Source organism: Albibacillus kandeliae (assembly GCF_003116585.1).
In the GTDB taxonomy this organism is placed as follows: domain Bacteria; phylum Pseudomonadota; class Alphaproteobacteria; order Rhodobacterales; family Rhodobacteraceae; genus Albibacillus; species Albibacillus kandeliae.
This window is the reverse complement of sequence record NZ_QEHM01000003.1, coordinates 280699-394315: the sequence shown is the minus strand read 5'-3', so window position 1 is coordinate 394315 and position 113617 is coordinate 280699. Positions and strand designations below refer to the sequence as shown.

The following is a 113617-nucleotide window of genomic DNA, read 5'->3' as shown; positions in this document are numbered from 1 at the left end:
GCGGGCGCACAGGCGCTGGCGGCCTGGGTGGCGCGGCTGCGGAACCTTGCCGAGGCGATTGCGGGAGGGGGCGAGGCCGAGGGCAGTGGCGAGCTGTGGGAGAAGAACGCGGGCCAGAAGGCGCTGGGCGTCATCGAGGCGCTGGAGCGCGAGGCCGGTGCAGGCGGCGAGATGTCGGCGCAGGACTTCGCCGACCTGCTGGGCGCGTTGCTGGCCGGGGAAGAGGTGCGCGACCGGGATGCACCGCACCCGACAATCCTGATCTGGGGCACGCTGGAGGCGCGGGTGCAGGGGGCCGACCTGCTGATCCTTGGCGGTCTGAACGAGGGCAGCTGGCCCGAGGCAGTGCAGCCCGACCCCTGGCTGAACCGCAAGCTGCGCCAGCAGGCCGGACTGTTGCTGCCCGAGCGCGGCGTCGGGCTGTCGGCGCACGATTTCCAGCAGGCGGCGGCGGCGCGCGAGGTCTGGCTGACCCGCGCCGTGCGCTCGGAAGATGCCGAGACGGTGCCGTCACGATGGCTGAACCGGTTGATGAACCTCCTGTCGGGTCTCGAGGAGGGGCGCCCGGCGCTGGAGGCGATGCAGGAGCGCGGGCGGCTCTGGACCGACTGGGCGCGCGAGATGGAAAAAGCGCCCTTCATCGAACCCGCGCTGCGGCCCTCGCCGCGTCCGCCCGTCGCGGCCCGGCCCGCGCGCCTCTCGGTGACCGAGATCAAGCGGCTGATCCGGGACCCTTATGCGATCTACGCCAAGCATGTGCTTAGGCTGCGCCCGCTGGACCCGCTGGCGCAGGAACCCGACGCGCTGTTGCGCGGCACCGTGCTGCACGAGGTGCTGGAAGGCTTCGTGCAGGCGACGCTGGAGGCGCCCGACCGGCTCTCGACCGCCGAGTTTCTGTCGCAGAGCCGCGCGCTGCTCGACTCCGAGGTGCCCTGGCCCGTGGCCCGGCATCTCTGGCTGGCCCGGATGCGCCGGGTGGCCGAGGATTTCGTCACGACCGAGGCTGCGCGGCAGGCGCAGGCCGCCCCTGTCGGCTTTGAGGTTCGCGCCCGGATGAAGCTGGATCCGCTCGACTTTACCCTGACCGGCACCGCCGACCGGATCGACCGGCGCGAGGACGGGCGGCTGCTGCTCTACGACTACAAGACCGGCAGTGCGCCGACGCGCAAACAGCAGGCCAGTTTCGACAAGCAGCTGCTGATCGAGGCCGCGATGGCCGAGGAGGGCGCCTTTGAAGGGCTCGATCCGGGCGAGGTGGCCGAGGCCCTGTTCATCAGCTTCGGCGCCGGGTTCGGCGAGGTGGCGGCGCCGCTCGATACCGAGCCGCCTGCGAAGGTGCTGGAGGAGCTGCGCAAGCTGATCGGGGCCTATATGGAGCGGTCGCAGGGCTATACCTCGCGCCGGACCGTCTACAAGGACACCGATACCGGCGATTACGATCATCTGGCGCGGTTCGGAGAATGGGACCGCAGCGCCGAGGCGCAGCCGGAGGACCTTGAATGATCGCACGCAACGAAGCCACCGAACGCCAGGTTCAGGCAGCGCGGCCCGATGCCTCCACATGGCTCGCGGCCAACGCCGGGTCGGGCAAGACCCGCGTGCTGACCGACCGCGTGGCGCGGCTGTTGCTGGACGGGGTCGAGCCGCAGAACATCCTCTGCCTGACCTACACCAAGGCCGCGGCGAGCGAGATGCAGAACCGTCTGTTCCGCCGTCTGGGCGAATGGGCGATGCTGGGCGACGCCGAGCTCGCGGCGGCGCTGGATCAGCTGGGAGTCGGTGGCGCGATCACGGCCGAGCGGATGCGGCAGGCGCGCACGCTCTTCGCCCGTGCCATCGAGACGCCGGGCGGGCTGAAGATCCAGACCATCCACTCCTTCTGCGCGGCTTTGCTGCGCCGCTTCCCGCTCGAAGCCGGGGTCAGCCCGCAGTTCTCCGAGGTGGAGGACCGGGCGGCGCACATCCTGCAGGCGGAGATCGTCGAGGACATCGCGCAGGGTCCGCAGGCCGGGCTGGTCGAGGCCGTCGCGCAGTATGTCAGCGACAACGATTTCGCCTCTCTCACCGCGACGATCCTGTCCAAACGCGCCGATTTTGCGCAGGCGCGGGACATGGCAGATCTGCTGGCGCTCTTCGATCTGCCGGCGGGGTTCGACGAGAGGGCGATGGCCGCGCAGGTCTTTCTGGGTGGCGAGCGCGAGGTGCTGGATCGGCTGATCACGGCCCTGCGCAGCGGCGGGTCCAACGACCAGAAGGCCGCCGACAAGCTGGCGACCCTTGGCGAGATGACGCTGGCCGCGCTGCCGGTGCTCGAAGGCGTGTTCCTGACCGGGGCCAGCGCCAAGGAGCCCTTCACCGCCAAGGTCGGGGCCTTTCCGACCAAGGCCGTGCGCGAGTCGCATGGCGAGCTGATGGACCGGGTGGAGCCGCTGATGCTGCGGGTCGAGGCGGCGCGCGCGGCGCGGCTGGGTCTGGCGGCGGCGCGCAAGTCGCACGCGCTCCACGCCTTTGCCGCGGCGTTCCTGCCGGAGTACGAACGCCGCAAGCAGATCCGCGGCTGGCTCGACTTCGACGACCTGATCCTCAAGGCGCGGCACCTGCTGGGCGATCCCGGGGTCGCGGCCTGGGTGCTGTATCGTCTGGATGGCGGGATCGACCATATCCTCGTCGACGAGGCGCAGGACACCAGCCCCGAGCAGTGGGACGTGATCGACAAGCTGGCGCAGGAATTCACCAGCGGTGAGGGCGCGCGCCCCGACGTGGAGCGGACCATCTTTGTCGTGGGGGACAAGAAGCAGTCGATCTATTCCTTCCAGGGGGCCGATCCCGGCGCCTTTGACCGGATGCAGGCGGACTTTGCACAGCGGCTGCGGGCAACGGGCCGTGACCTGCAGGATCTCTCGCTGGAATTCTCCTTCCGCTCGGCCGAGTCGATCCTGCGGCTGGTCGACATCGTGTTCGAGGGACGCGATGCTGCCGGGTTTGCCGGATCGCGCCACCGCGCCTTCAAGAACGACCTGCCGGGGCGGATCGATCTCTGGCCCGCGGTGCCCAAGGTCGAGGACCCCGAGGACCCGCCCTGGGATACGCCGGTGGACCGGCCCAGCCCGCACCACCACACGGTGATCCTTGCCGAGCGCATCGCGGAGGAAATCGGGACGCTGATCCGGGAGGGGGCAACCATCCCCGACGAGGGGCGCGAGGGCATGTTCCGCCGTCCGGTCCGCGCGGGTGACTTCCTGATCCTCGTGCAGCGCCGGTCCGAGCTCTTTGCCGAGATCATCCGCGCCTGCAAGGCGGCGGGCCTGCCAATCGCCGGGGCCGACCGGCTGAAGGTCGGGGCCGAGCTGGCGGTCAAGGACCTTGCCGCGCTGCTGCGTTTCCTTGCCACGCCCGAGGACGACCTGTCGCTGGCCACCGCGCTCAAGTCGCCGCTGTTCGGCTGGACCGAGCAGGCGCTCTTCGACCTTGCCCACCGGCGCGGCCCCCGCGAGTTCCTGTGGATGGCCCTGCGCCGCCGCGCGGCGGATTTCGGCCCCACGCTGGCGATCCTGCAGGATCTGATGGGGCAGGCCGATTTCCTGCGCCCCTTCGACCTGATCGAGCGCATCCTGACGCGTCACCGCGGCCGCCGCCATTTGCTGGGGCGGCTTGGGGCCGAGGCAGAGGACGGGATCAATGCGCTGCTGTCGCAGGCGCTGTCCTACGAGCGTTCGGAGGTGCCGAGCCTGACCGGCTTTCTTGGCTGGATGGAAACCGACGATCTGGAAATCAAGCGCCAGATGGGCAGCGCGGGCGACATGATCCGGGTGATGACGGTCCACGGCTCAAAGGGGCTCGAGTCGCCCATCGTGATCCTGCCGGACACCGGCAAGCGGCGCGTGGCCAGCCGGGGCGAGGTGATGCTGGCCGGGGGAACGCCGGTCTGGCGCCCGCGCTCGGCCGAGATGCCCGAGGTGCTGTCCGAACCGCAGCAGGACGCGCGCGCGCGAGAGGAGAACGAACGCCAGCGGCTGCTCTACGTGGCGCTGACCCGGGCCGAGAAATGGCTGATCGTGGCGGCGGCGGGCGAGTTGGATAAGGAGGGTGACAGCTGGTACCAGATCGTCGAGGCCGGGCTGGAGGAGGCAGGCGGCACCGCGCGGGAGTTCGCCGGTGAATTCGGGCTCTCCATCGAGGACGAGAACTGGAATGCGCTGCCCTTCCGGCACGAGGCGGTCACCCCCCGCGAGACGGTTGCGCTGCCCGAGGTCTTCCGTCGCCCGGCCGCGCCGCCCGTCGTCCTGCCCGAAACCCTTAGTCCCTCGGACCTCGGAGGGGCCAAGGCGCTGCCCGGCGCACTGGGCGACGAGGAGGAGGCGGCCAAGGCGCGCGGCACCCGCATTCACCTGCTGCTGGAACATCTGCCTGGACTGCCGCCTGCGGACCGGCCCGCCGCCGCGCGCAACCTGCTGGGCGAGGTCGGGGAGGAGGATCTCGCCTCGGCCCTCGCCGAGGCCGCCGGGGTGCTCGACCGGGCGGAGCATGCCGCGATCTTTGCGCCCGAGGTTCTGGCCGAGGTTCCGGTGACCGCGACTCTGGGCAACCGCCGGATCCACGGCGTGATAGACCGCCTGATCATAACCGATACCCGAATCCTGGCGGTCGACTTCAAGTCCAACGCCACGGTTCCCGCCGACCCGGAAACCTGCCCGGACGGGCTGTTGCGGCAGATGGGCGCCTATGCTCTTGCGCTGGAACAGATTTATCCCGGTCGGGCGATCGAGACGGCGATCCTGTGGACGCGCACGGGCGATCTCATGCCGTTGCCACACGAACTGGTGAGGTGCGCCCTTGCACAAACACCACATCTTGACCTGACCGGGATCGGTTCTTAACTTCCTGACCCAACGCATTCCTGCAGGAGACAGATCATGTCCACCGTTGCCGTGACCGACGATACCTTCGACGAAGAAGTCAAGAACTCCGACATTCCCGTAGTGGTCGATTTCTGGGCCGAGTGGTGTGGTCCGTGCAAGCAGATCGGCCCCGCTCTGGAAGAGCTCGCCGCAGAATACGGCGGCCGCATCAAGGTCGCCAAGGTCGATGTCGACAGCAACCCGAACTCCGCCGCCGCCATGGGCGTGCGCGGTATCCCGGCGCTGTTCATCTTCAAGGACGGCCAGGTGGTTTCGAACCGCGCCGGCGCCGCACCGAAGGCCGCGCTGCAAAGCTGGATCGACTCCTCGATCTGATCGGCGTTCAAACCGGTTTCAGACAAGGCGCTCCTTCAGGGGCGCCTTTTCGTTTGAGGGTGTCCGCATACTTTGTTGGTCGGCTATGAGGACGAAGCCGGCTTTCCCTCGGGATCGGTTTGCACAAGGCCCCACAAGTCATTCGTACCGATACCGGCATAGAAACCTTCAAAGAACTTCTCCGGTCGCGCCTTGGACAGCGACTCTGACGTTTGGCAGATGAGCCAATAATGATAGTCCGTGTAGATCGTCGCGTAGAAGGAATCGTCCGGTGCGGCAAACTCTGCAAACTCGTTGAGCTCTTCCGGGTCAGCAAGCTGCGATACCTTCAGTTGTTCGGCTTTCGAGCTGAAACCGTCCGCGGCAAGGAGGCTATCTTGACCTGAAGCCCGGGCGAAGGACGCGAAAGACCACTCGAAAGGTGGCGATGCTAGCCCTTCATCCGGCGGATAGAGACTATTTTCGCGGCATCGTTTGAGCAAAGTTGCTGTGTTCTTTGGTGAGGCAAATTCGGGAATCAAGCGTTTTGAGCCGGTGAGCCGGAGCGACTGATTGACTTCGGCAACGGTCGTAAAGCCACATAGTGAAGCGACCTCTGCCCATGTCACAGAGCATGCCTGCCCGCACCGCTTGGCCCGCCTTATGACCTCGGGTGGCGTCCAATTCCCATTTTGAAAGGGCTCACCGTCATGAATTCGGATGAAGGGGTTCAGAGCGACGAACACGGAAGGGAAGTGCGGACCGAACCATTCCAGATATGGCACTTCGTCCTGGTCCGGGTATGAAAAGTGAGATATTGCCATCGGCACCCCCGCCGGGGCAACCTGACTTGCGACTAGTGTTTGGTCAATGGCCGTTGTGGGTTCAAACTCGACCTTCGTCGCGCTTTGCCCAGTGGGTCCGCTCCAAAGGACATGATCGACCAACACGGTTTGCGGACACCTCCCTTCTTTCCGGACTACTCCCCGTGCCGCGTCACACCGGCCAGCCCGCCGCCTGCAATCGGGCCCGGATGCGCGCGGGGGCTTCCTCGCGTCCGGCGTTGATGGCGTTCTCGAACCAGAACCAATGCAGGTACCCGGCATAGTCCGGGGTCAGCGCGGGGCCCTGCCGCAGTGCTTCTGCCACGCCGAGATCATGCACCTTCGCCGCGATGTGGTGGAAGTCGATCTGCCCGAAGAGCACCGCCGGTTTCGCGAAGAAATAGCCGAGGAAGGCGACCGAGGAGTTCTGCGTCACCACGTAGTCGCAGCGCGCCAGCAGGTCGGCCATGCCGCCGGTGGCGACCGTCAGCCGGGGGTGGGCCCGGGCGAGCGCCGCGAGCGCCTCCTGTTCGGCCTCGGTATAGCGCTCGTTCGGGTGCAGCGTGGCGACGATCTGCCGGGTGCGGTCGTGTTCCAGCACGGCCTCGACCATCTCCAGCGGCGAACAGGACTGGAAGGAGCGATGGGCCAGCAGGCGGCCCTGCAGCGGGACATAGCAGATGCCTTCGCGCGTGGGGCGTTCGACGGCGGCGCCGAACAGCCGGTTGCGCCAGTAGCGGTAGAAACTGTCGGCCCTGCGGCGGGGGACCGCATCTGTGGGGAAGGAGAGCTGCGCCACCGGCCACTCCCACCGCCGGCTGCTGCGCTCGATGGCCCAGAAGGGGTTTTCGTAGACGCGACGGAAGGTCAGCGACCTTTCGTTGGCGGGTTCGTTCATTTGGAACATGCTGTAGCCCGGCCGCTCCGACGCCCTCAGGTACTCGACATCGCTGTCGCGGCAGAAGGCGATCTCGAAGCCCGACTCGCGCACCACCTCGCTGATCTGGTTGATCAATTTGTGTCGGCCCGCCCGGGCGTGCCGAAGCTCGCGCGACTGGAGATGGAAGTGCAGGATGCGGTCCTCGGGCATGGGGGGACGTTAGGCGGCGTCTTGCCGGGGGACAAGGTGGAGCGGTGGGCCTCCGCCTGCCTTGCCCGCAGGCGCTGCCCTTGTGCCCCGGCGCTACAGGTTCCATATAGCCTGCCAAGCGATCAGGAGGCCTTATGAGCAAAGACGAATTTCCCGGCTGGCACGGCACGACGATCATCGGCGTCAAGAAGGGCGGCGAAGTGGTGATTGCGGGGGACGGGCAGGTTTCGCTCGGTCAGACCGTGATCAAGGGCACCGCGCGCAAGGTGCGCCGTCTCAGCCCCGGCGGCTACGACGTGGTGGCGGGGTTCGCGGGTTCGACCGCCGATGCCTTCACCCTGCTCGAGCGGCTGGAGGCCAAGCTCGAGGCGACGCCCGGCCAGCTGGCCCGCGCCTCGGTCGAACTGGCCAAGGACTGGCGGACCGACAAGTACCTGCAAAAGCTGGAGGCGATGCTGATCGTCTCGGACGGAGCGGACATCTTCGTGATCACCGGCGCGGGCGACGTGCTGGAGCCCGAACATGACGTGACCGCGATCGGCTCGGGCGGGAACTACGCGCTCGCCGCCGCGCGGGCGATGATGGACACCGACAAGTCGGCCGAAGAGGTCGCGCGCGCCGCCATGGCGATTGCCGCCGACATCTGCGTCTATACCAACGGAAACCTGACGGTGGAGACGATCCGCAAGTAAGAATTTCCCTGAAATTCTTGGCAGGCCCTTCCGCGAAGGTCCTGCGCGGCCCCACCCGATCGAAGGACTGAACATGACCGATCTCACCCCCCGCGAAATCGTGTCCGAGCTGGACCGATACATCATCGGCCAGAAGGACGCCAAGCGCGCCGTCGCCGTGGCGCTGCGCAACCGCTGGCGCCGCAAGCAGCTCTCGGACGACCTGCGCGACGAGGTCTATCCCAAGAACATCCTGATGATCGGTCCCACCGGCGTCGGCAAGACCGAGATCAGCCGCCGTCTGGCCAAGCTGGCCCGCGCGCCCTTCATCAAGGTCGAGGCGACCAAGTTCACCGAGGTCGGCTACGTGGGCCGGGACGTGGAACAGATCATCCGCGACCTCGTGGACAGCGCCATTGCCATGACGCGCGAGCACATGCGCGAGGACGTCAAGGCGAACGCGCACAAGGCCGCCGAGGAACGGGTGTTGCAGGCCATCGCGGGCAAGGATGCGCGCGAGGCGACGCTCGAGATGTTTCGGGGCAAGCTGAAGGCGGGCGAGTTGGACGACACCGTTATCGAGCTGGAGCTTGCCGATCATTCGAACCCCATGTCGATGTTCGAGATCCCAGGTCAGCCGGGCGCCAACATGGGCATGATGAACCTTGGCGACATGTTCGGTAAGGCCTTTGGCGGGCGCACCACTCGGCGCAAGATGACCGTGGCCGAGAGCTACGAGATCCTGATCGGGGAAGAGGCCGACAAGCTGCTGGACGACGAGACCGTCAACAAGGCCGCGCTGGAAGCGGTCGAGCAGAACGGCATTGTCTTCCTCGACGAGATCGACAAGGTCTGTGCCCGGCAGGAGGCGCGCGGCGGCGACGTCAGCCGCGAGGGTGTGCAGCGTGACCTGCTGCCGCTGATCGAGGGCACCACGGTCTCGACCAAGTACGGCCCGGTGAAGACCGACCACATCCTGTTCATCGCCTCCGGCGCCTTCCACATCGCCAAGCCCTCGGACCTGCTGCCCGAACTTCAGGGCCGCCTGCCGATCCGGGTTGAATTGCGGGCGCTGACCGAAGGCGACTTCGTGCGCATCCTGACCGAGACCGACAATGCACTGACGCGCCAGTACACGGCCCTGATGGGGACCGAACAGGTGGGCGTGAGCTTTACCGACGACGGCATCGCGGCGCTGGCCAAGATCGCCGCCGAGGTGAACCAGTCGGTCGAGAACATCGGGGCGCGGCGGCTCTACACCGTGATGGAACGGGTCTTCGAGGAGCTGTCCTTTACCGCACCCGACCGCTCCGGCGAGAGCATTACGGTGGACGCCGCCTTCGTCGATCAGAACCTGGGCGAACTGGCCCGGTCTACCGACGTGAGCCGCTACGTTCTCTGACGCCGGGAGGGTCGGCCGGGATGCTTTCGTACCAGCACGCCTATCATGCCGGGAACATGGCCGACGTGCACAAGCACGCGCTGCTGGCCTCGGCGCTCGACTACATGGTGCAGAAGCCCAAGCCGCTGTCCTACATCGAGACGCACTCGGGCCGGGGTCTTTATGACCTTGGTGGGACCGAGGCGCTGAAGACCGGAGAGGCGGCGGCGGGCATCGGCAAGGTCGCGGGACGTTTCGCCCCGGATCACCCTTACCTGCGGGCGCTGGCCCATGTGCGCGCGACCGGCGGCGCGACGGCCTATCCCGGCTCGCCGCTGATCGCCGAGGCGCTGCTGCGGCCCGAGGACCGGATCACGCTGGCCGAGATGCACCCGGGCGAGGTGCAGGTGCTGCGCCGGTCGGTCACGCGGGCCGACGTCCGCGAAATCGATGGCGAGCAGCTGGCGATCTCTATCACCCCGCCCGAGCCGCGCAGGGGGCTGCTGATGATCGACCCGAGCTATGAGCTGAAGGACGAATTCGTGCGGATGCCCAAGCTGCTGATGCAGCTGCATCGCAAGTGGCCGGTGGGGGTGCTGATCCTGTGGTATCCGGTTCTGGCCTCGGGCGCGCATGATCCGCTGGTGCGGGCGCTGGCCGACCTCGAGAGCATGGGCGACAAGGCGCTGCACCACCAGGTGCGCTTTCCGCCCGCGCGGCCCGGTCACGGGATGATCGGCAGCGGCATGGTGGTGATCAACCCGCCCTGGGGCCTGACCGATGCGGCGGCCGAGGTTGCGCGGGTTATCGGGTAGAGGGTTCGGGAGATTCTAGGCGAGGCCCCGGGGCGTTGGGTGGGGAGCTTTGGCCCCGGATCAAGTCCGGGGCGTGGAGTGGGAAGCTTTGGCCCCGGGTCAAGTCCGGGGCGTGGAGTGGGGACTTCCCTCGCCGGGTGAAACCCGGGGCGCAAGCTACCCCCGCCCCGGGCTTGACCCGGGGCCTCTCGTTCTCAACCGGCGTCAAGCCACTTCGGTGCTGACTTCGACGTTGCCCCGTACCGCGTTCGAGTAGGGGCAGATCTTGTGGCCGGCATCGGCGATGCGCTGCGCTTCTGCCTTGTCGAGCCCGGGCATGGTGACGGTCAGCGTGACCTTCAGCCCAAAGCCGCCCTCATCGCGTGCGCCGATCCCGACAGCCGCGTCGACCGTGGTATCCGCGGGCACCTTGGCAAGGGTCTTGTCCTGCGTCGTCACGAACTTCATGGCGCCGATGTAGCAGGCGGCATACCCGGCAGCGAAGAGTTGTTCGGGGTTGTTGCCCTTTCCGTCGCCGCCCATTTCGGTCGGGACGGCCAGTTTCACCTCGAAAGAGCCATCAGCCACCCGGGCCGAGCCGTCGCGGCCTCCGGTTGCGGTTGCGTGGGCGGTGTAGACGGGGGTCACGGACATGGTTGGTCTCTTGTGAAATCGTGTGCGATTTGATCGTGTACGATTCAATTAAGCGAGTCGGCGATTCATTTCAATCCCTTGCGATTTGATCGTGCGCGATTTATATTTCCGACATGACCACCCGAACCCCCGATACCGGCGATATGCTCTGCTTTGCCCTCTACTCGGCGAGCCACGCGATGACACGGCTCTACCGGCCGCTGCTCGCGCCGCTGGGGCTGACCTATCCCCAGTATCTCGTGCTGGTCTCGCTCTGGGCGCAGGATGGGCGGAGCGTCCGGGAACTGGGCGAGGAGCTGGCGCTCGAGTCAAACACCCTGACCCCGCTGCTGAAGCGGATGGAAGAGTCTGGCCTGATCACCCGCGCGCGCAGCAGCGAGGACGAACGGGTTGTGCAGGTGTCGCTCACCGAGAAGGGCAGTGCCCTGCGCTCGGAGGCCGAGAAGGTCACCGCCTGCGTGTTCGAGGCTTCCGGCCTCTCGCTTGACGAGCTGGGCCGCCTCAGGAACGAGGTGAGGGCCCTGCGCGACAGGATCGCGGCGCTGGTCTGACCGCTGCGGCGCATTTTCATAAACCCGTTATGAAACCTTAACCGTTCCGCAGGCCAGATTTTACAACTCCGTAGTTCAAGCTCCCTGTGAATTTGCCCCGCTTGCGGGCCAGCCAGGGATATGACCTATGCCGAAACTCCTCCGTCCGTCGCGCCGCGCCGTCCTCGCCGGTGGCACCGCCTTCGCTGCCAGCCTTGCCATGCCTGCCATCAGCCGCGCCTCGTCGCGTCCGATCTTCACCCACGGGGTGCAGTCGGGTGACGTCACCACGTCGTCGGGCATGATCTGGACCCGCACCGACCGCCCCGCGAAGGTGCTGATGGAGGTTTCGACCACCGAGAGCTTCCAGAACGCGCGCCAGCTGGCTCCGCTCACCGCGATGCCCAGCCATGACTATGCCGTCAAGCGCATGGTCGAGGACCTGCCGGCGGATCAGGAGGTGTTCTATCGCTTCACCGCGGTCGACCTCGCCGACGTCAACGGTGTCTCGGAGCCGATCAGCGGCCACTTCCGCACCGCTCCGGCCTCGCGCCGCTCGGTCCGGTTTGCCTGGTCGGGCGACACCGCCGGTCAGGGCTGGGGCATCGACGAGCAGGGCATGCGCACCTACGCGACGATCAACCAGCACGAGCCCGATTTCTTCCTGCATTCCGGCGACACCATCTATGCCGATGGCCCGATGCAGGAAGAGGTGGACCTCAAGGACGGGACGATGTGGAAGAACACCGTCCTGATCGACGAGAAGCTCAAGGTGGCCGAGACCCTCGACGAGTACCGCGGCCAGTGGAAGTACAACATGATGGACGAGCACGTCCGCGCGCTGTCGGCGCAGGTGCCGACCTTCTACCAGTGGGATGACCACGAGGTGGTCAACAACTGGTCGGCCTCCAAGGACCTGACCGCCGACGATCGCTACACCGAAAAGTCGATCTGGACCCTCGCCTCGCGCGCCGCGCAGGCCTTCCACGAGATGACCCCGATCTCCTACACCCCGGCCGAGCCCGGCCGCGTCTATCGCAAGATCGCCTACGGTCCGATGCTCGACATCTTCTTCCTCGACATGCGCTCGTACCGCGGGCCGAACGGCGAGGACAAGGAGACCGAGATCAACGAGCAGAGCAAGTTCCTGGGCCAGGAGCAGATTGCATGGCTCAAGCGCGAGCTGGCGAACTCCAAGGCCACCTGGAAAGTGATCGCCGCCGACATGCCGATCGGCCTCGTCGTGCCGGATGGCGAGAAGATCGAGGCCATCGCACAGGGGGACGGCGGCGCGCCGCTTGGCCGTGAGCTCGAAATCGCGAACCTACTGCAGTTCATCAAGGAAGCGCAGATCAAGAACACCGTGTGGTTCACCGCCGACGTGCACTACACCGCCGCGCATTACTACGACCCGAACAAGGCCGTGTTCCAGAACTTCGAGCCCTTCTGGGAGTTCGTGTCGGGCCCGCTGCACGCGGGGACCTTCGGCCCGAACAAGCTGGACGCGACCTTTGGCCCCGAGGAACGCTTTGTCAAAGCGCCCGCCGAGGGCCAGGTGAACCTGCCGCCGAGCGCCGGTCTCCAGTTCTTCGGCCTTGTCGACATCGACGGCGCCACCCAGCAGATGAAGGTCCGCCTGATGGACCGCGGCAATACCGAACTGTGGTCGATCGTGCTCGACCCGGCCGGCATGGCCATCTGATATCGCCCCCAAGCGATAGGTAACGAGTAGGAGCCCCGGTACAGGCCGGGGCTCTTGGTCATTTCGGGGGCGGCAGGTGATAGGTCAGCGCGCTGCGGATGAGCAGGCGGAGCTTGTCCTCGTCGAAGGCCACGTCGTCGGGAAAGAGCACCGCGCGGGTGCCGTCAAAGGTGAAGTCCCCGGGGAACAGCGCCGCGAATTCCGGCATCACCCGTGTCTGACAGTGGGTGAAGACCGCGTAGCCCCCGGCCTTGGGCTGGCCAAGCCGGATGGTGGTTCCGGATTTGGTCTCGGCGGTCAGGTAGGCGGGCTGGCCCCATTTCAGCGTTTCCGTGACCCTGCCGACACCGGGCGAGGCCGCGGCGGTGTCGAAGATCAGGGGGCGCAGACGCAGCAGCGCGGCGCGGACCGGTTCGGGAAACGCGGCAAAGGCCGCGGCAACGCCGGTGTCGGTGATCGGAGGGGTGTGGGGCTGCATGGGGAGAGCCTAGCGAGCGTCTCCCCACCGGTAAAGCGCCTAGAAGTCCACCCCGCGCTGGGCCTTGATCCCGGCCTTGAAGGGGTGTTTGACCTCGGTCATCTCGGTGACGAGGTCGGCATACTCGCAGATCTCGGGCTTGGCGTCGCGCCCCGTGAGAACCACACTGGTCCGGTCGGACCGCGCCTTCAGACCCTCCAGAACCGCATCGACGGTCAGGTATTCGTAGCGCAGCGCGATGTTGATCTCGTCCAGCACGATCAGGTCATAGTCGCCGCTTTCCATCATCTCGCGCGCCTTGGCGAAGGCGGCGGTCGCGGCGGCGATATCACGGTCGCGGTCCTGCGTGTCCCAGGTGAAACCCTCGCCCATCGAGAACCAGGTCACGCCGCCGGTCTCTTCGAAGTAGCGCCGCTCGCCGGTGATCCACTTGCCCTTGATGAACTGCACCACGCCGCAGGTCTGTTTCCAGCCGAGTGCCCGGATGAGCACGCCGAAGGCCGAGGAGGACTTGCCCTTGCCCTTGCCGGTGTGGACGAGGACGAGGCCGCGGCCCGGATCCTGCAGTTCGGCCACCTTGGCGCGCTGCTTCGCCTGCACCTCCTGCATCTTCTGCTTGTGGTCGTCGGCGTCGCTCATCTCGTGCACTCCCTTTGATCGGGGGCACCATCGCGCGCAGCGCCGCCGAGGTAAAGGTCAGACCTTGGGGTCGGTGGCGGCCCGCGCCTTGGTGCGTTGCAGCCCGAGCTGGCGCTCGCGCCAGATGACAATGCCGTTGCCCGCCATGACCAGCGCGGCGCCGCAGAGCATGACCACGGTGGGCAGGTCCGAGAACCAGACATAGCCGATGATGATGGCGAAGATCATCGAGCTGTATTCGTAGGGGGCGAGCATCGAGGCCGCGCCGAAGCGATAGGCCGAGGTCAGGAGGATCTGCCCGACCCCGCCCAGCAGCCCGGCCAGCACCAGCAGCATCAGCGTGGTGGGCGAGGGGACGACCCAGCCGAAGGGAATGGTCAGCAGCGACAGCAGGGTCGCGGTGGCGGAGAAGTAGAAGACGATGGCGGCGGTGTGTTCGACCTGCGCAAGCTGGCGGATGTGGATTTGCACCACCGAGCGGGTGCAGGTGGACCCGAGGATGAACAGCGCCCCCAGGGTGGCGCCGTCCTCCCAGTTGCCGGAGCCGAGGCGCGGCCAGATCATGATGGTGACGCCGACAAGGCCGATGGCGACCGCGGCGATGCGGATCATGCGGATGCGCTCGCCCAGCATGATGGCGGCGAGGATCACGGTGAAGATCGGCGCGGCGTAACCGATGGCGGTGACTTCGGGCAGCGGCAACAGCGCGAGCCCGGCAAAGTTGAGCCCCTGCGCGATGGTGCCGAGGATGCCGCGATAGAAATGCCCCTTGGGGTTCTTCGTACGCAGGCCGTGGGACAGTTCGCCCCGGGCGTAGAGCCAGACGAGGATCACGGGGATGGCAAGCAGCGAGCGGAAGAACACCGCCTCGCCCGCGGGCACCTCTTCCGACGCCTGCTTGATCAGCGCGGCCATCACGGAGAGGACGAAAATCGCGCCCAGTTTCAGCGAGATGGCAAGGAGGGGGCTGTGGAAGGCGAGAGGCGCGGGCATTGGCGGAACCTGCTCTGTCAGAGCGCAAAGATCAACGGGTTGCCTGGTGGGCAGCGCGCCGGTGCATCAGCCCCGGCGCGGTCAGGTGAGCCACCAGAGAAAGAAGCTCAGGGTAAAGAAGGAACAACTGGTCGCCGCGAGGAGGGCGAGCGAGGCGGCGCCGCCCAGACCGCGCTCCTGCGCGAAGACGGTGTAGAGCGCGAACATCGGCATCGCGGTCGACAGGATGGCGCCGACCTGCATCTCGTGCGAGATCGTGATCACCCCCGCACCCACAAGGACGCTCGCCGTGGCGAAGACGATCAGCGGGTGTACTAGCAGCTTGGAGACCGCGATCTGCATGGCCATCGCGCGGTTGCCGGTCAGCGGCAGCCCGACCAGCGAGCCGCCGATCACCACCAGCGCCATCGCCGAGGCCGCGCCGGAGAGCAGCGTCAGGAAGCGGTCGCCGGGGCTGGGCAGGTGCAGGCCGCTGACCGAGAAGATCAGCCCCGCCACGAGGGCGATGATCATCGGGCGCCGCGCGAAATCGTAGAGGACCTTGCCCAGCAGCCGGAGCGGGGACACGCCCGAGCGGTTCTCGGACAGATCGACGATGATCAGGGTCAGCGGGATCAGCAGGATGTTCTCGATCAGCACGTTCTGGGCAAGGATCACACCGGCGAGGTCGGGGTAGATCGTCACGATCAGCGGGTAACCCACGAAACTGGAGTTCGGGCAGACCGTGCCCATCACCGCCATCGCGCGCCGCCGCTTGTCGGGCGCGGTCAGGGTGAACCACGCAAAGGCGACGGCGATGGTCAGTAGGCCGCCGCAGACGATGATGGCGATGTAACCGGGGTCGAGCACCTCGTGCAGATCGCGGGAGGCGACGGCGTGAAACAGCAGCGCGGGCAGGGCGAGCTGCATCACGAAGCGTCCGAGGATCGGCATTTCGGAGGGTTTGAACCAGCCAGCCCTCACCGACGCGTAGCCCACCGCGATGACCGCGAAGAGGGGAAAGACGATACCGATTATCGACAGCAAGGGATTATCCGATCTTGCCCCGGTTCTCGCCGACTTGCCCGCGATGCAGCATCAGGTGGTCGAGGATCACGCAGGCCATCATCGCCTCGCCCACCGGCACCGCGCGGATCCCGACGCAGGGGTCGTGGCGGCCCTTGGTGATGATCTCGGCCGCCTGACCCGTCTTGGTGATGGTCTGGCGCGGCTTGAGGATCGACGAGGTGGGCTTGACCGCGAAGCGCACGACGATGTCCTGCCCGGTCGAGATGCCGCCGAGGATGCCGCCCGCGTGGTTCGAGGAGTAAACCGGCTTGCCGTCGTTGCCGAGGAAGATTTCGTCGGCGTTCTCTTCGCCCGTCAGCTCGGCGGCGGCCATGCCCTCGCCGATCTCGACGCCCTTTACCGCGTTGATCGACATCATCGCCGCGGCGAGGTCGGTGTCGAGCTTGGCATAGACCGGCGCGCCGAGGCCCGCGGGCACGCCCGAGGCGACGACCTCGACCACGGCGCCGACCGAGTTGCCGGACTTGCGCAGACCGTCGAGGTACTCGGCCCAGTCGGCGGCAGCCTGTGCGTCGGGCGCCCAGAACGGGTTGTTCTCGATCTCGGCCCAGTCAAAGCGGTCGCGGTCGATGCGATGCGCGCCGATCTGTGTCATGTAGCCGGTGATCTTCACGCCCGGCGCCAGCAGCTTGATCGCCTCGCGCGCCAGCCCGCCCGCGGCCACCCGCGCGGCAGTCTCGCGTGCCGAGGAACGCCCGCCACCGCGATAGTCTCGGATGCCGTACTTTTGCCAATAGGTGATGTCCGCATGCCCGGGGCGGAACTTGTCCATGATCTCGGAGTAGTCCTTGGACCGCTGGTCGGTGTTCTCGATCATCAGCTGCACCGGCGTTCCGGTGGTCTGGCCCTCGAACACGCCCGAGAGGATGCGGACCTCGTCGGCCTCGCGCCGCTGGGTGGTGTACTTGGACTGCCCCGGCTTGCGCCGGTCCAGCCAGTGCTGGATCATCGCCTCGTCGATGGCCACGCCCGGTGGGCAGCCGTCCACCGTGGCGCCAAGCGCCGGGCCGTGGCTTTCGCCCCAGGTGGTGACGCGGAACAGGTGGCCGAAACTGTTGGTCGACATGGGGCAGGCTCCTTTACCTGCGCTGCTTAGCGGCGCGGGGCACCTGCCTCAAGCGGTTTCGCCTTGCGGCGGTGCGGGGCTGCGCATAGGGTCGCCTCTACCTCGGGGTGCCCTAGGGCTGAGATGCATGTTTGTGCAGACCCGTCGAACCTGAACCAGTTAGCACTGGCGGAGGGAAGGTTATGGACATCACTCCACCTTGCCTTGTCGCCGCAAATCGGAGGATGCCATGAAGTATCTGACTTTTGCCGCGGGACTGCTCTGCGCTTCGGCCGCGATGGCCGAGACGCCGACACTCACGGTCTATACCTACGACAGTTTCATTTCCGAATGGGGCCCCGGCCCGGCCATCGAAAAGGCCTTTGAAGCCGAATGCGGATGCGACCTTGTCTTCGTGGGTGCGGGCGACGGGGCGGCGCTGCTGGCGCGGCTCAAGCTGGAAGGCCAGCGCACCGATGCGGACGTGGTGCTGGGCCTCGACACCAACCTGACCGAGGCGGCCCGCGAGACCGGCCTCTTCGCGCCGAGCGGGGTCGATACCGAGTACAGCCTCCCGGTGGCCTGGGACGACGATACCTTCGTGCCCTACGACTGGGGTTACTTCGCCTTTGTCTACGACACCAAGCTGCAGGATGTGCCGCAGGACTTCCTCGAACTCGCGCGCAGCGATCTGAAGATCGTCATCCAGGATCCGCGGTCGTCCACCCCGGGCCTCGGCCTGCTGCTCTGGGTCAAGGATGCCTACGGCGACGACGCCAAGCAGATCTGGACCGACCTTGCCGACAACATCGTGACCGTGACCAAGGGCTGGTCCGAGGCCTATGGCCTGTTCCTCGACGGCGAGGCGGACATGGTGCTGAGCTACACGACCTCGCCCGCCTACCACATCATCGCCGAGGACGACCGGTCCAAGGAGGCCGCGGCCTTTGACGAGGGGCATTACATGCAGGTGGAAGTCGCCGCCAAGCTGGCTGGCAGCGATCAGCCCGAGCTGGCGGACAAGTTCCTGCAGTTCATGGTCTCCGATGCCTTCCAGTCGGTCATTCCCACCACCAACTGGATGTATCCGGCGGTGACCCCGGCCGAGGGGCTGCCTGCCGGGTTCGAGGACCTGATCGAGCCCCACAAGTCCCTGCTGGTCCCCTCTGCAGAGGTGCCCGCCCTGCGGGATGCCGCACTGAGTGAATGGCTCGACGCGCTGAGCCAGTAAGAGCGGCTCCGGTCTCGGCGTGGCCGGGGGTCGGCGCGGCCTGTTTCATGGCCGTGCTGATCTGCGGCGCGCTGCTGGCCGTTGCGCTGAATGCCGAAACCGGGCGCGGGCTGGGCCGGGCGGACTGGTCCGCGATCCGCTTCACGGTGAGTCAGGCCGCGCTTTCGGCCGCCATCAGCGTGGCCATCGCGATTCCCGTGGCCCGCGCCCTTGCGCGGCGGCGCTTTGCGGGGCGGTCTTTGCTGATCACCCTGCTGGGCGCGCCCTTTATCCTGCCGGTCATCGTCGCGGTTCTGGGCCTGCTTGCGGTGTTCGGGCGGGGTGGCTGGATCAGCGCCGCGCTGGGCTGGGCGGGTTTCGGCCCGGTCCCGATCTACGGGCTGCACGGAGTCGTGCTGGCCCATGTGTTCTTCAACCTGCCGCTGGCGACGCGGCTGATCCTGCAGGGATGGCAGGAAATCCCGGCCGAGCGCTTTCGCCTTGCCGCGCAGCTTGGCGCGGGTTCCGGGGCGATCTGGCGGCTGCTGGAGCTGCCGATGCTGCGACGGGTGGCGCCGGGGGCGCTGGCCGTGATCTTTGCCGTCTGCCTGACGAGTTTTGCCGTGGCGCTGACCCTTGGCGGCGGGCCGAAGGCAACGACCATCGAGCTCGCCATCTATCAGGCGTTCCGGTTCGACTTTGATCTCGGGCGGGCGGCGCTGCTGTCGCTGGCGCAGCTGGTCCTGACTTTCGCCGCCGCCCTTCTGGCGCTGAAGACCTCGGGGGCCGAGGGCTTCGGGGCAGGGCTCGACCGGCCGGTGCAGCGGTGGGATGCGTCCTCGACCCTGCTGCGGGTGCAGGATGGCGCGCTAATCGTCCTCGCGGCGCTGTTCCTGTTGCTGCCGCTGCTGGCGATCGTGCTGGACGGGGTGCCGGGCCTCTCGGTGCTGCCGTGGAGCGTGTTTCGCGCGGCGGGCTATTCGATCCTTGTCGCGCTGGGCAGCACCTGCGTTCTGCTTGCCCTCGCGGTTCCGATGGCGGCCTCTATCGCCACGGGCCGGGCAGGGCCGGTGGAGCTGGCCGGTCTGCTGGGGCTCGCGGTGTCGCCGCTGGTCATCGGGACCGGGCTGTTCCTGATCGTGAATCCCGTCGCCGACCCCTTCGCGCTTGCCCTGCCGGTGACCGCGCTGGTGAATGCCGCGATGGCGCTCCCTTTCGCGCTGCGCATCCTCGTGCCCGCCGCGCGCGAGATCGTCGTGGTGCAGGGGCGGCTGGCGCTGAGCCTCGACATGCGGGGTTGGCCATTCGTGCGCCGGGTGCTGCTGCCCCGCCTGCGCCCGCAGATCGGCTTTGCCGCCGGGCTTGCGGCGGCCCTGTCGATGGGGGATCTCGGTGTGATCGCGCTGTTCGCCGACCCGAACCGGGCGACCCTGCCGCTGCAGATTTACCGGCTTATGGGGGCCTACCAGATGGAGGCGGCGGCGGGCGCGGCGCTGTTGCTGCTGATCCTGTCGGTGGCCCTGTTCTGGAGTCTTGACCGTGGAGGACGCTGGCATGCTGAAGCTTGACGCGGTGCGCATCGACAATGGCGGGTTCGAAGTGCTGGCGGACCTTGCCGTCGAGTCCGGGGCGCGCGTCGCGGTGATCGGTCCGTCGGGGGCGGGCAAGTCGACCCTGATCGGGGCGATTGCGGGCTTCTACTCGGTGACCGCCGGGCGGATCAAATGGCAGGGGCGCGACATTGGGGCGATGGCGCCGGGCAAGCGGCCGGTGGCCATGCTGTTTCAGGACGGCAACCTGTTCCCGCACCTGAGCGTCGCGCAGAATGTCGGCCTTGGGGTCGACCCGAACCTGCGGCTGGACGCGGGGCAGCGGGCGCGGGTGGAGGAGGCCCTGTCCCGCGTGGGGCTGGAGGGCATGGGCAACCGCAAGCCTGCCGCGCTCTCGGGCGGGCAGCAGAGCCGGGCGGCGCTGGCCCGCGTGCTGGTGCAGAACCGTCCGTTGCTGTTGCTGGACGAGCCCTTTGCCGCGCTGGGCCCGGCGCTGAAGCGCGAGATGCTGGAACTGGTGCGGGCGCTCACGGACGAGACGGGCGCAACCCTGCTGATGGTCAGCCACGACCCGGACGACGCGCGGCGCATCGCGGACGAGGTGATCCTGGTGGCGGAGGGGCGGGCGCATCCGCCCGAGCCGACGGGGGAACTGCTCGACAATCCCCCCGCCGCCCTGCGCGATTACCTCGGCTGAGGTCAGGCGGCCACCGCCGCGCGGGTCCGGCAGACGGCCAGCGCGGCGCGGGCGGCCTCGCGGCCCTTTTCGACGAAATGCGCGCGGTAGATCGCGTTGTGGTGGTCGGTTTCCTGATAATGGTGCGGCGTCAGCGAGACCGAGAGAACCGGAACACCGGTGTCGAGGCCGGCGCGCATGAGGCCATCGACCACGGCCTGCGCGACGAAATCGTGCCGGTAGATGCCGCCGTCGACGACGAAGGCGGCGCAGGCGACGGCGGCGTAACGGCCGGTTCCGGCGAGGTCCTTGGCCAGCAACGGCAGCTCGAAGGCGCCGGGGACGTCATAGACATCGACCTGCGCGGCCGGGATCAGTTCGAGAAAACCGTCGAGCGCGCGGTCGACGATATCGGAGTGCCAGTTGGCCTTTACGAATGCGAAACGGGTGTGTGTCATCTTGATCTCCTTCAGGTTCGACACGTCACCCAAGGCGATCACGGGCAGGCGCACCGCTGGCGCGGCAACACATGCTCGTCCTCTTTCATCCGGACTGTAACCGTCGGCTCCGGCCTCTCACCGGATCTGCTGACCCCCGGCACGGGCCGGGGCGCTCGCGGGCTCGCGGGGTGCGCCCCACATACCGCCGGTGGGGAATTTCACCCCGCCCTGAGAACGGGCGGAGATTGCCAAGTCGCGCGGGCAAGGGCAAGAGAGGAGATGAAGGAGAACGCAGGATGCACCCGAACCCGGTTTACCATACCGCCGACGACAGCCAGAACCTTGCCTTCGCGCGCGACCGCGCTTTTGGCGTGCTCAGCGTGAACGGTCCGGAGGGGCCGCTGGTCAGCCACGTGCCCTTCATCCTGTCGGAAGATGGCGCATGGGCCGAAATGCACCTCGTGCGTTCCAACCCGATCGCGCGGGCGCTGGGCGCGCCCCAGCGCGCCATTCTCGCCGTCACCGGGGCAGACAGCTACGTGTCGCCCGACTGGTACGGGCTGGATGACCAGGTGCCGACGTGGAACTACGTCGCCGTCCACCTGCGGGGCGAGCTGGAGTTGCGCCCGGCCGAGGAGATGCGGGACCTTCTGGTGCGGCAGTCCGCTGTCTACGAAGGGCGCTTGCTGCCCAAGACGCCGTGGTTGATCGACAAGGTGAACGAGGAAGCGCTGGCCAAGCTGCTGCGCATGATCGTGCCCTGCCGGATGCGGATCGAGAGCATCGACGGGACGTGGAAGCTGACTCAGAACAAGGTGGAGTCCGCCCGTCTGGGCGCCGCCGAGGCGATGGCCGAGCACGGTTTCGGTGCAGAAGTGAGACAGCTCGCCGCGCTGATGCGCGGCGCGTAGACACGCGCGGCCGTGCCTCCTAGGGTGTCGCGCGGGAGACCCTAGGGAGGGGCATTGATGAGACTCTATTACAGTCCGACATCGCCATATGTGCGCAAGGTCATGGTGGTGCTGCACGAGACCGGGCAGATCGACGATGTCGAACTGGTGACCGCCGTCACCTCGCCGGTCGCGCCCGCGGCCGTGCTGTCGGGAAAGAACCCGCTGCTGAAGGTGCCCGCGCTGGAACGGCCCGACGGGCCGACCCTGTTCGACAGCCGGGTGATCTGCGCCTACCTGAACGAGAGGGCCGGGGCGTCGCTCTATGGCACCGGCTCGCGCCACTGGGACATCCGCACGCTGGAGGCGCTGGGCGACGGGATTCTCGATGCCGCCTTGCTGCTGACCTACGAAGGGCGCCTGCGCCCCGAGGGCGCGCGCTGGGACGACTGGGCCGAGGCGCAGTGGGCCAAGGTCAGTAGCGCCTGCGCCGCGCTTGAATCGCGCTGGATGAGCCACCTTGCGGGGCCGCTGGACGCGGGTCAGATCGCGGTTGCCTGTGCGCTCGGCTACGTGGATTTCCGGCACGATGCCCGGGGCTGGCGCAAGGGCAACGATGCGCTGGCGCGGTGGCTGGAAAGCTTCGAATCGCGTCCGAGCCTTGCCGAGACCGCCCCGCGCGAGGGCTGATGCAGAACGCAGGCGCGGCGGATCCTCTTTCGGATATGTGCAGCCTGCGTCACGATGACAATACCCTGCGACCTCATGCACACCTTTGACAGCTAGACGTGTGAACCGTGCGCAGGTAGATACCGTGATGGGGAGGCTGTATTTTTATGGCTTTTTCGACGTTAGCCCGAGGACGGGCGCAGGAATTGGAGTAAACCTCGTGTCCCACGCAGAAGACCACGAAGGCACCCGGAGAGACTTCCTCTACTTCGCCACTGCTGGCGCCGGAGCCGTGACCGCCGGGGCTGCCATCTGGCCGCTTGTGAACCAGATGAACCCGTCGGCCGACGTTCAGGCGCTTTCGTCGATCCGCGTCGATGTAAGCGGTGTCGAAACCGGAACGCAAATCACGGTTAAGTTCCTCGGCAAGCCGGTGTTCATCCGCCGCCGGACCGAACAGGAAATCGAGGAAGGCCGCGCGGTCGAACTCAGTGACCTCGTCGACCAGAATGCCGAGAACAGCAACCTGCCCGCCAATGCCCCCGCGACCGACGAGAACCGGACGCTGGACGAGGCTGGCGAGTGGCTGGTGATGATGGGCGTCTGCACCCACCTCGGCTGTGTGCCGCTCGGCGATGGCGCCGGAGACTTCGACGGCTGGTTCTGCCCCTGCCACGGGTCGCACTACGACACCGCAGGCCGCATCCGCAAAGGGCCCGCTCCGCGCAATCTGCCGATTCCGGTCGTCGAGTTCGTCGACGATACGACGATCAAACTGGGCTAAGGGAGGAAGGTACGAATGGCCGGCATTCCGCACGATCATTACGAACCCAAGACTGGCATCGAAAAGTGGGTGAACAACCGCCTGCCGGTGGTCGGGTTGCTGTATGACACCATCATGATCCCCACGCCCAAGAACCTGAACTGGATGTGGATCTGGGGCATCGTCCTCACCTTCTGTCTGGCGCTGCAGATCGTTACCGGCATCGTGCTGGTGATGCACTACACGCCCCACGCCGACCTGGCCTTCGCCTCGGTCGAGCACATCATGCGCGACGTGAACGGCGGCTTCATGCTGCGTTACCTGCACGCCAACGGCGCTTCGCTGTTCTTCGTGGCGGTCTATGCGCACATCTTCCGGGGTCTCTACTACGGATCCTACAAGGAACCGCGCGAGATCACCTGGATCATAGGCATCCTGATCTTCGTCCTGATGATGGGCACGGGTTTCATGGGCTACGTTCTGCCCTGGGGCCAGATGTCGTTCTGGGGCGCCACCGTTATCACCGGCCTGTTCGGCGCGATCCCCTTCATCGGCGAGTCGATCCAGACCTGGCTGCTGGGCGGGCCCGCCGTGGACAACTACACGCTGAACCGCTTCTTCTCGCTGCACTACCTCCTGCCCTTCGTCATCGCCGGGCTGGTCATCGTGCACATCTGGGCCTTCCACACCACCGGCAACAACAACCCCACGGGTGTTGAAGTGCGCCGGACCTCCAAGGCCGAGGCCGAGAAGGACACGCTGCCGTTCTGGCCCTACTTCGTGATCAAGGACCTGTTCGCGCTGGCCGTGGTGATGGTGGTGTTCTGGGCCATCGTCGGCTTCATGCCGAACTACCTGGGCCACCCCGACAACTACATCGAAGCCAACCCGCTTGCGACACCCGCGCACATCGTGCCGGAATGGTACTTCCTGCCGTTCTACGCGATCCTGCGTGCCTTCACGTCCGAAGTCTGGGTGGTGCAGATCGCATCCTTCCTGACCGGCGGCATCATCGACGCCAAGTTCTTCGGCGTGCTGGCGATGTTCGGGGCGATCGCGGTCATGGCGCTGGTGCCGTGGCTCGATACCTCCAGCGTCCGCTCGGGCCGCTACCGGCCGATGTTCAAGTGGTGGTTCGCCCTGCTGGTCGTCGACTTCATGGTCCTGATGTGGCTGGGCGCGATGCCTGCCGAAGAACCCTATGCCAGCTACTCGCTGATCGCCTCGGCCTACTGGTTCGCCTACTTCCTGGTGATCCTGCCGCTGCTGGGCGTGATCGAGAAGCCCGACACGCCGCCGGCGACCATCGAGGAAGACTTCGAGGCGCACTACGGCAAATCCGACGCGACGCCGGCGGAATGAAGAAGGGACAGCAACAGATGTTCAAGACACTTGCACTCAGCAGCATCCTTGCCCTGGCCCTTGGCCCGGTGGCGGCCTTTGCCGCCGAGGAAGCGGAAGGTGGCGAAGGCGAACATGCCAACGCCTCCCACTCCAGCGGCCACATCGAGGATGTCGCCTTTTCCTTCGAGGGTCCCTTCGGCACCTATGACCAGAACCAGCTGCAGCGCGGCCTGAAGGTCTATACCGAGGTCTGCGCGGCCTGCCACGGGCTCAAGTTCGTGCCGTTCCGGACCCTGGGCGACGCGGGCGGTCCGCACCTGCCCGAGGATCAGGTCCGTGCCTATGCGGCCAACTTCGAAGTCTTCGACGCCGAACTGGACGACACCCGCCCGGCGACCCCGCCGGACAAGTTCCCCGCGAACAACGGCGTCGGCGCGCCCGACCTCAGCCTGATGGCCAAGGCCCGCGCCGGGTTCCACGGGCCCTACGGGACCGGGATCAGCCAGTTCGTCAACGGGATCGGCGGGCCGGAGTACATCTACTCCATCCTGACCGGCTACACCGGCAAGCAGAAGGAAGAAGCGGGCTCGATCTTCTACGAGAACACCGCCTTCCCGAGCGGTTGGATCAAGATGGCCCCGCCGCTGTCGGGTGAGGACGTCGAGTTTGACGATGGCCACTCGAACGAGCTGCACCACGAGGCCGAGGACGTTGCGGCCTTCCTGATGTGGACCGCCGAGCCCAAGATGATGGCCCGCAAGCAGGTCGGTTTTGTCGGCGTGCTGTTCCTCGTGGTCTTGTCGGTTCTGCTGTACCTGACCAACAAGCGCATCTGGGCGCCGCACAAGGGCAAGGCGCACAGCTGAGCCCGCATCGCCGGACCCTGAAACAGGAAACCCCCGCAGCCCGGCTGCGGGGGTTTTTCGTTGGTGTCGGAGGGCCGCGCGAGTGGCGGCCCGTCTGATCAGAAGATCTCGATGTCGTTGACCAGAACCGAGAGATCGGTGACATCCAGCAGCTTCAGCACACTGCCGTCGTCGAACTGGAACACCGCCCCGGCATTGGTGAGGGTGGCGTAGGTGTCGATCACCTCCTCCACCGAGAGGTTGCCGGTCCAGAGCTTGTCGTTCAGGCGGATGGTGTCCTCGTTGTCGGTGAAATCCTCGATGACGGTGCGTCCGCCGCCGCCAAAGATGAAGGTATCGTTGCCACCGCCACCGTTCAGGGTGTTGAACCCACCGTTGCCGTTCAGGGTGTCGTTGCCGGCCTGGCCATAGAGGTGGTCGGCCCCGCGGCCGCCGACCAGCGTGTCGTCGTCGGCGCCACCGTAGAGGGTGTCGTTGCCGTTGCCGCCGTTCAGCGCGTCGTTGCCCGCGTCGCCGCGCAGCTCGTCTGCGCCGCCCCCGCCGATCAACTCGTCGTTGCCGGTGCCCCCGACAAGGAGGTCGTTGCGGGCGCCACCGTTCAGCACGTCGTCTCCGGCGTTGCCGTAGAGCTTGTCCTCGCCCGCGCCGCCGAGCAGGGTATCCTTGCCGCCACCGCCGTAGAGGCTGTCGGCGTCGGCCCCGCCGACCAGCCGGTCGTTGCCGCCGTTGCCTTTCAGGATATCGGCGCCAGCGCCGCCCTGCAGGAGATCGGCGCCGGTGCCGCCAATGAGGCGGTCATTGCCCGCGCCGCCGCGCAGGGTATCGTTGTCGGAACCGCCGAACAGCGCATCGTTGCCGTCGTCGCCGTTGAGGATGTCTTCGCCGACGCCGCCTTCCAGCCGGTCGTTTCCGCCGCCGCCGCTCAGGGTGTCATTGCCCGAGTTGCCATAGAGGGTGTCCGCGCCTGCGCCGCCGTCGAGCGTATCGTTCCCGGCGCCGCCGGAGAGCGTGTCGTCGCCTGCGTCGCCGAACAGCGTATCGCTGCCCGCGTCGCCCGACAGCTCGTCGTTGCCGTCGCCGCCGTGGAGGGTATCGTCGCCGTCACCGCCTTCGAGCGTGTCGTTGTCGTCGCCCCCGTCCAGCGTATCGTTGCCCGCGCCGCCAAAGAGGCTGTCGAGGCCGATGCCGCCATAGAGCGTGTCGTCGCCGTCGTCGCCATTGAGGATGTCGTCACCCGCATCGCCTGACAGCTCGTCGTTGCCGGTGCCGCCGTTCAGGGTGTCGTTGCCGCCGTTGCCCTTGAGGATGTCGTCATCGGCGCCACCAACAAGGGTGTCGTTGCCCGCACCGCCCGACATCGTGTCGTTGCCGTCGCCGCCATAGAGCGTGTCGTCACCGTCCTGGCCCACGAGGGTGTCGTCGCCCGCATCGCCGTACAGCTCGTCATTGCCGGCCCCGCCGCGCAGGGTGTCGTTGCCCGCGTTGCCATTGAGCACGTCAGTGCCGTTGCCGCCGTCGAGCGTGTCGTTGCCACCGCCGCCGGACAGCGTGTCGTTACCGTCGCCACCCTCGAGCGTGTCGTTGCCGTTGTTGCCCTGCAGGGTATCGTTCCCGGCATCGCCGCGGAGAATGTCGTTGCCCGCCCCGCCGCGCAGGATGTCATCGTCGTCGCCACCTTCGATGGTGTCGTCGCCGTTGCCGCCTTCGAGGGTGTCATTGCCCGCGCCGCCGAGGATGGTGTCGTCACCGTCGCCCGCATCCACGGTGTCGTCGCCCGCGTCCATATCGAAGCTGTCGTTGCCCGAGAACGAGAGATAGGTGCCGGGGGCGATGGAATCGTCCTCGTCAGAGCCGGTGACCGTGTAGGTCTCGCCGTTCAGCAGGGCCGAGAAGGCCGAGACGTCGAACTCGCCCTCGACATTGCTCCCGCTCCGCGAGGTCAGCGTGAACAGGTCGCTCGCATCCCAGGTGATCCCTCCAATGATGAAGGGGAAGGTCGAACTGAGCGTCGAGGCGTTAAAGTCTCTGAGCTGAAGGCTTGTGACAGTCCCCTCGACAAAGTCAGGGCTCGACGTGTCTGTCGGATGCTGAAAGCCGGTGCCGAGCAACTCGGAGGAAAATTTCGTTCCGTCGCTCCCGATGATTCGGGTCTTGCTATCGTTGATGTTGATCTCGCCGGTCAGGAATTTCGAGACGTAAGTCTCGAGAGATTCGTTGAAATCGCCTTCGATACTCAGAGTTGCCATGGTTACCCCACTACTTGCGCCTAGGTGTCCCCGAACATCAGGGATTCTGCCTTGTCAAAAGTGCTAACGGGCAATCTAGATTAGTCGCCTCTCAGTTTCCAATCGGAAGTCGGAAAACTTCCAGAAATTGAGTTATGATGCAGGAATCGCGATCAATTGGTGCTTATCGTGACCGATTGTTTCGGAAATCACGACACTTCCCTCGGTCTGCGCTGTGGCAAAACTGACCTCGGTAAACTGCTCGGTCCGCCCCATGTGCGGGTTCTCCATCAGCACCCGGTGCCTGCGTCCGACCTGCTCGTCGAGGTGGCGTTGCACGCGCATGTCACCAGCTGCCCGCAGCCGTGCGGCGCGGTCCTTGATGGCCACGCCATTCACCTGCGGCATCCGCGCGGCGGGCGTGCCCGGGCGGGGCGAGTAGGGGAAGACGTGCAGCCAGGTCAGGTGACACTCCTCGACCAGCCGCAGCGAGTTCTCGAACATCGCCTCGGTCTCGGTCGGGAAGCCCGCAATGATATCGGCCCCGAAGGTCATGTCGGGGCGCAGGCGGCGCGCCTCGTCGGCAAAGCGGATGGCGTCGTCTCGCAGGTGGCGCCGCTTCATCCGCTTGAGAATCATGTCGTCGCCGTGCTGCAGGCTGAGGTGCAGGTGCGGCATCAGGCGCGGCTCGGTCGCGATGGCCCGCATCAGGTTCTCGTCCACCTCGATCGAATCGATCGAGGAGATCCGCAGGCGCGGCAGATCGGGCACCAGACGCAGAATGCGCATGACGAGATCGCCGAGCTTCGGCTCGCCCGGCAGGTCGGCACCCCAAGAGGTCAGGTCGACCCCGGTCAGCACCACCTCGTTGTAGCCCTTGTCGACCAGCCGCTTGATCTGGTCCACCACCACGCCGGCGGGCACGCTCCGCGAATTGCCCCGGCCGTAGGGGATGATGCAGAAGGTGCAGCGGTGATCGCAGCCGTTCTGGACCTGCACGTAGGCGCGCGAGCGAGTGCCGAAGCCGTCGATCAGGTGCCCGGCGGTTTCGGTCACCGACATGATGTCGTCGACCTGCACGCGCTCGGTCTCGCCGATCAGGTCGGGCACCATCTTGCGCCAGCTGTCGGGCTGCATCTTTTCCGAGTTGCCCAGCACCACGTCCACCTCGGACATGGCGGCAAAGGTCTCGGGCTCGGTCTGGGCGGCGCAGCCGGTGACGATCAGCCGGGCGTCGGGGTTCTCGCGGCGCAGGCGGCGAATCTCCTGCCGCGCCTTGCGCACCGCCTCGGAGGTCACGGCGCAGGTGTTCACCACCACGGCGTTGTCGAGCCCCGCCTGAGCGGCGAGTTCCTTCATGGCCTCCGTCTCGTAGGCGTTGAGACGGCAGCCCAGCGTGGCGAACTTGGGTGGGGTCATCGCGGCGATCCGAGGAAATCCGCCGTGAGCGTCCCCGAGAAGACATGCGCGGTGGGGCCGGTCATCCAGACGCCATCGTCGCGCCACTCGACCTGCAGGGTGCCGCCATCGGCGATGATCTCGACCTTGCGGCCCGTCAGGCCGCGCCTGGCGGCGGCGACCGCCACTGCGCAGGAGGACGAGCCGGAGGCCCATGTCACGCCCGCTCCGCGCTCCCACACGCGCATGCGGATGGTATCGGGGGCCACGACCTGCGCCACCTGTACGTTGGTGCGCTGCGGGTAGAGCGGATGGTGTTCGTAGCGCGGCCCGAAGGTGTCGAGCGGCACCGCCTCGGCATCGGCGACGAAGAAGGTGCAGTGCGGGTTGCCCATGCCGGTTGCCGTGGGCGCGCCCTCGATCGGCAGCTCCAGCGTGTCCATCTCCTCGGAGAGCGGGATCTCGTCCCAGGTGAGCTGGGGCTGGCCCATGTTCACCGAGGTCAGCCCGTTGCCCGCATCGCGCGCGGCCAGTTCGCCCCGGTCGGTGGTCAGCACCAGCGCGTCCTTGCCCGACTCGTCCATCAGGAAGCGCGCGATGCAGCGGGTGGCATTGCCGCAGGCCGCCGAGGTCGAACCGTCGGAATTGTAGAAGGTCAGGTGCGCGTCGCCCGCGCCCTGCGTGATCACCGCCAGCTGGTCGAAACCGACGCCGAAGTGCCGGTCGGCGATTCGCGTCACCAGCTCGGCCCCGGGCGCCCGGTCATGCAGACGTGCGTCGACGACGACAAAGTCGTTGCCTAGCCCATGCATCTTCATAAAGGGCAAACCGGAGTCTGGGTGCTGCGTCATGACTCGGGCATATAGCCGTGCCGGGGCGGTGAATCCAGTCCATGTGAAGAAAAGCGGTTTTTGGGGCTTGACCCTTGTTGCGCTCCCTTCTACGTAGGCCGCCGGAAGCGCCGACGGGGATTCCCCGAACGCATCTTCTGACCGCAATTTAAGTGGTTGATCCCGGTGGACCAATTGGCTTAGAGAGCGGCACGCGGACCGGCCAAGCCGATCCGACCAGAGAGTGGGCCGTTAGCTCAGTTGGTAGAGCAACTGACTTTTAATCAGTGGGTCGCAGGTTCGAATCCTGCACGGCTCACCACTCTTTCCGAAAGATAGCTGCCGCATGCTGGCTCCGGGCTTGCCTTGACCAGCCGATGGGCATGGGAAACGCGTCTTACCCCGTATTGCGGAACGCGCTGATGTTCTGTGGTCGGTGCGCGCTGACCTGTCTTGCCTGTCGGGCCGACTCGGTGATTCCGATGACCTCCACGCCCCGACTCTCAATCCCTGCCCGGGCCGCAGAGGGCGGCCGCGGGGCGCCGTGATCTCGAAAGAGGTTGGCGGGCCCCATGGCCCGCCACGTCGCCCTGGCGGGGCGCGTCAGGGCGTTACGGGTTTGCCGGATGTCGAGACGTGTCGCCAGATCGTGCGGGAGAGCGCGAAGGCGGAGAGGGCGAAGATCACCATCGCGATCGGCCGGTCCACGAGGTAGCCGAGGTCGCCGTCGGCGAGGATGACGGTCTGGCGGAAGGAGAGCTCGAAGCTCGGGCCGAGGACGAAGCCGATGATGAAGGTCACGAAGGAAAACCCGAGTGCCCGCATCAGGTAGCCGATGACGGCAAAGCCGACGACCAGCGGCAGGCCGAAGGTGCCAGAGGTCAGGAAGGCGCCGGTGAGACAGACGAGACCGATCGTCGGAAATACCACGAGGGCGGGTGCGCGCGCGGCCAGGGCGAAGATCCTCAGTCCGAAGTACCCGAGCAGCAGGTTGGTCCCATTGGCGATCACCATCGCGGCGAACATGGCGTAGACCAGCCGGCCCTGTTCCTGCATCAGGTGCGGTCCGGGCTGGATCCCGTGGACGATGAAGGCGCCGAGGATCAGGGCGGCGGCCACGTTGCCGGGGATTCCGAGCGACAGCAGCGGGATGAAGTTGGCACCGACCACCGAGCTGTTGGCGCTCTCGGTCGCGGCCACGCCCTCGATGTTGCCCTTGCCGAAGGTCTCCGGGTGTTTCGAGGCGCGGATGGCCGCGTTGTAGCCGATGAAGGCGGCGGCGCTGGAGCCGATGCCGGGCAGCGCGCCGATCCCGGTGCCGATGGCGGCCGAGCGCAGGATGGTGCGCAGGCAGGCCCGGTACTCGGCCCAGCTGAGCCGCTTGTCCTCGGGCCGTTCCGAACTGAGCGGCAGGTGGCTGTCCCCGGCGGCGCCGCGCAGGACGATGAGCTGTCGCAGGACCTCTGCCATCGCGAGGACCCCGATCCCGACGGCCGAAATGGGAAGGCCGTCCATCAGGTCGGGCATGCCGAAGATGAACCGGCTGGTGCCGCCCTCGGGGTCGAGGCCGACGGTCGCGAGGAGCAGACCGAGGAAGGCGGCGATCAGGCCCTTGAACATCGACTTGCCGACGAGGCTGGCGATGATGGTGAGGGCGAATACGATGACGGCCAGCATCTCGGTCGGGCCCATCCGGATGGCGATCAGGGCGAGCGGTGCCGAGACCGCGAAGAGCACGAAGTCCGACAGGGTATCGCCGGTGACCGAGGAGAACAGCGCCATCTTCAGCGCCTTCAGTCCCTTGCCCTGTTTCGCGAGGGGATGCCCGTCAAAGGCGGTTGCGGCGGCCTCGGGGGTGCCTGGCGTGTTCATCAGGATGGCCGAGACCGATCCCCCCACGGTGCCGCCCTTGTTGATCGAGACGAGGAAGGCGAGCGCGCCGACCGGGGTGAAGTAGTAGGTGAGGGGAACGGCAATCGCGATGGCGGTCAGGGCCGACAGGCCGGGGATCGCGCCGAAGAATTGGCCGATGAAGACGCCGGCGACGATCAGGACAAGCGTCTGGACGGTCAGTGCGTCGGAGAATGCGGTGATGACGGTATCAAGCATGGCGGGACCGATCAGGGCAGCGGAATGCCCAGCAGGACTTCGAAGAACCCCCAGAGCAGGAGCGGCGGACAAACGGCGGTCAGCAGGATCGCCCACCACGTTCTCTGCCCCATGAAGACGGTCAGGGCGCCGGTGATGAAGACGCCGCCGACCAGAAAGCCGACTGTCAGCATCAACGTGACGGACACCGCGAACAGGGCGAGGACGATCAGGGCCAGCCCGATCGTGGCGGGTTCGATCGGGGCGGGGGTGGTCCGGTCCGGTTCGAGGAACAGGCGGTGCAGGCACATCAGCGCGCCCAGCACCCCGATGGCGCCGACGGCCACGCGGGGCATCAGGTCGGGTGCGACGGTGACAAAGTCGTTCGGTTCTACCCAGGCCGGGATACCCCAGAGCCAGATCGCGAGGGCCAGCAGGCTGAGGCCGGCCCCCACGAGTGCTTCGAAGATGCGCAGGGTCATCGGAGCGCTCAGTTGGCCGCGGCTGCGGCGATCAGGCGCTCGTAGATCGCGGTCGATTCAGCCACGTTCTGCTTCAACTCGTCCGGGGTCAGCACCCTGGACGGAAAGCCCATCGTCCCTTCGACCATCGTGACCACTTCGGCGTTCTTCGCACCTTGCGAGAAGGCGTCGTAGAGCGCCTGGAAGATGTCGTCGGGAATGCCCTTCGGAACGAAGAACAGGAAGTAGGTCTCGTCGCCGACGTCATAGCCGAGTTCGTGGAACGTCGGAACGTCGGGCGAGGCTTCCAGCCGGTCCTTGCCTGCGGCGACAAGCACCTTCACGTCCTCGCCGAACCGCTGGTGGACACCCGCGCTCCAGCCCATGTCCATGTGTCCGCCCATGACGTCCTTCATGATCTCGGCGCCGCCTTTGGTCGGCACGATCTTCATGTCGTAGCCGTCCTGCGCGGACACGTAGGTCATGACGAGGTTCACCGCCGGGGAGGACGAGCCAAAGGACAGTTTCTCGCCTGCCTTGCCCGCCGCAGCCACGTCGGACCAGGAGTTGAAGGGCGAGTCCTTGCCGACCACCACGGCGTTCTGAAGCGCGGCGGCGGAGGTCAGGTAGTCGAAGGTATCGGCGTCGTACTTGACCGTGGCCGACGCGAGCGGCGCGTAGGAGAAGGTCGAGGTCACGGCCATGCCGATGGTGTAGCCGTCAGGCTTGGCGCTCATCAGCTTGGTCGCGGCGACGACACCGCCGCCGCCGGGTATGTTCTCGATGACGATGGGTTGCCCGAGGGTCGCCTCGGCTTCCTTTGCGATCAGGCGGGCCAGCGTGTCGGTGCCGCCGCCCGCGCCGAAGCCGACGAGGACCGTGATGGGCTTGTCGGGAAACTCGGCGAATGCAGGTGTGGCCAGCAGGCCAAGGGTCAGCGCGGTTGCGACACGGCGCACTGCACCCGCGAAATTCGTTTGGATCATGTCTTGCCTCCTCCTTGCAAGTGACGGCAAGCGTAGGACCCGCAGTCGACAATACCAAAATACAGGTTCGAAATGTCGGCCATACCGGTTTGCTATAGCCAATCGTTGTCCCAGAGCGCGATTTCGCTGGCGGGCCAGCGCCCGTCGCGGACCACTTCGCGCAGCACTTCGACGAGGATCTGCCGCACCGCGCGCACGGCATCGGTCATCGGACGATCCTTGGGCCATGTCAGCGAGATGGTTCGCCGGGCCTCGGGTTCGATGATCTTCCACGCGGCGAGGACATTCATGTTCCATCGGCTCCCCAGCAGGGCCCAGTTCATGATGGCATAGCCCAGGCCGGCCTCGAGCATCGAGTACATGACATGCAGCCCGGTGATCTCGTGGCTGGTGGTCAGCCGCACGCCCTCGGCCGCCGCGAGTTCCTCGATCGCGCGGCGCAGCACGACCCGCTTGTGGGTCTGGATCAGCGGGTAGTCGGGCAGCTGTTTCAGGGGCACCTCGCCGATCCGGGGTGACGTGCCATCCCACTTGCCCACGAGGTAGAGGTTCTCGTGGAAGAGGGACACCGCCTCGAGGTTCGGGATGTCCGCGGCATTGGGGACGAGCCCGAGGTCGCCGCGTCCGGACGACATGATGTCGCCGCTCTCAAAGCTCAGCCCCTCGACGATGCGCAGGGTGACGCGCGGCAGTTCGCGCGTCACCCGGGCGTAGAGCGGCGCGGCCAGCAGGTAGGCCGCGGTGAGGGGCAGAGCCACCATGACTTCGCCGCTTGGCGAGTCGTCACCGCCGCTGATGTCCGCCCTCGCGGACTCGAGCTGGCGCAGGATCGCCTCGGCGTGGCGGCCGAGCCGGATTCCCGCCGAGGTCGGTGTCACGCCCTTGTTGGTCCGCTCGAAGAGCTTCACGCCCAGTTCCGCCTCGAGCGCCGCGATATGGCCGGACAGCGCCGGTTGGGCGACGTTCAGCTTTCGCGACGCCGCCGAGAAGCCGCCCTCCCGAAGGACCGCATCGAAATATTGAAGCTGCCGCGAGTTCATGGCGCCTCCTCCCCTTGCGATATCAAAACCGTATGGAGGCCAGACACAAACTGTTTTTCGAGAATAGCCAGCGCCGGATCTAGCTTTCGCGGGCAAATACTCGGGAGGAGACAGATGAACCTTGGACGTGTCGTGCAGAGATCTGCGCGCTACTGGCCGCATGGCCTGGCTGCGGTCGACAAGCGGCGACGCCTGACCCACGAGGGGCTGAACGCAGAGACCGATCGCCTTGCGACCGGCCTTGTCGCGGCCGGTTTTCCCCCGGGCACGCATGTCGCGATGCAGGCCGCCAACTGCATCGAGATCCTCGCGACCGAGATCGCCTGCTACAAGGGCGCGATGGTCAAGGTCCCCGTCAATGCGCGCATCTCTGCCGAGGAAAGCGTGCATGTCATGAACGACAGCCAGGCGGAGATCATCATCGCGGGCCCGAAGCACGCGGCCGACCTTGCCGAACGTCGCGACCAGATGCCCCGCCTGAAGAAGATCATCGCCATTTCGGGCGATGCCGGGGACATGACCTATTCCGAGCTGCTGGACCTGGGCAGAACAGGGTTCGACAGCCTCGAAACCCGCGACTCCGACCTTGCGGTGCTGCATTACACCTCCGGTTCCTCCGGCGTGCTCAAGGCGGCGATGCAGAGCTATGGCAACCGCCGCGCCCTGCTGCGCAAGCAACTGGTGCGCCCGGGCCCCGAGGGTGGCCTTGGCATGACCATGGGCCATGTCGGCCCGATCACCCATGCCTCGGGCATGTCGATCCTGCCGACGCTCTACATGGGGGGCTGCAACGTCCTCTTCGACCGCTTCGATATCGAGGAATTCCTGACGACCATCGAGCGCGAGCGGATCAACCGGATCTTCATGGTTCCGACCATGGTGTCGCGCATCCTCGCGTCGGGGCTGATCGAAAAGCACGACCTGTCGAGCCTGAGCTCGGTGATCTACGGGGCCGCCCCGATGGCGCCCTCGGTGGTGGAAGAGGCGATGGACGCCTTCGGGCCCATCCTGTCCCAAGGCTATGGGGCGGGCGAGACGACATCGACGATCACCGTCCTCACCGCGCAGGACCACGTGGACGCGCTGGCCGGGGACCGCGCGCGACTGGCCAGCTGCGGGCGGAGCTATTTCGACAATGACGTGCGAATCCTGCGCGAGGACGGCAGCGAATGCGACCTTGGCGAAGCGGGCGAGATCGTCGTGCGCGGGCCCGACGTCATGATGGGCTATTGGAACGCCCCCGAGCTGACGGCCGAGGTCGTCAAGGACGGCGCCTACCATACCGGAGACGTCGCGACGCGCGACGACGAGGACTACATGTTCATCGTGGACCGCAAGAAGGACATGATCATCTCGGGCGGGTTCAACGTCTACCCGTCCGAGGTCGAGAAGGTGCTCTACAGCCATCCCGACGTTTTCGAGGTTGCCGTGGTCGGGGTGCCCGACCGCGAATGGGGCGAGGCGGTCAAGGCGGTTGTGGTGACGCGGAAGGGCGCGGAGGTCTCGCCGGATATCCTCGACATCTTCTGCAAGGAGAACCTGCCCGGCTTCAAACGCCCCCGCAGTTTCGATTTCACCGGCGAGCTGCCGAGAAACCCCAACGGCAAGATCGTCCGGCGCAAGGTGCGCGACGCGTACTGGGCCGACGCAGAGAGGAAAGTGTGATGCTGGACAACTCCCCGCAACGGGCCCGCGAACGTGCCATGTCCGACTTCCTCGGTGGCGAGGCCGCCCGCGCTGCCGCAGAGCCGCTGATCGATTTCCTGACCGGGGAAATCGCCGCGTTCGAGGCGGAGAACGGGATCGACTGGGATTCGCCGGTCGCGCATGACACGCTGCGCGAGGTCTGGAAGATGTCCGCGGCGCGCGGCTTCTATTCCTACCTCCTGCCGACGGAACTCGGGGGGCAGGGCCTCTCCGTGGCCGATATCTGCGCCGTCCGCGAGGCCGCGCTGATGACCGGATCAGTTCTCGCGGCGCATGTCCTTGGCGATCTCTCGGGGCCGCCGCGCGTGGGTCACCTGTTCAAGCAGGCCAGCCCGCATCAGGTCGAAACCTTCCTGCAACCCATCCAGACCGCCGACCTTGCCGTTTGCTTTGCGCTGACCGAGGCCGGGGCAGGCTCCGACGCCGCCGCGATCCAGACCCGGGCCGACAAGACGGCGGACGGCTACGTATTGAACGGGGTCAAGCGCTTCATCTCCGGCGGCTCCTTTGCCGATATCGCCATCGTGCTCGCGGTGACCGATCCCGAGGCGGGAGCGGGTGGCATTTCGGCCTTCTTCGTTGACCTGCACGCGCCGGGTGCCTCCAAGCGGAAGGATTACGAAGTGCTGTCGGGCAAGGGCGCCCATGCCGACCTCGTCTTTGAAAACGTCCACGTCCCGGCCGAGAACCTGATCGGCAGGGAGGGCACCGGCTTTCGCCTTGGCATGGCGCGGATCTCGGTCAACCGGCTGCTGCATTGTTCGACCATGATGGGTTTTGCCCGGCTCGCCCTGACGCTGTCGGTGGAGCGTGCCGGAGCGCGCCAGCAGTTCGGCCGCCCGATCGGGACGTTCCAGGCGATCCAGCATATGCTGGCCGACATGGCGACCGACCTCTATGCCGGGCGCGCGATGATGTTCGACGCGGCGCGGCGGCTGGATGCGGGGCACGATATCCGGGCCGAGGCCTCCATGTGCAAGCTGTTCTGCGCCGAGAACGGGTTCCGCATCGCCGACCGCGCAATGCAGGTGCACGGCGGTGTCGGTCTGCTCAAGGGCGGCCCGATCGAGTTCATCTTCCGCAACCTGCGCACCTTCCGGATCGTGACCGGCACCTCGGAGATCCAGAAGAACACCATCGCCAAGGCGCTGCTGGATCGGGCTGGCTGATGCCTGGTTTTCCCAAGCCACTTGCAGGGAAGCGGGTGATCGACCTCTCGCTTCTCTACCCCGGCCCGGCAACTGCCGCCACGCTGCGCACCTTCGGGGCAGAGGTGACGAAGATCGAGCCGCCGGCCGGGGACCCGACCGAGCGGCTTTTCCCGGATACGTACCGCAGCCTCAATCGCGGCAAGTCGATCCTGCGGCTGGATCTCAAGTCCGAGGAGGGCAGGGACGCGCTGGCGGAAATGGTCGCCGGAGCGGACGTGCTGGTCGAGAGCTTCCGGCCCGGTGTTCTGGCGCGGCTGGGGATCGGCGCGGACTGGCTCCATGCGATCCGGCCAAGCCTCGTCATCGTCTCGATCAGCGGGTACGGGGCCACCGGCCCCTACAGCCATCATCCGGCGCATGACCTGACGGTGCTGGGGCTCGGGGGATACTTCGGCCTTCCCTCGCAACTGGAACCGCAGGTGGTCCGTCCGAACATACGTCTTGCCGATGCGCTGACCGTGAACGCGGCCAGCCTTGCGGCGCTGGCCGCGATTGTCGAGGCGGACCGCACCGGCGAAGGGCAGATCGTGGATACCTCGATCTTCGATGCCACCGCCGCCGCCAGCCTGACGATGTCGCTCTCCAAACGGCAGCCTGACACGACCCCGGCGAGCCAGCCGCAGGTGATGGCGGATAGCGCCCTCTACTCGTGCCGGGACGGAAGGTTCGTGGCCATTGCGACCTTGGAGGATCATCTCTGGGCGGAATTCGTCTCGCTGGCGACGGGCGAAGACCATCCGCTGCGCGCTGAGACCTATGCAACCCGGCGGGGCCGGGATGCGGACAAGCCGGAACTGGCGCGGCTGCTGGCCGAGCTGTTCGCGACGCGCGACCGGGAAGACTGGATCTTGGTGTTCGCCTCTGGCCGGGCGCCTGTGGTGCCGGTTTGGCAGGGTTCGGAGGCGCTGGAAGATCCGCACCTCGCTGCGCGCGGGGCCGTGGCCAGATGGACGGATGACCGGGGCTCGTTCGGATTTCCGACCTTCCCCGCAGTGTTCAACGGGTGCCGGGAGGACGGGGAGGCTCTGTCGACCGAACCTGCCGAGCGCGGAGATGTCTTGAAAAGGGAAATGGCGTCGGGGTCCACGGGGTAGCTGCACGACCAGCCGCCGGCCCCGTCTGTCGGGGCGTGGACCTTGCCATCTCCCTGCCGGTCAGGCCCGTTCGGGCCTGACCGTTTTCGCATTTGCGTCCAGCAGAGATCAGACCCGCAGCAGCGTCTTGATGGCCCGGCGTTCGTCCATGGCCCGATAGCCCTCGGCCACGTCCTCCAGCGGAATGTGAAGGTCGAACACCTTGCCGGGGTTGATCTCGCGCCGCAGCACCTGGTCGATCAGATCGGGCAGAAAGCGACGGACCGGGGCGGGGCCGCCGAGCAGCTTGCGCTGGGCAAAGAACAGCTCCTGCCCGTCGAAGGTGACGCCGTGGGGGACGCCGACGAAACCGATGGAGCCGCCCGGGCGGGCGCCGTACATGGCCTGCTTCATCGAGGTTTCGGTGCCCACGCATTCCATCACCGCATCGGCCCCGACACCATCCGTCAGCTCAAGGATCTTGGCGATCCCTTCCTCGCCGCGCTCGGTCACGATGTCGGTCGCGCCGAATTCGAGCGCGAGGTCTTGCCGCGACTTGTGGCGCGACATGGCGATGATGCGGTCGGCCCCCATCTGCTTCGCGGAGAGCACGGCCATCAGGCCGACGGCGCCGTCGCCCACGACCGCGACGGTCATGCCAGGTTTCACACCGGCGGCATCGGCGGCGAAGTAGCCTGTCCCGTAGACATCGGACACCGCGAGGAGCGAGGGGATCAGGTCCTCGTCGGGTTGTGCAGGCAGGGCGACGAGGGTGCCGTCGGCCAGCGGAACCCGCGCGATGGGGGCCTGCGCGCCGGTCATGAACTCGCGCTGCTGGCAGGACGACTGGAAGCCGTGGTTGCAGTGGGGGCAGGTGTTGTCGGACAGGACGAAGCTGCCGACGACGAAGTCACCGGGCTTGACCGAGGTCACGTCGTCGCCGACCGCCTCGACGACACCGCAGTACTCGTGGCCCATCGCCTGCGGCTGATCGACCGGTTGCAGGCCGCGATAGGGCCAGAGGTCGGACCCGCAGACGCAGGATGCGGCAAGGCGGATGACGGCGTCGGTGGGTTTCTGGATGGTCGGCTCGGCGACGTCTTCGAAACGGACGTCGCCCTTGCCGTAGAGCATGGTGGCTCGCATGACTGTCTCCTGGATGGATGGCCCGACAAGGCGGGCAGGAACAAGCCCGGCGCTGGCATCTCCGAGTCCCGCCGGGTTCGCGCGGTGTCATACCGGAGTGCACTCTGACGGATTAGGCGATGATTGATGATTGCGATTATGCTGGGAATTCATCAATCGCACCGCGCGCCTTGACCGCGACGGGGAAGACTGCCGTTGTCGAACGAGGGGAGCAACGCCATATTGGTGCACCCCGCGGTGGCAGAAGGATCGGGACGGATGTCAGGGGAACGCAATGATTTTCTCGGGGCGCTCGGGCGATGGCTGGTCGACACCGGGCCCCGGACCGAACGCGCCTGCGACCTGTTCCGTGGCTTCTGCGCGTGGCTGGTGGAGCAGGGGCTCCCGCTGTCACGCGCCTCGATGGGGCTGGAGATCTTGCACCCGCTGGTGACCGGGCGGCAGATGATCTGGAGTGCCGAGGGCGTCCGGGTGCAGACGGCGCAGCGCGGGATCCGGTCCGAGAACGACTACGACACCAGCCCCGTGCGACTTGTCGACGAGACGGGGCACTCGTTTCGGCGCAGGCTCGACGGGCCGCAGGCCGACTACGGTATCCTCGAGACCCTGCGCCTTGCGGGCGGGACAGACTACGTGATCTTTCCGCTGCCCTTCCTCGACCAGAACCGCACCGCCTTTGTCTCGTTCACGACGCAGGCGGGGGGAGGGTTTTCCGACGATGCGATCGGACAGCTGGAGGACGCGATCCGGGCCTTCAGCCCCTGGGTCGAGCGCGACAACCTCAGAAGCGCGGCCCTCGATCTGCTGGGAACCTACGTGGGGCCAAGCACAGGGCGGCGCATCTACGAAGGCAAGGTCGAGCGCGGTCAGGCCGAGTTCATGAAGGCGGTGATCATGATGGCCGACCTGCGAGGCTATACGCGCTATGCGGACACCCATCCGCTGAGCGTGGTGCTGCGCGACCTGAACGAATGGTTCGGCCTCATGGTGTCGGCGATCACGGGGGCGGAGGGCGAGGTGCTCAAGTTCACCGGCGACGGCTTGCTGGCCGTCTTCCCGGTGACGGAGGGGCGCGTGGACGACGCGCTCGCGGCCAGCGTTTCGGCGGCCCGGGCCGCCGTGCATTCGGTCACCATCGCCAATCTCGAACGCGGCGCGCTGGGCGACGGGCACTTCCAGTTCGGGATCGGGGTGGACGCCGGCGAGATCGCCTATGGCAACGTGGGTTCGCCCAATCGGCTGGATTTCACGGTGATCGGCCCGACCGTCAACCGCGCCAGCCGCCTTGTCGAAAGGTCCAAGACGCTCGACGTGCCGGTGCTGCTGTCCGACGCCTTTGCCTCGCAGGTGGGGCCGCTTGGCCTGCGCGACCTCGGGCAGCACAAGCTGCGCGACCTCGGGCAGCCGCGCACGCTCTACACGATTGCCTGAGCGCCGGTCCTAGCCGCGATACCTGAGCGCTTCCAGGATCAGGGCAAAGGCCGGGGAGGCTTGCCGGCGCGACGGGTAGTAGAGGTGGTAGCCGGGAAAGGGCGGCGACCATTGCTCCAGCACCGGTTCCAGCCGCTTTTCCTCGATATGCCGCTGCAGGTGGTAGTCGGGCAGGCAGCACAGCCCGCGCCCGTCGATGGCGGCCTGAATGATCACGTCTACATCGTTCGTCGTCAGCTGGCCCTCGACCCGCACGTTCAGCGGTTTTCCGTCCTGTTCGTATTCCCAGGGATACAGGCCCCCGAGCGTCGGCAGCCGCAGGTTGATGCAGTTGTGATCGGTCAGGTCGTGGGGCGTCTGCGGGCGCCCGTGCCGCGCAAAGTAGTCGGGCGCGCCGACCGTCAGCATCCGCAGATCCGGGCCGATGCGCAGGGCGATCATGTCCTTCTCGACGCTCTCGCCAAGCCGCACGCCCGCGTCGAAGCGTTCTTCCACGATGTCGGTCATCTTCTGATCGACCGAGATCTCGAGCTGCACGTCCGGGTGCTCGGCCAACACCGGCGAGAGGCGAGGCCAGAGAATCTCGATGGCGGCGTGGCGAGAGCTGGTGATGCGGACGTGGCCCGCAGGCTTGGAGCGCATGTCGTTCAGGCTGGACAGGCGCGCCTCGATGCCGTCGAAGGCGGGGCGCAGGGTGGCCGCCAGTTGTTCGCCCGCGAGGGTCGGCGACACGTTCCGCGTGGTGCGCGTGAGCAGGCGCAGGTCCAGCCGCTCTTCCAGCCTCTTGACCGTGTGGCTGACCGAGCTCTGCGAGGTGCCGAGCCGCGCCGCCGCACGGGTAAAGCTGCGCTCCTCGCAGACCACGAGAAACGCCATGAGGTCGCCCAGTTCCTCGCGCTTCATTGATGATTCAGCGGCATGAAACCGTCCCGTTTGCATCTTCCTGCCAGAATAGTCTGACCGATCCGAGGTCGGGTCAAGGCAGCTGCAACGGGGCGGGTGCGGATCGCCGATCACAAGGCCGACAGGCGAGCCGCACAGGTTTTCAGCTAGGCCGAAGGGCGGTTAGCCGAGGTAGTCCGCGTCCGGGACATGCTCGAACCAGTCAGTCGACCGGCCATCGACGCGCTCGGCAATGGCCACGTGGCTCATCGCCTTGGTGTCGCTGGCGCCATGCCAGTGCCGCTCGCCCGGGGCAAACCAGACGGTATCGCCGGCCTGCACCTGCTGCTTGGGCTCTCCCTCCTTCTGCACCCAGCCGAGGCCCGTCAGGATATAGAGAAGCTGGCCTGCCGGATGGCTGTGCCACGCGGTGCGGGCGCCCGGGGAAAAGGTCACGATCGCCGAGCCGGTCCGCCCGGTGCCTCGACCTCGAAGTACTGGTCGATCCGGACCGGACCGGTGAAGGTCGTCGCCGGGCCGAGGCCGGAGGGTTGATCTGCATTCCTGAGGATCTTCATCGCGCTACTCCTTCGATTGCCCGGCGGAGATAGCCCGTGCCGCCCGCGAGGATTAGGCCGCGCCGGGGTATTGCCCTGATGTCGAAGGTTCATGAACCGCGATTGGCCGTGGGCGCCGGGGCGGCGAAACCCCTAGCGCAGACGCGACCATGCTGCCGAGAGGCGCCCGGCGGCGCGTGCGGAGAGCGGCAGGTCGGCGCCCTTGTCACGCAGGTAGACTAGGTGATCCCGGTCGTTGGGATTGTACTTGCGGTGATGCACCAGCTTGGTCAGCTGACGGACGTTCTTCCAGCGCGAGGCGCGGAAACGCGCGATGTCGAAGATCTCGGCATAGGTCCCGATGGTGCCTTCGGCCTCGGCGATCAGGAGGAAGCGGCCGCACTTGCCGCACCGCCCGCAGTTCTGGAACGCGCCGGGGTCGGACTCGGTGCAGATGTCCAGATGCTCCAGATGGATCGGCGTTGCCATGTAGGCGAGAGTCTTGTCGAGGCGGGACATGGCGCTGTTGGACGAGATCAGCGCGAAATCCCGTGTCGACAGGGCGGGAAGCAGGATCGGGTCGGCGGTCGCCGAGTCCCATGTGGTGCCCCCGTGGATCCCCGAGTAGGCGAAGGTCGAGGAGTAGAGGTAACTCTCCACGAGATCCTGCAGCACGAAGGCGGCAGAGGCATTGCGGACAGTGTGGGTCTTGACGAAGCCGGTCCGGAACAGGGTGGTCAGGTTGCTGCGGATCTGGAGGATCGGCAGCCCCTCGCTCTTTGCAACCTGCTCGGACCTCGCGAAGCGGTGGTTGAACAGGTCGATAAACTCGTTCAGCTACCCCGCCGCGCCGACATCGTGAAAGACCAGCCTAGAAATCCGCTGAGCCTCTGGCACCTCGGGCCTGCGGTTCGCGTCAGGTCGCGATGCGTGCGTTGATCCAGTTGAGGATGTCCGTCAGGACGATCTCCCGGCCGAGGTCGGCCAGCAGGTCGTGCACATGGCCGTCGTAGAGGCGCAGCGTCTTGTCCTTCGATCCCGCGTCACGGACGAATTGCTCGCTGCCTGCCGGCAGTGTCGCGCGGTCTGCCGTGCCATGCAGGATCAATACGGGCAGGGTGATCTGGCCAAAGCTCCGCTCCAGCCGTTCGTTGGCGCGGGTCAGGGCCGCCACCGTCGCGGCGGGCTGCGCCTCGTTCAGGATCATGGGGTCGGCCTCCAGTGCGGCGAGCGCCTCTGGGTCGCGGGTGAAGTCGCGGTTCTTCAGCTTCAGCACCGGCAGGCGGGGCGCGACACGGCTGATCGCCTTGACGAGGTTCAGCACGAGTTTGGGCGCGGGGACGCGATAGGCGAAGCTCTCGCAGATCAGCCCCGCCAGTTCCGCCGGGTGGTCGAGGGCGTAGGTGGTCGAAACCACGCCGCCGGCGCTGTGGCCCAGCAGGAACAGGGGAAGTCCACGGTCGCGCGACTTGGCGAGCCGGATGGTGGCATCGACGTCGGCCACGTAGTCGGCAATGTCCTCGACGTAGAACCGGGGCCCGTCGGAGCGGCCCCGACCGCGCAGGTCGAGCGTGTAGACCGCGAGACCGGCATCGACCAGCTTCTCGGCGGTGGCGATGTACTGGCCCCCGTGCGAGTTCACCCCGTGGCAGATCACCACGATGGCGCGGGGCGTGGCCGTCGGCCGCCACGACCGCACGAAGATGCGCAGATGGCCGGGCTGGGGCAGACGTTCTTCGAGGTAGGTGTGGGCAAGGTGATGTGTCATCGGAGCTCTCACTGGCTGGAGGGTGAAACAGGGCGGCGCGGGGGAGGAACGCGCCGCCCCGGGCGGGCGGCCGGCAGGCTGGGACGGGACCGGCCGCCCCCGTGGTCAGGCGGCTGCCGCCGCCTTCACCGAGTCTTCCCGGATGAAGGCCAGCAGGTCGGCGTTGAACGCGTCCTGATGGGTCTGGGCGAACCCGTGATCACCCCCGGGATAGATCTTGAGCGTGGCATTCTTCAGGATCTCCGCCGATTTCAGCGCCGAGGCCCCGATGGGAACGATCTGGTCGTCGTCGCCGTGGGCCACGAGAACGGGGATCTCGATCTTTTCGAGGTCGGCGGTGTAGTCCACCTCGCTGAACTCGCGGATGCAGTCGAGCTGGCCCTTGAGGCCGCCCATCATGCCCTGCTGCCAGAAGCCCATCCGAACGCCTTCCGAGATCACGCCCGCCGGGCGGTTGTAGCCGTAGAAGGGCAGGGTGAGGTCCATGTAGAACTGCGACCGGTCGTCGTAAGTGCCCTTGCGGATGCCGTCGAAGACCTCGAGGGGCAGACCGCCTGGGTTGCCTTCGGTTTTGACCATCAGGGGCGGCACCGCGCCCAGCAGGACGGCCTTGGCGACGCGGTCGGTGCCGTGGCGGCCCATGTAGTGCGTGATCTCGCCACCGCCGGTCGAATGCCCGACGAGGATCAGGTCGCGCAGGTCCAGCGCCTCGATCAGCTCGGCGAGGTCGTCGGCGTACTGATCCATGTGGTTGCCCTCCCATGTCTGGGTCGACCGGCCGTGGCTGCGGCGGTCATGGGCGATGACGCGGTATCCCTCGCGGCCGAGGAATACCATCTGCGCGTCCCAGGCATCGGCCGACAGCGGCCAGCCGTGGGAGAAGAGGACAGGCTGGCCGGAGCCCCAGTCCTTGTAGAAGATCTGGGTGCCGTCCTTGGTGGTGATAAGGGGCATTGGTCTCACTCCTGTTGGGTTGCTTGGTCAGATCGGCGTGGCGCGGGTAAAGCCCGCGATCAGCCCGGAGATCATCTCCGGGTGTTGGTGCTGCGGGCCGTGGCCGGCCTCGGGGATGGTGAAGATGTGGAGGGTCGGCCAGTCACGGTTCAGGGCGTGCCAGTTCTCCACCGGAAAGACGATCTCGTGGTCGCCCGAGATGACGAGAACGGGCAGGTCGGTCTGGCGGAAGAAGGCGGCGTAGCGACCCTCTGGATCGGAAAAAGCGGCGTCCGGGGTGCTTGAAGCCTGCAGGATCGACATGAAGGTCTCGGGCGGGATCGGCGGGCTGCGGTCGGCACTGCGCGAGGCGATCCGGGCATGAGAGGCGCGGGCGGCGGCGCGGCTGGCGGCCGAGGCCGGTTCGAAGAACAGGACGGTCTCGTCCTCGAGGTCGTTCACCGGCTTGAGCGCGTGTTCGTAGAAGACCGGCTGGATCCCGTGCGGCTGCGGGCCCGGAGGGGCGGTGCCGATGAGGATCAGGTGGCTGAGCCGGTCACAATGTTCGGCGGCAAAGACCTGAACGCCGAACCCGCCCAGCGACCAGCCGCCAAGGGCGAAGGTGTCGAGACCGAGTGCATCGGCAAGGTCGAGGATGTCCTGCGCCATGTCCTGCCGGATGTAGGAGGGCGTGCCGGTCGACTGTCCGAGGCCGGAATAGTCGAAGGTGGTGACGGTGAACGCCTGCGCCAGCCCGTCGAGGAAGGCCGGGTCCCAGCTGTCCATCACGCCGCGAAAGCGCAGGGCGAGGACGAGGTGGGGGCCGGTGCCGATCTGCCGGTAGGCAAGGGTGCGGCCACGGCTCTCGACGAACCTGGTGGGTACGTCCGTAGCGGTAAAGTGTGTGACGATCTGGTCCATTGGGGTCTCCTTTTCGGGGGTCAGGGTCTGGGAACGAGGGGGAGGAGGTCGGCGGTGGTCAGCACCGCGTGGGCATAGCTCGGGGCGTTGATCTCGTGGGCGGCGTGCATGGCCTCGGCCGAGAAGGCGGCGGTGGCGTCCCGCACGAGGGTGACGTGGTAGCCGAGGTCGACGGCGGCGCGGGCGGTGCCCTCGACGCAGGTATTGGCGATGAGGCCGACGAAGATCAGGCGATGCGCGCCCAGCTGCTTGAGCCGGTAATCGAGGTCGGTGTTGGCAAAGCCGCTCGCGGTCCAGTGCTCCTGCGCCACCACGTCGCCCGGGTGCGGGGCGTAGTCGGGGTGCCATTCGCCACCCGTCGTGCCGACCTCGAAGAGCCGGATCCGCGCCGCGCCAAGCTGGTAGGGCGTCGGGTGGTCCCAACCGCTGAAGTCGCCCTCGCGGTGGCGGTGATGCGGAGCGATGACCACCGGGATCCGGGCGCGGCGCACGGCGGCGAGGATCGTCACCAGATTGGCATGAAGCGAGACATCGGTGGCGACCGCCTGCAGTTGCGGCCAGAGCTTGCCGCCCTCGGACAGGAAATCATTGTAGGGATCGAGAAACACCAGCGCGGTGTCTGCGGCGTGGTAGGTCGGGCTGTCCTGGGTCATCGGATCGTCTCCCTCTTCCTGCGCGTTTCAGCGTCTTGGGAAGAGGGTGACCCAGGGTCAGGTTTCGATCCATTGTACGGAGGGGTTCCGCACTCACACCTTGGTATGAGTGGGCGAGCCGTTTTCACAGAGCGGCAGCCGGACCACGAAGCGCGCGCCGGCACCTTGGGCGGTCTCGACCCCGATGCTGCCGCCGCAGTCGCGCAGGATGCTCTGTGCGATGGCCAGACCCAGCCCCATGCCGCCCGGCTTGGTGGTGAAGAAGCTGTCGAAGATCCGCGCCCGCGCCTCCTCGGGAATGCCGGGGCCGTTGTCCTCGACCTCGAGCCGTGCCTCGTCGCCCTCGGTCGCGGTGCGAATGGTCAGGGCCGGTCTGGCGCTGCCTGCGCCGCTCATCGCCTGCAGCGCGTTGAGGGCGAGGATGACGACCACCTGCTGAAGCTGGACCCGGTCCGCCTGCACGACGGGAGAGTCGGGCGACAGCCGCGTCGCAAAGCTCACACCCGCGTCCCTGATCTCGTGCTGCAGGAAGGTGGCCGCATCGCGGATTATGGCGTTCAGCGAGACGGGGAGCCGTTCGGGCGGGACGCCGGAAGCCAGCGTGCGCACCCGCTTGACGATCTCGGCGGCGCGCTGCGCGTCCGAGATGATCCGCTCGGTCAGCGCCCGCACCTCGCCAAGGTCGGGTTCCTCGCGCGAGAGCCAGCGCATGCCCGCTGCGCCGTTGGCCGCGATGGCGCCGAGCGGCTGGTTCACCTCGTGCGCGATCGAGGCCGAAAGTTCGCCCAGCAGCGCCACCCGCGAGGCATGGGCCATCTCGGTCTGCATCCGCGCCAGCGCCTCCTGCGCGGCAACGCGCTCGGTCAGGTCGATGACGCCGATCAGCAGGGTGCCTTTGTTCATCGTGTCCGGCGGAAAGCAGGCGGTGAAGAGCGCCGGAAACTCGACGCCGTCAATGGTGCGCAGCCGGGTTTCGGTCGCGTAGTTCTGCGCCCCGGTGACCGCGGCCACCACGGAGGCGGCAAAGACAGGCGAGCTGGCCTCGGGCCAGAACGGCTCGACGCTGGTCAGCAGCGCCTGCTTGTCGCCGCGCCCGAACAGCGCGACGGTCTGGTCGTTCACGTCGATGACGCGGGTCGCGCGCATCATCTCGCGCACGAACTCGGGATGGGCCGCGAAATGGGCCGGCCAGTCGGTGATCGCGCCGGTTTTCCGGAGCCGGTAGAGCATTTCGCCCACCGGGTAGAAGTCCAGTTCCCAGAACGAGGCGGCCATCGCCTGGAACAGGTTGCGATAGCGGTGCTCGCTCTTGCGCAGGGCCTCTTCGGCGGCGCGGGCGAGGGTGATGTCATGCCCGATTTCGAGGATCTCCAGCCCGCCATCGACCAGCTGCCAGTGCAGCCGGATGGTGCGGGGCGATCCGTCGGCGGCGGTCCGGGTCACCTCGCCCCGCCATTCTCCGGTAGGGTCGAGCAGCGCCGGGTCCCACGCGGGATCCCCGGCAAAGACCTCGTGGCCCGCAAGGCCAGCGACTTCGGCGCGGGGGCGGCCGTAGAGCCGTTCCGCCGCGGCGTTCCAGGTCAGGATGCGCCCGTCGCGGCCGCGCAGGACGAGGCACTCGGGGACAAGGTCGAAGAGACTCCCCAGCGCGGTTGACGCGCGGGGGGTCAACAGCTCACTCCCCGAGGACCCGGCCGACACAGTCGATCAGTTCCTGCGAGTCGAAAGGCTTGCGCATGAAGCATGCCGCCCCGATGGCCTCGGCCTCCGGGCGGAAGCGGTCCTCGGTCCGTCCGGTGATCAGCACCACGGGCGTGGTGATGCCCGACGCCACCAGCTGGCGCTTGAGCTCGATGCCGGTGATGCCCGGCATCTGGATGTCTGAGATGATGCAGTCGACCCTGTCCGCGAGACCGGAGGCCAGGAACGCCTCGGCCGAGTCGAACCCGGTGGCGGCGTGGCCCAGAGACCGGACAAGGCTCAGCAGGGCGACCCGGAATGAGCTGTCGTCGTCGACGATGGCGAATTGAGACTGTGCGAGCACCCCGGGACCTTCTGAAAGCGTACAATTGGCTGTGTTCCTTCCAAGACGAATGCCACAACACGGCCCGCGGGGTAATCATACACTGGTGTTATCGGGACGCCTCCGCTCCCAGCCCGAGGGCGTCGGCCATTCTCACCAGCTCGGGCAGGGTGCGCGCGCCCATCTTCTTCATCGCCGCGCCCCGGTGGATCTTGACGGTCACCTCGCTCAGGCCCAGTTCGCCCGCCACCTGCTTGTTCAGCAGACCACGGGTGACCAGCGCCATCACCTCGCGCTCACGCGGGGAAAGGGTTTCAAAGCGGGTGCCGATGCCCGAGACCTCTTCTTCCCGCGCGCGACGGGCCCGGTCCCTCTCGAGCGCGGCGGCGACCGCGTCCAGCATGTCCTGATCGCGGAACGGCTTGGTGAGAAAGTCGACGGCGCCCGCCTTCATGCCGCGTACCGTCATCGGGATATCGCCATGCCCGGTCATCAGCACCACGGGCAGGTGAATCCCGCGCTCCTCCAGCTGCCCCTGCAGGTCGAGCCCACTGACGCCGGGCAGACGGATGTCCAGAAGCAGGCAGCCTTCGACATCCGGCCGCTCGGCCGCGAGGAAGGTGGCGACGGAGTCGTGCAGGCTGGTCGACAGCCCGACCGAGCGCAGCAGGCTCGACAGGGCGAGGCGCATGGAATCGTCGTCGTCTAGGATGTGGACGAGGGGCGAGGAATGCATGGTGGGAACCGCTGGGGGCGATCTGGAAAAACGAAGGTCTGAAACGGGTCTGAACGGGAACGGGTTACGATTCGGCCCGAATTCTACGGCGGTTGAGGCAAATGGATAGAATGAAAGTCATCTTTGCGATGGGGGGCGGCGGAAACTGGCGCCGCCCCGCAGGGTTCAGGCGGCTTCGGCGGCGAGTGACCGCGAGCTGCGCGTGGTGAGCAGGGCGGCGACGGCCAGCAGGGCGGCGACGACCATGACCAGCGCCATCGGCAGGGCGCTGTCCTTGCCCGCCAGACCCACGAGGGGCGAGGCGATGGCGCCAAGGCAGAACTGCAGCGCGCCCAGCACCGCCGAGGCGGTCCCGGCGCTGCGCGGCACCTGCGAGATCGCCAGCGCGCTGGCGTTGCCGAGGATCAGGCCGAGCGAGGCGACCGTGACGAAGAGCGCGGGCAGGGTGAGCACGGCTCCGGCCCCGGCGAGCACGCAGAGCAGTGTGCAGAGCGCCCCGATGGTGTTCGCCACGATCCCGATGGACGTCAGCCGCGCCGGGCTGACGCGGCTGACCAGCTTGGCCGACACCGCGCTGGCAAGGACGATCCCAATGGCGTTCAGGCCGAAGGCCAGCGAGTAGGCCAGCGGTGACAGGCCCAGAACGGTCTGCATCACGAAGGGCGAGGCCGAGATATAGGCAAACATCACCATGAAGGCGAAGCCGACGGTCAGCGTGTAGCCCAGATAGAGCCGATTGCCGCAGACTGTCTTCATCCCCTGCCGCAGCCCTGCCATCCCGCCTTCGCTGCGGTTTTCGGGCGGGAGGGATTCGTCCAGCTGGCGCAGGGTGCCGAGAAAGGCGAGGACGGAGAGGCTGGCGACCACAACGAAGACGGCGCGCCACCCGGCCAGCGACACGATGCCGGTGCCGATGATCGGAGCCAGCACCGGGGCCAGCCCGCCGATCAGCATCATCACCTGGAACAGCCGGGCCGAGGCGGTGGCGTCCGACGTGCGGTCAGAGATGATCGCGCGGGCGAGCACCACCCCGGCGCCCCCGCCGAGGCCCTGCAGGAACCGCAGGGCGATCAGCGAGTCGACGCCCGGCGCCACGGCGCAGAGATAGCCCGAGACGATGGCGAGCCCGGTGCCGAGCAGGAGCGGGCGGCGGCGGCCGAAACGGTCGGAGAGGGGACCGATCAGCAACTGGCCGAGGGCGAGGCCGATCAGGAAGCTGGTCAGGGTCAGCTGGATGGCCGAGGCCGAGGTGGCGAGATCGCCCGCCATCAGCGGAAAGCCGGGGAGGTACATATCCGTCGCGAGGGGCGCGACAGCAGAGAGCAGGGCGAGCACGAAGATCGCGGGCGTGCCCAGCCCGCGCGTGTTGGGAGTGGAGTGGCGCATGAAATGCTCCGGGGGACTTGCAATGAGAGTGACCGCCGGCGCGGGGGAGGCTGCCGGGGCGGGTGAAACAGGGTGAACCGTAATACGGTACAGTGCACTGCAAATAGATAAGCGCAACGAGTTGCCTTGTCAACTTTGCCATGCCCGTGCCCCTCCGAGGGTCATGAAACGGTATTGCATCTTGGGGAATGGGGACCGCCGCGCGGCCCGTTCAGTCGTTGCGCAGACGCCAGCGGAAGTTGCGCCAGACGACGTAGGCGCACAGGAACAGCGTCAGGCCGATGCCGATGAAGACGATATGCTCGGTCCGGTGTGCACCGCCAAACAACCAGACCAGCGCCTGGCCCACGACATGCCCGACCGAGGTGAACACCACCGACCAGCAGAGCGCGGCACCCGCCGCGATCAGCGCATACTCACCGGTCCCGATGCGCGTCTGCGCAAGTGTCAGGGGCCCGGCGATACGCAGGCCGGGCACGAAACGGGTGATTGCGGCGATCCGCCGTGGCGCGCGGTCGACCAGACCCAGCAGGCGGCCCATCCGGCGGTGTTCGCGCAGTTTGCGGACCAGAGCGTTCTCGCGCATGCGCCGTCCGAGCAGGAAGTAGAACATGTCCGAGCAGAAGGCCCCGGCGGCCACGACCGCGATCACCTGCCAGAGGATCAGCAGGTGTCGGTGGGCAAGGACGCCCCCGGTGACGGCAAGCGTTTCGCCTTCGAGAAAGCAGCCGGCGAAGAGGGCGAAGAGGCCGTAATGCGCGACCAGCGCGTCGATGTCATGCATCGCGCGCGCCGGGATTGGGTCGCATCGGGTCCGCGGGTCGGGTCATGGGGCCTGCTGTTGCCGGATCGGGCTGTCTGATGGATAGCCCGATCCGGGGCCCGGCACCAGCCGCCGCTCAGAGCGCGGAGATCATCAAGGCAGTGATCGTGGACATGAAGACCGCCGCCAGCGCGCCGAGGAGCAGGGGACGCCCCCCCTTGAGGCGCAGGCGCCGGACGTGGGTTTCCAGCCCCATCGCGCCAAGCGCCATCGTAAGCATGAAGGCCGAGGCCAGTTGGAACCCGGAGACCAGCGCGTCGGGCAGGGGCACGACCGAGTTCACCGCGACCGCCGCGACAAAGCCCAGCACGAACCAGGGCACCGGCGCCTTGGCGGTGGTTTCACCGCCGTTGCCCCGCCGCGACAGCAGGCCGAGGCCAAGGATCAGCGGGGCGAGCATGGCGACGCGGCTCAGCTTGGCGACCGTCGCGGCCTCGCCCGAGACATCGCCGTTGGCGAACCCGGCGCCGACCGCCTGCGCAACCTCGTGGATGCTGGCCCCGGCCCAGAGGCCATAGGTCTGGGCATCGAAGCCGAGCGCCGAGGCGAGGAAGGGGTAGGAGATCATGGCGATGGAGCCGAATATGGTCACGCAGGCGATGGAATAGGCCACGTCCTCGTCCGATCCGCGCGTGACGGTGTTTGTCGCCAGAACGGCCGAGGCCCCGCAGACCGACGTGCCTGCCGCGATCAGCTCGGCAAGGCTCCGGTCCACGCCCAGCAGGCGACCCGCCGCCTTGGTGAAGAGGAAGGTCGCCAGCAGGCCCGCCGCCACCACGGCAAGGCCGGTCAGCCCGACCTCGGCCAGCTGGTCAAAGGTGACACGAAAGCCCAGCAGCACGATACCGGTCCGCAGCACGGGGCGCAGCGCCAGCGCGAGACCCGGCTGGAACATCGCGGGCACCTCAACCGAGTTGCGCGCGGTGATGCCGATGACCAGCGCCACGACCATCGGGCTCAGCAGGACCGACCCGACCAGCCCCGCGACGAGGAAGCCGACCAGCGCGAGGCCCGCCGCGAGGACGAGGCCGGGAAGCGGCTGGAGCAGCGGGTGAGGGGCGGAGGGCGCGAGAGAGCGGTCAGCGTGGTCGGTCATCGGGGTGGTCCTTAACGAGTTAGCTTGGAGATACGCCGTCGCCTTTCATCAATCCAAACGAATGTTCTTGTTTGAATGTTCGATTCAGTCGATCATTCCGGAATGACGCTCGATCAGATCCGTATTTTCCTCTGCGTGGCAGAGCACAGCCACGTCACCCATGCGGCGCGCGAGCTGAACCTCACGCAGTCGGCGGTCTCGGCCGCCATCGCCGCGCTGGAGCGGCAGCACGATGTGAGGCTCTTCGATCGGGTCGGGCGCGGGATCGTCCTGACCGACGAGGGCGCGGGGTTTCTCGACACGGCGCGGGCGCTCATGGCGCAGGCCGACACCGCGCGGCTGGTGCTGGAGGACCTCGCCGGAACGCCACAGGGCCATCTGCGCATCTTCGCGAGCCAGACGGTCGCCGCCTACTGGCTGCCCTCGCGCCTGATGACCCTGAACCGCGATTTTCCCCGCGTGCGGATCTCGCTGACCATCGGCAACACCTCGGGGGCGGCGCAGGCCGTGGGCGAGGGGTCTGCCGACATCGGCTTCGTCGAGGGCGACCTGCCGCCATCGGACCTCAGGCGGCTGGTGGTGGCGCAGGATGAGCTGGTGCTGGTCATGGCCCGCGATCATCCGATGGCGCGCAAGCCGCAGTACACCGCCGGGGACTATCGCGCGCTGAACTGGCTGATGCGCGAGCCGGGGTCCGGCACGCGAACGGTATCGGAGGCGCACCTGTCCGACATGGGCCTGACCCCGGACGACCTGAACGTGGTGCTGGAGTTTCCCTCGAACGAGGCGATCATCGCGGGGCTGCAGACCGGGCAGTGCGCGGCCATGCTCTCGCGCCGGGCGCTGGGCGCCGCGCGGGCGCAGGGGCTGGCGATCCGCCGGGTGACATGGGCGCAGCGCCCGCTGCGGCCCTTCGCGGTGCTGACCCACCCCGACCGGCACCGCACCCGCGCGCTGGAGGCGCTGATGGAGATCGTGCGGCCCCGCTAGGGTCTATTTCCCGAGCTTGGCGTGCACTTCGTCGAGGTCGATCTCGCCCACCGGCATCTTGTTGGCGGGATTCTCGAAGTCGTAGCGGAAGAGGTCGAAGTCGCGCTTGTAGATCTCGTAGACGAGGTGCATCGACAGGTCGTCGAAGTAGTCCTCGACCGGGTGCGCGCGCTTGGGGCCGTGGCCCTCGCTCTCGTTGAACCGGGGAATGGCGGCAAGGTCGACCGGCACGGGCGTTTCGATCGCGTCCAGCACCTGCTGCATCCCGGCGTTGAAATCCTCGGTCCAGATGATCCGGTCGTAGCGCCCGCCATTGGCGATGAAGGTCGAGACATGGCCCGACATCGCCGACCAGTGAATGTCGGGGTCCATCGGGCGGCGCCAGCGGATGGTGTCGCGCGCGAAGAGCAGGAAGCGGCGGAAGCTGGCGATCTGGTCGAACTCGCCCTTGCCGTCATCGCCGCCGACCTCGACGCCATAGTTGTAGACCAGCGTCGGGACGAGGTTGCCGCGATAGCGTTTGCCGTTGCGCTGGATGCCGCAGATCTTGTCGAAGAAGGATGACAGGATGCGGGTGTAGGGATTGCGCACGCAGGTGAAGGCATAGCTCTTGTGGCCCGAGACGTTGGCCTCGATCAGCGGCTGGCTCTCGTCCTGCGACCACTTGTGCAGGCCGGCAGTTGAATCGTGGATGTCACCGTCGAAGAACCGCGCGTGGTCCGAGTAGTACATGATCTGACCGATGGTCGAGCAGGCGCATTTCGGCACGACGCGGTAGACCACGCTCTCGCTCTCGGTCATCCAAGTCCCGGGGAAACCCATCCGCTCTGCCTTCGGTTCTGTTCTCGTTGCCGCGTTATATCAACGCGGGATTCGCCAAACAAACGGAGTTTTGGCGGCTCAATTGTGACCTTTTCCCTTGGGGGGTGTCTGCAAGCGGTGTTGGTGGGGAGGGCGGGAGCTGTCGTTGCTCAGCTGAGACTAGACAGATCGAGTATGGGTTTCTGACCACCAGGTTTCTCGATCCCCGCGAGGGCCTGCCGCCACTCCTGGGCCGGGAAGACCCTGGGAGTCGAAGGCGGGGTCTCTGCGAGCAGCGGCCAAATATGGGAGAATGCGGTTTGCATGCCCTTGCCAGCCAAGACCGAGAAATGATCACGCATGTGAAACCGGTGGTATCTCGCCCTGATCCCGGCTCCGATCATCACTGGTTTGCCCGTCAGAAGGCCGTAGGCAACAAAATCGGTCTCCCCTCGCATCAGTTCCAGAACACTTCTCGCGACGTCGCCGCCGAGGGCGTCAAAGACAATGTCGGCCAAGGCGGAGGCATTCGAAACAGCACTAAGATCGTATGTCGAGATTGGCTCGATACCCATCTGGTGCAACCGGTCTTTTCGACACGCCGAGCGATAGATTCCCAGCACGCGCTTGGCTCCTTGGCGGATCGCCCAGCGTCCCAAGTGTTCGGCACAGCTCGATCCCGCTCCGCTGAGTAGCACCACCTTGTCACGGACGGGCCAGAGCTGAAGCATCGTGGCCGCGGCCAGAGGATTGATGTATGCCCGAGCCGCCACAAGGTCGGGAACCGAGTCTGGCACCTCCACGGCATGATGGACGGGGCAATCGACATGGGTCTGCCAGGTGCCTTCGCCACGCAGGGGCAGCACGCGACGACCGACCATGTGAGATAGGCCGTCCGGAGCTTCGATCACCTGCCCGACGCCTTCGTAACCCGCTACGCCCGGCAGCGATATCCGGTGTGCATAGGCTCCCGTGATCGGGATCAGATCGGATGGATTAACCGGCACGTGTGAAACCCTCACGCGAAATGAATCATGAGCGCGAGGCGGCAACGCACGAACCACCATTTCCAGTGACGACTGCGGCGAGCCGAAAGTTCTGTAGATGAATGAGACCCGCTTGGGCTGCTCGGCATTTGTCCAAGGCATGGTTGTTTTAGCCTGTTACATGATTTTCGAGTAAGGACACCCACCCGACCTTCGCCGCGCTCTGGCCAAACGGTCCGGCGTACAGGGCGCCATCGACCAATTCAGTTCAGGGACATTGCCTTTCCTCCCAAAGCCCGCATCAGAGTGCGGCAAGGTTGGCGCTGGAGCTGGCCTTGAGGCAGAGCCGGTCCCCGGCGTCGAACAGTTCGGCCTCGATGAAGCCGATGCGCTGGCCCAGCCGGATGACGCGCGCCCGCACCAGCACCGGGCCGGGCAGGACGGGGTGCAGGAAGTGGCTGTGGATGTCGATGCTCTGGCACATCCGGGTGCCGCCGGAGGCCGCCAACACCGCCGGACCCATGGTGTCGTCGACCATCGCGGTGAGAATGCCGCCCTGGATCACGCCGCCGGGGTTGCAGAACATCGGTTTGCCGTCAAAGCGCACAGAGATCTCCTGCCGCTCCGGGTCCCAACCCGCGAACTCCCAGCCCAGAAGTTCGGCCACCGGCGGCGGGTCCATGCGGGCAAACAGCTGTTCGATATCCATGCGACTCCCTCCGTCCGGTTACGCGGCCTTGCGGGCGCTGCTCCCGCTCCCGGCAAAAACCGAACAAATACAGTTTCTTCAATCCGGCTTCACCAGTATCAAGGAGGCTGACCCGACCATCAACAGGCGCTGTCCCCCGGCTCATGGCGAAAATCGCGTATATCCTGCTGTGCCACAAGGACCCCGAGGCCATTGTCCAGCAGGCGCGCCGCCTGACGGCGGCAGGGGACTGCATGGCCATTCATTTCGACGCGCGGGCGCCGGCGGAGGCCTACCGCCGGATCCGCGATGAACTGGCAGGCAATCCCGACGTCACCTTCGCGCGCCGCCGCATCCGCTGCGGCTGGGGGGAATGGTCACTGGTTCAGGCCACGCTCTACGCGCTGGAAGCGGCGATCGAAGCCTTTCCGGGCGCGACCCACTTCTACATGCTGTCGGGCGATTGCATGGCGATCAAGACCGCCGAGTATGCCCATGCCTTCCTCGACGCGCGGGATGCCGATTTCATCGAAAGCCACGACTTCTTCGAGAGCGACTGGATCAAGACCGGGATGAAGGAAGACCGGCTGATCTATCGCCACTACTTCAACGAGCGAAAGCACAAGCGGCTGTTCTATGCGACCCACGAGGTGCAGCGCAGGCTGGGCCTGACCCGGGCGATCCCGGCGGATCTCCAGGTGCAGATCGGCAGCCAGTGGTGGTGCCTGCGCCGACGCACGGTGGAATGGATCCTCGACTTGCTGCGCAGGCGGCGCGATATCGTGCGGTTCTTCCGCACCACATGGATCCCGGACGAGACCTTCTTTCAGACCCTCGTGCGTCACCTCGTGCCGGAGGCGGAGATCGAGAACCGGACGCTGACCTTCCTGATGTTTTCGGACTACGGGATGCCGATCACCTTCTACAACGATCACTACGACCTTCTACTGGCGCAGGACTTCCTGTTCGCCCGCAAGATCAGCCCCGAGGCGACCGAACTGAAGACCCGGCTGGGACAGCTCTACGCCGCGACCGGCATCGCCTTCCAGATCTCGAACGAGGGGCGCAACCTGTTCCGCTTTCTCACCGGGCAGGGCCGGATCGGGCGGAGGTTTGGCGTCCGCTTCTGGGAGGCCGAGAGCTCGCTGGGCCACGAGCGCGAGTTGATGATCGTCGTCTGCAAGAAGTGGCACGTGGCCAAGCGGCTGCTGGGCCTTCTGAAGCAGGTGGTGAACGTGCCCGCCATCGAATACCTCTTCAACGAGGAGCACACCCCGTTGCCCGACCTCGGCGGCATCCAGGCGACGCTGGAGAAACGCACGCGGCATCGCCGGTCGCTGATGCGGATGCTGTTCGAATACCACGACAGCGACCGCCTGATCGTCTGTCTCGACCCCTCCAACATCGACCTGTTGCAGGACTTCTGTTCGGACCGGGCGCTGACCCGTATCCTGGATATCGAGTGCAACTTTTCCGACGACTATCTCGTTGGCCATGCCCGGCGGATCGGGCTGGCGGGGGAACAGACCGGCGCCGCCGCGCTCGACCGACTGCTGCCGACCATCCGCAACGACCTCGCCTACGAGGCCGACCGCCTGCGCGACGCGGGGTTCGCCAACTATGCCCGCATCCGCGAAACGGACCACCCCGAGGACAACGCGCAGAGAATCGCGGCCTTCCTCGGTCTCTCCGTCGACGCCGCGCGGGGCATTGCCGCGACGCCGGGCCTTTTCGCGGACTGACGGCCGGTCAGGAGTCGACCGACTTCTCGGGCTCGATCTGGCCGTGTTCGCCCATGCGCCGGGCCAGCAGCCAGACCCCGAGCGCCCAGGCCGCGCCCAGCGACCAGCCGCCCAGCACGTCCGAGGGCCAGTGCACGCCGAGGTAGACCCGGCTCAGCCCGACCAGCATGGTCAGGATCGCCGCCACCACGATGTAGAAGACGCGGATGCGGATGCGCCGTTCCGTCCGCGCCAGCATCACGGCCAGTGTCAGGTAGGTGACCGCCGACATCATCGAATGCCCCGAGGGGAAGGAGGCCGAGGATACCTCGACGATATGCGGCACCAGTTCGGGGCGGGGCCGGGCAAAGCTGAACTTCATCAGGTGCGAGAGCACCTGGCCGCCGACGATGGCGATGGCGAGGAACAGGGCCGAGGCGCGTTGTCCCCGAAGGATAAGGAAGGCGAGCACGGCGAGGGTCAGCAGGGTCAGCACCGTGATCCCGCCAAGTGCCGTGAGGTCGCGCATGGCCACCTCCACCTGTGGCCCGCCGATCGGGTTTGACAGGTCCCCTGCAGTCCGGAGGGACAGCAGGATCCGCTCGTCGAACTCGTGCAGGTCCCCTTCCAGCATCTCCGCCGCCAGCCCGACAAAGGCCCAGAGCGCCCCGGCGATGGCAAGGATGATCACCAGGGTGACGGCTTCGACCCGGTGGCTGAGGGAGGCGATGGCTTGTTTCAATGTCATTGGGTCACGGTTCCGATCTGTCCTCTCCTAGGTGGGGCGCGACGGGCGCCCGGCAAGATGTCATCGGCTCTCAGCGATCCGGCGGCGGGGAAGGGCGCTCAATCCGCGAGCGGGAAATCATTCGCTCACGAACAATTATCCATCCAAAATCATGGAAGCTGTCCGGACCCTATGGACGGTGGGCGCAAGCGGGCATAAACCATCCCGAAATGGTACGATATTCACTCAAACGCCTCCTGTCGCTGATCCTCAGCCTGGCCATCGCCAGCGTCGTCATCTTTTGCGTCATCGAGGTTGCGCCGGGAGACCCGGCCTCGTTCATGCTGGGCATCAACGCCCAGCCCGATACCGTGGCGGCGCTGCGCGCCGAACTCGGTCTCGATGTGCCGAAATGGCTGCGTTACCTGCACTGGGTGGGCGGCATGCTTCAGGGCGACTTCGGCACCTCCTACACCTATCATACTCCGGTCTCGGGGATGATCGCGGACCGTCTGTGGGTCTCGCTTCCGCTGGCGCTCTACGCTCTGGCCTTCTCCACGCTCATCGCCTTTCCCGCTGGCATCTACGCCGCGGCGCGCCGGGGCAAGGCGGGCGACATGGCGGTCATGGGCGCCACCCAGCTGGGCGTTGCCATCCCGAACTTCTGGTTCGCGATGGTCATGGTGCTGATCTTCGCCATCAACCTGCGCTGGTTCAGCGCCGGGGGCTTCGCGGGCTGGGACAAGGGGTTCTTCGCGGCGATGAAGTCGCTGACGCTGCCCGCGATCTCGCTCGGCCTGCCGCAGGCGGCGATCCTCGCACGGGTGATGCGCTCGGCCCTGCTCGACATCCTCGGCGAGGATTTCATGCGGACCGCGCGCGCCAAGGGCCTGACCCGGCGACAGGCGCTGTGGCGGCACGGGTTGCGCAACGCGATGATCCCGGTGCTGACGATCATCGGCCTGCAGTTCGCCTTCCTCATGGCGGGCGCGATCATCATCGAGAACGTGTTCTACCTGCCGGGGCTTGGCCGCATGGTGTTCCAGGCGATCAGCTCGCGCGACCTGATCGTGGTGGAATCGGTGGTCATGCTGCTGGTCTTCGCCGTGATCCTGGTGAACTTCCTTGTCGATCTCGCCTATGCGGCGGTCGACCCGCGCCTGAGGTCACGCACATGAACCGCAACCTGCTCATTGGCGCCGTCCTGTCCTCCATCGTCGTGCTGGCGGCGCTGGTGTCCTTCGTCTGGACCCCGTTCGACTACACGGCGATGAACATCCCCGACAAGCTGCAGAGCCCCAACGCGGTGCACTGGTTCGGGACCGACCACTTCGGCCGCGACATCTTCTCGATGATCATGGTCGGCGCGCGCACCTCGATTGCGGTCGCGCTGGTCGCCGTCGGCATCGGCATGGCGCTGGGTATCCCGCTGGGCCTTGCCGCCGCCGCCCGCAAGGGCAGCTGGGTCGACGAGGTGATCATGCGGGGCAACGACCTCGTCTTCGCCTTCCCCTCGCTGGTCATCGCGATCCTGATCACCGCCGTCTTCGGCGCGGGTGCGGTGAATGCGATTATCGCCATCGGCATCTTCAACATCCCCGTGTTCGCCCGGATCACCCGGGGCGGGGCGCTGAGCCTGTGGGAACGCGAGTTCATCATGGCCGCACGTGTGGCGGGCAAGTCCGCCTCGCGCATCTCGTTCGAGCACATCCTGCCCAACGTGATGAACCTGCTGATCGTGCAGGGCACCATCCAGTTCTCGCTGGGCATCCTTGCCGAGGCCGGGCTGTCCTACATCGGACTCGGGGCGCAACCGCCTACACCCAGCTGGGGCCGCATGCTGGCCGATGCGCAGACAATGGTCTCGCTCGCGCCGCATCTGGCGCTGGTGCCCGGCATCGCCATCGTGCTGACCGTCCTTGGGCTGAACCTCATGGGCGACGGGCTGCGCGATCATCTCGACCCAAGGCTGAGGGTGGCGCGCACATGACCCTTCTGAGCATCCAGAACCTCTCGCTCTCCATCCACAAGACCGAGATCCTGAAGGACGTGTCGCTGACCGTCGAATCCGGCGAGATCGTCGCGGTGACCGGCGAAAGCGGCTCGGGCAAGTCGATGACCGCGATGACCGTGATGCAACTGCTGCCCGAACTGGCGCAGACGCGCGGCTCGGTCGTGCTGGACGGGACCGACCTGCTGAAGCTGTCCGAGTCCGAGATGTGCCGGGTCCGCGGCCAGTCCGTCGGCATGGTGTTCCAGGAGCCGATGACGGCGCTGAACCCGGTCAAGACCATCGGCGACCAGGTGGCCGAGACCATCCTGATCCACGACGCGATGCCCAAGGACAAGGCCTATGCCCGCGCCCGAGAGGTGCTCGACCGGGTTGGCCTGCCCGCCGAACGCTTTCCGCTGACGCGCTTCCCGCACGAGCTGTCGGGCGGCCAGCGCCAGCGGGTCGTGATCGCGATGGCCATCGCCCTGCGCCCCAAGCTGCTGATCGCGGACGAGCCGACCACCGCGCTCGACGTGACCACGCAGGCCCAGATCCTCGACCTGCTCAAGGAACTGGTGGCCGAGTTCGGCATGGGCCTGCTGATGATCACCCACGACCTCGCCGTCGTGGCCGACATGGCCGACCGCATCACCGTCATGCGCTATGGCGAAGTGGTGGAGACGGGGCCGACGCGTCAGCTGCTGGCCAACATGCAGCATCCCTATACCCGCGCGCTGTTCGAAGCCTCGGGTCACCTGGTGGACCTGCCGCCTGCGCCTGCGCCCAAGCCGCTGCTGGAAGTGCGCGACGTGGTGCGGGACTACCGGCTGCCCCGGACCAAGCTTTTCGCGCCGCCGGGCCACTTCCGCGCGGTGAAGGGCGTCAGCTTTACCCTGAACCGGGGCGAGCGGCTCGGGCTTGTCGGCGAATCCGGTTGTGGCAAGTCGACCCTGACGCGCGCCCTGCTGGGCCTCGAGCCGATCCAGGGCGGGGAGATCCTGCTCGACGGGCAGCCGGTGCTGTCCGAGGGCAAGCCCAACCTCGCGGTGCGCCGCAAGATGCAGGTGGTGTTCCAGGATCCTTTCGGCAGCTTCAACCCGCGTCACCGGGTCGACCGGCTGATCACCGAACCCTTCCACCTGCTCGACAATCCGCCCACCGGCGCGGAGCGCGAGAAGGCCATCGGCGAGGCGCTGACCGCTGTCGGCCTGAAGCCGTCGGATGCCAAGAAGTACATCCACGAATTCTCGGGCGGCCAGCGCCAGCGCATCGCCATCGCCCGCGCCCTGATCATCCGGCCCGAACTGATCCTGTTCGACGAGGCGGTCAGCGCGCTGGACGTCTCGGTGCGCGCACAGATCCTCGACCTGCTGGCCGAGCTCTGCCGCGCCTACAACCTGACCTACCTGTTCATCTCGCACGACCTCTCGGTCGTCCGGACGGTCACGGATCGCGTACTCGTGATGAAATCCGGCGAGATCGTCGAGCAGGGCGAGACCGAACAGGTCTTTTCCAACCCGCAACATCCCTATACCCAGACGCTCATTGCGGCGGCTCCGCAGCTGCCCGATCTGGATGAGTTGAAGAGGAGCCTCACCGATGCCTGACACCCTGCGCAACCCGCTCTGGTTCGATCCCGCCACCTGCCTGATCGGCGGCGAATGGACGGCTCCGGCCTCCGGTGCCACCCTCGACCTCGTGAACCCCTCCGACGGATCGGTGATCTGCCAGATCGCCCGCGGAGGAGCCGAGGACATCGACGCCGCCGTCAAGGCCGCCCAGGCCGCCCGCGAGGGCGAATGGGGCGCGATGACCGCGCTGGAACGGGGCCGTATCCTCTCCAAGATCGGCCAGAAGGTCCTCGAGAAGACCGAGGAACTGGCCGCGCTGGAAGCGATGGACGTCGGCAAGCCGCTGACCCAGGCCCGTGCGGACGTGATCGCGCTGGCCCGCTACTGCGAATTCTACAGCGGTGCCGCCGACAAGATCCACGGCGAGACCATTCCGTTCATGGATGGCTACACCGTCTACACCCTGCGCGAGCCGCACGGGGTGACCGGCCACATCGTGCCGTGGAACTACCCGATGCAGATCATCGGTCGTTCGGTCGGCGCCGCGCTGACCATGGGCAACGCCTGTGTGCTGAAACCGGCGGAAGAGGCCTGCCTCACTGCGCTGGCCTTTGCCCATATCGCGCTGGAAGCCGGTCTGCCCGCAGGTGCGCTGAACGTGGTTCCGGGCCTTGGGGCCGAGGCAGGTGCGGCACTGTCCTCGCACCCGGGTATCCACCACATCAGCTTTACCGGCTCGGTTGCCACTGGCGCCCTGATCCAGGGCGCTGCGGCCAAGAACGTGATTCCGGTGACGCTGGAACTGGGCGGCAAGTCGCCCCAGTTGGTGTTCGACGATGCCGACCTCGACGCGGCCCTGCCGTTCCTTGTGAACGCGGGCGTGCAGAACGCGGGCCAGACCTGCTCGGCCTCCTCGCGCATTCTGGTTCAGCGTGGCGTCTATGACGAGGTCGTCAAGCGGATGGCCGAGGCCTATTCCAAGCTGACGGTCGGCCCCGCCGCCGAGGACCTGCGCCTCGGGCCGCTGATTTCGGCCCGCCAGAAAGAGCTCGTCTCGGGCTTTATCGAGAAGGGCAGCGACCTGACGCTGGCGGCCGAGGGTGTCATCGTCGACGGCACGCCCACGACCGGCGCCTATGTCAAGCCGACCCTCTTCGCCGACGTGCCGGCGGATCACGAACTGGCGCAGAAGGAGATCTTCGGCCCGGTGCAGGTGATCATTCCCTTCGACACCGAGGCAGAAGCGCTGGCCATCGCCAACGGCACCGAGTTCGGCCTTGTCGCCAGTGTCTGGAGCCGCGACGGCGCGCGCCAGATGCGTCTGGCCAAGAAGCTGCACGCGGGCCAGGTATTCCTGAACAACTACGGGGCCGCCGGTGGCGCCGAGCTGCCGTTCGGCGGTGTCGGCAAGTCCGGGCATGGCCGCGAGAAGGGGTTCGAGGCCCTCTACGGGTTCTCCCAGCTCAAGACGGTCGCCGCCTTTCATGGCTGACCGACAATGAGCAGTCGCCCCGGGGATCGCGCGGCGCTGGCGATCACGATCTTTCTCGTTTCGCTGGTGCTGTTCGATTTCATGGGGCTGCTCATCAAGGAGCTGTCCGACAGGTACGCGGCGGCCGAACTCTCGGCCTACCGCAACCTGTTCGGGCTGATCCCCTCGACGCTCTTCCTGCTGTTCTCGCGCGCGTGGCACGCGACCGGGCGCAAGATGTATATCCGGCAGTGGCGGCTGGCGATCGTGCGGGGCCTGATGGTGACGCTGGCCCAACTGCTCTACTACTTTTCGCTGGGCGCGCTGGCCTTTGCCACCGCCACCACGATTTCCTACTCTAACGCCATTTTCATGACAGCGCTCGCCGTGCCCCTGCTGGGGGAAAAGGTCGGCTGGGTGCGCTGGTCGGCGGTGCTGCTCGGCTTCTTCGGCGTCGTGCTGATCGTCGGGCCGGCCAGCATCGACTTTGGCTGGGCCGCCCTTACCCCGCTGGGGGCCGCGCTGCTCTATGCCCTGAACGGCATCACCGCGCGGATGATGGACGACGAGGTGCCCAGCCCCCTGCTCAACCTCTATTCGGCGGGCGTCGCCGTGGTGGGCTCGGTCCTGCTGGTGCTGCTGCTGGGCGGGTTCTCTCCGATCAAGGCGCCCATCGACCTGCTCTACATTGCCGGGATGGGCGCGTTCGGCGGCATGGCGGTGCTCTGCATGGTGGTCTCCTACCGGATGACCGAGCAGAGCAACCTTGCCCCGTTTTCGTACTTCGGGATTCCGACGGCCTTCTTCTTCGGCTGGCTGTTCTTCGAAGAGGCGCCGTGGGATGCGCTGTTCCCCGGTGCGCTGCTGATTGCGCTGGGCGGTCTTCTGGTGGTCTGGCGCGAACGCCGGATGAAGGCGCGGGTCGCTCCCTGACCTTCGGCGGTTGCCAATAGTTAACCGCTTGCCGCTAGGGCTGGTGTCAGAACCCGAGTCGCAACCGAGGCCCCGGCGAATGACCCCAGAACGGCAACTGAAACGAAACCTGCGCACCATCTCGTGGACCATCGGGGTGATTTTCCTGCTGTCCGCGGCGATATTCTCGGCGATCTTCCTCTTCGCGCGGCGTGACCAGCTGCGCCTGGCCGAGGATCAGCTGGCGCGCCATACCGTGCTGCTCGATCTGCAGGGGGCCATCGGCTACGGCGGCATGGTGCACCATTTCAAGAACTGGGTGCTGCGCCCCGGCGAGACCCGTTATCGCGACGAGGCCCTCGACGCGGCGGACCGCGCGCTGGCGCTGCTCGACCGGCTGGAGGCAATGCTGGTTCAGGACGGCGACAGCCTGCCGCTGGCGGCGCAGCGGGCGGCGATCGGAAGCTACAAGACCAACATCGCCACGGTGAACGCGATGCACGCCGCGGGCGCCCGCAGCCGGGAGATCGACGATGCAGTGCGGGTCAGCGACTCGGAGGCGCTGGGCGAGCTGTCGGTGGTCCGTGATCGCATGGTGGCTCGGATGAGAGAGCAGCAGGCGGCCCTGACCGACCGGCGCAACATCGCGCTCCTGATCCCCTCGATGCTGCTGGTTATCCTGCTGTGCTGCCTGCTGCTGCTGGTGCGCCAGCGCGCGCGGCTGCGGCTGGAGCACGGCGCCGCGCGGATCGACGAAATCGAAAAGTTCACCCAGATCGCCGCGCACGACCTTCGCGCGCCTCTGCGCCAGATCCGCGCGCTGGCCGAGTTCGCCGCCGAGGAACTGGAAACCGGCGAACCAGAGGCGGAGGGGCTGATCGGCATCCATCTGGCGACCATCTCGGAACGCGCGGTCCGACTGGAAGAGCTGATCAAGGCGGTGTTCCGCTACCTGCAGGTCGATGGCGCGGCGCAGGAAGTGACCGAGGTCGACCTGCGCGCGCTGGCAGAGGAACTCGGCGACCTGCACCTGCCGCATGGCGAACTCTGCCTCGAAGGGGCCTTTCCCACCGTCCGCGCCCAGCGGGTCGAGCTGGAGATCATCCTGCGCAACCTGATCTCGAACGCGGTCAAGCATCACCCGGACCACAGCCCGAGGATCATCCTGCGGCACTGGATGGAGGGGCGAAATCACCGCTTCGAGGTCGAGGACGACGGGCCGGGCATCGCCCCGGAACATGCCGCGCGCGTGTTCGACATGTTCTGGTCGCTCAAGGCGTCCGGCGCGGCGCAGGAGGTGTCGGGCGTCGGCCTCGCCCTCGTGCGGCGCATCGTGACCGGCTGGGGGACGGAGATATCGCTCAGGGCCGCCGCGCCGCATGGCGCGGTGTTCTCCTTCACCATGCCCAGCGGCGGGAGGGGTTAGACGACGACCGCGATGCGCTTCTGTTCGCCGACGCCAAAGACGCGCTTGTAGCGTTCGATCTCCTCGGCCGGTCCCATCGCCTTTTCGGGGTTGTCCGAGAGCTTGACCGTCGGGCGCCCGTTGGCCGAAACCGCCTTGCAGACCAGCGAGAAGGGCGCCAGCCGGTCACCCTCGACCAGCCCGCGGAAGTCGTTGGTCAGCAGCGTACCCCAGCCGAAGGAGGCCTTGACCCGGCCCTGGAACTGGTTGTGCAGTTCGATGATCTTGTCGACGTCCAGCCCGTCGGAGAAGATGATCCGCTTTTCCCTCGGGTCCTCGCCGCGCGACTTCCACCACTCGATCGCGGTCTCGGCGCCCTTGGCCGGATCGCCGCTGTCGATGCGGATCCCGGTCCAGCCCGCCAGCCAGTCGGGCGCACGATCGAGGAAGCCCTTGGTGCCGTAGGTGTCGGGCAGGATGATCCGCAGGTTGCCGTCATGCTCCTCGTGCCAGTCCGAAAGCACCTCGTAGGGCGCGCGGGCCAGCTCCTCGTCGCTGTCGGCGAGGGCGGAATAGACCATCGGCAGCTCGTGCGCGTTGGTTCCGATCGCCTCGAGGTCGCGCTTCATCGCGATCAGGCAGTTGGAGGTGCCGTTGAACTTGGACCCCAGCCCCTCGATCATCGCCTGCACGCACCAGTCCTGCCAGAGATAGGAATGCCGCCGCCGGGTCCCGAAATCGGAGATGCCGAGCCCCTCCAGCTTGCGCAGCCGCTCGATCTTTTCCCAGAGCCGCGTCATCGCCCGGGCATAGAGCACCTTGAGTTCGAAGCGGCCCATGTCGTTCAGCACCGCGCGCGACCGCAGTTCCATCAGCACGGCCAGCGCGGGAATTTCCCACATCATGACCTCGTGCCACTTGCCCTCGAAGGTCAGCTCGTACTGGTCGCCCTTGCGTTCGAGGAAGTAGGGAGGCAGGCGCAGCCCTTCGAACCACTCCATGAAGTCGGGGCGGAACATCTGCCGCTTGCCATAGAAGGTGTTCCCGCGCAGCCATGTGCTCTCGCCCCGGCTCAGCGACAGCGACCGGATATGATCCAGCTGTTCGCGCAGTTCGCCCTCGTCGATCAGCTTGGCCAGCGGCACGTCCTTGGACCGGTTGATCAGCGAGAAGGTGACCTGGGTGTCCGGCTTGTTGCGGAACACCGACTGGCACATCAGCAGCTTGTAGAAATCGGTGTCGATCAGCGACCGCACGATCGGATCGATCTTCCATTTGTGATTGTAGACGCGGGTTGCGATATCCAACGGGCAAGCCTCGGTTTCGTAGGGTCACCGCCTGTTACGTTACATCGGCGGGCCGGGCCAAGCAAAAAGGGTTCTCTCGGGGCGGCGGGACTCAGCCGCCCGTCAATGTCACACCGGCGGCCTTCATGCCGTCAAGTGCGGCGGCCATCGAGCCGTCGAGGTCGATCCCGCGGCAGGCGGCAAGGTCGACGGTGACCTTGAAGCCGAGCCGCGCGGCGTCGACGGCAGAGAAGTTCACGCAGAAATCGGTGGCGAGGCCGACCAGAGTGAGCGTGTCGATCCCCCGGGTGCGCAGGTAGCCCTCAAGCCCGGTCGGCGTGGTGTGGTCGTTCTCGAAGAAGGCCGAGTAGCTGTCGATCGCGGAGTTGAAGCCCTTGCGGATGATCAGGTCCGCGTCGACCCGCAGACCGGCGTGAAACGCGGCGCCACCGGTGCCTTGAATACAGTGATCGGGCCACAGCACCTGCGGGCCGTAGGGCATCTCGATCATCTCGTAGGGGCCCTTGCCCGGGTGCGAGCTGGCAAAGGAGGAATGCCCCGCCGGGTGCCAGTCCTGCGTCAGGATCACCGCGTCGAAACCGTCCATCATCGCGTTGATCGGCTGGACGATCTCGTCGCCTCCGGCCACGGCCAGCGCCCCGCCGGGGCAAAAGTCGTTCTGGACGTCGATCACGACGAGGGCATTGGCCATCGGTCTCTCCTGCATGGTTTTGCAAGAGTTGTCAGAGCGATGCCGGGTCGTCAATGGCGCGGCCCGCGTGGGGCCGCGCCGTTCCCGTCACTTGGCGTCGGGCCAGGCGGTGGGGTCGGTGTCGAGGTCCGGGAACTTCTTCGGATCGAACACCGGCTTCTGTACCCCCGCGGCCAGCTGTCCCCGGTAGTCGTTGATCAGCCGCACCGCGACGGGGAACAGCATGGCGAGCGCCAGCAGGTTCACCACCGCGAGGATGCCCATCAGCGGATCGGAGAAGGAGAAGACCGCCGTCGCCCCCGGCGCCACCGCGCCCAGCAGGACGATGCCGATGATCGCGATCCGCAGCACGTGCAGCGCCGTCGGGCTCTCGGTCATGAAGGTCAGTGCGTTCTCGCCCAGGAAGTAGTTGTACATGATCGAGCTGAAGGCGAAGAGGAAGATCGCGCCGGTCAGGAAGTACTGCGACCATGCCCCCACGTGGCTGACAAGGCTTTGCTGGGTCAGTGCGACACCGTCCACGCCCTCGGCACCCGGCTGGTAGACATCGCCCAGCAGGATGATGAAGGCGGTGCACGAGCAGATCAGGATGGTGTCGATGAAGACCGAGAAGCTCTGGGTGATGCCCTGGCTCACCGGGTGCTTGACGTAGGCGGTCGCGGCGACGTTCGGGGCCGAGCCCAGACCAGCCTCGTTCGAGAACAACCCGCGCCGGAGGCCCTGCGCGATGGCCGCGCCCATGCCGCCTGCCACCGCCTCGCGGAAGCCGAGGGCGTTGGCGACGATGTCCCAGATCACGCCGGGCAGGCTGGTCAGGTTCATGACGATGACGATCAGGGCCATGGCGATATAGCCGAGCGCCATGATCGGGATGATCACGTCGGCCACCTTGGCGATGCGGTGGATACCGCCATAGATGATGAACCCGGTGACCACGGCCAGGAAGATGCCGGTTGCGTAGCGCGGGATCGACAGGCTGTCGAGCGCGGCACCGGCCACCGTGTTGCCCTGGAAGGCGTTGAAGCCGATGGAGAAGGAGGCGATCAGACAGACCGCGTAGACGATGGCCAGCCAGCGGTAGTGTTCGCCCAGCCCGTGGATGATCGCCCGCGCGGGTCCGCCCCGGTAGGTGCCGTCCGCGGCGGTCCGCTTGTAGAGCTGCGCCAGCGTGGCCTCGACAAGGGCCGAGCACATGCCGACGAGGGCGATGGCCCACATCCAGAACACCGCGCCGGGGCCGCCGAGCGTGATGGCCACCGCGACGCCCGCGATGTTACCGCCGCCGACCCGGCCGCCGACCGAGACCAGCAGGGCCTCGCGCGCCGAGATTTTCGTCGGATCGGCGGTTTCCTCGCCTCCGGTCAGGACCGAGAACATCCGGCCGAAAAAGCGGAACTGAACGAAACCGCTGGAGATCGTGAAGAAGACACCCAGGACCACGAGGAAGGGAACAAGCGCCCAGCCCCAGGTCAAATCGTTGATCAGGTTGAATAACGGGTCCAAGAATTGCATTTCTGTCTCCCGGACAGGTGTTCTGGAAATGCCGTCCTCGGGCCGTCCGGCGCCCGGGAGCGTGCTGCTGAGTCCTCCGTGTTACGCCCATGGTGGAAAGGCTGACTGCAAAATCAACCATTTTGCGCATGGGCATCATTGCCTAGTGGGGCGGTTGCGCAGCTCGCGTGCGCCGAAATGCCCCTTGCCCATTCCCCCGCCACGGCGGTATTTCGCGCCCATGTTTACCGTAGCTGCCCTCTATCACTTCACCCGTTTCGAGGATCCGGACGCCCTGCGCCCGGGCATTCGCGCCGTCTGCGAGGCGGGCGACGTGCGCGGTACGCTGCTGCTGGCGCGCGAGGGCATCAACGGCACCATCGCGGGCCCCCGTGCGGGGATCGACGCGGCGCTGGCCTACCTGCGGTCGCTGCCGGGCTGTGCGGACCTCGAGTGGAAGGAGAGCACCGCCTCCTCGGCGCCCTTTGCCAAGCTCAAGGTGCGGCTGAAGAAAGAGATCGTGACGATGGGCCAGCCGGACGTGGATCCGCTGGCGCGCGTCGGGCACTACGTCGAGGCGCAGGACTGGAACGACCTGATCCGCCAGCCCGACGTCGCGGTGATCGACACACGCAACGACTACGAGGTCGCCATCGGCACCTTCGAGGGTGCGGTCGACCCCGAAACCCGGAGTTTCGGCGAGTTCCCGGCCTGGTGGGAGGCGAACAAGGAGCGCTTTCACAACAAGCGGATCGCCATGTTCTGCACTGGCGGCATCCGCTGCGAGAAATCCACCAACTACCTGCTGGGGCAGGGCGTGCCCGAGGTTTTCCACCTCAAGGGCGGCATCCTGAAGTACCTCGAGGAGGTTCCGGCCGAAGACAGCACCTGGCAGGGTGAATGCTTTGTCTTCGACAACCGGGTCAGCGTCGGCCACGGCCTGACGGAAGGCCCGCACCTGCTGTGCCACGGGTGCCGCCGCCCCATCCTGCCGGAAGACATGCAGCGCCCCGAATACGAACAGGGGGTATCCTGCCATCACTGCATCGACGAGACCTCGGACGAGGACAAGGAGCGCTTTCGCGAGCGCCAGCGCCAGATCAGGCTGGCGCGGGATCGCGGCGAGCTCCACATCCCGCTGCAGGACTGACCGCGGCGGCGCGGGGCCGAGGGACAATGCCCCCGGCCTCTGCGTTCAGGCGATCGGGATCGCCGTCGAGTCGTCGGGCAGGTCGAGCCGGGTGAAGGTGCTGGCGTCGGCCCGGACCCAGCGCATCAGGTAGCCGAACCCGCGATCCTCTCCGCGCAGCAGGAAGCCCTCGGGCAGGTAGGGGTAGACCTCCTCGCCCGTGGCCATCTCGTGATCCTTCTCGCGCATCAGCAGGTGATAGGGGCGGAAGTCGCCCGGATGGTCGAGCCCGGCGGCCCCGGTCATCTCGGCCAGCGCCTTCATGGTGTTCTTGTGAAAGCGGTAGACCCGTTCGGACTTGTCGGTCACGTTCAGCGCCCGCTGACGGATCGGGTCCTGGGTCGCCACGCCGACGGGGCAGTGGTTGGTGTGGCAGGCCTGTGCCTGGATGCAGCCGACCGAGAACATGAAACCACGGGCCGAGTTGGCCCAGTCCGCGCCGAGGGCCAGTGCCTTGGCGATGTCGAAGGCGCTGACCAGCTTGCCCGAGGCGCCGATCTTGAGCCGGTCGCGGATACCCGCGCCGCGCAGCGTGTTGTGCACGAAGGTCAGACCCTCGACCAGCGGCATCCCCATGTGGTTGGCAAACTCCAGCGGCGCCGCGCCGGTGCCGCCTTCCTTGCCGTCGACCACGATGAAATCGGGAACGATGTCGGTCTCCAGCATCGCCTTGACGATGCACATGAACTCGCGCCGGTGGCCGACGCAGAGCTTGAACCCGACGGGCTTGCCGCTGGCGTTGTCGCGCATCTTCTGGATGAACTGCATCATCTCGATGGGTGTCGAGAACTCGGGGTGCGACGCGGGCGACACACAGTCCTGCCCCATCGGGATATGGCGCGCCTCGGCGATCTCGTGGCTGATCTTCGAGGCGGGCAGTACACCGCCATGACCGGGCTTGGCACCCTGGCTCAGCTTCAGTTCGATCATTTTGACCTGCGGGTTCGCGGCCTGCTCGGCGAACTTCTCGACGTCGAAGCGCCCCTCGGGGGTGCGGCAGCCGAAGTAGCCCGAGCCGACCTCGTAGATCAGGTCGCCGCCGCCTTCCCGGTGATAGCGGCTGATGCCGCCCTCGCCGGTGTCATGGGCAAAGCCGCCCTTGGCCGCGCCCTTGTTCAGGGCAAGGATGGCGTTCGCCGACAGGGCGCCGAAGCTCATCGCCGAGATGTTGTAGATCGAGGCGTCGTAGGGCACCTTGCAGTCCGGCCCGCCGATCTGGATGCGGAAATCGTGGTCCTCGAGGTGCTTTGGCACGACCGAATGGGTGATCCACTCGTAGCCCGAGTCGTAGACCCGCTGCCGGGTGCCGAAGGGGCGCTTGTCTTCCACGCCCTTGGCGCGCTGGTAGATCAGCGAGCGCTTGTCTCGCGAAAAGGGTTCCTCGTCCTGATCGCTCTCGATCAGGTACTGGCGGATCTCCGGGCGGATGCCCTCGAAGATGAACCGCATGTGGCCGAGGATCGGATAGTTGCGCAGGATCGAATGGCGCGACTGCAGCATGTCATAGACGCCGACTCCCCCGAGCCATCCGAACAGCAGGGCGGGCAACAGCAGCCACGGCTCCCAATAGGCATAGCTCAGGCAAAGGACGGTCAGGACGATCGATCCGACGAGGGGGGTGAATCTCATGCTGGTCTCCCACTGGCTCCCACCGCATCCGGGCAGCCTCCGGGCCCGGTCGAGTCACCGGCACCCTAGAGGCAGCATTGGCGAAAGGCAAAACCCCGCAGTGCTAATTTTTCATGAAGGCTGCAGGGCGTGGCCCGCCGGACTCAGGCAAAGTCGGAGCGGGCGTATCCCTGAAGGTAGAGCAGCGCGGTCAGGTCGCCATGATTGACGCGGATATCGCATTCGGCGGCCACGACGGGCTTGGCGTGCAGCGCAACGCCGGTGCCGGCCCGGTGCAGCATCCCGAGGTCGTTGGCCCCGTCGCCCACGGCGATCACGTCCGCCTCGGCGATGCCCAGCCGCGCGGTGATCTGCTCCAGCGCGTCAACCTTGGCCTGCTTGCCAAGGATCGGGCGACCGACGTCGCCGGTCAGGGCGCCGTTCTCGGCCAGCAGCGTGTTGGCGCGGTTCTCGTCAAAGCCGAGGTGCGCCGCGACCTTGCCGGTGAAGGCGGTGAACCCGCCCGAGACCAGCGCGGCATAGCCGCCATTGGCCTTCATCGTAGCCACCAGTTCGCGCCCGCCGGGCATGAAGGTGATCCGGTTGGTCAGCACGTCGGTGATCACGCTCTCGGGCAGGCCCCTGAGCAGGCCGACGCGCTCGGTCAGCGCGCCCTCGAAATCCAGTTCGCCGTTCATGGCGCGCGCGGTGATCTCCTTGACCCGCTCGCCGACACCGGCCTCGTCGGCCAGTTCGTCGATGCATTCCTGCTGGATCATGGTGCTGTCCATGTCGGCCAGCAGCATCTTCTTTCTGCGGCCCTCGACCGCCTGCACCGCAAGGTCGACCCCCTGCTTCTGCATCTCCGCCCAGACGTCCCAGAGGTTGTCCGGCATCGCGGGCAGGGTGAATTCCGCCGCCTCCTCCGCCGCGAGCCAGGTGGCCTCGCCGCCGCCCCACGCATTGCGCAGCGAGCGCACCAGCGCGGAGTCGAGTGAAGGCTGGGCGGGAGAGGTGAGCAGGGTGGCGACGTACATGGCGGTCCTCGGTCAGGCAGGGTCGCCCGCGCATAAACCACTTCGGCAGATGCTTGGCCAGAGATCTCCGCGAGATCTGGCCGCGCCACCACCGAGATTTCCGATAGGAGACAGCCGGACGGGTTTTGGCGGGCCGTGCGACGCTTCGTGATCGGAAAGCGACATTTCTCCCGTTGCGTGACTCCCGAATCGCACTTATACGCGGCGGCGGGACACCCCTCCCCAACGAGGGGCGCTTATCTGGAAGGTTAAGTCACATGGCTGACAAACACCCGGCAACGCGGCCGGCCAATCCGCGTTTCTCCTCTGGCCCCTGTGCCAAGATCCCCCATTTCGAACTGAACATGCTTGCCGACGCGCCGCTGGGCCGTTCGCACCGTGCTGCTGTCGGCAAGGACAAGCTGAAGGCCGCGATCGAAGAGACGCGCGAGATCCTCGGCGTTCCGGCGGACTACCGCATCGGCATCGTACCCGCATCCGACACCGGCGCGGTCGAGATGGCCATGTGGTCCATGCTCGGCGCCCGCAAGGCCACCATGCTGGCCTGGGAGAGCTTTGGCTCCGGCTGGGTCACCGACGTGGTGAAGCAGCTCAAGATCGACGCCGAAGTGAAAGAAGCCGGTTACGGCGAGATCGTAGATTTCGCGACCGTCGATTTCGACACCGACGTCGTCTTTACCTGGAACGGCACTACCTCGGGCGTCCGCGTCCCGAACGGTGACGCGATCCCAGCGGACCGCGCCGGCCTGACCATCTGCGACGCGACCTCGGCCGCCTTCGCTCAGGACCTGCCCTGGGACAAGCTGGATGTCGTCACCTTCTCCTGGCAGAAGGTGATGGGTGGCGAAGCGGCGCACGGCATGCTGATCCTCAGCCCCCGCGCCGTCGAGCGGCTGGAAAGCTACACCCCGGCCTGGCCGATGCCCAAGATCTTCCGCATGACCAAGGGCGGCAAGCTGAACGAAGGCATCTTCAAGGGCGAGACGATCAACACCCCGTCGATGCTGGCGGTCGAGGATTACCTCGTCGCGCTGGCATGGGCCAAGAAGATCGGCGGCCTGCCCGAGCTGATGAAGCGTGCGGACACCAACGCCAAGGTCCTGTGGGACTTCTGCGACCGCAACGACTGGCTCGCCAACCTCGCCGAGGACCCGGCAACGCGCTCGAACACCAGCGTCTGCCTCAAGTTCACCGACGACCGCATCAAGGACCCGGCGGCATTTGCCAAGGCCGTGGCCAAGAAGCTCGAGACCTACAACGCGGCCTACGACATCGGCGCCTATCGCGATGCTCCGGCCGGGCTGCGCGTCTGGTGCGGTGCGACCATCGAGTCGGCGGATATCGAGAAGCTGACGCTCTGGATCAAGTGGGCCTTCGAGGCCTGCCTCGAAGAGCAGTCCGAAGCGGCGTGATCCGGTGGTGGGCGCAGCGCGCCCACCCTGCGCCGATCCGTCCCGGACCTGATCCGGGACCTCGCGCCACCAGCTGAACGATGCGGCCCCGGAGCAGGTCCGGGGCGTGTTCCTCAACCACACAAGGTCCCGGCCAGCCCGGGGCATCCCATGCAGAACCACGAGGCCCCGGGTTGAGCCCGGGGCGTGTTTCCCATCAGACAAAGGACCAATCCAATGGCCCCCCGCGTACTCATTTCCGACGAACTTTCCGACGCAGCCGTCCAGATCTTCAAGGATCGCGGCATCGAAGTCGACTTCCAGCCCACGCTTGGCAAGGACAAGGACAAGCTGGCCGAGGTGATCGGTCAGTATGACGGCCTCGCCATCCGTTCGGCCACCAAGGTGACCCCGACCATTCTCGAGGCCGCCACCAACCTCAAGGTGATCGGCCGCGCCGGTATCGGTGTCGACAACGTCGACCGCGAAGCCGCCTCCAAGAAAGGCGTGATCGTCATGAACACGCCCTTCGGCAACATGATCACCACCGCCGAGCACGCCATCGCGATGATGTTCGCCGTGGCCCGCCAGATCCCCGAGGCCAGCGCCTCGACCCATGCCGGCAAGTGGGAAAAGTCCAAGTTCATGGGCGTCGAACTCACCGGCAAGACGCTGGGCGTCATCGGCGCGGGCAACATCGGCGGCATCGTCTGCGACCGTGCCCGTGGTCTCAAGATGAAAGTCATCGCCTACGACCCGTTCCTGAGCCAGGAGAAGGCCGACAAGATGGGCGTCGAAAAGATCGAGGATCTGGACGACCTGCTCAAGCGCGCCGACTTCATCACCCTGCACGTGCCGCTGACCGACACCACCCGCAACATCCTCTCGGCCGAGAACCTCGCCAAGACCAAGAAGGGCGTGCGGATCATCAACTGCGCCCGCGGTGGTCTCGTCGACGAAGCGGCCCTGGCTGAGCTGATCAAGTCGGGCCACGTGGCAGGCGCCGCCTTTGACGTGTTCTCGGAAGAGCCCGCCAAGGAAAACCCGCTGTTCGGCCTGCCGAACGTCGTCTGCACCCCGCACCTCGGCGCGGCAACCACCGAGGCGCAGGAAAACGTCGCCCTGCAGGTGGCCGAGCAGATGTCGAACTACCTGCTGGATGGCGCCGTCGAGAACGCGCTGAACATGCCCTCGATGACCGCCGAGGAAGCCAAGGTGATGGGCCCGTGGGTTACCCTCTCGGGTCACCTCGGCAACTTCATCGGGCAGATGACCGACGAGCCGATCAAGGCGATCAACATCCTCTACGACGGTTCGGTCGCCGCGATGAACCTTGCCGCGCTGAACTGTGGCGTGGTCGCGGGCATCATGAAGAAGGCCAACCCCGACGTGAACATGGTCTCGGCCCCGGTCGTCGCCAAGGAGCGCGGGATCAAGATCTCGACCACCAACCAGGACAAGTCGGGCGCCTTCGACGGCTACATCAAGGTCACCGTGGTCACCGAGAAGCGTGAGCGCTCCATCGCGGGCACCGTGTTCAGCGACGGCAAGCCGCGCTTCATCCAGATCAAGGGCATCAACATCGACGCCGAGGTGGGCAGCCACATGCTCTACACCACCAACCAGGACGTGCCGGGCGTGATCGGCACGCTGGGCCGCACCCTGGGCGAGGCCGGTGTGAACATCGCGAACTTCACCCTCGGCCGCGCTGCACCCGGCGGCGAAGCCATCGCGCTGCTCTACGTCGATGCCAGCCTCTCGACCCCGGTGCTGAAGGCGCTGGAAGACACCGGCATGTTCCGGCAGGTCAAACCGCTAGAATTCGACGTCGCCTGAGGCGGTCGAACGGCTAAATAGGAAAGGCCCGGGTTTCGCCCGGGCCTTTTTCGTATCGGCAGGGGGCTGACGTTCCGGCCCTCGTCCCAATTGGTCAACTGAAGTCCCACCAGTCCGGCAGCTCGATCCAGTTCGTCTTGGTCGCCTTGAAGCTCGTGAGGCCCTCAAGGTCCAGACCCCAGTCGGCAATGCCGTCACCGGTGCTGTCGATCGAGACGAGACCGTCTTCCATCCGGACCTCGAGCACCCCTTCGGTCGCGGAAAAGGCGCGCTTTCCGATGAAGCGGATCTCGTCGACCTCGTTGTAGAGCAGTGGCGTGAACTCCGTGAGGTCGAGCTTGTCGCCCTGCCGCGCATTGAAGTCGGTCACCGTGGTCGGGCTGGTCTTGTCCCAGTTGAGGCTGGAGACCTGGAACATGTCCGCGCCCTTGCCCCCGGTCCAGACATTGGTGCCCTGACCGTCGGAATAGAAGGTGTCCTTGCCTGCCTGTCCGAACAGCCGGTCATTCCCACCCTTGCCATACAGATGGTCATTGCCGCCGCCACCGAAGAGGCGGTCGTCGCCGTCGTAGCCATCAATCATGTCATGACCGCCGCCGCCGCGCACGACGTCGTTGCCGCGAGAGGCATTGACCTGATCGTTGCCGCCACCGAGGTTGAGGATGTCATCGCCGACCGAGCCATTGAAGTAATCGGTGGTGCTGGTGAAACTGCCGCGCAGCCCCGTTGCCGTCAGCTCGTTCCAGATCAGGCCCGAGCCTGCGACGTTCGCCACGCGCGAGATATCGACACCGGAGTTGAGCACGACCGTCCCGACAACGTCGCCATCGCTCAGGAACTGCACGCGGTCGATGGTGCCGCTCCAGACGCCGCCGGACTTGGAGAAGTCTCCGATGAACTTGTAGCCGACTTCGGCTTCGTAGTCCGGCTGGTTGTGGATCTGATAGCTGAAGTCCGTGGTGACGGTGATCGACTTTGCCGCCTTGCGGCCGGGGAGGGCATCGGCCCAGTCCTCGCTGTCGAAGCTGTAATAGCCCAGGGTCGCGAAAGAAAAGACGTCGGCGTAGTAGAGGGGTTCGGGTTGCAGGTACTTGATGACTGACTTGGTCATTATGGTGTCTTTCAAAAATTAAACAAAACCGCATGCTTGAATAGGATGCATACGGGTCTTCTAGCGGCGGTTCAGCCGTTCGGACAAGCGTGTTGGAAGGACTTCAATTCAGGCGTGCGGAGCGCGTGTGAAATTTCCCGCACCGCGCGAGAACCCATGCCATTCGGCGGCCCTGAGCAGGACCGCGCCGGTCGGATAGACAATTCTCCCAACCGGCGCGAGGCGCAATTCCGCCCCCCTACAACCCTGCCGCCAGCCGCGTGCCCTGATCAATCGCGCGCTTGGCGTCCAGTTCCGCGGCCACGTCGGCGCCGCCGATCACGTGGACGGTCACGCCCTTGGCCTCGAGCGCGTCCGCAAGGCTCCGCTCCGAGACCTGACCGGCACAGAGCACCACGGTATCGGCCGCGATCAGCGTGGGGTTTTCCCGCGCCTCGCCAAAGCTCACGTGCAGCCCCTCGCCGTCGATCCGCTCGTAGTTCACGCCGCCGACGAAGTTCACGTCCTTCATGTTCAGCGCCGCGCGGTGGATCCAGCCGGTTGTCTTGCCGAGTCCCTTGCCGTGCTTGGTCTTCTTGCGCTGAAGCAGGGTGATCTCCCGTGCCGAAGGCTCGGGCTGCGGGCCCTCGGGGGCCAGTCCGCCGCGCACCTCCGAAGGGTCTGCGACGCCCCACTCCTTCATCCAGAGCGGCAGGTCTTCGGTCGGGCTGGTGCCCTCGTGCGCCAGGTACTCGGACACGTCGAAGCCGATACCGCCCGCGCCGATCACCGCCACGCGCTTGCCCACGTCGGCCTTGCCGCGCAGCACGTCGACGTAGCTCACCACGTTCGGCCCGTCCTCTCCGGGGATTCCGGGGTCGCGGGGCAGGACGCCGGTCGCGATGATCACCTCGTCAAAGCCTTCCAGCATCTCGGCGGTCGCCTCGGTGCCAAGCTTCACCGTCACCCCGGCGACGTCGAGCATGGTGCGATACCAGTCGACCAGCCCCCAGAACTCCTCCTTGCCGGGGATCTGCTTGGCCATGTTCAGCTGTCCGCCAACTTCCTCGGCCTTGTCGAAGATCGTCACCGCATGGCCGCGCTGGGCCGCCGTGATCGCGGTCGAGAGCCCGGCAGGCCCGGCGCCGACGACTGCCACCTTCTTGGCGGTCCCGGCTGCGACGATCGGCAGTTCCGTCTCGTGGCAGGCGCGCGGATTGACGAGGCAGGAGGTCAGCTTGCCGCCGAAGGTGTGATCCAGGCAGGCCTGGTTGCAGGCGATGCAGGGCGCGATCTGGTCCGCCGTGCCCGCCTCGGCCTTGGCCACAAAGTAGGCGTCGGCCAGCATCGGGCGGGCCAGCGACACCATGTCGGCGCAGCCGGTCGACAGCACCTCCTCGGCCACCTCGGGCGTATTGATCCGGTTCGAGGTGATGACGGGGATCGACACCTTGCCCATCAGCTTCTTCGTCACCCAGGCAAAGGCCGCGCGCGGCACCGAGGTCGCGATGGTCGGGATCCGTGCCTCGTGCCAGCCGATGCCGGTGTTGATGATGGTCGCGCCCGCCTTCTCGATCTCCTGCGCCAGTTGCACGACCTCGTCAAAGGTCGAACCGTTGGGCACGAGATCGATCATCGACAGGCGGTAGATGATGATGAAATCGGTCCCCGTCGCCTCGCGGGTGCGCCGCACCACCTCGATCGGCAGGCGGATGCGGTTCTCGTAGGATCCACCCCAGCGGTCGGTCCGCTTGTTGGTGTGGGTCACGATGAACTGGTTCAGGAAGTAGCCTTCCGACCCCATGATCTCGACCCCGTCATAGCCCGCCAGCTTGGCCTTGCGCGCGGCCTCGACGATGTCGGAGATCTGTTTCTCGATGCCGTCCTCGTCCAACTCGTTGGGCGGGAAGGGCGAGATCGGGGATTTCACCGGGCTCGGCGCCACGCATTTCGGTCCGAAGGCATAGCGCCCGGCGTGAAGGATCTGCATGGCGATCTTGCCGCCTGCCTCGTGCACCCGCTGGGTCACAATGGAGTGGCTGGCGATATCCTCGTCGCTGACCATCATGGCCGCGCCCGGCGCGACCGACCCTTCCGGGTTCGGTCCGATGCCGCCGGTCACCATCAGCGCGACGCCGCCGCGCGCCCGTTCGGCATAGAACTCGGCAACGCGGTTCCAGTCGCGGGTCTCTTCCAGCCCCGTGTGCATCGATCCCATCAGCACGCGGTTCTTCAGGGTGGTGAACCCCAGATCCAGCGGCGCCAGAAGATGTGGATAGGTGGCCATTGCGTGCTCCCCTTTCTGCATGTCCCGGGCGCGAGAATTGCCGCAAGCCCGTGCGTTGTCACCCGAAACGCGGCGTAATGGGGCACGCGACATTTGTTTCCCGCAGGCGACGGGATTACATTCACTCGAAAGGAGTGACGCCAATGGCCGGTGGATGGGCGCGCGACGGCGCGGTGAGCGAACAGATCGAAGCCTCGATTTCCGACGAGCTTCAGCGGATGAAGTCCCGCAAGGCGCTGCAGGGCGCGAGCCTGACCCATTGCGCCGAGTGCGAGGAACCGATCCCCGAACCCCGCCGCGTCGCCATCCCGGGCGTCAAGCTGTGCATCGACTGCCAGCAGGAGCGCGACTCGCGGTTCGTCGCCAAAGGTGGTATCAACCGGCGCGGCTCCAAGGACAGCCAGCTCAAGTAGGCTTGCATCGGTCCCCGGCTTCCGGCACCTCTGGGCCAACCCGAGAGGAGCCTTGCCCATGACCCCCGAAGAGATCGCCAAGCTGCCCTATCGCCCCTGTGTGGGTGTCATGCTGATGAACGCTGCGGGCGATGTCTTTGTCGGCCAGCGCAACGACCGCTACACCGAAGCCTGGCAGATGCCGCAGGGTGGGGTCGACAAGGGTGAAGACCCGCGCGACGCGGCCCTGCGCGAGCTCTGGGAAGAGACCGGGGTGACCGCCGACCTCGTCGAGATCGTCGGCGAGACCGCGGGCTGGCTGCCCTACGACCTGCCGCATGACCTTGTTCCGAACATCTGGAAGGGGCGTTATCGCGGGCAGGAGCAGAAGTGGTACCTGATGCGCTTTCTCGGGAGCGACGATCAGGTTCAGATCGAGACCGAACACCCGGAATTCTCGCAGTGGCGCTGGCAGCCGACGGGCGAGCTGGTGGAGAAGATCGTGCCGTTCAAGCGCGAGGTCTATGCCCGCGTGCTGGAAGAGTTCGCGCCCCTGCTGACGCGCTGATCAGACGAACCACGCCGGTCCGCCGGGCGCCTCTCCGAACTGGATCCAGATGTTGAGGATCGGGTCCGCCCGCGTGGTCAGCGCGTGCGGTTCCTCGGGGCCGTGGATCACCAGTGTGCCGGCACGCTTCTCGCGATCAACGCCGTCGCCCTGCCGCCAGAGCGCGGGCATTCCGTCGGTGAGCGGCAGGTAAAGCTCGTCGGCGCGGTGGGCGTGGGCGGGGTAGGCCGTCTCGGCGGCGAGCAGGTTGCAGCCGGTCACCAGCCCGTCGCCCGCGTGCAGCACCGCATGTCCGAAGGTCTCTGCCAGCGCGGTGCGGTCAGGGTAATCGGCGACCCAGCGCAGCCTGTCGAGCAGGGGGGCGAGGTGGCCCGCCAGCGATCCGCTGTCCATCGTTTCGCTGAGGGCACGGATACGTGGAAAGCAGGTGCAGACCGGCGCGGTCACCTGCGCCTGGGCAGGCAGGCGCCATGACTGCCCTGACAGGATCGCGCCAATGCTCCGCACGGGGTCGGGCAGGCGCGGTTCGGCAAGACGCGCGGCCAGTGCAAGGCGCAGCGCGCCCAGTTCCGCGCTCTCAGGTGTCTCTGTCATCTGCTGTCACCGCGCGTTGCGAAGTCCGGACCAGTGATCGACCTGCAGGAGGGCGTTGCCAAGCGGGAAACGCGCGGCGCTTACCGAGATGCGGCAAACGCTGGGAAAACGCCCGGTTTTGGCGCGCCGGTGCAGATCGAGGCCCTGCGGGGGCTGGCCGATCCCGCAACATCCGGGTGGCAGAATCGGAGCCATCCATGCTAGGTCTGGTGGCATGGCGCACCCCAACCCCAATATCAGCGAAAACCGCCCGGTTATCCGGCAACTCGACGACTCTGCGATCAACCGCATCGCGGCGGGCGAGGTGGTCGAACGCCCGGCCTCTGCGGTCAAGGAACTGGTCGAGAACGCGGTGGATGCAGGGGCAAGCCGCGTTACCGTGGAGATCGCCGACGGCGGCAAGACCCTGATCCGGGTCACCGACGACGGCTGCGGCATGGGCCCCGACGACCTTCCGCTCGCGCTCTCGCGCCATGCGACGTCCAAGATCGACGGCTCCGACCTGCTCAATATTCACACCTTCGGCTTCCGGGGCGAGGCGCTGCCCTCGCTCGGCGCCGTGGGGCGCCTGACCATCACCAGCCGCGTGCCCGGAGGCGAGGCCCATTCGATCCGCGTCTCGGGCGGGCATAGGGAGCCGGTGAAGCCGGCTGCGCTGCGTGCCGGCACCGTGGTCGAACTGCGCGATCTCTTCTTCGCCACCCCGGCGCGGCTCAAGTTCATGCGCTCCGACCGGTCCGAGGCGCAGGCCATCGTCGACGTGGTCAAGCGGCTCGCCATGGCGGAACCCTCTGTTTCCTTCCTGCTGCGCGACGTCTCCGGCGGAGGCGAGGGCCGCAGCCTGTTCCGTGCGGACGCCGAGAGCGGCGACCTCTTCGATGCGCTCTATGGGCGTCTCGCGGGTGTGATCGGCCGCGACTTTGCCGAGAATGCGCTGCGCATCGACGCCACCCGCGACGGGCTGCGCCTGTTCGGCTATGCCGCCTTGCCGACCTACTCGCGCGGCGCGGCGGTTACCCAGTACCTCTTTGTCAACGGCCGCCCGGTCCGGGACAAGATGCTGCACGGCGCCCTGCGCGCGGCCTACTTCGACTTTCTCAGCCGCGACCGTCACCCGGCGGCGGCGCTCTTCATCGACTGCGAACCGGTACTGGTCGACGTGAACGTGCACCCGGCCAAGTCCGAGGTGCGGTTCCGCGATCCCGGTCTCGCGCGCGGGCTGATCGTCTCGGCCCTGCGGCAAGCACTGGCAGGGGCCGGTCACCGTGCCTCGACCACCGTCGCGGGCGCGACCCTCGGCGCCATGCGGCCCGAACCTGTCCGGACCGAGGCCCGCGTCTACCAGATGGACCGCCCGTCGCTTGGGGCCCGCATCTCCTCCTATGCCGCCCAGGCGCCCGCACCGACCCCGTTCCAGGGCTTTGCCGACCTTGGCGAGAGCTATTCTGCCCGTGTGGTGGAAGCCGACGATGTCGAGCCGGTCGCGGTGGAGCCCGCCGAAATACCCGCCGAGGCGCGCCCTCTGGGTGCCGCGCGCGGGCAGGTGCACGAGAACTACATCATTGCCCAGACCGAGACCGGCATGGTCATCGTCGACCAGCACGCTGCGCACGAACGGCTGGTCTATGAGAAACTGAAACGCCAGATGGCCGAGAACGGCGTCGCCGCGCAGGCCCTGCTGATCCCCGAGATCGTGGACCTGTCGGAAGGCGATTGCGCCCGCCTGCTTGAGGTGGCCGACGAGCTGACCAGGATGGGCCTGACCATCGAACCTTTCGGCGGCTCTGCCGTCGCCGTGCGCGAAACCCCGGCAATCCTGGGCGAGGTCAACGCGGCCGCGATGCTGAAGGACATCCTCGACGAGCTCGACGACATGGGCTCCTCGCAACTGGTGCAGGCCCGGATCGAGGCGATCCTGTCGCGCGTTGCCTGCCACGGCTCGGTCCGCTCGGGCCGCCGGATGCGCGCCGAGGAGATGAACGCCCTGCTGCGCGAGATGGAGGCGACGCCTCATTCCGGCCAGTGCAACCACGGGCGCCCCACCTACGTGGAGCTGAAACTCTCCGATATCGAAAGGCTCTTCGGGCGCACATGATCGAACTGAACGGATACACCTTCGACCTCTCCGATCCCCTCGTGCTGGCTGCGCTCGGCGGCGCCGCCGTGGTGCTGCTGATGCTGATCCTGCTGATCGCCGCCGTGCGCGCGGCGGGCCGCTCGGCCCGCATGGCCGAACCGCTGGCCCGGCAGATGCAGGTGCTGGGCGGCCACGTCCAGCAGCTCGGCCTCGGGCAGGAGCAGCTGCGCGGCGGGTTGCAGACCGTGTCGGACACGCAGGCCAACGCCCAGACACAAGTGATCCAGACGGTCGAGCGCCGCCTCGCCTCGGTCCAGCAGCAGATGAACGACCGTCTGGCCGAGAACGCGATGAAATCGGCCCGCGCGCTGGCCGAGATGCAGGAGCGGATGAAGGAAACCCTGCACGGCGGCTCGGAGAAGACCACCAAGTCGCTGACCGAACTGCAGGAGCGGCTCAAGGTCATCGACCGGGCGCAAGAGAACATCACGCGCCTCTCGGGCGATGTGCTGAGCCTGCAGGACATCCTGTCGAACAAGCAGACGCGCGGCGCCTTTGGCGAGATCCAGTTAAACGACATCGTGTCCAAGGCGCTGCCCTCTGACAGCTACACGCTGCAGGCGACGCTTTCCAACGGCAAGCGGGCGGACTGCCTGATCCATCTCCCGAACCCGCCGGGCCCCATCGTGATCGACGCCAAGTTCCCGCTGGAAGCCTACGAGAAACTCCGCGCCGGAGAGGCAGGCGCGCCGCAGGCCTTCCGCGCCTCGGTCAAGGCACACATCAAGGCGATCTCGGAACGCTACCTGATCGAAGGCGAGACGGCGGACGGCGCCCTGATGTTCCTGCCCTCCGAGGCGGTCTATGCCGAGCTGCACGCCAATTTCCCCGAAGTGGTCCGCGAGGGCTTCAACGCGCGGGTCTGGATCGTGTCGCCGACCACCTGCATGGCCACGCTCAACACCATGCGGGCCATCCTCAAGGACGCCCGGATGCGCGAACAGGCCGGCGCGATCCGCACCACGCTGAAACAGCTGCACCGTGACGTGGAACTGGTGGTCGAGCGCGTCGGCAAGCTGAACACCCACTTCGGCCAGGCCCGCAAGGATATCGAGGACATCACCGTGGCCGCCGAACGCGCGGGCAAGCGGGCCACCAAGCTCGACAACTTCGATTTCGAGGAACTGGCGCCCGAGAGCGCTCCGGACATGGTGCCGCTCACCCGGGCCGGGGAATAGCCACCGTAATGATCCCGGCGCCCCGCTGGCGACATGGTGCCGACAATTTGAGTATTTTCAGAGAAAAGATGGATCGGGCGCGCTGAAAAGCGGTTCACCCTGCGCGGCCGAGACGCTAGAAGGCGGGGATCAGAGCAGGCCGGAGAGCTGGACATGAGTGCCCCGAAACCCGTTGTATTGTGCATTCTGGATGGCTGGGGCATCTCCGAGCGGACCGAGGCGAACGCACCTTATCTTGCGGAGACCCCGACCTTCGACGCGATCATGCAGGGGCCCCATGCGCAGCTGATCACCCACGGACCCGATGTGGGGCTGCCGACCGGGCAGATGGGCAATTCCGAGGTCGGCCACACCAACATCGGTGCGGGCCGGGTGGTGGCGATGGACCTGGGCCAGATCGACCTCGCGATCGAGGACGGCTCCTTCTTCGAGAACGCGGCGCTGCTGGACTTCATCGCAACGGTGAAGGCGGCGGGCGGCACCGCGCACCTGATGGGCGTGGTCTCGGACGGGGGCGTGCACGGGCACCTGACCCATATGCTGGCCGCAACCCGGGCGATCTGCGAAGCGGGCGTGCCGGTGGCGATCCATGCCATCACCGATGGCCGCGACGTGGCGCCGAAATCGGCCGATGTCTACATGAAGGCGCTGCTGGAGCAGCTGCCCGAGGGGGCCTTCGTCGCCACCGTCGACGGGCGCTACTATGCGATGGACCGCGACAACCGCTGGGAGCGGGTCGAAAAGGCCTATGCCGCGATGATCCTGGGCGAGGGCGAAAAGGCCGGGACCGCGCTCGGCGCCATCGGGGCCTCCTACGCGCAGAACGTGACGGACGAGTTCATTCTGCCGACCGTCGTCGGCGATTACAGCGGCGTGCAGGACGGCGACGGGCTGTTCTGCCTGAACTTCCGCGCCGACCGGGCGCGAGAGATCCTCGCCGCCATCGGCAAGCCCGGCTTCGACGGGTTCGAGACGGGCAAGCGGCGCGCACTGTCGGCCCTGCTGGGAATGGTCGAGTACTCTGACGACCACAACACCTACATGAGTGTCGCCTATCCCAAGGCGGAGATCGTGAACACGCTGGGCGAATGGGTGGCGAAGCAGGGCAGGACCCAGTTCCACCTCGCCGAGACCGAGAAATACCCCCATGTCACCTTCTTCCTGAACGGCGGCAAGGAAGCGCCCTGGGACGGCGAGGACCGCTTCATGCCGAAGTCGCCCAAGGTGGCGACCTATGACCTGCAGCCCGAGATGTCGGCAGGCGAGGTGACCGACAAGTTCGTCGAGGCCATCGAGAAGGGCTACGACCTGATCGTCACCAACTACGCCAACCCGGACATGGTGGGCCACACCGGCGACCTACAGGCGGCCATCGCGGCCTGCGAGGCGGTGGACAAGGGGCTCGCCCGGGTCGTCGCCGCGCTGGAGAAGGCGGGCGGCGCGATGATCGTCACTGCCGATCACGGCAACTGCGAGGTGATGGTGGACCCTGAAACCGGGGGGCCGCATACCGCGCACACCACCAATCCGGTGCCGGTGGCGCTGGTCGGCGGACCGGCGGGCGCGAGCCTGCGCAACGGCCGCCTTGCCGACCTCGCGCCGACGCTGCTGTCGCTCATGGACCTGCCCGTTCCCGACGAGATGACGGGGGAAAGCCTGATCGCATGAAACGGGCTGCCGCATGGCTCTGCGCCCTGGCGCTTGGTGCTGCCGGGGCCCCGGCGGGACCGCTGAGCGCCGGGGATTCTCCGGCGGATGCGGCCCGCGCCGCCGCGCATCAGCTCGAGACCGCCGAGACCGCGCTGCAGCAGGCCGAGAAGGCCCACGATCGGGTACGGGCGCTGACCGACACGGTGCGGGCCTACGAGGCCGGGCTGGCGGCGATGCGCGATGGTCTGCGCCGGGCCTCCACCCGCGAGACCCAGCTGCGGCACCGGCTGGAGGCCCGCGAGAGCGAGGTCGCGCGGCTGCTTGGCGTGATGCTGACCATCGAGACCGCGCCGCCGCCCGTGCTGATGCTGCATCCCGCCGGTCCGCTGGGCAGCGCACGCTCCGGCATGATCCTTGCCGACGTGACGCCGGGGCTGAACGCCCGGGCGCAGGAGTTGCGCCGCGACCTCGAGGAGGTGCGCACCCTGCGGACCCTGCAGGAGGAGGCGGCCAAGCGGCTGGAGGATGGTCTGGCCGGCGTCCAGCAGGCGCGCGCCGACCTCAGCCAGGCGATCGCCGACCGTACCGACCTGCCGCAGCGCTTTGTCGAGGACCCGGTGCGCACCGCCATCCTGCTCGACTCGACCGAGACGCTGGCGGGTTTCGCCAGTGGCCTCTCGCTGATCGGCACCGAAGAGATCGACGATACCGAAGACGACATCAGCGCGCTGAAGGGCACCCTGCCGCTGCCGGTGCAGGGCACCGTGCTGCACCGCGCCGGGGAATCGGACGCCGCCGGCATCCGGCGTGACGGGCTGCTGATGGCGACGCGCCCGCGCGCGCTGGTGACCTCGCCGAGCGCGGCGACGATTCGCTATCGCGGCCCGCTTCTCGACCTCGGCAACGTGGTCATACTCGAACCACAGGCGGACCTGCTCTTCGTGCTGTCCGGGCTCGAGACCGTCTACGGCGAGATCGGACAGGTCGTTCCGGCAGGCACGCCGGTTGGACTTATGGGCGGTGCCATGCCAGAAACAGGGGCAATTCTTTCAACAAGCGGTGATGGTACTGGAACTGACCGCTCAGAAACGCTCTATATAGAAGTCAGACAGGGCGGCAGGCCGGTGAACCCGGAAACGTGGTTCCGAAGCGATAAGGATGGATAACAGACAGATGAAGAAATTCGTTATGGCCGCCCTGGGCGGTACCGTGGCAGGCGTGATCGCGACCACGCAGATCGCCGGGCCCCTCGTGGCTCAGGAAAACGCCCGCTCTTCGAATGTCTACGAGCAGCTCGATCTCTTTGGCGACATCTTCGAACGCATCCGCGCCCAGTACGTGGAACAGGTCGACGAGTCCAAGCTGATCGAGGCGGCCATCAACGGGATGCTCACCTCGCTCGATCCGCATTCGAGCTACATGAACCCGCAGGACGCCGCCGCAATGCGGGTGCAGACCCGTGGCGAGTTCGGCGGACTAGGCATCGAGGTCACGCAGGAGGAGGGCTTCGTCAAGGTTGTCTCCCCGATCGACGGGACCCCGGCGGAAGAAGCCGGGATCGAGGCCGGTGACTTCATCACCCACGTCAACGGCGAGTCGGTGCTCGGTCTGACGCTCGACAAGGCGGTCGACCTGATGCGCGGCCCGGTCGGGTCCGAGATCGTGATCACCGTGGTCCGCAAGGGCGAGGACGAGCCCTTCGACGTCTCGATCATCCGTGACACCATCAAGCTGACCGCCGTGCGCGCCCGGACCGAGGGGCACACCGTGGTCCTGCGGATCACCACCTTCAACGACCAGACCACCCCGAACCTCGAAGCGGGCCTGAAGGAAGAGATCGAGAAGGCCGGCGGCATCGACAACGTCGACGGCGTCGTCCTCGACCTGCGCAACAACCCGGGCGGGTTGCTGACCCAGGCGATCAAGGTGGCGGACGAGTTCCTCGAGTCGGGCGAGATCGTCTCGACCCGTGGCCGCAACCCGGAAGATGGCGAACGCTTCAACGCCACCCCGGGCGACATGATCAACGGCAAGCCGATGGTGGTTCTGATCAACGGTGGGTCGGCCTCGGCCTCCGAGATCGTCGCCGGCGCACTCAAGGATCACCGCCGCGCCATCGTGGTGGGCACCAAGAGCTTCGGCAAGGGGTCGGTCCAGACCGTGATGCCGCTGCGGGGCGACGGTGCCATGCGCCTGACCACCGCGCGCTACTACACCCCCTCGGGTCGCTCGATCCAGAACCTCGGCGTGTCGCCCGACATCGTCGTCGAGCAGCCGCGCAAGGTCGCCGCGAACGAGGATGAAGAGCCCAAGAGCGCCGTTCCGCGCCTGCGCTCCGAAGCCGACCTGCGCGGCAGCCTCAGCAACGACAGCCTGAGCGAGGACGAGGTGCGCCAGATCGAGGAAGAACGCGCCAAGGCGGAAGCCGCCGCGCAGCTGCGCGACGAGGATTACCAGCTCGCCTATGCGGTCGATATCCTCAAGGGCCTCTCGGCCATCGCCCCGCGCGACTGATCCATCCGGCAACCGGAAACACCAACGGGCGGCCCTGCCGCCCGTTTTTCTTTGCTCCACTGGCACTTGGCGCCGAGGCCCGCCCCTTCTTTGGGTCGCAAATATCCCGTGGGAGCGAGGGGCTGGCCCCTCGCTCCCACGGCCCCGGCTGCCGCGCGGCCGGGTTTACTTGGTGAAGTAGGGCGCCAGGTTCGCGCGCACGCGGTCCAGCGGCGTCGCGCCCGAGGTGTCGGGCACGAAGGGCGCGCCGGTGATCTTCTCGTAGGCGTCGATATAGACCTGCGAGGTGGTCTGGATGATCTCGTCCGGGATATCCGGGATCGGGTCCTTGTAGGGGTCGCAGCGCGCATCGACCCACGACCGGATGATGTCCTTGTCGAAGGAGGGCGGGCGCGCGCCGGTCTCGAAGGCCTCCGGGTACTGGTCCGCCAGCCAGTAGCGCGAGCTGTCGGGCGTGTGGATCTCGTCGGCGATCAGGATGTTGCCCTCGGCATCGGTGCCGAATTCGTACTTGGTATCGACGAGGATCAGGCCACGCTCGGCCGCCACCTGCTGTCCCCGGGCAAAGAGCGCGAGGGCGATCTCCGACACCCGCTCCCATTGCGCGGTGGTCAGGAGGCCCTGCTCGATGATCTCGGCGGGGGTCAGCGGTTCGTCATGGCCGCCGTCGAAGGCCTTGGAGGTCGGGGTGATGATCGGCGCGGGCAGCGCCTGGTTGTCCTTCAGACCATCGGGGAAGTCGTGCCCGTACATGGTCCGCTCGCCCTTCTTGTAGCGCGTCAGGATCGAGGTTCCGGTGGTCCCGGCAAGGTAGCCGCGCACCACGATCTCGACCGGCAGGATGGTCAACCGCTTGCCCACCACCACGTTGGGGTCGGGATAGGCCAGAACGTGGTTCGGGCAGATATCGCCGGTGCGGTCGAACCAGTAGCGCGCGATCTGGGTCAGCACCTGCCCCTTGAACGGGATGCAGGCGAGGATGCGGTCAAAGGCCGAGATCCGGTCCGAGGAGATCAGGATGCGGCTGTCGTCCGGCAGGTCGTAGCAATCGCGCACCTTGCCGTAATAGGGGTTCGGCAGTTCGGGGATGCGGGCGTGGGCGAGGATGCGGGTCAGATCGGTCATCGGGGCCTTCATCTGCTAATGAGACGGGGCGGCGCCGGGAAAGCCGGAGCCCCTGCTGCCTGATGCAACAAACCGGCGCCGGAGGCCAGTGCAAACTGGTGCGCGGCCCGGTCCTGCCTAGCCTGCGGCGCTCGTCTCGACGCAGTGACGGCGAAAGGCGCGCTTCAGCATGTCGAGTTCCGCCCGCAGCAGGTCGACCTCGGCCCGCAGGTCGTCAGCGGCGGCCTCGCCCGCGATCAGGGTGAAATCGCCCAGCTTGCGGTCGCCCACCCGGTCGCGGATCACGAAGGTCTGGACCCCGTCGGCCAGCGCGTTTCTGGGCAGGGGAATGCGGATGTTCCACGACTTGCGGTCCGACGCGAGGTGCAGTTCGACCCCGTCGACCGCCTTGTCGCGGTAGAGCACCTCCACCTCGGGCCGGGCACCGGCCTGTCCCTCGATGTTGCCCTCCCAGAACCCGTTGGCCAGGCGGATCTTGGTCAGTTTCAGATCGTCCATCCGGGTCTCCTAGAGTGCGGCGCGCGGGTGACGCGCCAGGGTCAGGTCGCGCAGGGTCACCTGGTTCATCTCGGGCGCTTCGAAGATCAGGTCGAGCCAGGCGCTCTCGATCCGCTTCTCGTTCAGCTTGGTATAGGCCAGGTCGAATTCGACCATGGCCTCGCTTTGCTCCATCGGCATCTCGCGCACCAGCTGCTCGGTGTTCGGCCCGTGCTTGATGTTGAGCCGGGCAAAGATCTCCAGCGGGCGCTCGGCCTCGATGATGCAGCTCAGCCGCAGCAGCTGGTCGCGGGTCATCCCGCGCACGGCTTCGGGCGGCAGGTCGATCACCAGCGACAGGAAGGTGCCGTCGAAGTTGAAAACGTCCATCCGCAGGCCGAAGGCGGCAAGGTCGGATTCGCGCGTGTTACGGATCTGGCGCAGCGTGATCTCGGCGGTGCCGCAGTCGTGGAACACCGATATCTCGGTCCCGATCCGGGTCTTGGGCTGGACTGAGCTGATCCCCGGGCGGGGCAACGGGCCACGCCAGAGCGCCGGGCGCCACGACCAGTCGGTGCCATGCGGCTTGGGGAAATAGGACGTGCCGATCTTGGGCAGGGCGAGGCGGCCATCGGCCACGTGGATCAGCCGGTCGAGCTGGGCGCGCAGTTCCCGCGCCTCGCTCCGGTCCTGCCGCAATACGGGCAAAGCAACTTCGGCGGCGGAGTGCGCCGCGCGCCGCCAGCGCCGGAGGGCGCGGGCGTGGATCAGCCGATTGAGAATACTGCCCATGCCGGAACCACCACGGTTTGGCCGCGATGCCTGTCTGTTTGCCTTGCGACTATGTAACGAAACCGTTGCCGCCAGATAAACCGGGAATTGAGGAAAGGACGGTTTTTCTGAGCCCTATCGGAGAATAGGGCACGCCGCCGGCTGCCTGCAGGTCAGTCCGCCTTGCCGCTTTCCGCCGTTTTGGGAAGGCTCTCGCGCTTGCTGGCGGTGCGGGTCCGTTGGGCGAGGTCGCTGATCAGCGCCGCGCCGTTGCGCCCGACCGCGCCGCTGCCCTCGGGGCCGTAGACGCTGACCCCGACGAGGTTGTCGTTCAGCTGGAACGCGCCGCGCCAGTGCACCGGGCTCACGCCGTCGAGTGCGGCCGAACCGGTGCCGAGCCGGACAAGGACGACACCGTCGCGGCTGGCCTTGTCGAGAACGCGGGCGCCTTGCGCGATGCTGGACATGTCCTTCAGCGTGGGTGCCGGGCTGCCCGGCGCCTGCCGTGCCGTGGTCACCGTCATCACGGCAAGGTCATAGCCCTCGTAGTAGCCGCGGACGCCAACCGTGTCGCAGCGCGCGATCATCGCGAACCCCTTGTCTCCGACCCGCCGGACCGACCGGCGATCGATGCAATAGCCGTCGGGCGCGCTCAGCACGATGTCACCGTTGCCCATCGCGATCTTCAGCGTGCGGGCATGTTCGGATTCGGTTCCGAGATCGCCCATCTCGGCAAAGGGAAAGCCCGTTGCTTCTTCGCAACCGGTAAGGGTCAGCGCCGCGCCGATCGCGGCAAGGGATCTGATGATCCAGCTAGACATGGTGCTCCGTTCTTCCGCCGGGGCGGGGGATGGGTGTGCTGGCCGCTCCGGCATGTGGGATTCCACAGGAAAACACATGCGGGGGCCGGATGGTTTCATCGCGGTCGGACGCGGTGCCGGGCCGGGGCGCGCGCAACGGGGTTGCGCCGGGTTCGGGCTGGCGGCGGCCGGGCATATCGGATAGGTGACGCGGGCGGCGCAGCATGGTTGCACTCCCGTCTGTCTGGCCTGCCTGCCCATAACCGGGCGCAGGCGGCGGCACAAGGGCCGTCAATACGCGGTGCAAGTGGACTGTGCGTCCGCGCACCTTGTATTGAAGACAGCAATGATTAGCCTCTGGTGATTGTTTTGCCCGGCAGCCGAGACCACCGGCGGGCATCTGACTTCGATACGGACTCCGCCGGTATGGAACCGACTCTTTTTTCTTTCATCTGGAAATACTCCAAGAAGCAGCAGATTGCCCTGTTTGCTTTCACCCTGCTCAGCTTCCCGTTCCTCTACGCCTCGCTGGAACTGCCCAAGCAGATCATCAACGACGCCATCGGCTCGCCCTCCGAGACCATCGTCAAGCTGGGCGTCACGCTGACCCAGGTCCAGTACCTGCTGATCCTCTGTTTCGCCTTCCTCGCGACGGTGCTGATCGGCGGCATGATGAAGATGCGCATCAACACCATGAAAGGTGTGCTGTCGGAACGCATGCTGCGCCGGTTCCGCTACCAGATGATCTCGCGCATGCTGCGGTTCCCGGCGCCCTACTTCCAGACCACCAGCCAGGGCGAGATGGTCTCGATGATCACATCCGAGGCCGAACCGATGGGCGGGCTGATGGGCGATGCCGTCGCCCAGCCCGCCTTCCAGTTCGGCCAGATGATGACGATCCTGTTCTTCCTCTTTGCCCAGAGCTTCTGGTTCGGGCTGGCCTCTGTGGCGCTGATCCCCCTGCAGGCGTGGCTGATCCCGATGCTGCAGCGTCAGATCAACCTGCTGAACAAGGCGCGGATCCAGGAAATCCGCCATCTGTCGGCCGAGATCGGCGAGAGCGCGGCGGGGGTTTCTGACCTGCGGATCAACGGCGGCTGGCGCTATCGGCTGGCGCAGTTCACCAGCCGGCTGGGCGTGCTGTTCGACATCAGGTTCCAGATCTACCAGAAGAAGTTCTTCATGAAGTTCCTGAACAACATGATCGGGCACCTCACACCGTTCTTCTTCTACTCGGTCGGCGGCTACCTCGCGATCCAGGGCGAGATCACCGTCGGCGCGCTGGTCGCCGCACTGGCCGCCTACAAGGACCTCAGCTCGCCCTGGAGCGAACTTCTGACCTTCTACAACTCGGTGCAGGACATGTCGCTGCGCTGGCAGGTCGTGACCGAGCGCTTTGCCCCGCAAGGCATGATCGACGAACGCCTGTTCGACGGTGAGCCCACGTCGATTCCGCGCCTCGACGGCGAGATCGAATTCCGCAACGTGACCGTGCGCGACAACGAGGGCAACCCGGTCCTCGAGGACATCTCGCTGACCATCCCGCCCGGCACCCGGGTGGCGATCAAGTCCGCCCGCCCGTCCGAGCGTACCGCCTTTGCGCAGCTTCTGACCCGGGAACTCCTGCCCTCGCGCGGGCAGATCATCGTGTCGGGCAAGCCGCTGGAAACGCTGCACCAGGTCACCATCGCCACCCGGATCGGCTATGCCAACTCGCGCCCCTATCTCTTCGAGGGAACGATGGGCGACAACCTCCTGATGCCGCTGATGATCAAGCCGCAGGAGGTGCTGTGGGATCCGGACTACCGTGACCGCCAGCACGCCGAGGCGCTGCGCTCGGGCAACAGTCCCGATGCCCAGAACGTCCGCTGGGTGGACCCCGGGCTCGCCGGGCTGTCGCGGATCGCCGATATCCGCGACTGGTGGTTCAAGCTGGTCGAGGCGATGGGGATCGACGAGGAGATGATCCGCCGCACCCTGCGTTCGCGCATCAATGCCGACGTGCACAAGGGGCTGGCCAAGGACATCGTGGCCCTGCGGCCCGAGGTGCTGCGGCGCCTCAAGGAGGCCGGGCTCGACGGCGCGGTCCACCATTTCGACCCCGAGCGCTTCAATCCGGCGGTGCCGCTGGGCGGGAACCTGTTCTATGCCACCCCCTCGCGCGAGATCACGCCGCAGTCGCTGGCGACCGATATGCGCATGATCCGGATGCTGGACGAGATCGGGCTGACCCCGGGCGGGCTCGAGATCGCACAGGCGGTGGTCGATACGCTGCGCCACACCTTCGGGCGCGACGGCACCGATCACCCGCTGTTCCGCAGGCTGGGCATCGAGGACGAGACCTATCTGCGGCTGGTCGACATCGCGGCCAAGCGCGCGCGGCTGGGCGACGATGGCCTGACCCCGGAAGAGCAGGGCCTGATGCTGGGCGTGCCCTTCCTGCTGACGGCCGAACAGATCGGCCCGAGCTTTCCCGAGCGCTACAAGGACGAGATCCTCGATATCCGCAGGACCCAGTCCGAGAAGCTGCGCCAGATCGCCGGGGAGAAGTTCACGCCGATCACGCCCGAGACCTACATCCAGCGGCTGACCGTCACCGAGAACGCCATCTTCGGGCGCGTTTCGATGATGGCCGGGGCCAAGGCCGAGGCGATCGAGAACCTCGTGTCCGACGTGATGAACGAGCACGGGCTGCGCCAGCGGCTCGCGGCGACGACCTATGACATGCAGACCGGCCTTGGCGGGGCCAACCTGCCGACGGTGTTGCAGGAGCGCGCCGCCTTCAGCCGCGCCAGTATCAAGCGCCCGGATATCCTGATCATCGAGAACGCCCTTGCCAGCCACGACTCCAAGAGCCGTGCCCGGACCCGGCAGAAGCTGCGCGAGCTGCTGCCCAAGTGCACGATGATCTTCATGGAGGATCAGTTCAACAACCCGGGCGAATACGACATGTTCGTCGAGATCCGCGATGGCCGCATCGACGACGTGGAGCGCCCGAAAAAGGCCGCGCTGACCGGACCCGGTGCGGCGGACCTGCAGCACAAGATCGAGATCCTGGCATCGACCGAACTCTTCTCGGCGATGAACGCCAAGAACCAGCGCCTGCTGGCCTTCTCGGCGCAATGGTACGATGCGGCGCCGGGGCATGTGATCTTTGCCCACGGCCAGCGCGCCGACGCCACCTATCTGTGTCTCTCGGGCGAGGCCGAACTGCGCTGGCCCGACAGCGGGCCGGAGGATCCGCCGGTCACGGTGATCGGGCCGGGCCGCCTGATCGGGGACCTGTCGATCATCACTCGCGCCGAGCGGACGATGGACCTCGTCGCCACCGCGCCGAGCAAGTTCCTGCGCATCGGGGCCGAGGAATTCCGCGCGGTGATCGAGAACGACGCCCACCTCGCGGTGGAACTTCTTGCGGCGGTGGGCAGTAACCTCAACAGTGCCGCGCAGCACATCCATCACCTGCGGACCACGGCGCAGGTGAACGGAGAGCCACGCTATCCGATAGACACGATCAACGCGGGTGAAGATGACTGAGAGCGCCTATGCCGCGCACGAGCGCCTTGTCGGCCCTGCGCGGGACCGCTGCGAGATCTGGCGGCTGATCGCCGGCTGCGCGACCATCGTGGTTCTGGTGATCGTGCTGAACCTGATTGTGCATGCGCTGGCCCGGCCCTTCTTTCCCGCGCTGCTGACGCCCGAGGCGCTGGAGGGCAACACGCCGGGATCGCTGCTGTTCCTGCTGTTCGGCTTCGTTGCGCTGATCATCGCGGTGGGGCTGGCCGTGCGGCTGCTCCACGACCGTAGCCTTGCCAGCGTGATCGGCCCGCTGCCGCTGGCGCTGAGCCAGTTCTGGCGCGTGTTCCGGATGCTGGTCCTGATCGGCGTGGGCCTGCTGTTGCTGCCGCCCTACGACATGGGCGAGGGCCTCGTGGACAACCTGGACCTCTCGCGCTGGCTGATCCTGCTCCCCGCCTCGCTGGCGGCAATCCTCGTGCAGACCGGCAGCGAAGAGCTGATGTTCCGCGGCTACCTGCAACAGACCCTCGCCGCCCGCTTCCGCAGCCCGGTGGTCTGGATGGTGCTGCCCGCGCTTCTGTTCGGCCTTGGTCACTACATGCCGGGCGAGGCCGGGGACAACGCGCCCTTCGTGGTGCTCTGGGTTGTGGTCTTCGGCATATTCAGCGCCGACCTCACCGCGCGGTCGGGCACGCTGGGGCCTTCCATCGCCATGCATATGGTCAACAACATGTCGGCCCTGCTGATCGTCGCCACCCCGGATTCGCTCAGCGGGCTTGCCCTGATGACCACGCCCTTCTCGCTTTCGGACACCGAGGCGATGCGCGGCTGGATGCTGGTGGATTTCGCCACGATGCTGGTAAGCTGGCTCGGCGCGCGCCTCGCACTGCGCCGCTGATTGCATTTCCCGGTCCCGGGGCTTATCTGGGGCCGCAAACGGGTTTCCGTCCAGCACGGTTGCGCCCCGGAACCAGACCCGGCCAGAAAAAGGCACGCATATGAACTGGATCACGAACTACGTCCGGCCCCGGATCAACTCGATCTTCTCGCGCCGTGAAACACCCGAGAACCTTTGGCAGAAGTGCGACGAATGCGGCACCATGCTGTTCCACCGCGAGCTGTCCGACAACCTGAATGTCTGCACCAACTGCGGGCATCACATGGCGATCACCCCGCGCGAGCGTTTCAAGGCGCTGTTCGACGGCGGTATCTTCGGCGAGGTCAAGGTTCCCGAACCGATCGCCGACCCCCTGCATTTCCGTGATCAGAAGCGCTATCCCGACCGGATGAAGGCCGCCCAGAAGACCACGGGCGAGAAGGAGGCGATGCTCGTCGCCACCGGCGAGATCGGGCGCACGCCCATCGTCGCCGCCGCGCAGGACTTCTCGTTCATGGGCGGGTCCATGGGCATGTACGTGGGCAATGCCATCATTGCCGCCGCCGAAGAGGCAGTGAAGCTGAAGCGCCCGATGGTGCTGTTCTCGGCCGCAGGCGGCGCGCGGATGCAGGAAGGCATCCTGTCGCTGATGCAGATGCCGCGCACCACGGTTGCCGTGCAGATGCTCAAGGAAGCGGGCCTGCCCTATATCGTCGTCCTGACCCACCCGACCACCGGCGGGGTGACGGCCTCCTATGCCATGCTGGGCGACGTCCATATTGCCGAGCCCAACGCCCTGATTTGCTTTGCCGGTCCGCGCGTGATCGAGCAGACCATCCGCGAGAAGCTGCCCGAAGGGTTTCAGCGCGCCGAGTACCTGCTGGATCACGGGATGCTCGACCGGGTGACCCCGCGCACCGAGATGCGCGAGGAGCTGATCACCATCGTGCGGATGCTCATGGGCCTGCCGCCCGCCGTGCGCGGCGATCTTCCGGCCCCCACCGCCGCCGCGCCCGAAACGCCTGCACCGGCACCGGCCGACAAGCCCGCAGCGGAGGCCAAGCCCGCGAAATGACGGCGCCCGCCTCGGACATCATCCTCGAGAGGATGATGGCGCTCCACCCCAAGATCATCGACCTGACGCTCGACCGGGTGTGGCGCCTGCTCGACGCGCTGGGCAACCCCCAGAACGACCTGCCGCCAGTGATCCACATCGCCGGGACCAACGGCAAGGGCTCGACGCTGGCGATGATCCGGGCGGGGATCGAGGGGGCGGGCCTGACGGCCCATGCCTATACCTCGCCCCACCTCGCGCGGTTCCATGAGCGCATCCGCGTCGCGGGTGAGCTGATCTCGGAACCGGCGCTCTCGGCGGTGCTGGACGAGTGCTACGACGCCAACAGCGGCCAGCCGATCACCTACTTCGAGATCACGACCTGCGCGGCGATCCTTGCCTTCGCGCGGACCCGTGCGGACTATACGCTTCTCGAAGTCGGCCTTGGCGGGCGTCTCGACGCGACCAACGTGCCGGCGGCCCCCGCGCTGACGGTGATTACCCCGGTCTCGATCGACCATCAGCAGTTCCTCGGCAACACGCTGGGCGAAATCGCCTTCGAGAAGGCCGGTATCCTCAAGCGTGGCGTGACCTGCGTCGTCGGCCCCCAGAAGGACGAGGCGCTGGAGGTCATCGAGAGGCAGGCCGCCCGCGTCGGCGCGCCGCTGCTGGTGCACGGCCAGCACTGGCACGCGCACGAGGAACACGGTCGCCTGATCTATTCCGACGAAACCGGCCTGCGCGACCTGCCGCGCCCGAACCTCCTGGGGGCACACCAAATCGAGAACGCGGGCGCCGCACTGGCCGCCCTGCGCCACCTCGGGCTCGGGGACGATGCCTACGAGGCCGCCGTGACCAGGGCCCACTGGCCCGCCCGGATGCAGCGCCTGACCAGCGGGCCGCTGGCCGAGTCCGCGCCCGGCGTCGAACTCTGGCTCGATGGCGGCCACAACCCCGCCGCGGGCGAGGCGCTGGCCCGGGTGCTCGACGATCTGCCGAAGCGGTCGACGCACCTGATCTGCGGGATGCTGAACACGAAGGATGTGGGCGGCTACATGCGCCCGCTGGCGGGCCACGCCGAGAGCCTGACGGCGGTGTCGATCCCCGGGGAGGCCAACACGCTTCCGGCCGAGGTGACCGCTGCTGCGGCCGCCGATGCCGGTATCGCTGCGTCCACCGCGACCTCGGTGGCCGAGGCGCTTGCCCGGATCGCACAAAAAGAGCCGCAGTCGCGTGTGCTGATCTGCGGCTCTCTGTATCTGGCCGGAGCCGTCCTCCGCGAGAACGGCTCCTGAACCTGTCTTAGAACTTCAGACGACCACCGATCAGGATCGAGTCGACGTCCTGGTAGGAGACAGCCGAGGTGTCTTCGTAGGAGCTGCGACGCAGCGACGCGAAGACTTCGAGGTCCTGGTTGTCGAATTCCTGCAGCACGGTGAAGGCGGTCGAGCCGCTTTCGTCGCCTGCGGTCAGGAAGTCGTTGCCCTGGTAGTAGTCGATCGAGAAGTTGGTGCCGCCCACGTTGAGGAAGCGCGCTTTGTAGCCCAGTTTCACGTAGGCGTAGTCGGCGTCGCCGCCCTCGGTCTGCGCACCGTAGGACACGGCTGCGTTCAGGCCGGTCGGCTCGTGCAGGGCCGCTGCCGAGATCACGTAGCGCTCGGTGGTGTCGCCATCAGCAATGTCGACCCACTGGTAGGAGGTCGCCGCCTGAACGGTGAAGTCACCCACGTCCTTGGTGTAGCGGACGGCCAGATCGTAGTAGTCGTTGTCGTTGCCTTCGGCGAGGACTTCCTGGCCGTAGGACGCGCTGAACACGAAGCCGTTGAACGACGGGGTGTCATAGCGCACGCGGGCGCGGCGGGAGCCGTCCATGTTGGACGAGACATCGCCCAGCGAGATGCCCGAGAGGGCGCCTGCGGCGGTGCGGAACTCGAAGCCGCCGGCGCTGTCAGCAACGCCCGAGTAGCTGGCAAGGCCGGTGCCCGACAGGTCGGCTTCGCCGGTGCCGTCAGACGCGGTGCTGCCTTGACCGATCGAGATGGTACCGAAGTTGCCGGTGTAGGCGAAGTCCAGTTTCCGCAGGCTGGTCAGGGTCCAGTCCAGCTTGTCCGGGTCGTTGGTCTGGCTGTAGCTGCCGGTCTGCACCAGTCCGAGGGCGCTTTCCAGCGTGAAGGTCAGTTCGCCGGGGCCGAGGTTGGTGACGACCTTCATCCCGATGCGGGAGGGCGAGTTGCCGTTGTCGGCGAGGTTGGAGTTCGAGTCCTCCCCATCGTCAACATATTGATAGGTCGGGGTAAGCTGTCCGTAGAAGGTGACCTTTGCAGCCTGCTGCGCCATGACCGGGGTGGCCAGGAGGGGAGCAGACAGGACACCCGCAAGCGCTCCGTAAGGAAGCATCTGGGAGAGACGCATGGGTTTATCCTTTTCAGTAGTTTTGACCGGTCATCCAATGACTGGTTCGGCTCACTTCGGCTCTCGGATCGGCGGATTCAACCCTGCTGACGTCAAAACAGAGTTAGGTAGGCTTGCAATTTACATGTTCACATCATGCTTTTGTTGTGAGCATGATTTCGCCGAAGCGTTTATTATTATGGCGAATTCTGGCGCGTTTACGCGCACGTCATGCGAAAATCCGCTCGTCCGGCGTCCCGGACAAGGCAAACCCCGATTGCGCTGGTCGCATGGCTCTCGGCCTATCTGCCCCAGTCCTTGTCCTGCATCTCGCGCAGGCGTGAGGCCGTCCGCTCGAATTCGAACGTGCCTTCACCTTCAACGTAGAGGTAGTCCGGTTCCGCCGCTGCCGATGCGATCAGGCGGACCTTCGCCTCGTAGAGCGCGTCGATCAGCGTGACGAAACGCTTGGCCTCGTTGAAGTTGGACCGCGACAGCCGCGGGATGTCCTCGAGGATCAGGACGCGCACCGCGTCGGCGATGGCGAGGTAGTCCGCCGGGCCCAGCGGCTTGCCGCAGAGATCGTAGAACCGGGCCCGTGCCACGCCGTTGCGAAACGCTGGCAGTTCGACCTCGCGCTTCTGCACCACCAGCACCAGCGGCTCGGCCACGCCCTGCGTGAGGTCCTGCCAGATCGCCTCGACCTCGGCGCGGGTCTCGGGGTTCACCGGCGAGAAGTAGACCTGCGCGCCCTCCAGCCGATCCTGCCGGTAATCGCGCGGGCTGGCCAGCTCGCGCACCACCATCTTCTCCTCGATGAGGGCGATGAAGGGCAGGAACAGCTGTCGGTTCAGCCCGTTCTTGTAAAGGTCGCCCGGCACGCGGTTCGAGGTGGTGACCACGACCACCCCGGCGGCGAAGAGGGCCTCGAACAGCCGGCCGACGATCATCGCGTCGGTGATGTCGGTGATCTGCATCTCGTCAAAGGCCAGCACCCGGACCGATGCGATCACGTCCGCCACCACGGGCTTCAGCGCATCGGTCACGCCCTGCTGGCGCGCCTTGTGCATCCCGGCGTGGATTTCCTGCATGAAGGCGTGGAAGTGCACCCGCCGGGCCGGAATGTCGCCAAGGCTCTCGACAAAGAGGTCCATCAGCATCGACTTGCCGCGCCCGACGCCACCCCAGAGGTACAGGCCCTTGGGCGGCTCGGGCGCCTTGCGGAACAATCCGCGCTTGACGGGCTTGGCCAGTTCCGAGCGAATTCGTTCGAATTCGCCCAGCACGGCCTCCTGCGCCGAATCCCGGGTGAGGCTGCCTTCGGCGGCCTTGCGGTCGTATATCTCGGTAATCGTGGTCATCTGATCTCGGTTTTTCGCAGCGCCTCGTTAACATGACGATGGGGCGGGATGAATGGCGAATGGAGCCAAGGCAGCGCGGCTGCTTGGCTTTTGCGATCTGCCCAGGAATTCATCACCAATCATGATCATTAACTTCACAACAGGTGAATTGACGTCGCGTTGCAAAATCCGGGATTATGCGCGAACCCCATTAGGACAGCCATCATGACCCGTTCCGCCTCGCTCTTCACGCCGGTGCTGATCACCGGCAGCCTCATCATCCTGCTGAGCTTCGCGGTGCGCTCCTCGTTCGGCGTGTTCCAGATCCCGATCGCCGAAGAGTTCCACTGGCTCAGGTCCGAGTTCTCGCTGGCCATCGCCATCCAGAACCTCGCTTGGGGTATCGGTCAGCCCCTCTTCGGCGCCATCGCGGAGAAGATCGGCGACCGCCGCGCCATCGTCATGGGCGCGCTGCTCTATGCCGCCGGGCTTGTCCTCTCGGCCTGGTCCACGACCCCGCTCGAACACCAGCTCTACGCCTGGCTGGTGGGCTTCGGCGTCGCCGGCACCGGGTTCGGCGTGATCCTCGCGGTGGTGGGTCGTGCCGCCTCGGACGAGAACCGCTCGATGTCGCTCGCCATCGTCTCTGCCGCAGGCAGCGGCGGTCAGGTCTTCGGCGCCCCGGTGGCCGAATGGATGCTGGGCTTCATGACATGGCAGCAGACTTTCATGGTCTTCGCCGTCGTCATCCTGTGCTCGATTCTGCTGCTGCCCTTCATGCGCGCCCCCGAGGCAGCCTCCAAGGCCGAGCTGGAAGAGAGCATGGGCACCGTCGTGATGCGCGCCTTCCGCGATCCGTCCTACGCGATGATCTTCATGGGCTTCTTCTCTTGTGGCTACCAGTTGGCCTTCGTGACCGCCCACTTCCCGGCCATGGTCGCCGAGATGTGTGGCCCGCTGCTGCCCGGTGGCATCCTCCACAGCATAGGCATCACCTCGACCTCGGCACTGGGTGCGGTCTCGCTCTCGATGATCGGCGTGGCCAACATCGGGGGAACCCTGCTCGCCGGTTGGCTGGGCAAGCGTTATTCCAAGAAGTACCTGCTGGCGGCCATCTACACCGGGCGCACCATTGCCGCGGCGGTGTTCATCCTGATGCCGATCACCCCGGGCAGCGTGCTGATCTTCTCGGCCGTCATGGGCTCGCTCTGGCTCGCCACCGTGCCGCTGACCTCGGGTCTCGTCGCGCACCTCTACGGCCTGCGCTACATGGGCACGCTCTACGGCTTCGTCTTCCTCAGCCACCAGATCGGCAGCTTCATCGGGGTCTGGCTGGGTGGCCGGATGTACGACATCTACGGCGACTACACCCTGGTCTGGTGGATCGGCGTGGGCGTCGGCGCCTTCAGCGCCATCGTGCACCTGCCGGTGCGGGAGAAGCCGAACACCCCCGCACCGCTGGCCGCCTGAGCGGCGCTAGCCGTCGAGGTTGGTGTCGTTCCAGCTCTGGCGCGCGGCCTGCCAGCAGTCGAGGATGTAGCGGCCCGTCATCAAGTCGAGGTGCGCACCGCCGCCGTTCTTGAACAGCGTGATGTCCTCGGCGCCGCCGGTCTCGAACCCGTCGATCCCGTAGAAATCGGCCAGGACGTGCCCGCGCTCGATGACGCCCTCGGCCAGCGGGATCTTGAGCTCGCCGATGTGGTCCAGCGTGGTGTCGAAGCTGTCGACATAGACTTTCGACCGTTGCAGTGCGGTGTCGTCGGTCTCGCGCATGTCGGGACGATAGGCGCCGATCAGGTTCAGGTGCTGGCCGGGGCGCAGCCAGTCGCCCTTGATCACCGGCTCGGAGGACATGGTCGCCGACACGATGATGTCGGCCTCCCGTACCGCCGCTTCCAGATCCTCGGCGACCGAGACGTTGCCCATCTCGTTGGCAAGGTCATGCGCCTTCGAGATGGTGCGGTTCCAGATCGACTGCGTGGCGTTGGGAAAGCCCGCGCCAAAGGCCTGGCACAGCGACTTGCCGACCGTTCCCGCGCCCACGATCAGAACCTTCTCGCTCTCGGGGCGGGCCAGTCGCAGGGCGCCCAGCAGGCTGTCGCCCGCCGTCTTCCACTTGGTCACGAGGTGGAAGTCGACGATCGCCTCCAGCATCCCGTCACTGTCGGAGTAGAGGCAGACGCCGCCGTTGACCATCGGCTTGCCCTTGTCCGGGTTGCCGGGGAACACGGTGGCCGATTTCACCGCCAGCCCCATGCCGTCGATCCAGGCCGCGCGCGACAGCAGCGTGTCCTTGCCGCGATAGAGGAAGGTATCGTCAATCTCGGCCTTGGGCAGCTTGTGCCCGGCGGCCAGCGCCTCGGTGAAGGCGATCCAGTCAAGCAGCGCCTCGGCTTCGGCGAACGGGATGACGGGAACGGTCATGCGGCTTCCTCTTCGGTCAGAAGTCCTTCGGAAACAAGGCGTGCGGCCAGTCCCTCGGGGCCCTGAAAATGGTGGGTCTGCCAGCCGCGCGCGGCAGCGGCGGCAATGTTGTCGGCGCGGTCGTCGGTGAACAGCAGCGCGCCCGGCGCGATCCCGCAGTCCTCCTCGACCATCTGGTAGATCACCGGGTTCGGCTTGATCACCTTCATGTGCCCCGAGATGTAGGGCCGGTCGAATTCCAGCAGGAAGGGGTAGTGCGTCGCGGCGTAGTCGAAGCTCTGGATCCCGAAGTTGGTCAGCGAAAAGACCGGCACGCCATTGGATTTCAGAGCCTTCATCAGCCGCAGCGACCGGTCGATGACCGGGGTGGCCAGTTCGATCCAGCGGTCGTGCCACATCCGGATCTCCTCGCGGAACTCCGGGTACTCCTCGGCTGTGCCATAGATCGTCTCGGTGAAGTTGTGACCGAGGTCCACCTTGTCGTTCATGCCGTGCAGATCGACCGAGGAGAACATGGCGCGCCGCCGCGCCTCGCCGATCTGCGCGTCGTAGAAGCGTTCGGGCTGCCATTCGATCAGCACGTTGCCGATGTCGAAGATCACTGCCTCTGGTCTCATGCCTGTCCTATCCTGCTCTCGGGGTCAAAATTCCTGAAAGAATTCCGTCAGATCCCTTCGAAAAGACCTGGCGTCCGCCCCATGTGTTACTGCCGTCCCGCCGCCCTTATCTCGCGCTCGAGCGCATCCAAGAAACGGGAGCGATCGGCCTTTGTAAAGGCCCTGCCACCGCCGCCCTGGTTAAGCGGATTGGCGGCGCGCATGTCTGCCATCAGATCGCGCATGGCAAGCTGCTGGCCGATGTTCTTCGCGGTAAACGCCTCGCCGTTGTGGCGCAGCACGCGGGCCCCGGCCTCGACGCATTTGGCGGCCAGCGGGATGTCACCGGTCACCACCACATCGCCCGGCCCGCAGCGCTCGGCGATCCACTTGTCGGCCTCGTCCGCACCGCTGGCGACGATCACCGTCTCGACCAGCGGGTTGGCCGAGGGCCGGATGCCGCCGTTCGAGACAACGAACATCTTCAGCCGGTGGCGCGTGGCCACGCGCTCGGCCTCGGCCTTGACCGGACAGGCGTCGGCATCGATGTAGAGCGCGGTCACCGCCCTCAGGCCCAGAGCGCGTTGGCGTGGAAGGTCACGTGATCTTCCATGAAGGTCGAGACGAAGAAGTAGCTGTGGTCATAGCCCGGCTGCAGGCGCAGGGTCGCCTGCTGGCGGCGTTCTGCCACGGCGGCGGCCAGCGCTTCGGGCTTCAGCAGGTCGATGAACTGGTCCTTGGTGCCGGTGTCGACCAGTACGGGCCCGTCAAAGCCCTTGTCTTTCATCACCAGCGAGGCGTCATGCCGTGCCCAGGTGCTTTCATCGCTGCCGAGGTAGGCGGTCAGCTGCTTGCGGCCCCAGTCCGACCCGGTCGGGTTCGAGATCGGCGCGAAGGCCGAGACCGAGCGGTAGCGGCCCGGCAGGTTCATCGCCAGCGTCAGCGCGCCGTGTCCGCCCATCGAGTGCCCGGTGATCGACTGGCGCTCGGGGTCGATGGCGAAGTGCTCGGCCAGCAGCGCGGGCAGTTCCTCGGCCACGTAGTCCCACATGCGGAAATGCGGTGCCCAGGGGGTCTCGGTCGCGTTCACGTAGAAACCGGCGCCCTTGCCGAGGTCATAGGCCTCGTCGTCGGCCACGTCCTCGCCGCGCGGCGAGGTATCCGGGAAGACGAGCCCGATGCCCTGCTCGGCGGCCCACATCTGGGCACCGGCCTTGGTCATGGCATTCTCGTGGGTGCAGGTCAGGCCGGAGAGGTACCAGAGCAGCGGCACCGGGCCGTCGCGGGCCTCTTCGGGCAGGAACAGTCCGAAGGTCATGTCGCAGCTGCAGGCGTCGGAGGCATGGGAATAGACCCCCTGTACGCCACCGAAACAGGTGTTCTCGGAAAGGGTTTTCATCACGGGATCTCCTTGGGTGGGCGAAGCGTGGGCTTTGGCACTTGGCTAACCGGCCCAGGCTCGGGCGTAAAGGGCGGGAGCCTCCGGCGGGAGTATTTGCAGATAAGAGATGGATCAGCCGCCGACCCAGGCGATGACCAGCGGCACGGTCAGGATGCTGAGCGCGGTGGAAAACAGGATCGCCGCCGAGACCCGGTGCGGTGCGATGCCGTAGTGCTGGGCCAGCATGTAGACATTGCCCGCGACCGGCAGCGCCGCGCCGGCGACCACCACGGTCGCGGTATAGGGATCGAGCGGGAAGACCAGCAGCACGCCGATGGCGACGAAGGCGGGGTGCAGCACCAGCTTGCAGAAGGTCAGCCAGCCCGCGACCTGCACCCGCTCGGCCGACTTGCCCGCCAGCGAGGCCCCGATGGCGAACAGCGCGCCGGGGGTGGAGGCGCCGCCGAGGATGCTGAGAAAGTCGTTCATCGGCGTCGGGATCGGCACCTTGAAGGCCGACCAGAGCAGCCCCGCCGAGATGGCGACGATCATCGGGTTCTTCAGCAGCCCGAGGCCGATGGTGCGGAACACCGCCGGGCTCATCCGGCGGTCGCGCCCGGCGTGCACGAGGATCACGATCAGGCTGGAGAACACGATGAGGTCGGTGGCCAGCACCATCATCATCGGCCCGATCGAGGCCTCGCCGAAGAGCATCACGAACATCGGCAGGCCAAGGAAGCCAGTGTTGCCGATCACCGCGCATTGCGCCTCGACCGCGGCGGTCTGCATGTCGAGCTTGCGCAGGAAGGCAACGACAGTGGCGATGCAATAGACGATGGCGCAGCCGAAGAGGTAGCCGCCGATCAGCCGCGCATCAAAGACCTCGGCGAAGTTCAGGTTCGCGGCAAAGCGGAACAGCATCGCCGAGAGCGCGAAGAAGAAGACGAACTTGGTGAGGTAGGCGGTGGCCTGTTCGGTGAAGAAACGGACATAGCCGGCCCAGAAGCCGAGCGCGATGATCGCGAAAAAGGGCAGTGTCCGCAGGAAAATCTCGGTCATTGACGAAGCGTTAGCCGGTTGGCCGAAGCGCTGCAAGCGATGCCGCGAGCGGGGCGGCGTTTTCCGGGCCGCGTGGCGCCCCGCGCCTAGCGTTTGCCGTAATAGAGGCCGACCACATGCTCGGCCTCGGCGAAGAAGAGCCAGCGCGAGCAGGCGGCTCCGGCGAGGTGGCTCAGCACGGCGAGGGCCGCGAGGACATGGTGGAACGGCAAAAGGAGCAGGAGGATCGGCAGAACCGAGAGCAGCACCAGTGCGATCACGCGCAGCTTGCGCGCATGTTTGCGGCCGATCACGAAGACCAGTTCGCGCGTGAGGTAGTTCGGCCCGGTGTGGGGCGGTTCGAAGGCGCGGATACGCCCCGGCGCGCCAAGGCCGGTGGCAGTGGCCAGATCGGTGCCGGAGCGCGCCAGCGCGCTGTCGCCCAGGTACCAGTGGGCCAGTTGCACGATCCCGGCCGCCGCCAGCAGCCATGGCGCGAGGTGGACCATCCCCGCCAGCAGGCTGCCCCCGGCAAGGGCAAAGCTGAGGAACAGCACCGGCGTCAGCAACTGGTGCCAGCGCGGCACGGTCCGCAACTGGGTGTAGATCATCGACGTGGTGAGAACGGTGCCGATGCTCAGCACCGCCCCGAGCCAGCCGAGCGGCACCAGCGCGGTCGCGGCGAATACCAGCCCGGCGCCGAAGGCGGCCATGACCAGCAGCGCGGCGAGCGAGGTCCAGGCCTCGCGGCTGAGCCAGCTGCTCCGCCATTGGATAAAGGCCTTGAGCGCGCGTTCCGGATGACCGAGGTGGAAGGTCGAGGCCAGCAGCCCGCCCACCGCCAGCAGGTAGGCCAGCACGAAGAAGGTGAAGGCGACCCAGCCCGTGACCGGGGGAAAGCCGAGGCCGAGCCAGAACAGCAGGCCGAAGCCAAGGCTCGAGAGCGTGGTAAAGGCGATGACGGAAGGGGCCGGATGCATTTCAGAGCTTCTCCAGCGTCCGGTCGAGCCAGGCGAGGAACCCGGTCGGTTCCTCGGCCACCGGGGCCAGCAGAGGCGCCAGCACGTCGATCTCCTCGCCGATCCGGTCCTTGGGGCGCGGCGGCAGGTAGCGGTTGACGGGCAGGGTGCCCTGTTCCGGCATCAGCGCCATGCCGCCCCGCTCTGCACTCAGGCGCGAGACATTGCTCTCCGGGTCGGCGAAATCGCCAAAGTGGCGCGCGCCCGCGGGGCAGGTGCGCACGCAGGCGGGCACCCGGTCTTCCTCGGGCAGGTTCTCGTTATAGATGCGGTCGACGCAAAGGGTGCATTTCTTCATCACCTTCGCCGCCTGATCCATCTCGCGCGCGCCGTAGGGGCAGGCCCAGGCGCAGAGGCCGCAGCCGATGCAGTCGCTCTCGTTCACCAGAACGATGCCATCCTCGACCCGCTTGTAGCTGGCGCCGGTCGGGCAGACGGTGACACAGGGCGCGTCCTCGCAATGCAGGCAGGACTTGGGAAAGTGGATCAGCTGGGCCGCGCCGCTCTCGGGCTGCACCTCGTAGGAATGGACCCGGTTCAGGAAGGTGCCGGAGGGATCGGCGCCATAGGGCTCCTGGTCGGACAGCGGCGCGCCGTAGTTCTCGGTGTTCCAGCCCTTGCAGGAGATCACGCAGGCATGGCAGCCGACGCAGGTGTCGAGGTCGATCACGAGGCCCAGCTTGCGGTCGGTGGATTTGGGCAGTTCGGTCACGACAGGGCCCCGTTCCTGGGTTGCCGCCTTTGGCCGGGTCGAGAGTTTCCCGGAAACTCTTGCGTACGCGTATCGTTCATTTGCCCACCTTCCATGCCAGCGTTCGCGGCCCCTTGCCGACGGGCGAGGTGATCGGCGGATGGGCCGGCTGGCTCTCGACCGGCGCCGCCACCTTCTCCAGCCTGACCCGGAGGTCGAACCATGCGGCCTGTCCGGTCACCGGGTCCGAGTTCGACCAGCGCTGTCCGTCGCCCTTCTCGGGCAGCAGTTCGTGGATCAGGTGGTTCAGCAGGAAACCTTCGGTGGCCTCCGGCGCGCCCTCGTCCAGGGCCCAGGCGCCCTTGCGCTTGCCGATGGCGTTCCAGGTCCAGACGGTGTTCGGGTTCAGCGCCGCCATCTCCATCACTGGCACGGTGATTTCGCCGTGGGCCGAGCTGACGCGGACCCAGTCGCCGTCGGCCAGAGCGTGCTCGCGCATCAGCCGGGTCGGCACGTAAAGCGGGTTGCGCCCGTGCAGTTGCCGCAGCCAGGCGTTCTGGCTGCCCCAGCTGTGGTACATCGCCATCGGGCGCTGGGTGAGGGCGCGCACCGGATAGGCGTCGCTCGCGGTCCCGTCCTCGTACCAAAGCGGCAGGGGGTCCAGCTTCTCCCGGATCTGCGCACGCAGATGGTCGGGCGGCTGGCGCTCTCCGTGCCCCTCGGCGGCGCGCTGAAACCGGCGCAGCGGTTCGACGTAGAGCTGGAACAGGTAAGGCTGCGGCGCGTCGTAGAACCCGGTTTCGACCGCCCAGTCCTGGTACCCGGCGTTCCACGGCTTGAAATAGGCGGCCTCCTCGGGAACGTGGCGCAGCCAGAACCCGCCGTTGTCGATATAGCGCTGGATCTGGTCCTCGGGCGCATCGCCGCGACCGGTGCCGGTGCTGCGCCATCCGGCGAGCGGCCCGATCCCGGGGCGGCGCTGGTGATGCACGATGTAGTCGGCGTAATCGGCGAACTTGGCGCTGCCGTCTTCCTTGGTGAAGCCTTTCAGCCCCAGCCGCGCGCCGAGGTCGCACAGCACCGACTGAAACCCGCGCACATCCCGGTCGGGTTCGATCACCGGCCAGCGGATCGCGTCCGCCGCCGCGTCGGCCTCGCAGATCGGGCGGTCGAGCAGCGAGATGCAGTCATGCCGTTCGAGGTAGGTGGTATCGGGCAGCACGAGGTCGGCATAGGCGACCATCTCTGAGGCATAGGCGTCGGAATAGATGATCCGGGGGATCACGTAATCGCCGTTCTCGTCCGTGTCGGTCAGCATCTTCATGGTGCCCGAGGTGTTCATGGACGAGTTCCACGACATGTTCGCCATATAGAGGAACAGCGAGTCGATCCGGTAGGGATCGCCCGCGTGGGCATTCGAGATCACCATGTGCATCAGCCCGTGGGCCGACATCGGGTTTTCCCAGGTAAAGGCCTTGTCGATCCGTGCCGGGCTGCCGTCATCCTTCAGCGCGAGATCTTCGGGCCCCTGCACGAAGCCGAGGTGCGGGCCGTTCAGCGGGTGGCCCGGCTGGGTGCCGCAATGGGGCTTGGGATGGGCGTGCGCGGGCTTGGGGTAGGGTGGCTTGAAGCGGAAGCCGCCGGGCGTTTCCACCGCCCCCAGCAGGATCTGCAGCACATGCAGGGCGCGGCAGGTCTGGAACCCGTTGGAATGGGCCGAGATTCCCCGCATGGCGTGAAAGCTTACCGGGCGGCCGACCATCTTGTCGTGCCGTTCGCCCCGGAAATCGGTCCAGGGTCGGTCAAGCTCGATGGCCTCGTCAAAGGCGACGCGCGCGATTTCGGCGGCGATGGCGCGGATCCGGCCCGCAGGGATCCCGCAGCGCTCGGCCACGGCCTCGGGGGCGTACTCCGGCGCGAGATAGCGCTCGGCCATCGCGTGGAACACGGGGCGATGGGCGATCCCATACCTCTCCCATGTCGCCGAGAGCGAGGGGCGGACGCCCGGCGTGTCAAAGGCGGTCGGCTGGCCGGTCACCCGGTCGATGACCAGCGGCTTGCCGGCCTCGTCGCGCAGGAACAGCCCGTAGTCGGGCGAGGCGCGGTCGGAGTTCAGCAGCACCGGGGCGTTGGTGTAGCGGGCAAGGTAGTCGAGGTCGATCTTGCCGGCCTTCATCAGCACGTGGATCAGCGACAGGATGAACAGCCCGTCGGTTCCAGGCGTGATCCCGACCCATTCGTCCGCCACCGCGTTGTAGCCGGTGCGGACCGGGTTCACCCCGATCACCCGCGCCCCGCGCGCCTTGATCTTGCCGATGCCCATCTTGATCGGGTTGCTGTCATGGTCCTCGGCGACACCGAACAGCAGGAACAGCTTGGTGTGATCCCAGTCGGGCTGCCCGAACTCCCAGAAGGCGCCGCCCATGGTGTAGATGCCTGCCGTCGCCATGTTGACCGAGCAGAACCCGCCGTGCGCGGCATAGTTCGGGGTGCCGAACTCCTGCGCCCAGAAACTGGTAAAGCTCTGCGACTGGTCGCGCCCGGTGAAAAAGGCCAGCTTCTCCGGCGCGCTCTCGCGCAGCGGTTTCAGCCAGCCGGTGGCGATCTCCAGCGCCTCGTCCCAGCTGATCTCCTCGAAGGCGCCCGAGCCGCGCGGCCCGACCCGCTTCAGCGGCGCGCGCAGGCGCGAGGGGGCGTTGACCTGCATGATCCCGGCACTGCCCTTGGCGCAGAGCACGCCCTTGTTCACCGGGTGGTCACGGTTGCCCTCGATATAGGCGACCTTGCCGCTCTTGAGGTGAACGTTGATCCCGCACCGGCAGGCGCACATGTAACAGGTCGTTCTGCGGATCTCGTCCGAGACCCTGGGTGACGTGTCGAGCTGCGGTTGCTTCGGTGGCATGGTGCCTCGTGGCGGTTCCGGTCCAGTGTTCTCGGTAATCGTAAATATGTAAAATGTTTTCTTTGGGTGGGTACAGATAAGGGGAAATGGTTCTGGTTTTGGCACGGGGCCCCGGCTCGAGGCCGGGGCGTTTATGATGTTTCACGCCCCGGCCCCGAGCCGGGGCCTCGTCAGGCACCACGCCCCGGTCCTGAGCCGGAGCGCTCGTCAGGCGCCACGCCCCGGCCTCGAGCCGGGGCCTCGCCGAACCTCAGACCACCTGCTTGCGCATGTCCGCCGGGTCGATGCCTGCCACCGCAACGGGCTTCTTCATCGCGTCGCGGCGGAAGGGCTCGCCCAGTTCCTGGTTGATCAGCGCCTCGATCAGCGTGGTCTTGCCGTTCTCCATCTGGTCGGTGATCGCCTTGTTCAGCGCCTCGGTCAGCTGCTCCATGGTCTGCGCCTGCACGCCCTGCAGGCCGCAGGCCCGGGCGATCCCGGCATAGGTCACGTCGTCCGACAGCTCGGTGCCGACGAAGTTGTCGTCGTACCACAGCGTCGAGTTCCGCTTCTCCGCGCCCCACTGGTAGTTGCGGAAGACGACCATGGTGATCGGCGGCCACTCGCTGCGGGCGATGGCGGTCAGCTCGGTCACGGCGATGCCAAAGGCCCCGTCGCCCGAGAAGCCGACGACCGGCACGTCCGGGCAGCCGATCTTGGCGCCGATGATCGCGGGCAGGCCATAGCCGCAGGGGCCGAACAGGCCGGGGGCCAGGTACTTCCGGCCTTCCTCGAACGAGGGGTAGGCGTTGCCGATGGCGCAGTTGTTGCCGATGTCGGAAGAGATGATCGCTTCCTTCGGCAGCGCCGACTGGATCGCGCGCCATGCCATGCGGGGGCTCATCCACTCCGGCTTGGCCTTGCGGGCGCGGTCGTTCCAGTTGGTGCCCGGATCGTCGTCCTCGTGGTCCATGCTCGAAAGCTGCTGCGCCCAGGCCGACTTGGTCTGCGCGATCTTCGCCTTGCGCGCGTCGCGGCCCGTGTCACCCGCGCCCTCGGCCAGACGGGCAAGGATGCCCTCGGCCACTTTCTTGGCGTCGCCCACGATGCCGACGGTGACCTTCTTGGTCAGGCCGATGCGGTCGGGGTTGATGTCGACCTGGATGATCTTGGCGTTCGCGGGCCAGTATTCCATCCCGTAGCCCGGCAGGGTCGAGAAGGGGTTCAGGCGGGTGCCGAGGCACAGCACCACGTCGGCCTCCTTGATCAGCTCCATCCCGGCCTTGGACCCGTTGTAGCCCAGCGGCCCGGCGAACAGCGGGTGCGAGCCGGGGAAGGCGTCGTTGTGCTGGTAGCCCACGCAGACCGGCGCGGTCAGCCGCTCGGCCAGTTCCATCGTCGCCGGGATCGCCCCGGCCAGCACCACGCCCGCGCCGTTCAGGATCACCGGGTGTTTCGCCTCGCTCAGCAGCGCGGCGGCCTTGTCGAGGGCGGTCTCACCGCCCGAGGGGCGCTCGAACTCGACGACCTCGGGGATCTCGATGTCGATCACCTGCGTCCAGTAATCACGCGGCATGTTGATCTGGGCCGGGGCCGAGGCGCGCTTGGCCTGCAGGATCACCCGGTTCAGCACTTCCGCCACGCGCGAGGGGTCGCGCACTTCTTCCTGATAGGCGACCATGTCCTCGAACAGCTTCATCTGCTCGACCTCCTGGAAGCCGCCCTGGCCCATGGTCTTGTTCGCCGCCTGCGGGGTGACCAGCAGCAGCGGGGTGTGGTTCCAGTAGGCGGTCTTGACCGCGGTCACGAAGTTGGTGATGCCCGGGCCGTTCTGCGCGATCATCATGCTCATCTTGCCGGACGCGCGGGTGTAGCCGTCGGCCATCATCCCGCCCGAGCCTTCGTGGGCACAGTCCCAGAAGGTGATCCCGGCCTTGGGGAACAGGTCCGAGATGGGCATGAAGGCGGAACCGATGATGCCGAAGGCATGTTCGATTCCGTGCCTTTGCAGCGTTTTCACAAAGGCTTCTTCGGTGGTCATTTTCATCGGAATGTCTCCCAGGGGCATGAGGCGGCCGGCCCGGGGTCCGGGCTCTGGCCATGTTGCCCACTGAATACGGCGGGGAGCGGCGCAGCCGATAGGG

101 protein-coding genes, 1 tRNA gene and 2 riboswitches (1 of these 104 cut by a window edge) are annotated in these 113617 nt (G+C 66.6%); of the genes, 44 read left to right on the top strand and 58 right to left on the bottom strand.

What is annotated here, in order from left to right:
• The 3 genes in view from addB to trxA are tightly spaced (at most 36 nt apart) and all read left to right on the top strand, a layout consistent with a single transcriptional unit that may run on beyond the window.
• Positions 1 to 1503 carry the 3' portion of a double-strand break repair protein AddB gene (gene addB, locus DDT93_RS07765; RefSeq protein ID WP_109465235.1) on the top strand. 1437 nt of this gene lie to the left of the window's left edge, so 1503 of the gene's 2940 nt are visible here — the last part of the coding sequence; its start codon lies off the left edge, out of view; the stop codon is at positions 1501 to 1503.
• Positions 1500 to 4877 (top strand): double-strand break repair helicase AddA, encoded by a 3378-nt coding sequence (gene addA, locus DDT93_RS07760; RefSeq protein ID WP_109465234.1) that lies wholly within the window; start codon positions 1500 to 1502, stop codon positions 4875 to 4877. The genes addB and addA overlap by 4 nt, the downstream gene beginning before the upstream one ends.
• A gap of 36 nt (positions 4878 to 4913) precedes the next feature.
• The gene (gene trxA / locus DDT93_RS07755; protein WP_109465233.1) at positions 4914 to 5234 is read left to right on the top strand and encodes a thioredoxin; all 321 of its coding nucleotides are present in this window, start codon (positions 4914 to 4916) and stop codon (positions 5232 to 5234) included.
• An 83-nt stretch (positions 5235 to 5317) separates the two neighbouring features.
• Here trxA and DDT93_RS26455 read toward each other — a convergent pair whose 3' ends face one another.
• Both DDT93_RS26455 and DDT93_RS07750 read right to left on the bottom strand, forming a co-directional pair.
• Positions 5318 to 6037: a hypothetical protein gene (locus tag DDT93_RS26455; protein ID WP_157960124.1), complete on the bottom strand. Its 720-nt coding sequence runs from the start codon at positions 6035 to 6037 to the stop codon at positions 5318 to 5320.
• A gap of 172 nt (positions 6038 to 6209) precedes the next feature.
• Positions 6210 to 7052 (bottom strand): hypothetical protein, encoded by an 843-nt coding sequence (locus tag DDT93_RS07750; protein WP_232825395.1) that lies wholly within the window; start codon positions 7050 to 7052, stop codon positions 6210 to 6212.
• Positions 7053 to 7261: 209 nt separating this feature from the next.
• On the opposite strand from DDT93_RS07750, the gene hslV reads away from it, so the two are divergent.
• The 3 genes from hslV (at position 7262) to DDT93_RS07735 (ending at position 9994) form a co-directional block, all read left to right on the top strand.
• Entirely contained in the window at positions 7262 to 7819 is a 558-nt protein-coding gene (hslV, locus tag DDT93_RS07745; RefSeq protein WP_109465231.1) for an ATP-dependent protease subunit HslV, read from the top strand.
• A gap of 73 nt (positions 7820 to 7892) precedes the next feature.
• Positions 7893 to 9200 carry an ATP-dependent protease ATPase subunit HslU gene (gene hslU / locus DDT93_RS07740; RefSeq protein ID WP_109465230.1) on the top strand — a complete coding sequence of 436 codons (1308 nt, stop codon included), beginning with the start codon at positions 7893 to 7895 and terminating at the stop codon, positions 9198 to 9200.
• 20 nt (positions 9201 to 9220) lie between these two features.
• Entirely contained in the window at positions 9221 to 9994 is a 774-nt protein-coding gene (locus DDT93_RS07735) for a 23S rRNA (adenine(2030)-N(6))-methyltransferase RlmJ (RefSeq protein WP_109465229.1), read from the top strand.
• Between the two features lie 204 nt (positions 9995 to 10198).
• On the opposite strand, the gene DDT93_RS07730 is transcribed toward DDT93_RS07735, so the two are convergent.
• The gene (locus tag DDT93_RS07730) at positions 10199 to 10627 is read right to left on the bottom strand and encodes an organic hydroperoxide resistance protein (protein ID WP_109465228.1); all 429 of its coding nucleotides are present in this window, start codon (positions 10625 to 10627) and stop codon (positions 10199 to 10201) included.
• A gap of 113 nt (positions 10628 to 10740) precedes the next feature.
• On the opposite strand from DDT93_RS07730, the gene DDT93_RS07725 reads away from it, so the two are divergent.
• Complete coding sequence (locus tag DDT93_RS07725) at positions 10741 to 11178, top strand: MarR family winged helix-turn-helix transcriptional regulator (RefSeq protein ID WP_109465227.1); 438 nt, start codon at positions 10741 to 10743, stop codon at positions 11176 to 11178.
• A 127-nt stretch (positions 11179 to 11305) separates the two neighbouring features.
• Entirely contained in the window at positions 11306 to 12859 is a 1554-nt protein-coding gene (locus DDT93_RS07720) for an alkaline phosphatase D family protein (protein ID WP_109465226.1), read from the top strand.
• 58 nt (positions 12860 to 12917) lie between these two features.
• Here the strand turns inward: DDT93_RS07720 and DDT93_RS07715 are convergent, their stop codons facing one another.
• From DDT93_RS07715 to aroC, 5 genes are all read right to left on the bottom strand, one after another.
• The gene (locus DDT93_RS07715; protein WP_109465225.1) at positions 12918 to 13337 is read right to left on the bottom strand and encodes a DUF1801 domain-containing protein; all 420 of its coding nucleotides are present in this window, start codon (positions 13335 to 13337) and stop codon (positions 12918 to 12920) included.
• Positions 13338 to 13376: 39 nt separating this feature from the next.
• Positions 13377 to 13976, bottom strand: coding sequence for a cob(I)yrinic acid a,c-diamide adenosyltransferase (cobO, locus tag DDT93_RS07710; protein ID WP_109465224.1), 600 nt, complete (start codon positions 13974 to 13976; stop codon positions 13377 to 13379).
• Positions 13977 to 14033: 57 nt separating this feature from the next.
• A complete protein-coding gene (locus DDT93_RS07705) occupies positions 14034 to 14969 on the bottom strand; it encodes a DMT family transporter (protein ID WP_109465223.1) in 936 nt (311 codons plus the stop codon).
• A gap of 81 nt (positions 14970 to 15050) precedes the next feature.
• Complete coding sequence (locus tag DDT93_RS07700; RefSeq protein ID WP_109465222.1) at positions 15051 to 15995, bottom strand: AEC family transporter; 945 nt, start codon at positions 15993 to 15995, stop codon at positions 15051 to 15053.
• A gap of 4 nt (positions 15996 to 15999) precedes the next feature.
• Positions 16000 to 17103 (bottom strand): chorismate synthase, encoded by a 1104-nt coding sequence (gene aroC / locus DDT93_RS07695; protein WP_109465221.1) that lies wholly within the window; start codon positions 17101 to 17103, stop codon positions 16000 to 16002.
• A 93-nt stretch (positions 17104 to 17196) separates the two neighbouring features.
• Positions 17197 to 17297, top strand: a riboswitch (TPP riboswitch).
• A 35-nt stretch (positions 17298 to 17332) separates the two neighbouring features.
• Between aroC and thiB the strand changes: the two genes are divergently transcribed.
• The 3 genes from thiB to DDT93_RS07680 are packed head-to-tail and all read left to right on the top strand — an operon-like array spanning position 17333 to position 20539.
• Positions 17333 to 18313: a thiamine ABC transporter substrate binding subunit gene (gene thiB / locus DDT93_RS07690; protein WP_109465220.1), complete on the top strand. Its 981-nt coding sequence runs from the start codon at positions 17333 to 17335 to the stop codon at positions 18311 to 18313.
• Entirely contained in the window at positions 18289 to 19860 is a 1572-nt protein-coding gene (locus DDT93_RS07685; protein WP_109465219.1) for a thiamine/thiamine pyrophosphate ABC transporter permease ThiP, read from the top strand. The genes thiB and DDT93_RS07685 overlap by 25 nt, the downstream gene beginning before the upstream one ends.
• Positions 19847 to 20539, top strand: a complete 693-nt coding sequence (locus DDT93_RS07680; RefSeq protein WP_109465218.1) for a thiamine ABC transporter ATP-binding protein — start codon at positions 19847 to 19849, stop codon at positions 20537 to 20539. Before DDT93_RS07685 ends, DDT93_RS07680 begins: the two co-directional genes overlap by 14 nt.
• A 2-nt stretch (positions 20540 to 20541) precedes the next feature.
• On the opposite strand, the gene DDT93_RS07675 is transcribed toward DDT93_RS07680, so the two are convergent.
• Positions 20542 to 20976 (bottom strand): 6,7-dimethyl-8-ribityllumazine synthase, encoded by a 435-nt coding sequence (locus DDT93_RS07675; protein ID WP_109465780.1) that lies wholly within the window; start codon positions 20974 to 20976, stop codon positions 20542 to 20544.
• A 73-nt stretch (positions 20977 to 21049) separates the two neighbouring features.
• Positions 21050 to 21198: riboswitch (FMN riboswitch) on the bottom strand.
• Positions 21199 to 21254: 56 nt separating this feature from the next.
• On the opposite strand from DDT93_RS07675, the gene DDT93_RS07670 reads away from it, so the two are divergent.
• From DDT93_RS07670 to DDT93_RS07650, 5 genes are all read left to right on the top strand, one after another.
• Positions 21255 to 21869: an FMN-binding negative transcriptional regulator gene (locus DDT93_RS07670; RefSeq protein ID WP_109465217.1), complete on the top strand. Its 615-nt coding sequence runs from the start codon at positions 21255 to 21257 to the stop codon at positions 21867 to 21869.
• A gap of 57 nt (positions 21870 to 21926) precedes the next feature.
• The gene (locus DDT93_RS07665; RefSeq protein ID WP_109465216.1) at positions 21927 to 22538 is read left to right on the top strand and encodes a glutathione S-transferase; all 612 of its coding nucleotides are present in this window, start codon (positions 21927 to 21929) and stop codon (positions 22536 to 22538) included.
• A gap of 199 nt (positions 22539 to 22737) precedes the next feature.
• Positions 22738 to 23301: a ubiquinol-cytochrome c reductase iron-sulfur subunit gene (gene petA, locus DDT93_RS07660; protein ID WP_109465215.1), complete on the top strand. Its 564-nt coding sequence runs from the start codon at positions 22738 to 22740 to the stop codon at positions 23299 to 23301.
• A 15-nt stretch (positions 23302 to 23316) separates the two neighbouring features.
• Positions 23317 to 24642 (top strand): cytochrome b, encoded by a 1326-nt coding sequence (gene petB / locus DDT93_RS07655; RefSeq protein ID WP_109465214.1) that lies wholly within the window; start codon positions 23317 to 23319, stop codon positions 24640 to 24642.
• Positions 24643 to 24659: 17 nt separating this feature from the next.
• On the top strand, positions 24660 to 25490 hold the full coding sequence (locus DDT93_RS07650; protein ID WP_109465213.1) for a cytochrome c1: 831 nt from the start codon (positions 24660 to 24662) through the stop codon (positions 25488 to 25490).
• Between the two features lie 98 nt (positions 25491 to 25588).
• On the opposite strand, the gene DDT93_RS27045 is transcribed toward DDT93_RS07650, so the two are convergent.
• The 3 genes from DDT93_RS27045 to dapF form a co-directional block, all read right to left on the bottom strand.
• Positions 25589 to 27736: a calcium-binding protein gene (locus DDT93_RS27045; protein ID WP_109465212.1), complete on the bottom strand. Its 2148-nt coding sequence runs from the start codon at positions 27734 to 27736 to the stop codon at positions 25589 to 25591.
• Positions 27737 to 27868: 132 nt separating this feature from the next.
• Positions 27869 to 29134 carry a tRNA (N(6)-L-threonylcarbamoyladenosine(37)-C(2))-methylthiotransferase MtaB gene (gene mtaB / locus DDT93_RS07640; RefSeq protein ID WP_109465211.1) on the bottom strand — a complete coding sequence of 422 codons (1266 nt, stop codon included), beginning with the start codon at positions 29132 to 29134 and terminating at the stop codon, positions 27869 to 27871.
• Complete coding sequence (gene dapF / locus DDT93_RS07635; protein WP_109465210.1) at positions 29131 to 29964, bottom strand: diaminopimelate epimerase; 834 nt, start codon at positions 29962 to 29964, stop codon at positions 29131 to 29133. Before dapF ends, mtaB begins: the two co-directional genes overlap by 4 nt.
• A 225-nt stretch (positions 29965 to 30189) precedes the next feature.
• Here dapF and DDT93_RS07630 point away from each other — a divergent pair.
• Positions 30190 to 30265, top strand: a tRNA-Lys gene (locus DDT93_RS07630).
• A gap of 281 nt (positions 30266 to 30546) precedes the next feature.
• Here the strand turns inward: DDT93_RS07630 and DDT93_RS07625 are convergent.
• The 4 genes from DDT93_RS07625 to DDT93_RS26450 all read right to left on the bottom strand — a co-directional run bounded on the left by DDT93_RS07625 (position 30547) and on the right by DDT93_RS26450 (position 34518).
• The gene (locus DDT93_RS07625; protein ID WP_232825394.1) at positions 30547 to 32052 is read right to left on the bottom strand and encodes a tripartite tricarboxylate transporter permease; all 1506 of its coding nucleotides are present in this window, start codon (positions 32050 to 32052) and stop codon (positions 30547 to 30549) included.
• Between the two features lie 11 nt (positions 32053 to 32063).
• On the bottom strand, positions 32064 to 32513 hold the full coding sequence (locus tag DDT93_RS07620; protein WP_109465209.1) for a tripartite tricarboxylate transporter TctB family protein: 450 nt from the start codon (positions 32511 to 32513) through the stop codon (positions 32064 to 32066).
• Between the two features lie 8 nt (positions 32514 to 32521).
• Positions 32522 to 33478, bottom strand: coding sequence for a Bug family tripartite tricarboxylate transporter substrate binding protein (locus tag DDT93_RS07615; RefSeq protein ID WP_157960123.1), 957 nt, complete (start codon positions 33476 to 33478; stop codon positions 32522 to 32524).
• A gap of 92 nt (positions 33479 to 33570) precedes the next feature.
• Entirely contained in the window at positions 33571 to 34518 is a 948-nt protein-coding gene (locus DDT93_RS26450; protein WP_198654804.1) for a LysR family transcriptional regulator, read from the bottom strand.
• 114 nt (positions 34519 to 34632) lie between these two features.
• Between DDT93_RS26450 and DDT93_RS07600 the strand changes: the two genes are divergently transcribed.
• From DDT93_RS07600 to DDT93_RS07590, 3 genes are read left to right on the top strand one after another with little or no spacing between them, the layout of a single operon-like run.
• Positions 34633 to 36183, top strand: a complete 1551-nt coding sequence (locus tag DDT93_RS07600; protein WP_109465207.1) for an AMP-binding protein — start codon at positions 34633 to 34635, stop codon at positions 36181 to 36183.
• The gene (locus DDT93_RS07595; protein ID WP_198654803.1) at positions 36183 to 37394 is read left to right on the top strand and encodes an acyl-CoA dehydrogenase family protein; all 1212 of its coding nucleotides are present in this window, start codon (positions 36183 to 36185) and stop codon (positions 37392 to 37394) included. Before DDT93_RS07600 ends, DDT93_RS07595 begins: the two co-directional genes overlap by 1 nt.
• Positions 37394 to 38530, top strand: coding sequence for a CaiB/BaiF CoA transferase family protein (locus DDT93_RS07590; RefSeq protein ID WP_109465206.1), 1137 nt, complete (start codon positions 37394 to 37396; stop codon positions 38528 to 38530). Before DDT93_RS07595 ends, DDT93_RS07590 begins: the two co-directional genes overlap by 1 nt.
• Before the next feature lie 108 nt (positions 38531 to 38638).
• Here the strand turns inward: DDT93_RS07590 and DDT93_RS07585 are convergent, their stop codons facing one another.
• A complete protein-coding gene (locus DDT93_RS07585) occupies positions 38639 to 39655 on the bottom strand; it encodes a zinc-dependent alcohol dehydrogenase family protein (protein WP_109465205.1) in 1017 nt (338 codons plus the stop codon).
• A gap of 258 nt (positions 39656 to 39913) precedes the next feature.
• On the opposite strand from DDT93_RS07585, the gene DDT93_RS07580 reads away from it, so the two are divergent.
• Positions 39914 to 41086, top strand: a complete 1173-nt coding sequence (locus DDT93_RS07580; RefSeq protein WP_109465204.1) for an adenylate/guanylate cyclase domain-containing protein — start codon at positions 39914 to 39916, stop codon at positions 41084 to 41086.
• 9 nt (positions 41087 to 41095) lie between these two features.
• Here DDT93_RS07580 and DDT93_RS07575 read toward each other — a convergent pair whose 3' ends face one another.
• The 14 genes from DDT93_RS07575 to DDT93_RS07515 all read right to left on the bottom strand — a co-directional run bounded on the left by DDT93_RS07575 (position 41096) and on the right by DDT93_RS07515 (position 52864).
• Positions 41096 to 41989 (bottom strand): LysR family transcriptional regulator, encoded by an 894-nt coding sequence (locus tag DDT93_RS07575; RefSeq protein WP_109465203.1) that lies wholly within the window; start codon positions 41987 to 41989, stop codon positions 41096 to 41098.
• A 162-nt stretch (positions 41990 to 42151) separates the two neighbouring features.
• Positions 42152 to 42424, bottom strand: a complete 273-nt coding sequence (locus DDT93_RS07570) for a (R)-mandelonitrile lyase (protein WP_232825393.1) — start codon at positions 42422 to 42424, stop codon at positions 42152 to 42154.
• Complete coding sequence (locus DDT93_RS27105) at positions 42421 to 42546, bottom strand: hypothetical protein (protein ID WP_332872685.1); 126 nt, start codon at positions 42544 to 42546, stop codon at positions 42421 to 42423. Before DDT93_RS27105 ends, DDT93_RS07570 begins: the two co-directional genes overlap by 4 nt.
• Before the next feature lie 132 nt (positions 42547 to 42678).
• Positions 42679 to 43200: a hypothetical protein gene (locus tag DDT93_RS07565; protein WP_109465202.1), complete on the bottom strand. Its 522-nt coding sequence runs from the start codon at positions 43198 to 43200 to the stop codon at positions 42679 to 42681.
• 241 nt (positions 43201 to 43441) lie between these two features.
• Positions 43442 to 44293: an alpha/beta hydrolase gene (locus DDT93_RS07560; RefSeq protein WP_109465201.1), complete on the bottom strand. Its 852-nt coding sequence runs from the start codon at positions 44291 to 44293 to the stop codon at positions 43442 to 43444.
• A gap of 105 nt (positions 44294 to 44398) precedes the next feature.
• On the bottom strand, positions 44399 to 45247 hold the full coding sequence (locus tag DDT93_RS07555) for an alpha/beta fold hydrolase (RefSeq protein WP_109465200.1): 849 nt from the start codon (positions 45245 to 45247) through the stop codon (positions 44399 to 44401).
• Between the two features lie 27 nt (positions 45248 to 45274).
• Positions 45275 to 46147: an alpha/beta fold hydrolase gene (locus tag DDT93_RS07550; protein WP_109465199.1), complete on the bottom strand. Its 873-nt coding sequence runs from the start codon at positions 46145 to 46147 to the stop codon at positions 45275 to 45277.
• A gap of 20 nt (positions 46148 to 46167) precedes the next feature.
• Complete coding sequence (locus DDT93_RS07545; RefSeq protein WP_109465198.1) at positions 46168 to 46800, bottom strand: isochorismatase family cysteine hydrolase; 633 nt, start codon at positions 46798 to 46800, stop codon at positions 46168 to 46170.
• A 93-nt stretch (positions 46801 to 46893) separates the two neighbouring features.
• A complete protein-coding gene (locus DDT93_RS07540) occupies positions 46894 to 48471 on the bottom strand; it encodes a sensor histidine kinase (protein ID WP_198654802.1) in 1578 nt (525 codons plus the stop codon).
• Positions 48472 to 48475: 4 nt separating this feature from the next.
• Entirely contained in the window at positions 48476 to 48844 is a 369-nt protein-coding gene (locus DDT93_RS07535) for a response regulator transcription factor (protein WP_109465196.1), read from the bottom strand.
• Positions 48845 to 48932: 88 nt separating this feature from the next.
• Entirely contained in the window at positions 48933 to 49559 is a 627-nt protein-coding gene (locus DDT93_RS07530; protein ID WP_109465195.1) for a response regulator transcription factor, read from the bottom strand.
• 165 nt (positions 49560 to 49724) lie between these two features.
• Positions 49725 to 50945 (bottom strand): multidrug effflux MFS transporter, encoded by a 1221-nt coding sequence (locus DDT93_RS07525; RefSeq protein ID WP_109465194.1) that lies wholly within the window; start codon positions 50943 to 50945, stop codon positions 49725 to 49727.
• Positions 50946 to 51156: 211 nt separating this feature from the next.
• Positions 51157 to 51729 (bottom strand): DedA family protein, encoded by a 573-nt coding sequence (locus tag DDT93_RS07520; protein ID WP_109465193.1) that lies wholly within the window; start codon positions 51727 to 51729, stop codon positions 51157 to 51159.
• Positions 51730 to 51844: 115 nt separating this feature from the next.
• The gene (locus DDT93_RS07515) at positions 51845 to 52864 is read right to left on the bottom strand and encodes a YeiH family protein (protein ID WP_109465192.1); all 1020 of its coding nucleotides are present in this window, start codon (positions 52862 to 52864) and stop codon (positions 51845 to 51847) included.
• A 102-nt stretch (positions 52865 to 52966) separates the two neighbouring features.
• Here DDT93_RS07515 and DDT93_RS07510 point away from each other — a divergent pair, with 102 nt between their 5' ends.
• The gene (locus tag DDT93_RS07510; protein WP_109465776.1) at positions 52967 to 53854 is read left to right on the top strand and encodes a LysR family transcriptional regulator; all 888 of its coding nucleotides are present in this window, start codon (positions 52967 to 52969) and stop codon (positions 53852 to 53854) included.
• Positions 53855 to 53857: 3 nt separating this feature from the next.
• On the opposite strand, the gene DDT93_RS07505 is transcribed toward DDT93_RS07510, so the two are convergent.
• The 3 genes from DDT93_RS07505 to DDT93_RS07495 form a co-directional block, all read right to left on the bottom strand.
• Positions 53858 to 54676, bottom strand: a complete 819-nt coding sequence (locus DDT93_RS07505) for a sulfotransferase family protein (protein ID WP_109465191.1) — start codon at positions 54674 to 54676, stop codon at positions 53858 to 53860.
• 149 nt (positions 54677 to 54825) lie between these two features.
• Positions 54826 to 55803, bottom strand: a complete 978-nt coding sequence (locus DDT93_RS07500; RefSeq protein WP_232825392.1) for an alcohol dehydrogenase catalytic domain-containing protein — start codon at positions 55801 to 55803, stop codon at positions 54826 to 54828.
• 139 nt (positions 55804 to 55942) lie between these two features.
• On the bottom strand, positions 55943 to 56350 hold the full coding sequence (locus DDT93_RS07495) for a PaaI family thioesterase (RefSeq protein ID WP_109465189.1): 408 nt from the start codon (positions 56348 to 56350) through the stop codon (positions 55943 to 55945).
• Between the two features lie 143 nt (positions 56351 to 56493).
• Here DDT93_RS07495 and DDT93_RS07490 point away from each other — a divergent pair, with 143 nt between their 5' ends.
• Positions 56494 to 58071: a DUF5928 domain-containing protein gene (locus DDT93_RS07490; RefSeq protein ID WP_109465188.1), complete on the top strand. Its 1578-nt coding sequence runs from the start codon at positions 56494 to 56496 to the stop codon at positions 58069 to 58071.
• 7 nt (positions 58072 to 58078) lie between these two features.
• On the opposite strand, the gene DDT93_RS07485 is transcribed toward DDT93_RS07490, so the two are convergent.
• Positions 58079 to 58798, bottom strand: a complete 720-nt coding sequence (locus DDT93_RS07485; RefSeq protein WP_109465187.1) for a phosphatase PAP2 family protein — start codon at positions 58796 to 58798, stop codon at positions 58079 to 58081.
• Positions 58799 to 59007: 209 nt separating this feature from the next.
• Between DDT93_RS07485 and DDT93_RS07480 the strand changes: the two genes are divergently transcribed.
• The 6 genes from DDT93_RS07480 (at position 59008) to DDT93_RS07455 (ending at position 66150) form a co-directional block, all read left to right on the top strand.
• Positions 59008 to 59955: an ABC transporter permease gene (locus tag DDT93_RS07480; protein ID WP_109465186.1), complete on the top strand. Its 948-nt coding sequence runs from the start codon at positions 59008 to 59010 to the stop codon at positions 59953 to 59955.
• Entirely contained in the window at positions 59952 to 60767 is an 816-nt protein-coding gene (locus tag DDT93_RS07475; RefSeq protein WP_109465185.1) for an ABC transporter permease, read from the top strand. The genes DDT93_RS07480 and DDT93_RS07475 overlap by 4 nt, the downstream gene beginning before the upstream one ends.
• Positions 60764 to 62377: an ABC transporter ATP-binding protein gene (locus DDT93_RS07470; RefSeq protein WP_109465184.1), complete on the top strand. Its 1614-nt coding sequence runs from the start codon at positions 60764 to 60766 to the stop codon at positions 62375 to 62377. Before DDT93_RS07475 ends, DDT93_RS07470 begins: the two co-directional genes overlap by 4 nt.
• Positions 62370 to 63833: an aldehyde dehydrogenase family protein gene (locus DDT93_RS07465; protein WP_109465183.1), complete on the top strand. Its 1464-nt coding sequence runs from the start codon at positions 62370 to 62372 to the stop codon at positions 63831 to 63833. Before DDT93_RS07470 ends, DDT93_RS07465 begins: the two co-directional genes overlap by 8 nt.
• Before the next feature lie 6 nt (positions 63834 to 63839).
• A complete protein-coding gene (locus tag DDT93_RS07460) occupies positions 63840 to 64745 on the top strand; it encodes a DMT family transporter (RefSeq protein WP_109465182.1) in 906 nt (301 codons plus the stop codon).
• A gap of 79 nt (positions 64746 to 64824) precedes the next feature.
• Positions 64825 to 66150: a sensor histidine kinase gene (locus DDT93_RS07455; protein ID WP_109465181.1), complete on the top strand. Its 1326-nt coding sequence runs from the start codon at positions 64825 to 64827 to the stop codon at positions 66148 to 66150.
• Here the strand turns inward: DDT93_RS07455 and pncB are convergent.
• From pncB to DDT93_RS07440, 3 genes are all read right to left on the bottom strand, one after another.
• The gene (pncB, locus tag DDT93_RS07450) at positions 66147 to 67436 is read right to left on the bottom strand and encodes a nicotinate phosphoribosyltransferase (protein WP_109465180.1); all 1290 of its coding nucleotides are present in this window, start codon (positions 67434 to 67436) and stop codon (positions 66147 to 66149) included. The two genes, DDT93_RS07455 and pncB, sit on opposite strands and share 4 nt — an antisense overlap.
• A 91-nt stretch (positions 67437 to 67527) precedes the next feature.
• Positions 67528 to 68127: a bifunctional nicotinamidase/pyrazinamidase gene (pncA, locus tag DDT93_RS07445; RefSeq protein WP_109465179.1), complete on the bottom strand. Its 600-nt coding sequence runs from the start codon at positions 68125 to 68127 to the stop codon at positions 67528 to 67530.
• A gap of 87 nt (positions 68128 to 68214) precedes the next feature.
• A complete protein-coding gene (locus tag DDT93_RS07440; protein ID WP_109465178.1) occupies positions 68215 to 69639 on the bottom strand; it encodes an alanine/glycine:cation symporter family protein in 1425 nt (474 codons plus the stop codon).
• A 220-nt stretch (positions 69640 to 69859) separates the two neighbouring features.
• Here DDT93_RS07440 and trhO point away from each other — a divergent pair, with 220 nt between their 5' ends.
• Positions 69860 to 70768 carry an oxygen-dependent tRNA uridine(34) hydroxylase TrhO gene (gene trhO / locus DDT93_RS07435; RefSeq protein WP_109465177.1) on the top strand — a complete coding sequence of 303 codons (909 nt, stop codon included), beginning with the start codon at positions 69860 to 69862 and terminating at the stop codon, positions 70766 to 70768.
• Positions 70769 to 70813: 45 nt separating this feature from the next.
• Here trhO and DDT93_RS07430 read toward each other — a convergent pair whose 3' ends face one another.
• On the bottom strand, positions 70814 to 72436 hold the full coding sequence (locus tag DDT93_RS07430) for an FMN-binding glutamate synthase family protein (RefSeq protein WP_109465176.1): 1623 nt from the start codon (positions 72434 to 72436) through the stop codon (positions 70814 to 70816).
• Positions 72437 to 72579: 143 nt separating this feature from the next.
• The gene (gene serB / locus DDT93_RS07425; RefSeq protein ID WP_109465175.1) at positions 72580 to 73452 is read right to left on the bottom strand and encodes a phosphoserine phosphatase SerB; all 873 of its coding nucleotides are present in this window, start codon (positions 73450 to 73452) and stop codon (positions 72580 to 72582) included.
• A gap of 257 nt (positions 73453 to 73709) precedes the next feature.
• Between serB and DDT93_RS07420 the strand changes: the two genes are divergently transcribed.
• Both DDT93_RS07420 and serA read left to right on the top strand, forming a co-directional pair.
• Complete coding sequence (locus tag DDT93_RS07420) at positions 73710 to 74864, top strand: phosphoserine transaminase (protein ID WP_109465174.1); 1155 nt, start codon at positions 73710 to 73712, stop codon at positions 74862 to 74864.
• A 216-nt stretch (positions 74865 to 75080) separates the two neighbouring features.
• The gene (serA, locus tag DDT93_RS07415) at positions 75081 to 76679 is read left to right on the top strand and encodes a phosphoglycerate dehydrogenase (RefSeq protein WP_109465173.1); all 1599 of its coding nucleotides are present in this window, start codon (positions 75081 to 75083) and stop codon (positions 76677 to 76679) included.
• A gap of 94 nt (positions 76680 to 76773) precedes the next feature.
• Here serA and DDT93_RS07410 read toward each other — a convergent pair whose 3' ends face one another.
• Both DDT93_RS07410 and DDT93_RS07405 read right to left on the bottom strand, forming a co-directional pair.
• Positions 76774 to 77790, bottom strand: coding sequence for a calcium-binding protein (locus tag DDT93_RS07410; protein ID WP_109465172.1), 1017 nt, complete (start codon positions 77788 to 77790; stop codon positions 76774 to 76776).
• A 238-nt stretch (positions 77791 to 78028) separates the two neighbouring features.
• Entirely contained in the window at positions 78029 to 80056 is a 2028-nt protein-coding gene (locus DDT93_RS07405) for an NADPH-dependent 2,4-dienoyl-CoA reductase (protein ID WP_109465171.1), read from the bottom strand.
• 143 nt (positions 80057 to 80199) lie between these two features.
• On the opposite strand from DDT93_RS07405, the gene DDT93_RS07400 reads away from it, so the two are divergent.
• Positions 80200 to 80469 (top strand): DksA/TraR family C4-type zinc finger protein, encoded by a 270-nt coding sequence (locus DDT93_RS07400; protein WP_109465170.1) that lies wholly within the window; start codon positions 80200 to 80202, stop codon positions 80467 to 80469.
• Positions 80470 to 80527: 58 nt separating this feature from the next.
• A complete protein-coding gene (locus DDT93_RS07395; RefSeq protein WP_109465169.1) occupies positions 80528 to 81016 on the top strand; it encodes an RNA pyrophosphohydrolase in 489 nt (162 codons plus the stop codon).
• Here DDT93_RS07395 and DDT93_RS07390 read toward each other — a convergent pair whose 3' ends face one another.
• Entirely contained in the window at positions 81017 to 81610 is a 594-nt protein-coding gene (locus tag DDT93_RS07390; RefSeq protein ID WP_109465168.1) for a dimethylsulfonioproprionate lyase family protein, read from the bottom strand.
• Positions 81611 to 81824: 214 nt separating this feature from the next.
• On the opposite strand from DDT93_RS07390, the gene mutL reads away from it, so the two are divergent.
• From mutL to DDT93_RS07365, 5 genes are all read left to right on the top strand, one after another.
• Entirely contained in the window at positions 81825 to 83705 is a 1881-nt protein-coding gene (gene mutL / locus DDT93_RS07385; protein WP_109465167.1) for a DNA mismatch repair endonuclease MutL, read from the top strand.
• Positions 83702 to 84925, top strand: coding sequence for a DNA recombination protein RmuC (locus DDT93_RS07380; RefSeq protein ID WP_109465166.1), 1224 nt, complete (start codon positions 83702 to 83704; stop codon positions 84923 to 84925). The genes mutL and DDT93_RS07380 overlap by 4 nt, the downstream gene beginning before the upstream one ends.
• A gap of 153 nt (positions 84926 to 85078) precedes the next feature.
• Positions 85079 to 86593: a 2,3-bisphosphoglycerate-independent phosphoglycerate mutase gene (gene gpmI / locus DDT93_RS07375; RefSeq protein ID WP_109465165.1), complete on the top strand. Its 1515-nt coding sequence runs from the start codon at positions 85079 to 85081 to the stop codon at positions 86591 to 86593.
• Positions 86590 to 87741 (top strand): murein hydrolase activator EnvC family protein, encoded by a 1152-nt coding sequence (locus DDT93_RS07370; RefSeq protein WP_109465164.1) that lies wholly within the window; start codon positions 86590 to 86592, stop codon positions 87739 to 87741. Before gpmI ends, DDT93_RS07370 begins: the two co-directional genes overlap by 4 nt.
• 7 nt (positions 87742 to 87748) lie before the next feature.
• Positions 87749 to 89089 (top strand): S41 family peptidase, encoded by a 1341-nt coding sequence (locus tag DDT93_RS07365; RefSeq protein ID WP_109465163.1) that lies wholly within the window; start codon positions 87749 to 87751, stop codon positions 89087 to 89089.
• Positions 89090 to 89254: 165 nt separating this feature from the next.
• On the opposite strand, the gene DDT93_RS07360 is transcribed toward DDT93_RS07365, so the two are convergent.
• The 4 genes from DDT93_RS07360 to DDT93_RS07345 form a co-directional block, all read right to left on the bottom strand.
• Positions 89255 to 90214: a phosphoribosylaminoimidazolesuccinocarboxamide synthase gene (locus DDT93_RS07360; RefSeq protein ID WP_109465162.1), complete on the bottom strand. Its 960-nt coding sequence runs from the start codon at positions 90212 to 90214 to the stop codon at positions 89255 to 89257.
• Between the two features lie 117 nt (positions 90215 to 90331).
• Positions 90332 to 90712 (bottom strand): hypothetical protein, encoded by a 381-nt coding sequence (locus tag DDT93_RS07355; RefSeq protein ID WP_109465161.1) that lies wholly within the window; start codon positions 90710 to 90712, stop codon positions 90332 to 90334.
• A gap of 9 nt (positions 90713 to 90721) precedes the next feature.
• Positions 90722 to 91483 carry a DUF6478 family protein gene (locus tag DDT93_RS07350; RefSeq protein WP_109465160.1) on the bottom strand — a complete coding sequence of 254 codons (762 nt, stop codon included), beginning with the start codon at positions 91481 to 91483 and terminating at the stop codon, positions 90722 to 90724.
• Between the two features lie 152 nt (positions 91484 to 91635).
• Positions 91636 to 92283 carry a hypothetical protein gene (locus DDT93_RS07345; RefSeq protein ID WP_109465159.1) on the bottom strand — a complete coding sequence of 216 codons (648 nt, stop codon included), beginning with the start codon at positions 92281 to 92283 and terminating at the stop codon, positions 91636 to 91638.
• Between the two features lie 405 nt (positions 92284 to 92688).
• Between DDT93_RS07345 and DDT93_RS07340 the strand changes: the two genes are divergently transcribed.
• The 4 genes from DDT93_RS07340 to DDT93_RS07325 all read left to right on the top strand — a co-directional run bounded on the left by DDT93_RS07340 (position 92689) and on the right by DDT93_RS07325 (position 99007).
• The gene (locus DDT93_RS07340; protein ID WP_109465158.1) at positions 92689 to 95799 is read left to right on the top strand and encodes an ABC transporter transmembrane domain-containing protein; all 3111 of its coding nucleotides are present in this window, start codon (positions 92689 to 92691) and stop codon (positions 95797 to 95799) included.
• Positions 95792 to 96679 carry a CPBP family intramembrane glutamic endopeptidase gene (locus DDT93_RS07335; RefSeq protein WP_109465775.1) on the top strand — a complete coding sequence of 296 codons (888 nt, stop codon included), beginning with the start codon at positions 95792 to 95794 and terminating at the stop codon, positions 96677 to 96679. Before DDT93_RS07340 ends, DDT93_RS07335 begins: the two co-directional genes overlap by 8 nt.
• A 100-nt stretch (positions 96680 to 96779) precedes the next feature.
• On the top strand, positions 96780 to 97733 hold the full coding sequence (gene accD / locus DDT93_RS07330) for an acetyl-CoA carboxylase, carboxyltransferase subunit beta (protein ID WP_109465157.1): 954 nt from the start codon (positions 96780 to 96782) through the stop codon (positions 97731 to 97733).
• Positions 97730 to 99007, top strand: coding sequence for a bifunctional folylpolyglutamate synthase/dihydrofolate synthase (locus DDT93_RS07325; protein WP_109465156.1), 1278 nt, complete (start codon positions 97730 to 97732; stop codon positions 99005 to 99007). Before accD ends, DDT93_RS07325 begins: the two co-directional genes overlap by 4 nt.
• 7 nt (positions 99008 to 99014) lie before the next feature.
• Here the strand turns inward: DDT93_RS07325 and DDT93_RS07320 are convergent, their stop codons facing one another.
• A complete protein-coding gene (locus DDT93_RS07320; RefSeq protein ID WP_109465155.1) occupies positions 99015 to 100124 on the bottom strand; it encodes a porin in 1110 nt (369 codons plus the stop codon).
• 281 nt (positions 100125 to 100405) lie between these two features.
• The gene (gene zapE, locus DDT93_RS07315) at positions 100406 to 101464 is read right to left on the bottom strand and encodes a cell division protein ZapE (protein ID WP_109465154.1); all 1059 of its coding nucleotides are present in this window, start codon (positions 101462 to 101464) and stop codon (positions 100406 to 100408) included.
• 204 nt (positions 101465 to 101668) lie between these two features.
• Between zapE and DDT93_RS07310 the strand changes: the two genes are divergently transcribed.
• Positions 101669 to 102913, top strand: coding sequence for an MFS transporter (locus DDT93_RS07310; RefSeq protein WP_109465153.1), 1245 nt, complete (start codon positions 101669 to 101671; stop codon positions 102911 to 102913).
• Between the two features lie 6 nt (positions 102914 to 102919).
• On the opposite strand, the gene DDT93_RS07305 is transcribed toward DDT93_RS07310, so the two are convergent.
• The 9 genes from DDT93_RS07305 to xsc form a co-directional block, all read right to left on the bottom strand.
• Positions 102920 to 103867, bottom strand: coding sequence for an ornithine cyclodeaminase family protein (locus DDT93_RS07305; RefSeq protein ID WP_109465152.1), 948 nt, complete (start codon positions 103865 to 103867; stop codon positions 102920 to 102922).
• The gene (locus DDT93_RS07300) at positions 103864 to 104484 is read right to left on the bottom strand and encodes an HAD family hydrolase (protein ID WP_109465151.1); all 621 of its coding nucleotides are present in this window, start codon (positions 104482 to 104484) and stop codon (positions 103864 to 103866) included. Before DDT93_RS07300 ends, DDT93_RS07305 begins: the two co-directional genes overlap by 4 nt.
• Before the next feature lie 86 nt (positions 104485 to 104570).
• Entirely contained in the window at positions 104571 to 105026 is a 456-nt protein-coding gene (locus tag DDT93_RS07295; protein ID WP_109465150.1) for a YaiI/YqxD family protein, read from the bottom strand.
• 5 nt (positions 105027 to 105031) lie between these two features.
• Positions 105032 to 105862, bottom strand: a complete 831-nt coding sequence (fghA, locus tag DDT93_RS07290) for an S-formylglutathione hydrolase (protein WP_109465149.1) — start codon at positions 105860 to 105862, stop codon at positions 105032 to 105034.
• A gap of 114 nt (positions 105863 to 105976) precedes the next feature.
• On the bottom strand, positions 105977 to 106903 hold the full coding sequence (locus tag DDT93_RS07285) for an AEC family transporter (protein ID WP_109465148.1): 927 nt from the start codon (positions 106901 to 106903) through the stop codon (positions 105977 to 105979).
• Between the two features lie 86 nt (positions 106904 to 106989).
• Positions 106990 to 107862 (bottom strand): dimethyl sulfoxide reductase anchor subunit family protein, encoded by an 873-nt coding sequence (locus tag DDT93_RS07280; protein WP_109465147.1) that lies wholly within the window; start codon positions 107860 to 107862, stop codon positions 106990 to 106992.
• A 1-nt stretch (position 107863) separates the two neighbouring features.
• Positions 107864 to 108613 (bottom strand): 4Fe-4S dicluster domain-containing protein, encoded by a 750-nt coding sequence (locus DDT93_RS07275; protein ID WP_109465146.1) that lies wholly within the window; start codon positions 108611 to 108613, stop codon positions 107864 to 107866.
• A gap of 76 nt (positions 108614 to 108689) precedes the next feature.
• Positions 108690 to 111494, bottom strand: coding sequence for a molybdopterin oxidoreductase family protein (locus tag DDT93_RS07270; protein WP_109465145.1), 2805 nt, complete (start codon positions 111492 to 111494; stop codon positions 108690 to 108692).
• A gap of 250 nt (positions 111495 to 111744) precedes the next feature.
• Positions 111745 to 113520, bottom strand: coding sequence for a sulfoacetaldehyde acetyltransferase (gene xsc, locus DDT93_RS07265; RefSeq protein ID WP_109465144.1), 1776 nt, complete (start codon positions 113518 to 113520; stop codon positions 111745 to 111747).
• Positions 113521 to 113617: the final 97 nt, after the last annotated feature.

Bases quoted from the DNA above. Each gene is read 5' to 3' on its own strand.
- addA (WP_109465234.1), top strand. From the start codon at position 1,500: ATGATCGCACGCAACGAAGCCACCGAACGCCAGGTTCAGGCAGCGCGG.
- trxA (WP_109465233.1), top strand. From the start codon at position 4,914: ATGTCCACCGTTGCCGTGACCGACGATACCTTCGACGAAGAAGTCAAG.
- DDT93_RS26455 (WP_157960124.1), bottom strand. From the start codon at position 6,037: ATGGCAATATCTCACTTTTCATACCCGGACCAGGACGAAGTGCCATAT.
- hslV (WP_109465231.1), top strand. From the start codon at position 7,262: ATGAGCAAAGACGAATTTCCCGGCTGGCACGGCACGACGATCATCGGC.
- hslU (WP_109465230.1), top strand. From the start codon at position 7,893: ATGACCGATCTCACCCCCCGCGAAATCGTGTCCGAGCTGGACCGATAC.
- DDT93_RS07735 (WP_109465229.1), top strand. From the start codon at position 9,221: ATGCTTTCGTACCAGCACGCCTATCATGCCGGGAACATGGCCGACGTG.
- DDT93_RS07730 (WP_109465228.1), bottom strand. From the start codon at position 10,627: ATGTCCGTGACCCCCGTCTACACCGCCCACGCAACCGCAACCGGAGGC.
- DDT93_RS07725 (WP_109465227.1), top strand. From the start codon at position 10,741: ATGACCACCCGAACCCCCGATACCGGCGATATGCTCTGCTTTGCCCTC.
- DDT93_RS07720 (WP_109465226.1), top strand. From the start codon at position 11,306: ATGCCGAAACTCCTCCGTCCGTCGCGCCGCGCCGTCCTCGCCGGTGGC.
- DDT93_RS07715 (WP_109465225.1), bottom strand. From the start codon at position 13,337: ATGCAGCCCCACACCCCTCCGATCACCGACACCGGCGTTGCCGCGGCC.
- cobO (WP_109465224.1), bottom strand. From the start codon at position 13,976: ATGAGCGACGCCGACGACCACAAGCAGAAGATGCAGGAGGTGCAGGCG.
- DDT93_RS07705 (WP_109465223.1), bottom strand. From the start codon at position 14,969: ATGCCCGCGCCTCTCGCCTTCCACAGCCCCCTCCTTGCCATCTCGCTG.
- aroC (WP_109465221.1), bottom strand. From the start codon at position 17,103: ATGTCGACCAACAGTTTCGGCCACCTGTTCCGCGTCACCACCTGGGGC.
- thiB (WP_109465220.1), top strand. From the start codon at position 17,333: ATGAAGTATCTGACTTTTGCCGCGGGACTGCTCTGCGCTTCGGCCGCG.
- DDT93_RS07685 (WP_109465219.1), top strand. From the start codon at position 18,289: ATGGCTCGACGCGCTGAGCCAGTAAGAGCGGCTCCGGTCTCGGCGTGG.
- DDT93_RS07680 (WP_109465218.1), top strand. From the start codon at position 19,847: ATGCTGAAGCTTGACGCGGTGCGCATCGACAATGGCGGGTTCGAAGTG.
- DDT93_RS07675 (WP_109465780.1), bottom strand. From the start codon at position 20,976: ATGACACACACCCGTTTCGCATTCGTAAAGGCCAACTGGCACTCCGAT.
- DDT93_RS07670 (WP_109465217.1), top strand. From the start codon at position 21,255: ATGCACCCGAACCCGGTTTACCATACCGCCGACGACAGCCAGAACCTT.
- DDT93_RS07665 (WP_109465216.1), top strand. From the start codon at position 21,927: ATGAGACTCTATTACAGTCCGACATCGCCATATGTGCGCAAGGTCATG.
- petB (WP_109465214.1), top strand. From the start codon at position 23,317: ATGGCCGGCATTCCGCACGATCATTACGAACCCAAGACTGGCATCGAA.
- DDT93_RS07650 (WP_109465213.1), top strand. From the start codon at position 24,660: ATGTTCAAGACACTTGCACTCAGCAGCATCCTTGCCCTGGCCCTTGGC.
- DDT93_RS27045 (WP_109465212.1), bottom strand. From the start codon at position 27,736: ATGGCAACTCTGAGTATCGAAGGCGATTTCAACGAATCTCTCGAGACT.
- mtaB (WP_109465211.1), bottom strand. From the start codon at position 29,134: ATGACCCCACCCAAGTTCGCCACGCTGGGCTGCCGTCTCAACGCCTAC.
- dapF (WP_109465210.1), bottom strand. From the start codon at position 29,964: ATGACGCAGCACCCAGACTCCGGTTTGCCCTTTATGAAGATGCATGGG.
- DDT93_RS07625 (WP_232825394.1), bottom strand. From the start codon at position 32,052: ATGCTTGATACCGTCATCACCGCATTCTCCGACGCACTGACCGTCCAG.
- DDT93_RS07620 (WP_109465209.1), bottom strand. From the start codon at position 32,513: ATGACCCTGCGCATCTTCGAAGCACTCGTGGGGGCCGGCCTCAGCCTG.
- DDT93_RS07615 (WP_157960123.1), bottom strand. From the start codon at position 33,478: ATGATCCAAACGAATTTCGCGGGTGCAGTGCGCCGTGTCGCAACCGCG.
- DDT93_RS26450 (WP_198654804.1), bottom strand. From the start codon at position 34,518: ATGAACTCGCGGCAGCTTCAATATTTCGATGCGGTCCTTCGGGAGGGC.
- DDT93_RS07600 (WP_109465207.1), top strand. From the start codon at position 34,633: ATGAACCTTGGACGTGTCGTGCAGAGATCTGCGCGCTACTGGCCGCAT.
- DDT93_RS07595 (WP_198654803.1), top strand. From the start codon at position 36,183: ATGCTGGACAACTCCCCGCAACGGGCCCGCGAACGTGCCATGTCCGAC.
- DDT93_RS07590 (WP_109465206.1), top strand. From the start codon at position 37,394: ATGCCTGGTTTTCCCAAGCCACTTGCAGGGAAGCGGGTGATCGACCTC.
- DDT93_RS07585 (WP_109465205.1), bottom strand. From the start codon at position 39,655: ATGCGAGCCACCATGCTCTACGGCAAGGGCGACGTCCGTTTCGAAGAC.
- DDT93_RS07580 (WP_109465204.1), top strand. From the start codon at position 39,914: ATGTCAGGGGAACGCAATGATTTTCTCGGGGCGCTCGGGCGATGGCTG.
- DDT93_RS07575 (WP_109465203.1), bottom strand. From the start codon at position 41,989: ATGAAGCGCGAGGAACTGGGCGACCTCATGGCGTTTCTCGTGGTCTGC.
- DDT93_RS27105 (WP_332872685.1), bottom strand. From the start codon at position 42,546: ATGAAGATCCTCAGGAATGCAGATCAACCCTCCGGCCTCGGCCCGGCG.
- DDT93_RS07560 (WP_109465201.1), bottom strand. From the start codon at position 44,293: ATGACACATCACCTTGCCCACACCTACCTCGAAGAACGTCTGCCCCAG.
- DDT93_RS07555 (WP_109465200.1), bottom strand. From the start codon at position 45,247: ATGCCCCTTATCACCACCAAGGACGGCACCCAGATCTTCTACAAGGAC.
- DDT93_RS07550 (WP_109465199.1), bottom strand. From the start codon at position 46,147: ATGGACCAGATCGTCACACACTTTACCGCTACGGACGTACCCACCAGG.
- DDT93_RS07545 (WP_109465198.1), bottom strand. From the start codon at position 46,800: ATGACCCAGGACAGCCCGACCTACCACGCCGCAGACACCGCGCTGGTG.
- DDT93_RS07530 (WP_109465195.1), bottom strand. From the start codon at position 49,559: ATGCATTCCTCGCCCCTCGTCCACATCCTAGACGACGACGATTCCATG.
- DDT93_RS07525 (WP_109465194.1), bottom strand. From the start codon at position 50,945: ATGCGCCACTCCACTCCCAACACGCGCGGGCTGGGCACGCCCGCGATC.
- DDT93_RS07520 (WP_109465193.1), bottom strand. From the start codon at position 51,729: ATGCATGACATCGACGCGCTGGTCGCGCATTACGGCCTCTTCGCCCTC.
- DDT93_RS07515 (WP_109465192.1), bottom strand. From the start codon at position 52,864: ATGACCGACCACGCTGACCGCTCTCTCGCGCCCTCCGCCCCTCACCCG.
- DDT93_RS07510 (WP_109465776.1), top strand. From the start codon at position 52,967: ATGACGCTCGATCAGATCCGTATTTTCCTCTGCGTGGCAGAGCACAGC.
- DDT93_RS07505 (WP_109465191.1), bottom strand. From the start codon at position 54,676: ATGGGTTTCCCCGGGACTTGGATGACCGAGAGCGAGAGCGTGGTCTAC.
- DDT93_RS07500 (WP_232825392.1), bottom strand. From the start codon at position 55,803: ATGCCTTGGACAAATGCCGAGCAGCCCAAGCGGGTCTCATTCATCTAC.
- DDT93_RS07495 (WP_109465189.1), bottom strand. From the start codon at position 56,350: ATGGATATCGAACAGCTGTTTGCCCGCATGGACCCGCCGCCGGTGGCC.
- DDT93_RS07490 (WP_109465188.1), top strand. From the start codon at position 56,494: ATGGCGAAAATCGCGTATATCCTGCTGTGCCACAAGGACCCCGAGGCC.
- DDT93_RS07485 (WP_109465187.1), bottom strand. From the start codon at position 58,798: ATGACATTGAAACAAGCCATCGCCTCCCTCAGCCACCGGGTCGAAGCC.
- DDT93_RS07480 (WP_109465186.1), top strand. From the start codon at position 59,008: ATGGTACGATATTCACTCAAACGCCTCCTGTCGCTGATCCTCAGCCTG.
- DDT93_RS07475 (WP_109465185.1), top strand. From the start codon at position 59,952: ATGAACCGCAACCTGCTCATTGGCGCCGTCCTGTCCTCCATCGTCGTG.
- DDT93_RS07470 (WP_109465184.1), top strand. From the start codon at position 60,764: ATGACCCTTCTGAGCATCCAGAACCTCTCGCTCTCCATCCACAAGACC.
- DDT93_RS07465 (WP_109465183.1), top strand. From the start codon at position 62,370: ATGCCTGACACCCTGCGCAACCCGCTCTGGTTCGATCCCGCCACCTGC.
- DDT93_RS07460 (WP_109465182.1), top strand. From the start codon at position 63,840: ATGAGCAGTCGCCCCGGGGATCGCGCGGCGCTGGCGATCACGATCTTT.
- DDT93_RS07455 (WP_109465181.1), top strand. From the start codon at position 64,825: ATGACCCCAGAACGGCAACTGAAACGAAACCTGCGCACCATCTCGTGG.
- pncA (WP_109465179.1), bottom strand. From the start codon at position 68,127: ATGGCCAATGCCCTCGTCGTGATCGACGTCCAGAACGACTTTTGCCCC.
- DDT93_RS07440 (WP_109465178.1), bottom strand. From the start codon at position 69,639: ATGCAATTCTTGGACCCGTTATTCAACCTGATCAACGATTTGACCTGG.
- trhO (WP_109465177.1), top strand. From the start codon at position 69,860: ATGTTTACCGTAGCTGCCCTCTATCACTTCACCCGTTTCGAGGATCCG.
- DDT93_RS07430 (WP_109465176.1), bottom strand. From the start codon at position 72,436: ATGAGATTCACCCCCCTCGTCGGATCGATCGTCCTGACCGTCCTTTGC.
- serB (WP_109465175.1), bottom strand. From the start codon at position 73,452: ATGTACGTCGCCACCCTGCTCACCTCTCCCGCCCAGCCTTCACTCGAC.
- DDT93_RS07420 (WP_109465174.1), top strand. From the start codon at position 73,710: ATGGCTGACAAACACCCGGCAACGCGGCCGGCCAATCCGCGTTTCTCC.
- serA (WP_109465173.1), top strand. From the start codon at position 75,081: ATGGCCCCCCGCGTACTCATTTCCGACGAACTTTCCGACGCAGCCGTC.
- DDT93_RS07410 (WP_109465172.1), bottom strand. From the start codon at position 77,790: ATGACCAAGTCAGTCATCAAGTACCTGCAACCCGAACCCCTCTACTAC.
- DDT93_RS07405 (WP_109465171.1), bottom strand. From the start codon at position 80,056: ATGGCCACCTATCCACATCTTCTGGCGCCGCTGGATCTGGGGTTCACC.
- DDT93_RS07400 (WP_109465170.1), top strand. From the start codon at position 80,200: ATGGCCGGTGGATGGGCGCGCGACGGCGCGGTGAGCGAACAGATCGAA.
- DDT93_RS07395 (WP_109465169.1), top strand. From the start codon at position 80,528: ATGACCCCCGAAGAGATCGCCAAGCTGCCCTATCGCCCCTGTGTGGGT.
- DDT93_RS07390 (WP_109465168.1), bottom strand. From the start codon at position 81,610: ATGACAGAGACACCTGAGAGCGCGGAACTGGGCGCGCTGCGCCTTGCA.
- mutL (WP_109465167.1), top strand. From the start codon at position 81,825: ATGGCGCACCCCAACCCCAATATCAGCGAAAACCGCCCGGTTATCCGG.
- DDT93_RS07380 (WP_109465166.1), top strand. From the start codon at position 83,702: ATGATCGAACTGAACGGATACACCTTCGACCTCTCCGATCCCCTCGTG.
- gpmI (WP_109465165.1), top strand. From the start codon at position 85,079: ATGAGTGCCCCGAAACCCGTTGTATTGTGCATTCTGGATGGCTGGGGC.
- DDT93_RS07370 (WP_109465164.1), top strand. From the start codon at position 86,590: ATGAAACGGGCTGCCGCATGGCTCTGCGCCCTGGCGCTTGGTGCTGCC.
- DDT93_RS07365 (WP_109465163.1), top strand. From the start codon at position 87,749: ATGAAGAAATTCGTTATGGCCGCCCTGGGCGGTACCGTGGCAGGCGTG.
- DDT93_RS07360 (WP_109465162.1), bottom strand. From the start codon at position 90,214: ATGACCGATCTGACCCGCATCCTCGCCCACGCCCGCATCCCCGAACTG.
- DDT93_RS07355 (WP_109465161.1), bottom strand. From the start codon at position 90,712: ATGGACGATCTGAAACTGACCAAGATCCGCCTGGCCAACGGGTTCTGG.
- DDT93_RS07350 (WP_109465160.1), bottom strand. From the start codon at position 91,483: ATGGGCAGTATTCTCAATCGGCTGATCCACGCCCGCGCCCTCCGGCGC.
- DDT93_RS07345 (WP_109465159.1), bottom strand. From the start codon at position 92,283: ATGTCTAGCTGGATCATCAGATCCCTTGCCGCGATCGGCGCGGCGCTG.
- DDT93_RS07340 (WP_109465158.1), top strand. From the start codon at position 92,689: ATGGAACCGACTCTTTTTTCTTTCATCTGGAAATACTCCAAGAAGCAG.
- DDT93_RS07335 (WP_109465775.1), top strand. From the start codon at position 95,792: ATGACTGAGAGCGCCTATGCCGCGCACGAGCGCCTTGTCGGCCCTGCG.
- accD (WP_109465157.1), top strand. From the start codon at position 96,780: ATGAACTGGATCACGAACTACGTCCGGCCCCGGATCAACTCGATCTTC.
- DDT93_RS07325 (WP_109465156.1), top strand. From the start codon at position 97,730: ATGACGGCGCCCGCCTCGGACATCATCCTCGAGAGGATGATGGCGCTC.
- DDT93_RS07320 (WP_109465155.1), bottom strand. From the start codon at position 100,124: ATGCGTCTCTCCCAGATGCTTCCTTACGGAGCGCTTGCGGGTGTCCTG.
- zapE (WP_109465154.1), bottom strand. From the start codon at position 101,464: ATGACCACGATTACCGAGATATACGACCGCAAGGCCGCCGAAGGCAGC.
- DDT93_RS07310 (WP_109465153.1), top strand. From the start codon at position 101,669: ATGACCCGTTCCGCCTCGCTCTTCACGCCGGTGCTGATCACCGGCAGC.
- DDT93_RS07305 (WP_109465152.1), bottom strand. From the start codon at position 103,867: ATGACCGTTCCCGTCATCCCGTTCGCCGAAGCCGAGGCGCTGCTTGAC.
- DDT93_RS07300 (WP_109465151.1), bottom strand. From the start codon at position 104,484: ATGAGACCAGAGGCAGTGATCTTCGACATCGGCAACGTGCTGATCGAA.
- fghA (WP_109465149.1), bottom strand. From the start codon at position 105,862: ATGAAAACCCTTTCCGAGAACACCTGTTTCGGTGGCGTACAGGGGGTC.
- DDT93_RS07285 (WP_109465148.1), bottom strand. From the start codon at position 106,903: ATGACCGAGATTTTCCTGCGGACACTGCCCTTTTTCGCGATCATCGCG.
- DDT93_RS07280 (WP_109465147.1), bottom strand. From the start codon at position 107,862: ATGCATCCGGCCCCTTCCGTCATCGCCTTTACCACGCTCTCGAGCCTT.
- DDT93_RS07270 (WP_109465145.1), bottom strand. From the start codon at position 111,494: ATGCCACCGAAGCAACCGCAGCTCGACACGTCACCCAGGGTCTCGGAC.
- xsc (WP_109465144.1), bottom strand. From the start codon at position 113,520: ATGAAAATGACCACCGAAGAAGCCTTTGTGAAAACGCTGCAAAGGCAC.